This is a genomic window from Serratia proteamaculans (assembly GCF_004684015.1).
Lineage (GTDB): Bacteria > Pseudomonadota > Gammaproteobacteria > Enterobacterales > Enterobacteriaceae > Serratia > Serratia proteamaculans_F.
This window is the reverse complement of the sequence record NZ_SRIA01000010.1, coordinates 113587-228929: the sequence shown is the minus strand read 5'-3', so window position 1 is coordinate 228929 and position 115343 is coordinate 113587. Positions and strand designations below refer to the sequence as shown.

The window sequence follows — 115343 nt, the reverse complement described above, 5'->3', positions numbered from 1 at the left end:
CTCCTGTCACACCACTGTCAATTTTAACCCCAGCACTATTATTGGTAGCATCGATAGTATGCACCGTCTTATAGCCTTCTTTCAAAGTTAACAACATTTTATGGTCACCAGTGATATTCACCGTTTCTACCTGTAATTTTCCTGGAAAATACCTATCAGTGTTGCTTATTTTTGAACTCGTATCATGCAATCCCAATTTGTTGGCAAACTCTCCAAATCCTGACGAGTCGATATTAATCGTTTTCAACCCCACTCCACCTGGGCCATCACTTTGTTGACTCTTTACACCAATATAACCCGCGTCAACTAATACAGAAGAAGATGCATTAAACTTAATATCAAATTTTTCAGTTACATCAGACATAAATGAGAATGTGGTGGTATCTCTGCGATCCTGCCCATTCCCTTGCACCTCCAGATAAGCCATTTTTGAACTTTGTATATTAATAATACGAACGCCTGTATCACTCATGTAGGCATCCTCAGGTATTTTCGTCGGTAGCACCCCCGTTTTCGATGTGTAATAAGCGGCTCTGCTGCCCACAACAAAACCTTTCTCACCAAGTGCAGTACTCTTAGCGGCCTGTGTGACTGCACCTGGAGTATCGATAAAATCTAATGATGCATTTCCCGTCAGAACCCCCATATCTAACACCCCGCCAAAGAGGTCCGTGAGCTGACTTTGATTATATATTTGACCTCCTGGTTCATATTGAGCACGGTAAAAAACCCCGCCGAGATAGCCATCCAGCTCTATCTGTTGGAAGTTTTTATAAAACTCAACGTGAGATGAAATTTCGGTATGTCGGCTGATGCCGTTGAAATAGATGGTAATGACTTTATCAATATAGTTTGCTGAAATTATATTATTACCAGCCCCCCCATCGAAATAAACAGAACCTTCTATGCTATTAAAAGTAGCGCGCATGCTTGAGGCATTTCCACCCCAGTACAGGACATCATCTCCTGCACCGAATCTATAGTGCGCGACGCCAAAATAATGTAAGGCGTAGTCGTTGAAGTAGTCACCGCCATTACTTCCATAGAAATTAAGCGAAGACATGCCACTATTGATAGTTACCCCCTCGCTCATACCATTGGTCGAAAGTTTAACCGTGCCAGCCGCAACATCATAAGCCCCGATGCTGTTAATGGTTAAATATTTTAGGTGGTCGGCAAAAGAAAGGTCATTAGTGCTACCATCAAACTGATTAGGATCTATAGTGACATTTGTAAGCACAGCAATTTCGGCATTGCTTAGAACATGTTTTACGCCAGAGTTAACCGTACTTGTATTGTCCCTCCCTAATACGATAGCGGTTTCATACATCAGGCTGGTACCAATATCTCGTTCAAAAGCGTGCTGAGCTATGCTACCCTCATTATCAATCGCTGCGTTATTTCTTAAGTCCAAAATGATCGCAATGGCAATATCATTTTTCGCCCCCAAGCCTGCATAATGACTTAATTCGCTGGCAGTAGCATTACGTCCATGTAACTCTTTAAAAATATGTTGTATAAATTCATTGCCATTAAGCTGTGCCCCTTTACGCATAAACTCGGCAGACCCTAGTAACAACTCTGCCAGATCTTTATAGCTCCGACCTTTTTCAAGATATTTACTCCAGTTATCCAGACCACCGGAGTCAATACTTCTGTGCGGTATAGCCAAATATAACGCTGATACCTGCTCTTGATAATTTAATGCGGGTAGCTCACCCTGCTTGTGAAATACTGTTGTATTAGCTATAAACTTATCTTTAGCAGCTTGGTCTGCAGGTGTGACAGGATCCCGTAAAGAGTTAATAATATCGACAAGTATATCACCTCTTCGGCTCCCATGTTCCAACTCATGCAAATACTTGGTCAATTCACTTTGACTTGGCTCTCTTTTAAATCCTTGCATAAATAGCCGCTCGATAAACTGAGTGTTATCCAGAACGGTGAGATAGGCTCTATCGTAAATGAATTTTTGAGCGACCTGTTCTAAGGTCATCTTTCCACTATTTAGCACATCCCCCCAAAAGCTGATCCCATTAGCAACAGCAACAGAACCTATAACATAATAAAGTGAAAAGACATCCTGAGCACCATGCGCACCAGCTGCCTGATTCACCGTTGGATAAAGTATTTCATTAACAACCTTATCAACCTTTGCTTTTGCTGAATAATGGCTGCCTGTTACAGCTTCACCTGTCTTATACATATTAATGTAAGACATTAATTTCGCAAGAGCCTCGTCCAATGGTAGCGAATATAAATTAGTGTAGTCTGGCTGATCACCAGAAGTACTACCAAAAATAGATCGAGCAATTGCAGTGATCACTGAGCTATTAGAATACCCATCGTACATTTCATGCCCAATTTCCGAGTCGAGTAATTTTCTCGCCAGCCCAGTCGCGGTGAGTTCACCTCGCTCCACTTGAGCGCCCACCTGGTCAATTTCGTAAATACTTGATTTAACGCCAAGAATACCATAATAAAAAGTGGCGACCATCTTTTGATATGCTAGTGAAGCCATAATTCCCCCAGATTATTTTAGAAAATCGTTATTACAACTTTATTAACTTTCCACAAGTAAAGTAATGTATTGCGGCAAGATACTGCCGTTGTTGTGAAACCCCAGGCACGGCTCAGGGTCTTTTTTCAAACTGAGCCCTAACGGCTGCAACTACAAATTCAATGGATTTGGCTTGAATCGCGAGAACGCAATACGAAGGAATGAATGCTTGCCACTGCCTCCATCGCCTACCCATGATATTTAAAAAACACATATAAAACATTAAGTTAAAAAAATCATAAAAACTAATTGTAATAACACCCATTAATAACAGGTTAATAACTTAGATATGTCAAGAAGACGAATAAAATAAAAATTGATATAATTTAAAATGAAATTATTAACAATTGAGATATTATTTAAGTGATATATATCCTAATTAATCAGCGAGTAACCAAAATAAACACGCTTATCTTATGGCTCTAACTTTTTATGGCAGTACAGGGATATACATAGAAATATGTCTTACAAAATTAACAAGATTGTGCTTGCAAAACCCTAAGCATCATCTATTATCAAAGAACAAACTTGGATAATTACCCTTACCTACACTGACCTGAATGTCGTACTGCGGGAGAACTCAAACATGGATCGCGTCAATATCATTCACGATTTGCTGGACTGGATTGAAAATCATCTGGAACAACCCTTGCTGTTAGATAACGTGGCAGCCAAGTCAGGCTACTCCAAATGGCACTTGCAAAGGATGTTCCGCAGCACCACCGGCCACGCACTGGGCAGCTATATCCGCGAGCGTCGTCTTTCGCAGGCGGCACAGGCGTTGCGTTCAAGCCCGCGCCCTATTCTCGATATCGCCCTGCAGTTCCATTTTGATTCCCAACCGTCATTTTCGCGCGCGTTTAAAAAACAGTTCGGTAAAACGCCGGCGGTGTATCGCCGTACTACGCGTTGGGACGTCGCTGAAATGCGCCCACAGGCTATCGAGCCGCTGAACGGACATCGCCACGAGTCGCCGGGTGTGCATCTGTGGTATGCAAGTAAGTGTCTGGACGGTAAATGTGGTAATTGGATGGGACAGTAACCTCCTCCTTGAGATAGAAAAATGCCGCCCCTTTTAATCACCATGCTGGTGTTTGAAAAGGGGCGGCATTTTTTATTGCAGCAATGTTTATTTAAAGGTGACGTCTACATTCGCTGTGGCATTGAACACCCCTGGTGTCGGCGTATTAGTCAGCCATTTCAGGTTAGCAATAAAGGTTTCCGACACTTCGTTCTGCTTATCTTGCAATACACCGCCAAAATCCACGTTGGTCTGCAAAGGAAGCGGCTTCTTGCTGGTATCACGCTGCTGGGTCAGGAAAATAGCGACCCCCGGTTTGGTCGTTGGCAAGATCTGCGTGTTGTCCGACGGATCCGCATTGGTGCTGCTGAAGCTGGCCTGCAGCGACTGCCCTGCACACTCTCCCCCGTTCAAAGTAGCTTTAATATCAAACGGCACCTGCTTGGCAATGACCCCCGTCTTAGCGCTGGTGGTGCTAAGCACACCAAAATCAACGCTCGCGCCATTATTTGCCAATACGCTGATCTGTGGATTGCACTGGATTACCCGTATCTTGTCCAGACCTTTAATATAGGCGTTAAAGTTACTGTCTTTGGTGGCATTCAGCCCCAACTCACCGTCAATCTGGAACAATGAAGCCCGTGCCAATGGCGCAAAATTACCCGCAGGCGGTTTAACCCCGGTAGCTCTGATGTACACCGAATAACTCGCGGTGACTGCCTGAGGGGCCGCCTTATTTCTGCCATTGGTACGAACGGTACCCGGGCCGAGGTCAGGGCCGGTTGGCCGGTTAGAGCTCTGCTTGAGGTTGATGGCGTCATAGTCACGTCCGTTGATCGAAACCCCAATTTCCAGTGACTTGTCCAGCCCACCGAAGGCGTTTTGCGGATTCCAATAAATATAGGCGTGTTCCCCCTGCGGGTAACCATCGGTATCCCAGCAGGTAAAGGTGGAGGTGAAGGGTTGCGAACGCCAGATCAAATTACCTTTAACAAAGTCGCTGGCAGCCAACACGATCGGGCGGCCGACGTCGATATCCTGCGTGACGCTGCCGGTCGGTCGGCTGGAACTGGTCGAGTTGCCGAAGCGGCACTGCATGGCTGCTGCCTGTTGCGCCATCGCCAACCCTGCCAATCCCACCAGTGACAGAAGTGTATTTCGTCCGAATTTACTTAAGCTCATGGTGCACCTTAAAGTTTTTGGCATTGCAGGGTCAGTTCCTGATATCCCATAGCAGTTTGTTGATTACCCACACTGGCTGGGATCGGCAGTACGCACTGCTGATCGGCTTTCGGGCCCCATTTAATCGTCAGTTTTTCACCCGGTTTAACACCGGAAACATAGGTGTCGCCATTCAGACCCACGGTACCACTGTTACGGCCATCTTCATTGAAGACACTGGCGCCAATGGCTGGGAAATTGTCATCCCCCAGACGCGCGTGGATCAGCAGGCTCACCCCTTTAAAGGTATCGAAGGTCACTTTCACTACCGATTTTTCCGTCGGAACAACTTGCTTACTGGCGATCGGCACATCAAGCCCAGGCCCGAAATCTTCGGTACGCAACGCAACGTAGTTGTAGCGATACGGGTTAGCTGACGGCACCACGGCATAACCGAAACGGTCAATCGTCACGCCCGGTTGGTTTTCCAGCCGCACGCCTTTGGCATCCTTGGCCTCTACCAGCAAAATGGTATTCTGCAGCGGTTGCGTCAAGGTTGCGCCCCCAGAGTGCACCAGCAGGCCGCCGGACAGGCCCACGCCAGCCTGACGATAGTTATTGCTGTATGCATAACTACCATCGATGTTACCAATACTGCTGCTGTAACCCAGATTCAGGTTACTGCTCTGACCCGAGGACTGGGTATGCCCGGTAGAAACCGAGTAGTTCATACGACGGTCGTCCAGCAGGGTACCGCTGATACCGGTGGAATAGCTGTCGCCACTCTGTTTGCTGTGCGCCGCAGTGAAGTTGGCGGTCGTTGAATTGTTGTTCTGCCCCCAATCCAGTGGGACCGAAACGGTAAAGTTCACGCTGCGATCGGAATAACCATACTGCCCACGGGTATCCTGCAGATAAACACCATAGGAAATACGTTTGTAACCGTCGTTATAACCCATCTGAATGGTACGATCGTTACCGGAAACGCCCCAATAGTTCTGATGGCTGACGTTGGCATACAGGCTGGCACCTGCCCACAGTTGCTGGCTGAGCGACAATTCGACACGTTCACGTTTGTTACCGTAACGCGCGGTGTAACGGGTGCGCTTCTGGTTGTTACTCCAGGATGGCTGGCCCGGCTGCAAATCATTCGGATCCCAGTAGTCATTGGCATAAACACCATTGCGCCAGCGATTACGTTCCGCAACAGCATCGCTGAGATCGTAATAACCGGATGTCGCATAGCGGTAACCCGCCAGTTGGAAGTTAGTCCCCATCTGGTTCAGTGACTTGGAATACAGGAAACGGAAGCTCTGGCCTTGCTTACGATCGCCGTTGGCCAGTTCGGTATCAGAGATAGAACCGTCAATCGACACTGCCCCCCAGGATCCCAGGCTTTTACCCATACCCAGGGCGGCGGAGCGATAGTGTTCAGCCATTACGATGCCGCCAAAAGGGGTCAGGCCATAGTTTAAACCACGTGCCAGCGTACCCTGAATCAAATTAGGCTGATAACCCCCGTTACCGTTGTGGTACTTACCGGCAGTCACCTGGAAATTCCAAATACCCTCACGCAGCATATTCGCCACGGAAGAATAGGCAACGCTGAAGGTTTTATGTGAACCATCGGCTTCATTGACGGTGACAATCAGGTCACCGTTGTTGGTGTGCGGATAAACGTCATGGATCTCAAAAGGACCCGGCGCCACGTTGGTGCTGTAGATAATGTAACCGTTCTGGCGGATCTCTACGCGGGCGTTAGTCGCCGCAATGCCACGAACTACCGGCGCATAACCGCGCAAGCTGTCTGGCAACATATCATCTACGCTGGAAAGTTGGACCCCGCGGAACTGGAAGCTGCCAAACACATTATTGTTGGTGCTGGCCTGCCCCATAATCAAACGGCTGCGCCACGGCGCTATATCGGTCTCTGCCCAGGACGATAGATTCGTCCAGTTAGCGCTGCTACCGCTCTGCTTATCCAAAGTGGAGTTATTGCGCAAGCGCCATCTGCCCAGATTCAGACCACTGTTCAGCGACAGGAAAGTATATTCGCTATCATCTGCATCATCTTTGCGATAACTGTTCTTGTTGTAATTGAAGGTATAGTTGGCGAACAGGGCATTGATGCCTTCATCGTACATACTTGGCGGAATTGCACCTATGGCGCTCAAATCCATCATGGTCTGCGGCACAGAAATATTGATTTGCTGCACCCCAGCATCATAGCTGACGGTGGCGTCCTTAATCAGTGCCGGTAAATCTACACAGCTGCCTGCCGGCAGAGTTTGCGGCAGTTTCACGCCGTAATTCAGCAGATCTTCAACTTTCAGGCAGGGCTGAGACGCAGCCTGCCCTTTTACCTGTCGAAAAGTAACATCTTTATGATCGACCTGAGTCAGGTTGACATAAATATCAAATGGATAGACGCCCGGTTGCAAAGCATCCCCCTGAGCAACAGCTTCGGCATTACTCAGATTTTCATTGCCGTGTACAAACGACATGTTAAATTCTGCCAGCGCCGCTTCACTCCATACCATCGGCGCGGCAGCGGCAATGATTGCAATCCGGATTAACTGTGTCAGCCGTGTCGTTCCGCATGCTACTTTTCGTTGATGTGCCATTCCCTGTCTCTCTTATTGTACTGGAACGTCCTTGACTTCCGTTCTACCGCCAAAATCATTGATATAACTGAAGGAAATTTTGTTACTCACGCTGACGCCAGCCGGGATGCTAATTGCAAGGCGATCGCCTGGATTCACCATATTGGCGTCCACATCCACGTTCTTGCCCGCGCTGTTTTTCAAATGCAGCGCCCCAAAGGTAATATGCAGTGGGCCATCGTTAAACACCTGCAAACGTGAACCTTCGCGCTGCCAGCGTAATTTCTGCACTTGCTCGTCCAGCGTCGTTTTTAACGTTACAGGGCGATAAAAAAGTTTAATTCGGGTACGCACTGCAACCTGAAGCACATTGGCCTGCTTCGGTGCCGGCGGAATTTCCTGCACGTTAATCCAGAGCAGAGTTTCTTTATCCTGTGGGAAGCCAGTGCCAGAATAAATAAAACGTAAAATGGCCGTTTTAGTCGCGTCCAGTTTCAAAATTGGCGGGACAACTACGATTGGCAGATTCTTCGGCACCTGATTTCTGTCACCGGTATCCAGCCAGGTTTGCACCATATAAGCTTCAGCAGCATCATTATGGATTGGTAGTGAGGCAGATTTGTCTGTGCCTTTATATATTACGCGGGTGGAATCTACCTGGATCCCGGCGTAGCTGCTAAAAGTGCCCAGCATCAACAGAGCGGCAAAGAACTTTTTCATCGGTTTCCTCTACGGGCCATCCTTGGCCGTTTGTGTCCTAAAAGATCAATTATTTGTATTCGATGGTGAACGGGCTGGTGGCGTTTGCCAGACCAGCGGTCACACCAGCGAATGAACGGTAACGAGCCTGCAGGTTGAAGGTCGCGGTACCGGCTGCATCAACGCTAACTTTAGCTACATCGTCATTGATGTTAGAACCGTCGCCGATAGCAAAAGGCTTGCCGGTGTTGTCAGTGATTTCGATACCTACGCCGGTAGCTGCAGTGCCGGTGCCGCCAACGTTGCTTACGGACAGCAGGTCTGGGTTGCCAGCAACGGTATTACCGTCGAAACGCAAGCTGTAATCGCCCGCGTCACATTTTTCCAGAGAGATCTGGAAAGCTTTAGATGCAGATTTATCACCAACATTTGCGAAAGCAGAAGTTGGGTAGGTACCCAAATAAACTTCTTTATTTTGAGTATCGCTAGTTACCTGGCAGGTAGACTGTTTGATTTCACCGGTGAATTTAACGGTGCCATTTGCTGCCATTGCGTTGGAAGCAGTTACAGACAATACCAGCGCGGCCAAAGGCAATAATACTTTTTTCATTTCCAGCTCCATAGAAAAACAATAAAATAATCGATTCAGTGACAGATGAATATATACCGACCCGGCACTGAGCATACACTCAGCGATAGCACTCCTTGCTTAAAAGGAATGTTGCCTCGATGAACCCATTGCCGGACGAAATATAGACTAAGCGTATTCTTATTGTTAAATCGTTTAAAACATTCATAACCCCCCTCTTGATAGGAATAAACTATCAACAAATACCTATCGATCGATGTTGACGATTCAATCGAATAGGAATAATCTGTGTTTGGGAAAGCCATGCAGTTGGACATTTTGCCTTAAGGGCTGATTAACAGCATATTATTCTAAATATTTACATTTTGTAACCTTTTGAGCGGTTTGGAATTCGCGACGATTGACGCGTTTAACGGTCAATGAGCAGCATCACTCATCTTCGCTGCATTTAATAAGATATTTACCCATAAATAGGCTTATTTTATTTTATTTTCGTTATAAAACATACGGTTGTATATCAATCAAGGGATTGAGGAATGCGCAGTTCTTTTAGAGAGCAAAATAACGGAATTAATTATGTTTTCCAGCCAATGTTCGCAAAATCTGGACAATTGCTGGCCGTTGAGTGCCTGTCACGATTCACTTTTAATAGTGAATATGCGCATTTTTCTCCTGAACAGTTCTTTCGCACTGCCGATAGCGCCACCCGAATTGAGATTCTGTTAGAGCAGGTCAGTCTGATAGAGAAATATAATCACTGGTTTCGTGAGAATCAGGTTATAGCCACATTAAATGTGGACGATCATTCTCTGAGATCTTTGGCTAATAGCCATTTTGCGGAAAGAATTAATGCCACTCGCTGTATTCATTTCGAAATCAGTGAAAACTCAACCCGACTGGTAAAGGATCGTGTCCATGGCGATCCCTCTCTAAAGAGTTATTCTTTTTGGCTTGATGATTTTGGTTCTGGCTATGCGGGTTTCTCCGCGTTGTATAACAGCCAGTTCCGCTTCGTTAAACTCGACCGCTTTTTGTTATGGGACTTTATGAAAAAGTCCGGCGGCGACGGTTTAATGCGCGCTTTATTGCGTTTTTTTCACCTTAACCATTACAAGGTGATTATCGAAGGAGTAGAAACTCCCGAACATAAAAAGTGGCTGGACGAAATGCCATATTACGCACTGCAGGGAAAGCTGTGGAAGGAATCCGACATCAAGGATTTGAGTTCGCTTCTTACAGCTGAATACTTTTAACTCATTATGGGTGTTTGCCATTATGTCTAAAAACAATGTCCTTGTTATTAGTGAGTGTAAGTACAGCTATGTCGGCCTTTCGGTATTACTGAAAAAACATTACGGCAAGTACGATATCAGACTGTTTTCAGATTTTATGCACGGCGGGGCTAAGGCAGAGAAGATCATCAAGCACGATATCGCGCTGATTTTCACCTCACAGAATCTGGAGCAAAGCGTCAATGTCATCGAAAGCCTGGTGTCTTTGCATCAGCAATACAATTCCAAAACACGCCTGCTGGTGTTTTATGATGACGAGCGCGTAGTAAAACTGTTGTCGATTTTGGGGATTTCCGTTGAGCTGGTCTCTACGCGCATCCCACTTTATTCGCTACAGGAAAAAATACAAAATCTGCTGGAAAGCAAAGAGCCCGGCGGGATAAAAATGCAGAAAACCCGGGAGCTAAGCCCAGCAGAAAGTGACGTTATTTTCAATTTGCTGCGTGGCGATAGCCTGTTGCACATTGCCCAAAAGCGCGGCACTCACCCCAAAACCATTTTCTCTCAGAAATACAGTGCGATGAAAAAACTGCGTTTGCGCAGCATGAGTACCATCTTCGTCGCCAGCAAGTGATCCGTCAGGCCGTCCCGGCGGCCTGACGCCTCGCGGTCACGTTAAATTAATGTAACAAGTAACGATAAAGCAGCAACAGTCACATAACACTCCTACCCATTGGTTAAGATCCCGCCACGGAATTTTCCCGTGAGTCATCTGTCTGGATTAAAAAAACATCAGGAGATGTTATGAAGTCATCCTTATTCAGCCGTTATACCTGCTTTGTGTTGAGCATCTTGCTGACGCTGATATCTTTGGCACTGTTGCCGCACCGGCCCTGGTTTTGGCTGCCGGCGATCATTTTTGGGGCACTGAGCGCATTGGGTATTTACGATTTAACTCAACAGCGCCACGCCATCTGCCGCAACTACCCGATCATTGGCCGCCTGCGCTTCTTCTTCGAATTTATCCGCCCGGAAATACGCCAGTATTTATTGGAAGAAGATAACGCGCAGATCCCGTTCTCCCGCACTCAACGCACACTGGTCTATCGTCGCGCTAAAAACGAGATGGGTGACAAACCCTTTGGCACTCAGTTGGACGTGTATCAAACCGGCTACGAATGCATCGGCCATTCCATGTGCCCGGTAGCGGTATCCGATCCGACCAGCTTCCGCGTGGCGATCGGCGGCCCCGGCTGCAGCCAACCCTACTCCGCTTCTATTTTCAATATCTCGGCCATGAGTTTCGGCGCGCTGTCGGCTAATGCCATTCGTGCCCTCAATCTGGGCGCGGCAAAGGGCAATTTCTACCATGATACCGGTGAAGGCAGCATCAGCCGCTACCATCGTGAGAACGGTGGCGATCTGGTGTGGGAACTGGGCAGCGGCTACTTTGGTTGCCGCACGGACGATGGTCATTTTGATCCACAGCGCTTTGCCGAGCAGGCTAAAAACCCGCAGGTCAAAATGATTGAAATCAAACTCAGTCAGGGTGCCAAACCAGGCCATGGTGGCATTCTGCCGGCGAAAAAAGTGGATGCGGAAATTGCCGCGACGCGCGGTGTACCAGAAGGCGTCGACTGTATTTCACCGGCCTCACACAGCGCCTTCAGCACCCCGGTGGAAATGATGCACTTCATCCAGCAGTTGCGCGAGCTGTCAGGTGGCAAACCCGTGGGCTTCAAGCTGTGCATCGGCCACCCCTGGGAGTTTGTCGCCATCGCCAAGGCCATGTTGCAGACCCAAATATTACCGGACTTTATCGTGGTGGACGGTAAAGAAGGCGGCACCGGAGCGGCACCGCTCGAATTGTCCAACTATATGGGCATGCCACTGCGCGAAGGGCTGTTGTTCGTGCATAACACGCTGGTTGGCTGCGGATTGCGTGACCAAATCAAAATCGGTGCCAGCGGCAAGATTATCAGCGCCTTCGACATCGCCAGCGTATTGGTACTGGGTGCCGATTGGGTGAATTCAGCGCGCGGCTTTATGTTCGCCGTAGGCTGCATACAATCGCAGAGTTGCCATACCAACCACTGCCCGACCGGCGTCGCCACCCAGGATCCGCTGCGCCAGAAAGCGCTGGTGGTGCCAAACAAGGCAGAGCGCGTCTACCATTTCCACCAGAACACGGTAAAAGCGCTGGCGGAAATGTTGGCGGCAGCCGGGGTCAGCCGTCCGGAACAGCTGACTTCACACCATATGCTGCGCCGCATTACCTCGACGGAAATCAAGGTCTATGCCGACATCTATTACTACCTGAAACCTGGGGCACTGTTGCAAAAAGAGATTGAAAGCGATTTCTATGCGCGCATGTGGCGCATGGCGACACCAAACAGTTTCGATCAAGCGATCGCCCTGCCGGTTTAAGCGGTGGATTGTCCTCTCGCCTCAGGGAAGGACTTTGGAGAGGGGGTTGCTTGCTACAGCAGCCCTCCCCCTTAGCGGCGAGAGAACATGTGGGCTATTGCTTACGCGCCGGGGCGTCACCGGCCACGTAATATTCAGCGGTGCTGCGCGGCAACGGCGTGCGCTGGCGGATCCGGTCGGCGATTTTCTCGGCGATCATGATGGTGGTGGCATTCAGATTACCGGTAATGATCAACGGCATAATTGACGCATCCACCACCCGCAACCCTTCCATGCCGTGCACCCGGCCCTGCCCATCCACCACTGCCATTTCGTCTTCGCCCATTTTGCATGAGCAGGAAGGATGGAAGGCGGTTTCGGCATGCTCACGCACAAAAGCGTCCAACTGTTCGTCGGTCTGCACTTGCGGCCCCGGACTGATTTCGCGACCGCGGTATTCATCCAGCGCCGGCTGCGCCATGATTTCACGCGTGATACGGATAGCATCGCGGAACTCCTGCCAGTCCTGCTCGGTCGCCATATAGTTGAACAGGATGCTCGGGTGCTGACGCGGATCTTTGGATTTGACCTGCACCCGGCCGCGGCTCGGGGAGCGCATCGAACCGACGTGTGCCTGGAAACCGTGCTCTTTCACCGCATTGCTGCCGTTGTAGTTAATCGCTACCGGCAGGAAATGATACTGAATGTTCGGCCAGGCGAACTCTTCACGGCTGCGGATAAAACCACCGGCTTCAAACTGGTTGCTGGCACCAATACCGCTGCCGTTGAACAGCCACTCCGCACCGATTTTCGGTTGGTTAAACCATTGCAACGCCGGGTACAACGACACCGGTTTTTTACAGGCGTACTGCAGGTACATTTCCAGGTGGTCTTGCAGGTTCTCCCCCACCCCCGGCAGTTCGTGCACCAGATCAATATCCAGACGGTTCAGTAAGGCGGCCGGCCCCACGCCGGAACGCTGCAGGATCTGTGGCGAGGCAATCGCCCCCGCACACAACAGCACTTCTCGGCGTGCACCCGCGCTGATGATCTGGTTGCTCTCACCCTGCAAATAATCAACACCGACCGCACGCTTGCCGTCGAAGCGAATACGATCGGTCAGCGCATGGGTCACAATCTTCAAATTAGGGCGAGATCGTGCCTGATCCAGATAACCGCGAGCGGTGCTGGCACGACGGCCTTTCGGCGTGACGGTGCGATCCATTGGGCCGAAGCCTTCCTGCTGGTAGCCGTTCAGATCTTCGGTACGCGGGTAGCCCGCCTGTACGCCAGCCTCCACCATCGCGTGGAATAATTCGTTGTTACCGGCTTTTGGTGTGGTAACGCTGACCGGGCCATCGCCGCCGTGAAAATCGTTCGGCCCGATATCGCGAGTTTCTGCCTTGCGGAAATACGGCAGGCAGTCCAGGTAGCTCCAGTCTTCCAGACCCGGTGCCTTCGCCCAGTTATCGAAATCCATCGCGTTGCCGCGGATGTAGCACATGCCGTTTATCAGCGAAGAACCGCCCAGTCCCTTGCCACGGCCACATTCCATGCGGCGATGGTTCATGTGCGGCTCAGGGTCGGTTTCATACGCCCAGTTGTAACGGCGGCCCTGCAGCGGGAAGGCCAACGCCGCCGGCATCTGAGTGCGAAAATCCATCCGATAGTCCGGGCCGCCGGCTTCCAGCAGCAACACGCTGACGTCAGCGTCTTCGGTCAAACGGGTGGCTAATACGTTACCGGCCGAGCCGGCCCCGATAATGATGTAATCGTATTCCATCGATTATCTCCTGATAGGCAATGCGCCTGACGCGAACGCGCCAGGCGAAAGAAAGAAAAAGCGGGGATAGTTAAAATACCGAGGTGTATTCACCCAGCTCGACCTGAATCGACTTAATTTGGGTGTAGTGTTCCAGCGTACCGAGGCCATTCTCGCGGCCGACGCCGGATTGCTTGTAACCACCGACCGGCATTTCTGCCGCCGATTCACCCCAGGTATTAATCCAGCAAATGCCGGCTTCCAGTTGATGGATAACCCGGTGGGCACGGGTCAGATCGTTAGTGACCACTCCGGCGGCCAGGCCGAAGGTGGTGTCGTTGGCGCGGCGCACCACTTCGTCTTCACTTTGATAGCTGAGGATGCTCATCACCGGCCCGAAGATCTCTTCACGCACAATTTCCATCTCGTCACGGCAATCGGTAAACACCGTCGGGGCCACATAAGCCCCCTTGGCGAATTCACCTTTAGTGACACGTTCGCCGCCACACAACAGACGTGCGCCGCTGTTCTTGCCGCTTTCGATAAAGCGCAGCACCGACTCCATATGCGCAAAGCTGACCAACGGGCCAAAGTTGGTTTGCGGATCGGTAGGGTCTCCCAGACGAATGCGTTTAACCCGTTCAAGGATTTTCGCCTCAAACTGTGCCTGCAACGCGGCGGGAACAAATACGCGGGTGCCGTTGGTACACACCTGACCGGAGCTGTAGAAGTTGGCCATCATGGCGATATCGGCGGCGCGATCCAAATCAGCGTCGTCAAAGATAATCAGCGGCGATTTCCCACCCAGTTCCATGGTGACTTCTTTGAGCGTCGAGCCGGAAGCGTTAGCCATCACTTTCTTGCCGGTTTTCACCCCGCCGGTGAACGACACCTTGGCGATACCAGGATGATCGGTCAGGTACTGGCCCACTTCTGCGCCGCTGCCAGTGACCACGTTGAATACGCCGTCCGGCAGACCGGCTTCGGTGTAGATCTCCGCCAGCTTCAGCGCCGTCAAAGAAGTCACTTCGCTCGGTTTGAAGATCATGGCGTTGCCTGCCGCCAGTGCAGGAGCCGACTTCCATAAGGCGATTTGAATCGGGTAGTTCCAGGCACCGATACCGGCCACCACACCCAGGGGCTCGCGGCGGGTATAAACAAAGGAGCTATCGCGCAGCGGGATCTGCTGCCCCTCGATGGATGGGATCAGGCCAGCGTAATACTCCAGCACGTCAGCACCGGTGACAATATCTACTGCCGTGGTTTCCGACATCGCCTTGCCGGTATCCAGCGTTTCCAGCGCGGCCAGTTCGTCGTTACGTTCGCGCAGGATATCCACTGCACGACGTAAAATGCGAGAACGCGCCATTGCCGTCATCGCCGCCCACACCTTTTGTCCGCTGGCTGCGCTGGCCACCGCACGGTTGACGTCTTCAGCGCTGGCGGACTGGATTTCGGCAAGCACTTCGCCGTTTGCCGGGTTCACTGCGTTGAAGGTTTTTCCATCGGTACTGTCTACATAGGCGCCATTAATATAGAGCTTCTGTAAGCCAAAACGGGACATAGGTTCTCCTTGGGTTGTCCTCAGGGTGGCGTGTGCCCCCGGAGTTGAAACGTAATGTAATCGGTAGTGAGTGCTAGCGCCTGCGCCTGATTAAATGCCGCACCGCGCAACGCGCTGCGCAGCCACAGGCCGTCGATCAACGCCGCCAAGCCTTTGGCCGCCAGCCGTGCCTGCGCCTGCGGCAGCACCCGGCTAAATTCGGCGCACAGGTTGGAATACAATCGGCGGCCGTTCACCTGCTGCAACCGATTCAACTGTGGCTGATGCAGACTGCTGGCCCAAAAGGCCAGCCAGGTTTTCATCGCCGCACTGTTGATCTGGCTGTCGTCGAAGTTACCGGCGACGATCGCCTGCAGCCGTGATGCCGGGCTGTGGTCGCTCAGCGCCTGCAGCCTTAGTTTCACCGCCTCGCCCAGATGGCTAATCAAATAGCGCATCGTGGCTTCCAGCAGGCCATTCTTATCCTTGAAATAGTGGCTGATGATGCCGTTGGAAACCCCCGCCCGGCGCGCTATCTGTGCGATGGTGGCGTCATGCATTCCAACTTCATTTACCGCGGCCAGTGTGGCATCTATCAACTGCTGCCTTCTGATCGGCTGCATTCCTACCTTTGGCATAATTCGACTCTCACAAAACCGATTTCGGCCTCGTCTCAGCGGCGGGATTTCACCGTCTTTCCGCCTGCTGAACTTGGTCTTCATGGCAACTATTAAACTTTTTTTTGATTGAACGTTCAATAAAAATTGCATATATTTTATTGCCGATTGGTTACAAATATGTATCTTTCGGTTGTGGAACTGGCTGATTTTTGTGAGGTATTTAACGAATCTGACCAAAATCAGTGTCTGTAAGCGGTTCCCACCACGAGGCGATTTTCCGCTTCGTAAACAAGCAAAGTGGCAATCTTTGGCAAGCAGAATAGCGATTGTCGCGGCGCTTCTATCCGCACTGTTTCCGGGCGACGCCTGCGTGTCGTTCAGGCTGGTGTGTGGGCACGATTTTACTCAGTTGTTAAAAAACAGAGGAAGACGATGACAACACGCGAAACCTCCTCAAAACCGCAAAAGGATGGCCTTAATCCTGTGGTTTTCTTTACCTCGGCAGGGCTGATTTTGGCCTTCTCGCTGATGACCATCTTTTTTACCGATTTCTCCGGGCGATGGATCACCCGCACCCTGAATTGGGTGTCAACCACCTTCGGCTGGTACTACCTGCTGGCCGCCACCCTGTACATCGTATTTGTGGTGTTTATCGCCGCTTCGCGCTTTGGTTCGATCAAGCTCGGGCCTGAGCAGTCAAAACCCGAATTCAGCCTGATGAGCTGGGCCGCGATGCTGTTTGCCGCCGGTATCGGCATCGATCTGATGTTCTTCTCGGTCGCCGAACCGGTGACACAATATATGATGCCGCCGGAGGGGCAGGGCCAGACGCTGGAAGCCGCACGCCAGGCCATGGTCTGGACGCTGTTCCACTACGGCCTGACCGGCTGGTCGATGTATGCGCTGATGGGTATCGCCCTCGGCTACTTCAGCTACCGCTATAACCTGCCACTGACCATCCGTTCGGCGCTGTACCCGATTTTCGGTAAACGCATCAATGGTCCGATTGGCCACAGCGTGGACATTGCTGCAGTGCTGGGTACCATCTTCGGTATCGCCACCACCCTCGGTATTGGCGTGGTGCAGTTGAACTACGGGCTGAAAGTGCTGTTCCACATACCGGAAAACCTGACGGTTCAGGCCGCGTTGATCCTGCTTTCGGTGATCATGGCCACCATTTCGGTGACTTCCGGCGTCAATAAGGGCATCCGTATTCTTTCCGAGCTCAACGTGCTGTTGGCACTGGGGCTGATTTTATTCGTGTTGTTCTTCGGTGATACCGAGTTCCTGCTCAATGCGCTGGTGCTTAACGTCGGTGATTACATCAACCGCTTTATGGGCATGACGCTCAACAGCTTCGCTTTCGATCGTCCGGTGGAATGGATGAACAACTGGACGTTGTTCTTCTGGGCCTGGTGGGTCGCCTGGGCACCGTTTGTCGGCCTGTTCCTGGCGCGTATTTCACGCGGTCGCACCATCCGACAGTTCGTGGTCGGCACGCTGATTATTCCGTTCGTGTTTACCCTGCTGTGGCTGTCAATCTTCGGTAACAGCGCGCTGTACCAGATTATTCACGGCAATGCCGCCTTCGCGCAGGAAGTGATGCAGTACCCGGAACGCGGGTTCTACAGCCTGCTGGCGCAGTATCCTGGCTTTACCTTCAGCGCTTCGGTGGCCACCATCACCGGATTGCTGTTCTACGTTACCTCGGCGGATTCAGGCTCTCTGGTGCTGGGCAACTTCACCTCGCGCCTTAGTGATATCAATAATGATGCGCCCAACTGGCTGCGTATTTTCTGGTCGGTGGCGATTGGCCTGCTGACCATTGGTATGTTGATGACCGACGGCGTGCCCGCGCTGCAGAAAACCACGGTGATCATGGGCCTGCCGTTCAGCTTTGTGATCTTCTTTGTGATGGCAGGGTTGTATAAATCGCTACGGGTGGAGGATTACCGCAAGGCCAGCGCCCTGAACACCAGCGCGCCAATGCCGGTGTCCAGCAATGACGTGTTGAACTGGAAACAGCGCCTGTCACGAGTGATGAATTATCCAGGCACCCAGTACACACAGAAAATGATGGATACCCGTTGCCGACCGGCGATGCAGGAAGTGGCGCGAGAGCTGGAATTGCGCGGGGCCAAAGTGGAGTTCAGTGAAGTGCCGCCAACCGAAGATGAGCGTTTAAACCATCTGGAACTGCTGGTGCATTTAGGTGAGGAGCAAAACTTTATCTATCAGATCTGGCCGCAGCGTTACTCGGTGCCGGGCTTTACCTATCGCGCCCGCTCCGGCAAGTCACACTACTACCGGCTGGAAACCTTCCTGATGGAAGGCACCCAGGGCAATGACCTGATGGACTACAGCAAAGAACAGGTGATCGGCGATATCCTCGATCAGTACGAGAAACACCTGAACTTTGTGCACATCCACCGAGAGGCACCGGGTAATACCCTGACTTTCCCGGATATGTAACCGCTAATCAGCTCCGTTGTTTCACAGTAGGGGCGCTGCATGCTGCGCCCTATAGCATAATCAATGGGTTAAATCGGGTCGAACATGTTCGACCCCTACAGGTTTAGCCCTTAGTCCGAGGCCACATTATGTGGCCTTTGGTTTTCAGGGTAGCCTGAATCTGCGCCACTTACTGCCCCATCGCATCTTTTTTCATTTCATCTTTTTTCATGCCGTCTTTGGCCATGCTGTCTTTCTTCATGCCGTCATGTTTCATCGCATCCTTACTCATGCTGTCTTTCTTCATGCAATCCTTGCTCATGCAGTCTTTGTGCATGGCGTCTTTTTTCATGCCATCTTTAGCCATACCGTCATGAGACATCTGGCCCATGTTGTCCTTTTTCATCGAGTCCTTACTCATGCTGTCTGCAGCATTGGCACCGATAGAACCCAACATCAACGCACTGCACATCATCACTGCGAATAACTTTTTCATGGTATTTCCTTCTCTCATTTAAAAAGCACCTGTGTGCCGGGGATAGATAGTTGTGGCCGCCGTTAACTGCCGCCAAACCAGTTGTAACCTTGATCTTCCCAGTAACCGCCGGGAAAACGGTTGGTGACTTCAATCACCTGAATATGTTTCGGATTCTTGTAGCCGAGCTTGGTCGGCATGCGCAGTTTCATCGGGTAACCGTATTTACGCGGCAGGATTTGGCCGTCGTAGGTCAGCGCCATAATGGTTTGCGGATGCAGCGCCGTGGCCATATCAATGCTGGTGTAGTAATCGTCGGCACATTTAAAGCTGACATATTTGGCACTCAGGTCCGCACCGACCGCCTGAAGAAACTCCGCGAACGGCACCCCGCCCCATTTGCCGATAGCGCTCCAGCCTTCGACGCAGATATGGCGCGTCACCTGGCTGATTTGCGTCATCTTGTGCAATTGCGGCAGCGTCCAGGGCTGCTTATTCAGCACCAGTCCGTTGACCTCCAGCCGGTAGTCGTCACCATTGATATCCGGTGCTTCTTCCTCTGCGTAAAACGCGTTGAACGGAAATGGACGGGTAATCATCGACTCGGCATACACCGGCGCCAGATGGTCGGCATTGAACAACCAACCCTGTACCCGGTCGTTAAAGCGCGAGATGCGACTCAGCGCCTGTTCGACATTGGCGTTGTCGCTGATGTCACACCCGGTGAGCATCGCAATACCGCCTAATGTCAGTCCGTTGCGCAGGAAGCGACGACGCGAAGAGGACTCCAGCTGGCGTGCCAGCAGTTGCTGAGCTTCCCTGACTATCTCCCGCCCTTCGCTCAGGCTTATTGGGTCTTTTTCTGTTTTCATCAGGCTCTCCTTAACGTCCACGCAGCATGGCCAACAACGTGCGTGGCACCAGCGCCACCATCACCAGATGTACCACTACAAAGCCTACCAGCCCGGACATGGCAAAGAAGTGGATGTATCGCACTGTTTCATAGCCGCCGAGCAGGTCACGCAACAGTGGGAACTGCACCGACTTCCACAACACCAAACCGGAAAGCACCATCACCACGCTGGCAACCATCACAAACAGGTAAGCGGCCCGTTGCACCATGTTGTAATGGCGCAGGTCGTTATGACCGAGCTTGCCCCGTAATGCCGCCAGCAAATCGCCGAACAAGGCTTTCGGACTGAGCGGCCAGAATTTGCGTTTCAGCCGGCCGCTGAACAGGTTAATCAGCAGATAACACAGGCCATTAATACCAAACAGCCACATGCCGGCGAAATGCCACTGCAAAGCGCCGCCCAACCAACCACCCAGTGTCAATTCATTGATAAAACTGAAGTTGAACAACGGTGAAGCGTTATAGATGCGCCAACCGCTGGTGACCATAATCAGCATCGCCAGCGCATTCAGCCAGTGCGTCAGGCGCAGCCACAGCGGATGGATCAGCGCGGGTTTTTCCGGCGTAACAGACATATCCATGGAGTCTCTCCTGACGTTAGCGGTTTCGATGTGCTGAGTATCCGTCTGATTTGTTCCCCAAGACCTCACGCAAAGTTAAATAAAATGTGATAACTCCGGCTCTGCGGCTTGTGTAGACTTCTAATAAGGTCTGGCAATCAGCGGTGAGAAGAATGGAAAAGCCAAAGAAAATTTTAATCGTCGAGGACGACGGCAATATCGCGGAGTTACTGCAGTTGCATCTGCGTGACGAAGGCTATGACATCAGCCATGCCGCCGACGGTAATCTGGGTATGGCCATGCTGGAACAAGGCGGCTGGGACGCACTGATCCTCGATTTGATGTTGCCAGGCATTGACGGGCTGGAGATCTGCCGCCGCGCCCGCAATATGACGCGCTACACGCCGATTATCATCACCAGTGCACGCTCCAGCGAAGTGCATCGCGTCCTGGGGCTGGAGCTGGGCGCGGACGACTACCTTGCCAAACCCTTCTCGATGCTGGAACTGGTGGCCAGGGTCAAGGCACTGTTTCGCCGTCAGGAGGCGATGAGCCGTAACCTGCGGATGGAGGCCGGCACGCTAAGTTTTGACGGTTTGACCATCGATCCTATCGCCCGTGAAGTGCATTTGAACCATCAGCCGGTCGATCTGACGCCGCGTGAATTTGACCTGCTGTATTTTTTTGCCAAACACCCCGGCAAGGTATTCTCCCGTCTCAGCCTGCTCAATCAGGTGTGGGGTTATCAGCATGAGGGCTATGAACACACCGTGAATACTCACATCAACCGGCTACGTATCAAGATCGAAAGCAACCCGGCGGAACCTGGGCGCATCCTCACCGTGTGGGGTATGGGCTATAAATTCGCGGCTGCGCCGCAAGAGTAAACCATGAAAAATCTTACGCTAACGCAACGCCTGACCCTGATCTTCGCCCTGTTGATGGTGGTCAGCTGCGCCATTTCCGGCTGGATGCAGGTACGCAGCAGTACCCAATACAGCCAGGCGGTGATCCAACGGCTGTCCGGCAATCTGGCGCAGCACATTGCCGACAGCAACCCGCTGTTAGGTCAAAACGGGCTGAACTCGCAATCGATGCAAAACCTGTTTAGCCAACTGATGGCAGTGAATCCCAGCGTCGAGGTGTATCTACTCAATAAACGGGGCGACATTATCGCCAACGCCGCACCGGCAGGGCACCTGAAACGGCAAAAAGTGAACCTGCAGCCGCTGCATTCGCTATTCGATGGGGCTAATGTACCGGTTTACGGCGATGACCCGCGCAATCCTGAGACCCAGAAAGTGTTCAGCGCCGCGCCCCTGAAGGTTAACGGCCAGGTTGAGGGTTACCTGTACGTGGTACTGCGGGGGGAGGATTACGATGCGCTGGCCAGCCCTGCATTGCAGAACTCCGTAGTGTCCATGGCGCTGTGGACGTCGGGCCTGATGGTACTGTTCAGTCTGGTGGCCGGTGGTTTTGCTTTTTATTGGGTGACTCGGCCTATCCGTCGTCTTACACGTCAGGTCAGTGAATTGAACAACGGCGGCATCGCGGCGGTGCAAGCCTATGCGGCGCTGCCTGCCGAAGATGCTGGTGGTCGCGATGAGGTCAGCCGACTGCAACAAGCGTTCAGCAGCATGGCACAACGCATTGCCGAACAGTGGCAGTCACTTTCGCAGCAGGATCAGCAACGTCGCGAATTTATCGCCAATATCTCGCACGATCTACGCACTCCGCTGACATCACTGCATGGCTATCTGGAGACGCTGTCGGTCAAGTCCGCCAGCCTGAGTGAAAACGATCGCCAACGTTATCTGGAAATTGCACTGGCACAGAGCCGTAAGGTCGGCCGATTGGCGCAGGAACTGTTCGAGTTGGCGCGGCTGGAATATGGCGTGGTGAAACCGCAGAAAGAGCCGTTCTCGCTCAGCGAACTGGTGCAGGACGTGTTTCAGAAGTTTGAATTGGCAGCGGAAGCTCGCCAGCAACGGTTGCTGGCGGACATCGCCCCAGGCATTCCGCTGGTGTTTGCCGATGTCAGTATGATTGAGCGGGTGCTGACCAACTTGTTGGATAACGCCATCCGCCACACGCCACAGGGTGGCGAGATAGAGGTACGCCTGTGGCAACAGGCGGGCAAGGTGCTGGTACAGGTTAATGACAGTGGGCCGGGTATTCCGCAGGAGTTGCGCGGCGATCTGTTTATGCGCCCTTCGATTCTGAGCAGTGCGCGCCGCCACGCCAGCGGCCTGGGGTTGATGATCGTTCGGCGCATCCTGCTGCTGCACGACAGCGATATTCAACTGGTCGAGCGGCCGCAAACCGGTGCCTGTTTCCGCTTCTCAATCCCGCTGCGTTAGTCGTGTACGGCTAGTGAATGCAGCTTTTATCGACGCTGATAAATTTGTCGTTATAGATAATAAATTTCTGCCCTTTCAGCCGAAGACCGGCATGGGTCAGAGTATCACCGGGGCGCAGGTACTCGGTGATACCCTGCTCGTCGGTGCTGTCGCAACCGGGCTTGAGCAGGAACTTGAAGTAGGTGTTGCCGGTATTGGTGAGGGTGCCGCGCTGCGTATCCAGCCGATAGGCAAAGTTGGTCTGGCGCGGACGCACCACCAAAATGGTGTCCATCACCACGATCGGCTCCAGATTGACGCCGCTGCTCTGGCGCTGCGCCGGGTCGAAAAAGCGGGTGGGGATTTCGCGAAAGGACACCCGATAATAACGCTCGCGATTATCCCTCGGCCCGCGGTAGAAAAACTTGTAATACTCCCCCTGCCCAGCCTGCAGTTGTAATTGGCGTGGCGCAAACAGCAGTTCTCCGTCTGCCGGACGGCTACGCGTTTCATTCTCCCCCGGCCGGTCGATGGCCCGCAAGGTCACCTGATAAATACGTGCGCTGGCGTTATTGTTCAGCACCCGCTTGGCGATGAACGATTGGTCCTGATCCATGGCGAACGTCAGGGTGCCGACGTTAATCGCCGTCGCGCCAAAGGGGAAACACAGCAACCACAACAACCAGCTTCTCATGGGGTTTTCCTAGTTAATATTGCGCCAGGTGGCTTCAACGTGGATCTCGCCAGCCGCGCTAACATCGCCATACCAACCGTTACCCTCCACCGTTTTCAATGAGATTGGGTTATTCATCGGGATACTGAACTTCAGTTGGGTTTTGTTCAGCACCCCAACCTCACCGGAAATGTCATTCCACGGTGTGCTGCTCCATAACGCGTTAGTCATGTCATGCCACTGCCCGTCACATCCGGCATCAAAGCTTTGTTGGCCGCTGGTGCTGGTGGTGATGCTGAGCGTCGCCGGGAACGGTACCTGGCTTTGGTTATCTGCCGAGGAAAAAATGCAGTAGTTAATCCCGTTGATGCTCTGGGTCGGGCCGGTCGCCATCACCCGAACCTGATCGGCGGCAGCTTTGCTGCTGGTCGTGACGATATAACCAAATTCCAGCGGCGGCTGCGCCGGGCCGACGTAACCTTCACGGTGCGGTTGATTATCATAGTCGTCGGAAATGATGCTGATGCTGAAATCACGCGGTTTGATGATCAGTTGATTGGAGGTAGAAAACTCATACCAACCCGATTCCGGCGAAGTGGTATTCTGGAAGCGAAAATTGATCAGGTCGCGAGTCCCGCTGTCGGAGATCCCCAGTTTCACCATCTGCTTGAAAAAGTTGCTGGCGAAGAACACGTAAATTGCGTTGCTGCTCTTCAACTGGTTAAAGGTGTAGTAACTGCCGGTGCCCGAGGTATTTTTCCAACTGTTGCCATCCAGGCTAAATTGCAAATCGGCGGCATTGACCGCCGTGGTTAACGCGGCATTGTTGATCGCCGGAAATATGTGGATAGAGGTGTTGCTGATACTGCCGTCAGTCTGCAAATCATAACTGACCATTTTACAGGTGATGCCGGAGCGCGAACCAATGGTCTGGTTTTTGCAATCGGCATTGCCCTCACCGATGATCGGCACGCCATCACTGTTGATGAACACCTCAGACACCGCGTTGGTATTGATAAAACGCAGATGCGCCGCTTTGTTATGGGTCACGGTGCGTTTATACCAGTTGCCGCTGGCCTGATCCTGGCAACGCCCTCCATTGGCCGCATCATAGACTGCAGAGGTCTGACAGCTATTAATCTGCATACTGAATGCGTTGCCAGGTGCCATTTGCTGCAAATATTGATAGAAGCTCGGCGACATCATGCCGTGCATCCATTTTGCGCCACCCGAGGTGACAACCGCCCCATAAAACCCCTTTTCATCGCTGGCCTGCGGCAAAATCAGGCTGGTATCCATATTGCAGCCGGCATACCAGTTAATGCAGCGCAGCCCGAGGAACGGGTGCTTGATCGGCGCGTTTTCCAGCCACATGTCAAAACGGTAATTCGCCGACAGGCCCGTGTTGTAGCCGTTATCTACATAGCCCAGACTCTGCTGATAGATGGTGCCGGAGCCACCGTACTTCAGCCCGGTCCATTTATTGGCACCGGTCATGCGCGGATCCAGCCCACCGGCCGGCGTGACAAAAAAGTTGTCGTCGGCGTTGTTCTCGACAAACACAAACTTCATCGCCGCAGCATCCGGCCAATTGGTGACGTTCACCGCCGCCCGCAGCGGCAAGGCGGCCCACAGCAGCAGCAATAACGTAAACTTAGCCTTCATGGGTCATTTCTCCCGCCTGTAAGTTACCGGCATAGGTCTTCAGCCCGCTACAAGTGACGTCGCCTACCCAAATCGCCCCCTGTGCCTTGCTCAGATCCAGGTCCACTTCGCAGCTCTGGTTACCGCTGTAGGTAAAGTCGATCACCGGGAATTTCTTATCGACGTCCATAATGAACTCCCCTTTTTCATCGGTGCGGGTGCGGCCGATATGGTTTTTGATATAAGCATTGGCCAGTAGCGTGCCGTCTTCCGCCTTGATGCGGCCAAACACCGTTACCATCTGTTTTATTTCCGGCGTGATCACCGCCACGTTCCCCGGATATAACGTCAATTTGCTCTTGCGTTTGGTGACGATGTCGAAACTTTCCGCCGAGTTTTTATTGTTCATTAACTCAACTTCGTACTGACCGTAAGGCGATAACGGCACATAGTTTTTATTGCCGGTCAGCTTCACCGTCCGCCCATCGACGCGGGCGGTCAACATGCCGTCGTTTTCAATACCGGTGTTAAAGATGATGCCCGCATTGCCCTCACTTCGGCCGCTGGCCGCAATATCACGGCCTTGCCAACCGACGCTGCCGCTGGCGGTCAGGCTGGAGTTGACGTAACCGTCGGCGGAACTGCTGACGTTGACCGTACCGGCGGAATACTTGGTTTCAAAGCGGGCGTAGGCACCGCCGTTCATGCTGTTGTCGCCGTTGGTATCACCGGAAATCGCCCGTGACAGGTTGGCACCGAGGGTACGGATAGCACCGTCCTGAATGTCTTTACGCGCCGCCAGGTTGGCGGTGGTATAACCGTTCTGGTTCGAAACCCCGGCACTGAGCCAGTTGCCCATCGGCAATGAGAAGTCGAGGGCGATGTATTTGCCGGTATTCGAGCTGTAGCCGCCGTTGTTGTAACGCTGTACACCGGCACGTACGCCCAGGGTGCCAAAACGACCGGTGAAAATATTCTGGTAATAGTCGGCGTTGTAGTAATGGCTATGGTTCTTTTTATCGTCGTTGTAGCTAAGGCTCAAATTCCCCAACGGTGACCAAAGGGCGCCAAAATTCAGGGTGCCGCCGATGGCACGATTATGCGCATCGTTTTGCAGCAGTTTGTCACCAATCACCGTTTTTTCCTGATTGACCCACAGGCTGCTGAAACCGCCGGGTAACGCAGCACTGACGCTGTTAACCAGGCTCCAGGAACGGTCGGACGCCGCCATATTCTGTACATTGAACTCAATGGACTCGCCCAGCGGCACACTGATGCGGCTTTCCCCCACCGCGTTGCTGTCGAACGAATAACCGGACAGCGCCCAATTTAGCGTCTGCAGATTACCGGTGGCCGAAGCCCCGATCAGGTAGGAGTCTTTGGCCGGCCGCTGGCGCTGATTATCACCGCGCCAGTCGTCCATACGGATCATCCCGCCCCAAAATTGCCAGGCCAGTGCCGCATTGGCCCCACGATTGGGGCTAAACAGTTTGTTTACCCGCTGCATACGTTTATCGACCACTCTACCGTTGACCACCACTTCAACCTCGACGTCATAAATGCCGTAGGGCAAATTGCCGGTGTCTACTTCATGGTTACCCATGGCAAAGTTCTGCACGCTCAACAGACGCCCTTCGCGCGACAGATGCACTTCCCCCGCCGAGGGGAAAAACGCCACGATCGGCGTCTGTGACTGGCTGTTATCAAATAGGGTCGAGTTGGCGCGGTTGCCATAGGACAGGCCGTAAATCTTGCTGGAGTTAATGGTGGTAACCGGACCCAGCGACTGTAAGTTCCAACTGTCCAGCATGCCGGCGGCAAAACGACGACCGGCAAAATCACGCTCATACATCGCCTTATACAAGGTGGCGTCCTCATCGCCGCTGCCAATGCCATAGACCGACCCATTGACCTCCAGATGATGCTCGCGCAGGGCAGTAACGCTGTTCAGCGACAGATAGCTTGAGGTGTTCCCCTCGCTGGCCCGGGTGCGGTTATCGTAAACCCCCAGGTTATAATCCAGCGTGCTACTGAGGGTATCCACGCTGGAAATGCCGATATCGCTGGAGCGCGCCCGTAACAAGGTTCCCATTGCCGTCTCTTTCACTACCAGTTGCAGGTTCAACTGACGGAAATCCAACGCCAGCCAGGCGTCATGAGTCAGTGCAATACGCTGCTGCGGATCAAACTTCGCTTCCTGCAAGGCCTGCAGTTGCCTGATAGTTTCCGCCGTCAGCGGCGTCCCATCGTCACCGTCTTCCAGCGTGATCTGGCGAATTTTCAGCTGACTGTTATCCAGATACAAAAAGGCATGGCCAATGCGGCGATCGTCTTTGACGCCGCTGTTTTTTTCAAAGTGCAGCAACAATGGGATACTCATCCCCTCGCGCAGCGCCAGACTGAAAGTCTGCGGAATTAACACGCCGTCAATTTGGGTCAGCCCGGCAGCGATCACCGTCTGGCAGGGTAACAACACCGCAGGTACCGCCATCACTCCGCCAGCCAGTAGCGTTTTCAACAGCACAGCCTTCACATGCCACTCCTTGCTTTAATGGGGTGCATTCCCTTTCTTCGCCAATAACGCGATTTATTTCACCGGGATAAACTGTTCGCCATGCCATACCGCCACACGGCCTTTCTTATCGTTGACGTCCACCTTGCTGAAAGCGCGTGTCTTACCCGGCATGACGAAATAGTTTTCCTTACAGTCATTGCCGTCTTTTTTATTGCGACAATTCCCGTAGGCCACCACCTTGAAGGTGGCGTTGCCGGTGTTTTTGATCTGCCCGGCGATGAACTGATAGTCGAATTGGTCCTGCCGGGGGGCTACCACCAAAATGGTGCCGATACGTGCAGAAGTGGTCGCCACCGCATTACGTTTTGCCGAGTTTTTGCCCACGTCGCTCAACGCCTGATCGAACCAGACAATACGGTAGTAGCGCTCCAGGCTGTCGCTGGGCCCTTTGTAATAAAAGCGAATCACATCGCTGGCATTGGCTGGCAATATCAGGCTGGCCGGCGACAGCAACATTTCATCCTTACTGCCCATCGGCACCACCGTACCGGACTCCAGCGGGCTGGAGATGCGTTCAATTTTGATGTTCACCAGACGACCACTGTCGGTGGTATTTTTAATTTCTTTGCTTAACCGCCCGCTATCGCTGTGCATGAACGAACTGATCTCACCGACATCGAGTGCGAAAACAGGTTGAGACAGTGATAGCGACAAGAGGGCGGCGAAAGAGAAGCGTTTCATAACGGTATTCCAGTAGCGTTCTTCAGCGGGGCGGAATAAGCAGGGGATTGCCCCCTGCTTTAAACCGGTGACTCGGGCTTATGCGGTCCAGGTCGCGTTGAACTCAACGCTCACATCACCGCTCCAGATACCTTCCGGCAGAGTGCTGAAATCAGTCACGGCGGTGGTGCCGTCAGAAGTCGCGCCAATAATGGTAAAGGTGAACTGATCCTGCGCGCTGGTGCGCACGGCCTGGTTGTAAGCGTTGGACAGTGCGCTCAGGTTGCCGCCCAGAATGCCGGCAGAGGTATCGATCATGGTGGTTTCAGCGGTTTTCTCTACGGCAGCACCGTTGTAGTTCACACCGACGTCCAGAGTAGAACCCGAGGTATCGAGCTGAGTCAGGGTGTTGGAAACCAGTTTGGAGGTCAGTTTGAATGCGGTAGCGGTCGCATCCCCTTCCACGGTCACGTCAAACAGACCTTTCTGGCTGTTAAAGCCCTTGATGCCTTCCGCGTAATTGAAGGACAAACTGCCGATTGGGGTCACAACCAGTTTACTGGTGGTGTCTTTTTTGGCAGTAGCAGACCAGGTGGCCAGTGCCTGCGCGGTAACGTCGGCGGCTTGTGCAGAGCTAACCGCTGCGAAGGCTGAAATGATTGCCAGTGCCAGTGTAATTTTCTTCATGGTAAAACTCCCTTCAACTTTAAATTTGATTGTGCGTCCATTAGCGTGACCTGCTTTAGCCAGTCTGCTTGACGAGAAAAAGAGTAACCGCAACGCATCAAAAAAGAATCATTAACTACCAAATGGCAAATATTTAGTTATTAACTCTGATTTTAATATTTATAAGATCTAATTTAAGCTTAAGGAACTAATCAACGCATCCATCAAGAACAAAATACTTATTATTTTCTGTCCGCATGAAGCACTGGATTCTGCATATAAAACGCTCAGTTACGCCAGGTCAAAATAAGGCCTGTCGGAGGGTTTTTGTAGGATGTTTAAATTGATTTAAATCAATTCCACCAGAACGGCGGACAACTGTATAAATAACAGTCGCAGAGAAAAAGGGATTACATCGCCGGCCGATATGGTGACAAGTGTGACCGACGACGTATTTTCAGGCAGGGTATTGATTGCGGAAAGCCAATATCAAACGCATAAATCCAACCTGATTTAGGCCAAGCTTGCGCATGATATTCAGCTTGTGACTACTGACGGTTTTATAACTGCGGTGAGTGACGCGGGCAATGCGCCGTGGATTAGCATCGGCAATCATCATTGCCAGTATCCGCCATTCACTCCGGGAAAGAGGTTCTACGGGTTGAGTCAGTGCTGTCTGAATACCCGGGCTACGGTAACCCTCCCCCGTATCGGCGGCGGAAAAAGCGTCGAATAGACAATCCAATGGATCATCTTTTGCCACCAGGGATAAATGCCCTTGCGTCGCCAGCATGGCTAATATGCTGGCGTTAGTGACCTCAGTAAATATGATCAGGCTTGTCTTCGGCCAGAATTCGTTAATTGTCAGAATGAAGCGTAATACATCATACAAATTATCGCTTTCATTATATAACTCCATAACGAGGATTTGTTTCTCATTCTCTTTCAGTACAGTGTCTATTTCCCTGATACTGTGAACAAATTGATAGCACCTGTGCGCAGGTTCAATAAGTGCGCGCAGTCCTTGCCTCACCCAGGGATTGGGTTCAAAAAAGAGAGTAGCCTCCCGGAAAGGAGTATTCGTCATAGTCCATTACCATAAAATAGGTATAAAAATAGCGTTCCAGGCGGAAATGTTGCGCATCGCCGATTGGCAAAGTATAAGTTTTGCACCGCGAAAACGCTGCATTAATAGCCAGGCAGTGAAAGTTAAGTATTTAGTTTCAAAGTAATCATATTGGCGGCATATTCCTTTCCCCCAGAGAGGTGTTCATCCTGACACCGATTAATTGAGAATGACTGAGTTATCGCTTTCAAGACCAGAACAAATTTCTACCCGGTGCTCACGCAAAATGCGGCAGCGCAGGAAAAAAAGCCGGGAAATACCGGAGATGTAAGAGCGTACCTGGTTACTGCGCACCACCAACAAGAATTCATCACCGCTACACTCTGCGGCCTGCGGGCCGGCATAAGCAAGAATATCGCGCCCCAGGCCGGCACTGAGCGCAGCCGATACGCCAGGCATCGACATAAATACCTTGCAGTTATTGGCCTTTCCCAGATAAATTTCCTGGCGAGAAACCGACCCACTCAGGTAGCTTGTAATGCCGACTGCCAACATAATCACCCCAAAGGCCGCCACGCTGGCAATCGCCCACCAACGCCGGGAATAGCCGGCATAAACGGTCCCGGTGGCGGCAGATTTTTCCGGCGGTGTCATTATTTCCGGCTGAGCCACGGCAGGTGAAATATCCGGCATATCCCCATCGGTAAAACTGTCCTCCGCGCCTTCACAAGACTCAACCATAATTTCAAAACGCAGCATAAAACCGACTTTGGGAACGGTGACGATCACCTCATCTTCAATACCCAGGTTTTTAATTACCCGCCGTAATTTGCTTACGCATTGATTAAGATTATTGTTGCCTGAGACCATCCCATAATCATCCCAAACCTTCTTGAATATCACTTCCCGGCTAACGGCCTCACCATGATGTGTAATCAACAGCAGCAGCAAGCGCTTTGAAGGGTTGGAAATAGAGATAGGATCATCGGAGAACTCTGTCAGGCTCAGTGTGCCCGTATCCACATCAAAAATGATCTGGTCATTTAATCTATATTTCATTTTTCACAGGTTTCACTCTGGTGATTGCTTATTGCCCGGGGTTAAATGTTAATGAATTATTAAGCAATATTTAATCAAGTTAATTAGTAAAACACAGCAGAAGAACGCAATGAAAATCAATTAACCCCAAAAACAGTTGTTTTTTCACCTTACTGTGTTTGATATAAGAATTTTCTCATAATTCATAACCAGAGATTATACAAACATCACTATCATTGATATATTTATATGTAAAAGATCTTAAAGTTAGTTTTTTGTTTTGTAAATCTCCGCCTTTAAGTGAAAAATACTTACCGTTCATTTAATGCAAGCATTTTTAATGAAAAAATAATATATCGTTAATTTATATCCTGTTAGTACCTAGCGAAAACCAAAGGATAAAACACAAAGGAAGGTGATAAAGGTCAGAATTAGTCTTTTGATTCGGCCGGTATTACAGGGACAAGATGCCAAATGAAAGAAAAAAGTTACGAATAACAGACCAGCAATAATGCCCAGTGCCGTTACATGAGCGGTGTTGGGCATTATTGGGCTGGGAGAATAGATTAAACCCTAGGGGGAAATATCAAACTGAAGGTTATCTTGGCAGAATTAGCCCCTGTCGCGCAGCTCGCGTCCGCCGTGCCACCGTGAAGCGTCATAATCGCCCGCACGATCGCCAGCCCCAGGCCGCTGGCGTGGCTGCCGGCACTGCGGGCGGCATCGACACGGTAGAAACGATCGAACAACTTGGCCAGATGGAAAGGGGCAATAGCCGGCCCCTGATTAACCACCTGAACGACCACTGTCCCGGTTGGCTGAACGATGGCCTGTAGCCGTATCTGACTGTTTTCATCGGCATAACGCACCGCATTGGCCACCAGATTGCTCAATGCCCGCTGGAACAGCATGGCGTCCGCCAACAATTGCCCTTCGCCCTGGCAAACCAGCGTAATACCGCGCTCTTCCGCCAGGCCTTCGAAATAGTCCGCCACCCGTTGCAGCTCCTGCGCCAGATCAAGGCGACTGACATTGAGTACGGCTTGCCCTTCGCCGGCACGCGCCAGGAACAAAATATTTTCTACCATGCGCGAAATGCGTTCCAGCTCCTCCATGTTGTTCGACAACAGGGTTTCATATTCATCCACGCTGCGAGACTGATACAACGCCACCTGACATTGCCCCATTAGCGCGCCCACCGGAGTGCGGATCTCGTGCGCCAGATCGGCGGAAAACTGCGTCAACCGTTGATAGCCTTCGTTCAGGCGATCGAGCATGGCATTAAACGAACGAGTCAGTTGCTGCAATTCCTTCGGCGCCCCCTGCTCGCTCAGGCGAGTCGACAGCGTATTCGGTGTAATTACCGCCGCCTGCGCTGCCATGCGCCATAATGGCTGCAACCCACGGTGCATCACCCAATACCCCAGCAAGGCAATCAGCACAAACGCCATCGCCACCGCGGCCACAATCCGCCAAAGATAACGCGCCAACATCTTCTGTTCATTGACCAACACGTGTGCTGCCGAGATTTGCAGCAGGCGGCCGTCCTCCAGTTTGACCAACGCCGATACGGCCCGCAGCGGCACGCCTTGTGGCGTTTGCCCACCCTGCACCGCACTCAAGCGCTGCGGCGTGCCAACCGGCGTCGGCTCTATCGCCGGCAGACTCAGCCTGGCCGGGTTAACGTTGATTAACGGTTTTTGCCCCGGTAGCTGAAAAATCAGTACGTCCTGTTCGTTACCCAGCATATTTTCGAACAGGCCGGTATTCGCCGTCAGCCGCTCGAGTGGAAAGCGCTGGCTCAGCAAATGGCGAAAATACTCCACCCGTCCGGTAACCTGTAAATCGCTGCGGAGGGTCATCTCCTGACGCATCGCGCCATACAGGTACCCTCCCGCGCCACTGACTACCAGCGCCGCCACCAACGCAAACAGCATCGCGCTGCGCAATGTGAGCGACAGTGTGCGCCAGCGTTGAACCAACGCTTTCATGAACGCGGCTCGCAAACGTAGCCAATGCCGCGCACGCTGTGGATCAGCTTGACGTCAAACGGCCGATCAATCTTGGCGCGCAGCCGCTTGATCGCCACATCCACCACGTTGGTATCGCTGTCAAAGTTCATGTCCCACACCTGCGAGGCGATCATGGTGCGTGATAGTACTTCTCCTTCGCGACGCACCAACAGGTGCAGCAACATGAACTCTTTGTTGGTCAGCGGGATCACCTGTTCCTGCCGTACCGCTTTGCGCCGCAGAACGTCGAGCTGCAGATCGGCAATCGTATAGTGGTCGGCCTCGCGAACCGTGCCGCGCCGCAATAACGTGCGCAGTCGCAACACCAGTTCAGTGAAGGAAAAAGGTTTGATCAGGTAATCATCGGCCCCCAGTTCCAGACCATGAATACGATCCTGCACCCCGTCGCGGGCGGTCAGAAACAGGATCGGCACATCGCTTTTCTTGCGCAGCACCTCAATTACCTGCCAGCCATCCAGCCCTGGCAGCATTACGTCGAGCACAATGGCGTCGTAGGCATCCTCAAGCGCCCGAAACAGGCCGTCGGTGCCGTTACGCGCCAAATCGACGCTGTACCCGGCCTCGCCCAGCCCTTTCTTCAGGTAATCACCCGTGCTGATGTCGTCTTCAACTACCAATATCCGCATTATCACCACCTCATTACACCAGCCGAAATATTAGCAGCTTCGGCAGACATGCTTGATGACATTAATGTCATTAAACGGACATGGTGCTGTCCCTGTTGTTCAACCATGCTTAACCGGCAACCTAAACAGAGGAGAACATTATGATTACCCGTCATCGTTTTGCCGGTTTACTGCTGTCCACCCTGATGCTGTGCAGCGGAGCCGCCGCTGCGGCTCAAACCCCAGGGAAAGTGATTGCTCCACTGCGCGGCACTATTGATCAAGTGACCGACAGCAGCCTGCAGGTTACTGACCGTAAAGGGGAAAAGGTCAATGTCAAACTCAACGACCAGACGAAGGTGCTGAGTGTTTCAAAAGGTACGCTCGATGACATTAAACCGGACAGCTTTATCGGCACCGCTGCGGTACCCCAAGCGGATGGCAGCCTGAAAGCGTTGGAAGTCCACGTCTTCGCCGCCAGCCTGCGTGGCACCGGTGAAGGCCATTCGGCCTGGGAATCTGCCGACGGCAAGGTGGATACCATGACCAACGGCACCGTCGGTAAACTGGTCAAATCCAACGGCCGTACTCTGACTGTGACCTACGGCAACCAACAGAAAACCGTTAACGTGCCGGAAGATGTGCCAATCGTGACTCTCGATCCCGGCGATCGCAGCCTGCTGAAACCTGGCGCGCACATCGTGTTGTTCTCCGCCACTGACGATAAGGGAGAACGCGTCGCCACCCGTATTTCTGCCGGTAAAGACGGCACCGTTCCGCCGATGTAACTCGGGAGTCGATGATGAAAACCAACGCGCCGCGACCGGTGCACCGCTGGCCGGTACGCCTTACCCATTGGATTAACCTGTTTGCCATGGTCTGCATGTTCATGAGCGGCTGGGAAATCTACAACGCCTCACCGCTGTTCGGCTTTCGCTTTCCGCCGCAGGTCACGCTCGGCGGTTGGCTGGGGGGCGCGATTGGTTGGCATCTGGCGGTCATGTGGCTGCTGGCAGGCAACGCGCTGTGCTATTTCCTGTGGAGCCTGTTCAGCGGTCATTTCCGGCATGACCTGCTGCCGCTCACTGTCGGTAGGTTACGGCGCGATATCTGGCAGGCGCTAACGCTGCGGCTAAAGCATCAGCACGGCCGTTATAACGCCATTCAAAAGCTGATGTACCTCGGCGTGCTGGTTCTCGGCCTGTTGCTGGTGCTCTCCGGGCTGGCAATCTGGAAGCCGGTGCAGCTACAAGGGCTGGTCAGCCTGTTCGGTGGTTTTGATATCGCGCGTTACGTACACTTTTTCGCTATGTCCGGCATTGGTTTATTTGTGGTGATCCACCTGTTGATGGTGATGATCGTGCCGCGCACGCTATGGGCAATGATTACGGGTGGCAAGCATGAGTGATAAAAAACCGCGCCCTGCGGCACCGACGCTGGAGCCGGCGCAAAAGAAACAATTGGTCAATCTGCAGCGCCGCCTGATGCTGCGTTCCGGCCTGACGCTGGGCGGCATCGCCATGCTGAGTGGCTGCAACCTGCAGGACGGCGATCAGGTGGATAAAGTATTGTGGGCAATGTCACGCTGGAACGATCGGGTGCAGGCCTGGCTGTTCAGTGGCCAGAAGCTGGCGCAAACCTATCGCCCGGATCAAATCACTCACCCTTTCCCGTTTAACGCGTTTTACCCCGAGTACAACGTGCCGGAAGTGGATCTGGCCAGCTATCAGTTGGAAGTCTCCGGCAAGGTAGAGAAAAAAGCGCCCTGGACGCTGGAACAGCTGCAGCGCCTGCCGAAGCAAAGCCAGATCACCCGTTTGATCTGCATCGAGGGCTGGAGCGCCATCGGCCAATGGGGCGGCGTACCGCTGCGTAACTTCCTGCAGCACGTCGGGGCGGATATGAACGCGCGCTATGTGGGCTTCAAATGCGCAGACCGTTATTACTCCAGCATCGACATGGCCACCGCGCTGCATCCACAGACCATTCTGGCGCTGGATTTCGGCGGCAAGGCGCTGCCGGCAGATTACGGCTACCCGCTAAGGTTGCGGATTCCCACCAAGCTGGGCTTCAAGAATGCCAAACATATCGCCGCCATTTTTGTCAGCGATACCAACCCCGGCGGCTACTGGGAAGATCAGGGTTATAACTGGTTCAGCGGTATTTAGTTTTCTGCGCAGCGCTGCGCAGGATCCCCGTTGGTAGCTGGCACAGATATCACAACGCTGCTAATAATTCACCATTAAAAAGGAAGGTAACTATTGGAAAAGTAATAATAAAAAGGATTTTATCATGGAGATTGATATTACTGAGGTGGACGCACAACGGAGCACTGAATTTAGATATCAAATAACAGTGAGAAAAAACGATGGCAAAAATGCTGAGTACTACCTGGATTTCAATAAAATAACGCAGAAAATGCGTCTATGGTTTAAACATATTTATACCCATTCAGGGATTTTAGACCACATTTATCTAATTGAATTTTATGATGTCAAAGCACTGACTGCCCACGATATTAATCAACGTTCACAGTTCGATACCTTCAGTGTAATGAGATACAGCTTGCGTGAACGCGAGAAACTCTTTGTTAATGGCCTTGGTGAAGCCATTCTACGTTTCAAAAAACAAAGTAAAGCTAAAGTGATCCTTTGTTTTCCCCTAAGGCCGGCTCTCGCAAGAATTTACGACGCACTGTTGAAAAAACACGCACATTCAGTACACTGCTTGTACAGAATGGATTTGGTGGAGGAAGGCTTATATGTCATCGAAACATAGCGTTATGAGAATGTCCAAGGAAGAAACAGTAACATTCAGAGAACAGCGCTTGCAGGCCCTCAAAGCTTTTCAGGAAGCCTGGTGGGAGCAAAGATGTCAGGAGTGGCGTGAACGGGGTTGCCTCGGTACGCCGGGGCCGGTCATCAGCCGCTACCGTTCCGACGAAACGCCATAACCCCCATTTGGGGGTTGTCTATTTTAGCCTCTCACTCCCCGGTCGTCATCAGCGTGATATCCGCCTGCAGGATCGCCTCGCGCGCGGCAGCGGGCAGATTGTCATCGGTAATAATCGCGTCAAATACCGTTATCGGCAGCGCCAGATAAGTGGCAATTTTACCGTATTTAGAGGTATCGCTGAGCAGCATGCAACGGCGGCTGGCATCCACAATGGCTTTCTTCACCATCACCTTGTCTTCGTTCGGCGTCGACAGCCCGCGCATCCCCCATGACGAAGCGGAAATAAACGCCAGATCGATAAACAACCCGCGCAATGCCTGCGCTGCCGCTTCACCCACGCAGGAGCGATTCTCACGGCAGACGGTACCGCCGGTGTGAATGATTTTGCACTGGCTGTGTTCAATCAGGTAACCTGCAATCACGAAATCATTGGTAACCACCGTCAGGTCATCGCGATCGCTAATGTGCCTGGCCAGCGCCAGCGTCGTGGTACCCGCGTCCAGATAGATACAGCTGTCAGGGGGGATCTGCCGGGCTGCCAACTGACCGATGGCCGCTTTCTGCTGGCTGTACATCCCTTCCTTGTCCTGATGCGAAGGCTCAATCGCCACCCGCTCTGCAGACTGCACGCCACCCGACACCGCCAGCACCGCGCCTTGCTCCTCGAGCTTTTGCAGATCGCGGCGGATAGTCATATGCGACACCCCCAGCCGTTCGGTCAATTCAGCAATGCTGACCACCCCGCGTTCTGATACCAGCGCTAAAATTTGTTGATGGCGTTCTACAGGTATCACGGTTCCCTCTCTTTACCGCAGTGATAATAATTGTGATTTTACGTCAATTTTCGTTCGGAGAAAGCCTGCTGTTTTCAGGCCGTGAAGTCGCTCATATTATCGATAATTTAATTTTAATATTTTAAAACAAACAGATAGATAAAAAACTCATATTACTGACTGGTGTGACACTTGCCCATTCACTGTTAATAATTGTGACACCGATCGCTGATAACGCGCCATGAAGCGCTTATATTTAACACAACAAAACAAATTATCACTAAAATTAACACGAGGTACCGTATGACACAGCCAGGGGATTTTGCAGTTTGCATCGTAGGCTTAGGTTCGATGGGCATGGGGGCGGCAAAGTCGTGCATTAATGCCGGGCTGACGACCTACGGCGTCGATCTTAACCCACAGGCGCTGGCTGCATTGCAACAGGCCGGGGCCAAACAGGCGGCTACCTGTGCAGACGACTTCGCTGCCGAGATCGATGCCTTGTTACTGCTGGTGGTCAACGCCGCCCAGGTGAAACAGATCCTGTTCGGTGATAACGGCCTGGCCGCGAAGCTGAAACCAAATACGCCGGTGATGGTGTCCTCCACCATTTCCGCCGCCGATGCCAAACAGATCGAACAGCAGTTGCTGGCCCTGGGCCTGAACATGTTGGACGCCCCGGTTTCCGGTGGTGCAGCCAAGGCTGCCGAAGGCCAGATGACGGTGATGGCCTCCGGTGCCGAATCCACTTTTCACCAGTTGCAACCGGTGCTGGACGCCATTGCCGGCAAGGTTTATCGCATTGGCGAAGAGATTGGTCTGGGAGCTACGGTGAAAATCATCCACCAACTGCTGGCCGGGGTACATATCGCCGCCGGGGCCGAGGCCATGGCGCTGGCCGCCCGCGCCGGTATTCCACTGGACGTGATGTACGATGTGGTCACCCACGCCGCCGGTAACTCATGGATGTTCGAGAACCGCATGCGCCACGTGGTTGACGGTGACTATGCGCCTAAATCGGCAGTTGATATCTTCGTGAAGGATCTGGGGTTGGTGGCAGATACCGCCAAAGCGCTGCATTTCCCACTGCCGCTGGCCTCCACCGCCTTCAATATGTTCATCGCCGCCAGCAATGCCGGTTTCGGTAAAGAGGACGACAGCGCGGTGATCAAGATCTTCGCCGGTATCGACCTGCCGCAAAAGAAGGAGAACGCATAATGCTGCTCGGCGTCATTGCAGATGATTTTACCGGAGCCACCGATATTGCCAGTTTCTTGGTGGAAAACGGCCTGTCGACGGTGCAATTGAACGGCGTGCCGCAGGATGACCTGCCGATCGACGCGCAGGCGGTGGTTATCAGCCTGAAATCACGCTCCTGCCCGGCGGCACAGGCGGTTGAGCAGTCGTTACAGGCGCTGGCCTGGCTGCAACGCCAGGGCTGCCGACAATTTTACTTCAAATATTGTTCAACCTTCGACAGCACCGCGCAGGGAAATATCGGCCCGGTGACTGACGCGCTGCTTAATGCATTGGGTGAAAGCCAGACGGTGATCTCACCCGCGTTGCCGGTGAATGGCCGTACCGTATATCAGGGCTATCTATTCGTGTCGGATCAGTTGCTGGCAGAATCCGGCATGCGCCACCATCCGGTGACGCCGATGACCGACAGTAACCTGCTACGGCTGATGGAAGCACAAGCTCAGGGAAACTGTGGGCTGGTTAACGCCGCAGAAATGGATCGCGGTGCCGGAGCGGTGGCTGAAAAACTGCGGCTGTTGGCGCAACAGGGCGTGCGTTACGCCGTGCTGGATACGCTGAATGAACAGCATTTGCTGACTCAGGGTGAAGCGCTGAAAAATATGAAGCTGGTGACCGGGGGGTCCGGCCTGGCTATCGGCCTGGCGCGTCAATGGGCACAACCGGGGCAAGGCCGCCCACAGGCGGCAGGTTCACCGAAAGGGGAAAAAGCAGTGGTGTTATCCGGCTCCTGCTCCACTATGACCAATCGGCAGGTGGCGTGTTACCGTCAGCAGGCGGCCGCTATGGCTATCGACGTGGCACGTTGCCTGAACGACGCTGACCGCACGCAGTATGCCACCGAACTGGCCGACTGGGTGCAACAGCAGGCGAATGCCCCTTTGGCTCCTCTGCTGTACGCCACCGCAGAGCCGGAAAAACTGCAACAGGTGCAGCAGCAATACGGCATGGCCGTCGCCAGTCAGGCGGTGGAGTCGCTGTTCGCCGGGGTGGTCAAGCAGCTCCAGCAACGGGGTTTCAGCCGCTTTATCGTCGCCGGCGGCGAAACCTCCGGCGTAGTGACGCAGGCTCTGGGCATTCGCGGTTTCCACATTGGCCCCTGCATTTCTCCCGGTGTGCCCTGGGTCCGTGCCATCGATCAGTCTATTTCACTGGCCCTGAAATCGGGCAATTTTGGCGATGAAAACTTTTTCGCCCGGGCGCAAACGGAGTTCCCCCTATGACACTGACCACTGAACAACAGGCACGTGAAGAAATGGTACGTTTGGGGGCCTCATTCTTTCAGCGTGGCTACGCCACCGGGTCTGCCGGTAACCTTTCGCTGTTATTGGCGGATGGCACGCTACTGGCCACCCCCACCGGCTCCTGCCTGGGTGAACTGCAGGCCGAGCGGTTGTCGAAAGTCAGCCTGAGCGGCGAATGGCTGTCCGGGGATAAACCCTCAAAAGAGATCAGTTTCCACCGCGCGCTGTATCTGAACAACCCGGAATGCAAAGCGGTGGTGCACCTGCACTGTACCTATCTCACCGCCCTGTCCTGCCTGCAGGGGCTGGATATGGAGAATGCCATCAAACCCTTCACCCCTTATGTGGTGATGCGGGTCGGCAAGGTACCGGTGGTGCCTTACTATCGCCCCGGTGACTTGCGACTGGCGGAAGATCTGGCCAGGCTGGCACCAACGCACCGTGCTTTTTTGCTGGCCAATCACGGCCCGGTGGTCACCGGTAAGGATCTACGTGCAGCGGCGGACAACACCGAAGAGATGGAAGATGCGGCGAAGCTGATTTTCACCCTCGGCAAACGCCCGATTCGTTATTTGACCGATGATGAGATTGCCGAGCTACGGAGCTGAATCATGCCTAAATTTGCTGCCAATTTATCGATGATGTTTACCGAACTGCCGTTCCTGGAGCGGTTCGAAGCCGCGGCCACCGCAGGTTTTACTGCGGTGGAGTTCCTGTTCCCCTATGACTATCCGGCCGAGCTGCTGGCGGAAAAGCTGCAGCGTCACGGCCTGCAGCAGGTGCTGTTTAATACCGCGCCCGGCAATGCCGAAGCCGGTGAATGGGGGCTGGCGGCGCTACCGGGCCGCGAACAGGATGCACGGGCCGATATTGACCGTGCGCTAGCCTATGCCATTGCGCTGAACTGCCCCAGCGTACACGTCATGGCCGGCGTGGTTCCGCCCGGCGAAGACTGGCAACGCTACCGCGATACCTTTATCGATAATATCCGCTACGCCGCCGACAGCTTCGCCCAGCACGGCATCAAGGTACTGATCGAAGCGCTCAGCCCGCAGGTTAAGCCCAACTACCTGTTCTCCAGCCAGCATCAGGCTGCAAAACTGGTCGAAGCCGTCGAGCGCCCAAATGTGTTTATCCAGTTCGATTTTTTCCATGCGCAATTGGTCGACGGCAATATCAGCGGCCTGATGACCGCACTGGCCGGCCGCTACGCCCATATTCAGATTGCTTCGGTGCCGGAACGCCATGAACCGGACGATGGCGAACTGAATTATCCGTGGCTGTTCGCCCAACTGGACCGCCTCGGTTATACCGGCTGGATTGGTTGCGAGTACAAACCGCGTGGCGATACCCGCGCCGGGCTGGGCTGGATAAGGCCTTATCGGTAACAGGCCACTCTTCCGTACCTGCACAGCAACAACATAAAAATTAAACGCACCCGTATCGCCAGCCGGCGATCGCGGTGCCTGACTCTTACCCGATTAAAGGCTACCTCATGTCGACTTCCCTGCTTTTGATAATTGCCGTATTAGGCGTAGTGCTGCTCCTGCTGATGGTGATCAAGGCCAAGATCCAGCCCTTTGTCGCCCTGTTGGTGGTCAGCCTGCTGGTGGCGCTGGCCAGTGGCATTCCGACCGGCGAAGTGATGAAAGTGATGACCGCCGGAATGGGCGGCGTGTTGGGATCGGTAACCATTATTATCGGTCTGGGGGCCATGCTCGGCAGAATGATCGAGCATTCCGGCGGGGCCGAGTCGCTGGCCCAGCGCTTTAGCCAGGCTTTAGGGCCAAAACGGACTATCGCTGCGCTAACCATCGCCGCGTTTATTCTCGGTATTCCGGTGTTCTTCGACGTCGGCTTTATCATTTTGGCGCCGATCATTTACGGTTTTGCCAAGGTGGCCAAAGTTTCCCCGCTGAAATTCGGCCTGCCAATGGCCGGCGTGATGCTGACCGTACACGTCGCCCTGCCGCCGCACCCTGGTCCGGTAGCCGCGGCAGGGTTACTTAGTGCCGACATCGGCTGGCTGACCATTATCGGCCTGGCTATCTGCATTCCGGTCGGTGTTATCGGCTACTTCACCGCCAAATGGCTGAACCGCAAGTCCTATCCGTTATCGATTGAAGTGCTGGAGCAGCTGCAGCTGGCGGCCCCCGAACCGGCTCCTGCAGGCAAAGCGCCGTTAAGCGATCGCATCAACCCACCCGGTGCCGGGCTGGTGGCCACGCTGATCGTCATCCCTATCGCGATCATCATGCTGGGTACCGTTTCCGCCACTTTGCTTGAGCCAGGTTCAGCTCTGCGTGACACTTTATCGCTGATCGGTTCCCCGGCGGTGGCACTGATGATCGCCCTGCTGTTGGCGTTCTATTTCCTGGCCATTCGTCGTGGCTGGAGCCTGCAACACACCAGCGACGTGATGGGCGGCGCGCTGCCCACCGCCGCGGTAGTGATCCTGGTGACCGGTGCCGGTGGCGTGTTTGGCAAGGTGCTGGTGGAGTCCGGCGTGGGCAAGGCATTGGCGGAGGTGCTGACCACCATTGGCCTGCCGTTGATCCCGGCGGCGTTTATTATCTCGCTGGCCCTGCGAGCCTCACAGGGATCCGCCACCGTGGCTATCCTGACGACCGGCGGGCTGCTGTCGGAAGCGGTCAGCGGACTCAATCATCTGCAGTTGGTGCTGGTTACCCTGGCCACCTGCTTCGGCGGGCTGGGGCTGTCGCACGTGAATGACTCCGGCTTCTGGATCGTCACCAAATACCTCGGCCTCTCCGTCGCCGACGGGCTGAAAACCTGGACGGTACTGACCACTATTCTTGGCCTGAGTGGTTTCCTGTTCACCTGGTTACTGTGGCTGGTGGCGTAATTTCTCTGGCATACTGCACAGACCGCCATTGGCTCTGTGCAGGAAAAAATAATGACGCTTATTACCGCCGCACCGCAGTTGCTCACCGAACGTTTACGCCTGGATGCCCACACACTGGACGATTTTGATTCATTGGCCGCCATGTGGGCCGATCCTCAAGTGGTGCGCTACATCGGTGGCACGCCAAGAGATCGGGAAGACTCCTGGGGCAGGCTGATGCGTTACGTCGGTCACTGGGCGTTATTAGGTTATGGCTATTGGGCAGTGCGCGATAAAGTCAGCGGCGCTTACCTCGGCGGCATCGGCTTTTCTGACTTCCAGCGGCATATCACCCCGGCACTCGACGCCCCGGAGATGGGCTGGACGCTGGTGACCTCGGCGCAGGGCAAAGGCTATGCCACCGAAGCGTTGCGGGCGGCCCTGGCCTGGGGGAAAGACCATTTACCGGGCGATAAGGCGGTCTGTATTATTTCGCCGGATAACCAGGCTTCCGTGGCACTGGCGAAAAAAGTCGGTTTTAGTGAAAGCCATCGCAGCGAATACCATCAGAACCCGATACTGGTGATGCACTGCCCACTATAAACTCGCCGTTGCCGTGGCCTGGGCAACCTGAATAAAATTATCCCGCAGCGCATCAACCTGCTGCGGGTTCCAGGCAATGCCGACCTGCCACTCGGTCTGTTCCCCGCTCAGCGGCAGAATATCGATACCCACCGGAATAATATGGCTGACGCTGTGCGGCAACAGGGCAACGCCAATGCCGGCGGCAACCAGCGCCAACAGCGTCTGGATATCCCCCGCCTGCTGCACCACATTGGGCGTCAGTTGATGGGCGGCAATAAAACGCAGCGACTGTTCGCTCAGACCGCGTCCGCGTTTTGGCGTCAGTTGCAACAGCGGCAGGGTATTGAATTGCCCGATGATCGTTTCTGCCTTCAGCGCCAGCGCAGCGGGTGCCGCCAGCACCAACCGGTCGCTCAGCAGCGCGCTGGCCCGCAGCGGCTTGCTGACAGGTAACCGTACAAAACCCACCTGTAATTCTCCTTGCAATAACAGCTGATACTGCTGCTCCGAAGGCAAATCTTCCAGCCCCACGGCAACCTCGGGAAAACGCAGGCGGAAGGCGGCAACCAGTTGCGGTGCCAGGTGAAAACTGGACAGCCCGAACCCGATAGCCAACCGCCCCGCTTCGCCTTGCACGATCCTCAAAGCACGCTGTTGAAACTGTAAATGCTGACCGACCAGCGCCTGCGCCTCGGGATAGAGCCGCTGTCCGCTGGCGGTGAGCTGCGCCCCCTGGCGGCCACGGTTAAATAACCGGGCACCCAGCAGCGCTTCCAGCGATTGGATCTGTTTGCTCAGCGCCGGCTGGGTGATACACAGCCGTTCCGCCGCCAGACGATAATTGCCCTGTTCGGCCAGCACCACAAAGGCGCGCAGTTGTCGAATATCCATTCCATTAGGTTATCAAATAAGGAATTTTATTGATTATACAGTAATCAATAGCTTTGCTGTAATCAACGCCAGACAACGACCAAAGGTAACCCTATGACAAACTCTCTGCGCGCCGCGACGGTGCAGTTCCAGCATCGCGCCAACGATAAAAATTACAACCTGTCGGTGATCGAGGGCTTTATCGCTCGCGCCGCCGCCGAACAAATCCAGGTGCTGACCTTCCCGGAGATGTGCATTACCGGCTATTGGCACGTTCGACACCTCAGCGCCGGCGAAATTGGCGCACTGGCGGAGCCGATCGCCACCAGCCCTTCACTGGCACGTATTCGTCCGCTGGCGGAGCGCTATAACATGGCGATCGGTGTTGGGCTGATTGAACAGGGTGAAGACGGCAAATATTACAATGCCTATGCGGTTTGCCTGCCCGATGGCAAGCTTCACGTACACCGAAAATTGCATGCCTTTGAACACCCGGCGATAGCCAGCGGCGACAGCTTCACCGTCTTTGACACCCCATGGGGGGTAAGAATGGGAGTGTTGATCTGTTGGGACAATAACCTGGTAGAGAATGTGCGGGCGACCGCTTTACTGGGGGCTGAAGTCCTGCTGGCTCCGCATCAAACGGGCGGCACCCATTCCCGCAGCCCGCACGGCATGAAGCCCATTCCGCTGGAAGTCTGGCAACAGCGGCAGACAAATCCGGCGGCGATAGAAGCGGCGTTCCGTGGCGAACATGGCCGCGGCTGGCTACTGCGCTGGCTGCCGGCTCGCGCTCATGACAATGGCCTGTTTGTTCTGTTCAGCAATGGTGTGGGCCGCGATGACGACGAAGTTCGCACCGGCAATGCGATGGTCCTCGACCCCTATGGCCGTATTTTGGCGGAAACCTGGGCGGCGGAAGATCGGATGGTCACGGCCGAACTGGATCTGTCGCTGATCCCGCTCAGTACCGGACGCCGCTGGATCCATGGCCGTCGGCCGGCGCTGTATGGCATTCTCACCCAGCCACAGGGTTACGAGCGGGATGCCCGCAGCGCACGCTTTTCATCAGAGCCGGCCCAGAAACTGGGCAAGTAGTGACCCGCGCCGAATGACAGGCAAAAAAAAATCCGCCCGAGGGCGGATTTTTATCTGATGCGGCCAACTGCGCCACACGCTCACACCCGTAGGCGTGAAGAAATCTTAGAAACGGTAGCCTACGCCAACGCTCCAGATACCAACGTCAACGCTGCGGATACGGCTCTGCTCGTAACCCACATCCAGAGCTACGTCCTGGATTGGGTTGAACTGCAGGCCTGCACCGTAGGTGAAGCCGTAGTCGCTGCTGCCGTTACGGTCGGTACCGTTTTGGGCATTGTCGATGTTTTTGCCGTAGCCAACACCGATCACACCGTAGATGCTTGCCCAGTCGTTGAAGCGGTAAGCTGGACCGGCAGTGATAGAGTTGTACTGAGCTTTACCGTAGTAACCGTTCTCAGAACCGTTCTTTTCCACGTGGGTAAAGGAACCGATCACACCCAGTGGGTTGTTGTCGAACTCGTAACGGTACTTCAGGTTGAAACCGTCGGCTTTGTTGGCAACGCCTTGGAGATCACCCTGCGCATAGCCTGCGGATACGGTGCTCTGGCCAGCGAATGCGGTACCTGCGGTTACTGCTAATACACAGGCTGCTACTGCGGAAAGACATGCAATTTTTTTCATAACCACCTCAAACGCGTTATATTTTTAAGTAAATCCATTTGTTCATGCATTGAAAATATAACAAAAATTAGCGTGAAACTCTGCCTTAAAATGAGTGTCTAATGCTTTATATCGTGTAACATTAGATTTCAAGAACAGTGTATCTTCTTCTTTTCGCTCTATTTTCGAGCCGCATTCTACTCGTTTCTGTGACAAGAATCACCTATTTAATATCCAGACGATTCTTAAAAAAAGCGCACTTTTTGAGCACAAAACCCAGCTGGCCGTCCTAAATCTGGCGCTTTTCTGAGTTGCGAACGCTTTTCTCAGACACATTTAGCTCATTTCATTTACACTGCCGTCATCCGAATATCGACAGTCTTCCCTGATAGCGGGAACCCCATAAAAGGCTCTTAAGGATGTCCTCGTCTGCAACCGCTAAAGCGTCTTCCACGCTGCTGCCTATCTGTTTGCTAATTGTTGCCATGGTGTCGATTCAGACCGGGGCTTCGCTGGCTAAAAGCCTGTTCCCGCTGGTCGGTGCTGAAGGCATCACCACGCTGCGCCTGAGTATCGGCACACTGATCCTGTTTATTATCTTCCGCCCATGGCGCATGCGTTTCGCCGCCGGCAGCCGTCTGCCACTATTTATCTATGGCCTGACATTGGGGGCGATGAACTATCTGTTCTATCTTTCTCTGCGCACCCTGCCGTTGGGTATCGCCGTCGCCCTGGAGTTCACCGGGCCGCTGGCGGTCGCCATGTTCTCGTCGCGCCGCCCAATCGACTTCTTGTGGGTCGCATTGGCGATTACCGGATTATGGTTCCTGTTACCACTGGGCCATGACATGGGCAGCATCGATCCCGTGGGTGCGGCCTGTGCGTTGGGTGCCGGTGCCTGTTGGGCGGTCTATATTATCTGCGGCCAAAAAGCAGGGGGTGACCACGGGCCGGGCACCGTAGCCGTCGGTTCCCTGATCGCCGCCGTGGTGTTCTGCCCGATTGGTGCCTGGCAAACCGGCAGCGCGTTACTGAATATCGACATCCTGCCTGTCGCACTGGCGGTGGCCATTTTGTCCACGGCGCTACCCTATTCCCTGGAAATCATCGCATTGCCGAAAATTCCGGCGCGTACCTTCGGTACCCTGATGAGCCTGGAACCGGCGATGGCGGCGTTGTCTGGCATGTTGTTCCTTAATGAACACCTGACAACGGTGCAATGGCTGGCACTGGCAGCGATCATCGCAGCCTCCATGGGTGCCACCCTGACCATCAGGCCAAAACCACAAATCGAAAAGCTGTCCTGAGGATCGGCTACGCCTGCATTTGCCAAAAGCGGAATGCAGGCGGGTTAACTGTTTTCATACTGGCAAACAGGCATACTTTTCCGCGCAATATCCCCCACGTTTTATGGAACCGAACCCGGCAGGGTTCAACACATGGAGAATAAAAGTGATCTATAACACTCTGTTTAACCCACGCTACGGTCGTGGGCTGTCACCGATACTGAATGAAACCCTCACCGCCCTTCGTCAATACGATCTGCCTGAGTTGGCACTGGAGCGGCATGAGATTGACGGTGAAAAGATTTTTATGGAAGTGATGACGCTCACCACCGGGCCGACGGAAACCCGGCGCGCAAAGCTGCATCAGGAATATGCCGAAATACATCTGCTAATCAGTGGTGAAGAACGAATTGATTACGGCATGCTGGGTGACTGGCAAAGCGAATTGCCCTATGACGAAGCTCAGGATTTGCAACTGTTGGATATCATCCGTCATCGCCAGACGCTGACGATGTTCCCGGGTATGTACGCCATATTTTTCCCTCATGAACCGCATCAGGTCGGATGCCAGTTGAATGCACCGATGCTGATCAAAAAAGCGGTGGTTAAAATGCATTACAGCCTGTTGCTGTGACAGGTCAGCCGGTCGATTCGGCCGGCTTTCTCGCCGTTTTAACCCTGACCTTGGTGCTGGAATTTAAATGAGAAAGGCAGATTCATCCGAAAGGAATAAAATAATCATGGTGATAAATGACATTTATAAATTATTACGGAAAGCAACTAAAATAAAATCAAAAAATCTATAAATATCATTTAAATTCAATTAATTATAATTTAACCCAACAACTCCACGCTTCTTGTTGCTTATATTCAATTCGTTACTTCCTATTTATAAAATAGCCATTTTCGTCCGGCAAAAGCCTCTATCATTGCTATAATAACCCCGTACCGAAACAGGACAACGCTACAACAAGAGGAGATCTGATATGAGTACCGCTAAACTGGTGAAAACGAAATCTTCTGAGCTGCTTTACACTCGCAATGACATGGACGAAAAAACCAAGCTGGACGCCATCAAGGCGCTGAACCGCCAGGTTATCCAGTTTATCGACCTGTCGTTGATCACCAAACAGGCCCACTGGAACATGCGCGGCGCCAACTTTATTGCCGTTCATGAAATGCTGGACGGGTTCCGTACGGCGATCATCGATCATCAGGATACTTTTGCCGAGCGTATCGTACAGTTGGGCGGCATCGCCTTGGGCACCGTGCAGGTGGTGAACGACAAGACCCCGCTGAAAAGCTATCCAACCAATATCCACAGCGTGCAGGAACATCTGAAAGCGCTGGCCGATCGCTACGGCGTGGTGGCCAATGACATTCGCAAGGCCATCACTGAAGTTGCGGATGAAGATACCGCGGATATGTTCACCGCCGCATCCCGCGATCTGGACAAGTTCCTGTGGTTTATCGAGTCCAACATCGAATAACTCCGATAGTACCGATCAAAGCGGCCCGCATCGCGGGACTCGGCAGGCTGAGGGCTTTCGCTCCGGCCTGTTTTTCTTTTTACACGGCTTGAATTGCTCAAAAAACCGCCCATAGTAGATAAAACAGACAATGGGCAGCACCACAAAAGTGAGGTGACTATGGCAAGCGGATGGGCGGCGGAAGGCGCCGTGCAGGATCAAATCGATTCCACCGTGGATGATGCCGTACAACGTGCCAGGCAGGCGCTGGGCCGTGGCGAAAGCGAGCATTATTGCCAGGAATGCGGGGAAGAAATTCCTTTAGCCCGTCGGCAAGCGCTGAAAGGCGTGCGCTATTGTCTGGCCTGCCAAACCGAGCTGGATAAAAAACAGGCGGCGAGCAGCTTATATAACCGCCGCGGCAGCAAAGACAGCCAACTGCGCTAAGCTCATAAGTGCCAGCCCCCCCCAAACTGAACACTCCTGCACCAAATGCAACAGCATTGCGGCACAAAAGTTAGAGTTAGTTATCAGTATTGAAGCGAAATGGTTAACTATCGGTTGTTTCAGCGCCATTATTTGGTTAATGATAGACCTCTGCACCAACAGGCGGCCAAAGGCACCATTTTGGGGCCTCAATTTGGTGCATGAAAATAATAATTCGATCTTCAAACACAACACCACAGCATAACTCTTTGTTTTTATAGTGGTTGAAAACATGGCACGATTCTTTCATGGCACCAACTGCAATATAAAAAATGGGTAATCCGCAACCTGTACAGGAAATTCCTCTCATGAAGTCAATTTTTAAAGTCTCCCTGGCCGCCCTTTCGCTGGCCTTTGCCGTAAGCTCCCACGCAGCAGACAAACTGGTCGTCGCCACCGACACCGCATTCGTTCCCTTTGAGTTCAAACAAGGCGATAAATACGTTGGCTTCGATATCGACCTGTGGGCCGCTATCGCCAAGGAACTGAAACTGGATTACACCCTGAAGCCAATGGATTTCAGCGGTATCATCCCGGCACTGCAAACCAAAAATATCGATCTGGCGCTGGCCGGTATCACCATTACCGAAGAACGTAAAAAAGCCATCGAATTCTCCGACGGCTACTACAAAAGCGGCCTGCTGGTGATGGTGAATGCCAACGACAACAGCATCAAGGGCATTGACGATCTGAACGGTAAAGTGGTGGCGGTGAAGAGCGGCACCGGTTCCGTTGATTACGCCAAGCAACACATCAAAACCAAGGACCTGCGTCAGTTCCCGAACATCGATAACGCTTATATGGAACTGGGCACCAAGCGCGCCGACGCAGTACTGCACGACACGCCAAACATCCTGTACTTCATCAAAACTGCCGGCGCAGGCAAGTTCAAAACCGTCGGTGAATCACTGGAAGCTCAGCAATACGGCATCGCCTTCCCGAAAGGCAGCGACGAGCTGCGCGTGAAGGTCAATGGCGCACTGAAAACGCTGCGCGACAACGGCACCTATAACGAAATCTACAAAAAATGGTTCGGTACCGAACCTAAATAACGGATGAAATCAGTCACTGATTCACTTGAGCACAGGGGTGGTGTCTTAGCCCCTGCGCTTTGTTGTATCTGATTCCCACGTTTGGGAACACCGGGAGAAAACACCATGCAGTTCGACTGGAGCGCCATCTGGCCCGCCATCCCCATCCTGTTAGAAGGCGCCAAAATGACCCTGTGGATTTCGGTCCTCGGTCTGATTGGTGGCCTGATCATTGGCCTGGTTGCCGGCTTTGCCCGTACCTACGGCGGTTGGATTGCCAACCACGTGGCTCTGGTATTCATTGAAGTTATCCGCGGTACGCCAATCGTGGTGCAGGTGATGTTTATCTACTTCGCCCTGCCGATGGCGTTCAGCGATTTACGCATCGATCCTTTCAGCGCGGCGGTGGTCACCATTATGATCAACTCCGGGGCCTATATTGCGGAAATTACCCGTGGTGCCGTGCTGTCGATTCATAGCGGTTTCCGCGAGGCCGGCCTGGCATTGGGCCTGTCGCGCCGCGAAACCATCCGCTATGTCATCATGCCGCTGGCGCTGCGCCGCATGCTGCCACCGCTGGGTAACCAGTGGATCATCAGCATTAAAGACACCTCGCTGTTTATCGTGATCGGCGTGGCGGAACTGACCCGTCAGGGTCAGGAGATTATTGCCGGTAACTTCCGCGCGCTGGAAATCTGGAGCGCCGTGGCAGTTATTTATCTGATTATTACCCTGGTGCTGAGCTTCGTGCTGCGTCGTCTGGAAAGAAGGATGAAAATCCTGTGATTGAATTTAAAAACGTCTCCAAGCACTTCGGGCAAACCCAGGTGCTGCACAACATCGACCTGAAAATTAACCAGGGTGAAGTGGTGGTGATTATCGGGCCTTCCGGCTCCGGCAAATCAACGCTGCTGCGCTGTATCAACAAGCTCGAAGAGATCACCAGCGGCGATCTGATCGTCGACGGCCTGAAAGCCAACGATCCCAAGGTTGACGATCGCTTGATCCGTCAGGAAGCCGGTATGGTGTTCCAACAGTTTTACCTGTTCCCACACCTGACCGCGCTGGAAAACGTCGCCTTTGGCCCGATACGCGTACGCGGACTGAAAAAGTCGGATGCGGAAAAGCTGGCTCGTGACCTGCTGGCCAAAGTGGGCCTGGCGGAGCGTGCGCACCACTATCCTTCCGAGCTTTCCGGCGGCCAGCAACAACGCGTGGCTATCGCCCGTGCGCTGGCGGTGAAGCCGAAAATGATGCTGTTCGATGAGCCTACCTCGGCGCTTGACCCGGAACTGCGCCATGAAGTGCTGAAGGTCATGCAGGATCTGGCGGAAGAAGGCATGACCATGGTGATCGTCACCCACGAAGTCGGCTTTGCCGAAAAAGTGGCGTCACGGCTGATCTTTATTGATAAGGGACGGATTGCGGAAGATGGCAACCCTCACGAGTTGATCAACAACCCGCCAAGCCCACGTTTGAAAGAGTTCCTGCAGCACGTTTCCTGATTTATCCTGTTCAACGGCGGGCGTACTCAGCGCCCGCCGTTTCTATTTAGCACGCGTTCCCACTCCCCGCCTCGTATCATTTCCTACTATATTGCTTGTTTTTATTAACATTTGTCTTTAATCCGCCGATTTACAGAGCCCCAAGAGAGGATAAATGCCCGCAACCGCATGCTCCCGATTCGGTTCTCATCTGCGAGAACGTTGGTTCCCCCTGCTACTGTTGTTGATAGCCTGCGCAGTTTCCCCGTTGGCGATGGCGCAACCCGCGCAGAATGCCGCTCCCGTTGATCAAGACCAACAGCAAAAAGCGTCTTACGCCGCGCTGGCGGATATCCTGCAAGACGACAAGGCCCGCGCTGCGCTGATCGACCACCTCAGACAGGCAGCAAATGGATCTGCCAAAAGCCCGCCGAAAACCGAAGCGTCAGAAACGCCCGAGTCGCTGAGCGACAATCTGAGCAGTCTGGCACAAGGGAGCATCAGCAACGTCAATCAAAGGCTGAACTCACTCCAAAAGCTGATCGACTCGGGGCCAAAACGCAGTTTTAATCCCGACAGTTTTTTCCGCGCCCTGGGCTATTTTCTGCTGACGGTCGCGGTGACTTTCGCCATCTTCCATCTGATCCGTCGGCTGATCCGCCCGCTGTACAAACGCATGGGCAACTGGGGACACAACGCCAAACTGCAGCAGGGGCCGTGGTATAAACTGCCGACGGCCATCCTCGGTGCTTTCGCAGTCGATCTGCTGGTATTGCTGCTGGCGCTGGCGGCAGGCAACCTGTTTGCGCGCCATGTGAATGCCGACAGCGCGACCATCCTGCGTTTGCAAACCCTGTTTCTTAGCGCCTTTGCGGTGATCGAATTCTTCAAGGCGGTACTGCGGCTGATTTTTGCGCCCAATTTCGATTATCTGCGCCCCTTCCCGTTTAGCGATGCCAGCGCCCACTACTGGAACCCGCGTCTCGCCTGGCTAAGCGGCCTGATTGGCTATGGCCTGATGGTGGTGGTACCGGTAGTGGCGACGCAAATCAGCTATCCGGCTGCGGCGGCAGCCAATCTGATTATCATGCTGGCTCTGACGCTGTATGCGGTGGCACTGATCCTGCGTAACCGCAAACCGATACAACGGCAAATAAACCTGTTGGCCGAACGATCCATGGCGTTTTTCAGCATTATTTTGCGCGGTCTGGGTCACGTCTGGCACCTGCTGGCGATCGCCTATTTCCTGGTGTTATTTGCACTGTCGCAGTTTGATATCGGCAACAGTCTGCGCTTTATGATGACCGCGACGGTGAAAAGCCTGGTGGTCGTTGGCCTCGGCGCCCTGCTTTCCGGCATGCTGACCCGCTGGATTTTCCGACGTATCTCACTGCCGGATGATGTCAACCGGCGCTACCCGATGCTGGAACGGCGCATTAACTCCTATATTCCCAATGGGCTGAAGATACTGCGAGTGATCGTAGTGTTGGCGGTGACGCTGCTGCTGCTTGACGCCTGGCATCTGATCAATTTGTACCAGTGGGCCGGCAGCGAAAACGGTGAAAAGATCATTGGCGGGCTGGTGCATATCCTGCTGATTGTGGTGATTGCGGTGTTCAGCTGGACGCTGATGGCCAGCATTATCGAACACCGTCTGGCATTGGAACTGAGCAACGGTATTCGCCCGAGCGCGCGTGAACGAACCTTATTGACGCTGTTTCGCAACGTTCTGGCGATAGTCATCAGCACCATTACCATCATGATTGTGCTGTCACAGGTGGGGATTAACATTGCGCCCCTGCTGGCCGGTGCCGGCGCATTGGGGCTGGCTATCAGCTTTGGGGCGCAAACGCTGGTGAAAGACGTAATTACCGGCGTCTTCATCCAGTTCGAAAACGGCATGAATACCGGCGAATATGTCACCGTCAGCGGCATTACCGGCACGGTGGAGCGCATGACCATCCGTTCAATCGGTCTGCGGGACGACTACGGCGTGTATCACATCGTTCCCTTTTCTTCGATCACTACGCTGGCCAACTATGCGCGTGAATTTGGTGTCTACCGTGCCAATTACAGTGTTAGCCGCGACGAAGACATCGATCGTGTCCATGAAGTGTTGCATCAGGCCGTTGATGCATTGAAACAAGACGAGCAGGTGAAACACTTTCTGGTCGGCGAACCGGTATTCAACGGCGTGGTCGCGCTGGGTGACCGTTCCTTCACCACTAGGGTCACCGTTCGCACTCAGGCGTTGAAACAGTGGGTGGTGCAGTACGCGCTCGATCGCCTGGTAAAAATGCATTTCGACCAGGCCGATATCACCATGCCACAACAGGCCATGCAGCTTTCTTATGCTCCAGGCTCAGAACCCCCGGCAGCAAAATGAGTTGAGAGGAAAAGACGCTAACCCTGGCGGTCAGGGTTAGCGTCCCCGGCCTCAGTGCAGCGCTTCTGGCTGTTTTACCGAGGCAAAAGTCTGCATCAGTTTCACCACGTCCTGCATACCCACATTCACCTGATTAATCACCTCGCCGGCATCGTGCGTCAGGGCAACGCCGCCACCCGCTTGTTCCACACAGACCGCCATTCCGGCGATGGCTGCCGCCACCCCCTGTTGAATCGCTTTGGTGATGCGTTCTATTTCCGTCGCCGCCTGGCGGGACTGTTCCGCCAGAGTGCGCACTTCGTTGGCGACCACGGCAAAACCGCGCCCGTGCTCACCCGCATGGGCGGCCTCAATAGAAGCATTGATTGCCAGCAAATTGGTTTGCGAGGCAATCTTGCGGATCGCCTCCACCATGGCGCCAATTTGCTGCGACCCCTTGCCCAGTTCGCTGACCACCGCAGAGGTATCCCGCGCTGCCGCTTCCACCTGTTGCATGCCCGCGACCGCCTGCTGCACGACCACCGCTCCCTGCGCCGCGGTTTTGTCGGTATCCAGAGAAAGATGATGCGCGTGACGTACCATCTCTTGCTCGTGCTGTTGCTGGATCATCAGTTGGGTAATGTCCTGAGCGATTTTGACCACTTTCACCAACCGCCCCTCCCCATCGAGGATCGGGTTATAACTGGCTTCCAGCCAGACCCGTTCCCCGCGCCGGTTCATACGTTCGAAACGCCCGGTAATAAACTCGCCGCGTGCCAAGCGCTGCCAGTGCTGATGGTAATCGTCAGAGGCGGCAAACTCGGGCGGGCAGAGCACCCCATGCGACTGTCCGCGCGCCTCCTCCAGCCGATAACCCATCAAATTCAACATATTGTCATTAGCGTCGAGGATCTTTCCCTCTGCATTGAAAGTGATCATCGCCATCGATCGATTTAACGCTGCCAATAAACTCTGATGTTCTTGCGCCTGGGTAATACGTTCGGTCACCACACTGGCTATTTTGACTATCTCCAGCACCCGTCCCTGCTTGTCCAAAACCGGGGTATAGGTGCCCTGCAACCATACGACTTCCCCGTCTTTGCGAATGCGCTTGATATTATCGGTAATCGATTTGCCCTGATTTAACCTATCCCAGTGTTTGCGGTAGGCCGCGCTCGCGGCATATTGCGGGTCGCAAAAAATAGCGTGCGGTTGACCGAGCACTTCATGGCGCTGGAAGCCCATGGTTTGCAGAAATAAATCATTGGCGCGCAGCACACTACCATCGGGTTTAAACACAATCATGGCAACGGCGCTTTCTATTGCGTTCAACTCCGCACGGCGGTGGGTTTTTAACTGACTGAATCGTGACAACATAGGGTAAGAGTCCTTCTGGCAGATGATTTAGCGAACCAACGCTTTTCATTTTATTTTTCTGCACGCCGCGCCCACACGCGATCGTACATCCCCAGAGCAACAGGCAGGCCTTATCCTCCGGGCTGGCAGCATTAACCGAATTAAATCTATCAATTTAGCAGGGTAACTATTACTTTTTGAATAAATAATTAAATCAGGATTTTTATTATTGAATAACCCATTGAGAATAACGCAACTTGCAGAAATTGAAAGGGAAAGACAAAACTTTAGCCTTAGCGGTCAAATAAACGGCATCGCAGATGCCGAGCCGAGTTCAACATGCCGGTTTAGCCTTTCATCAACGCCGCACACGGCACGCTGTGGCAGAGTTATCATTTGCACCCCAGATAGTATTCACCCGTCCTAAATACCTGATTAAAACAGTAAGGAAATAATGTCAGAGGCCTATGCCCATGCATAGGATTACTCCTATGCGCTAATCAGATTCAGAGAGCTATAAAGCAATGACTAATAATTATACTATTTATCTCAGCAACCGGGGAATGGGTTGTGAATTAAACTTTGCTTATATTGATAAGCAATTAAACAATTCGTAATAAGTCGGGATAGGTAAATTTCATGAACAAAACTCTAATTGCTTTAGCTCTTTTCTCAGGCGTAATTTCTGCTGCCAATGCGGCCGATGGCACAATTAACTTTGAAGGTTCGGTGCTGGAAACGGCTTGTACTGCAACCGCTTCTTCATCAACGGTTCAAATGGGCGCAATCAGCAAAGTCGCACTGGGTAATGTTGGGGCGACCAGCCTTGGCAAACCGGTAGTCGTAACGCTAAGTAGCTGCCCGGCAGCGGCAACAACGGCCACTATTACCTTCGCGGGTAATCCGGACGCCGACAATAACCAGTTATTCAAAATTGTTGGTGGCTCAGGCACTGCGGCAACCGGTATTGGCCTGGCACTTTATGATGCCGATGGTAAGACGTTAATTTCACCAAACGCCATATCAGCAGCAAAAACGTTGAGTGCAACGACTGACACTGTATATAACTTTACCGCCAAATATATGGCAACCCAAGCTGCGGTCACCGGTGGTGACGCCAATGCCAGCACCAGCTTTACCGTCAACTACAACTAATTAAATTTGGTTAATAGTGGCGATACATTATCGCCACTGTATTAACACGATCTGATTTTATCCATCATTTAATTCACAAGAGAATTACCATGAAACTATTTTGGAAATCACTGATTGCCGTTAGTTTACTGGCGACATTCACGGCGGCACAGGCCGGTATTATTGTGGGCGCCACCCGAGTCATTTACCAGGAAGGCAGCAAAGAAGAAACGCTGTCGGTAAAAAATCCGGAGAAAGACACGCCTTATATGATTCAATCCTGGGTTGAGAATGCCAACGCCGGCCAACAGGCAAAAACTTTTGTTATTACGCCACCAATTTTTAAACTGGATCCTGGCCAGGAAACAAACTTACGTATTGTTTATATGGGCAGCGCTATTCCTAAAGACAGAGAGTCTGTTTTTTGGCTGGATGTTAAATCCACACCGGGCACCTTAAAATCGGAAGAAAATCAGTTGCTGGTATCGATTAAATCTCGCCTTAAACTGTTTTACCGCCCGGCGGGAATGCAGGGTAATTCGGCGGAAGCCTATAAGCAGTTAAAATTCAGCCGCCAGGGCAACCAGCTGACGGTAAATAACCCAACGCCTTATTATGTTTCTTTTTACAGCATAAAAATTGGCGGTAATGAAATAAAAGATGCCGGCATGGTAGCACCTTTATCCAATACCTCATGGCCATTGAATGGCGCATCGACCCACCAGGTAACCTGGCAGGCGATAACCGACTTCGGTGATATTTCTGCAGCAGCAAAAAGCCAAATATAATCTTTACCGCTTTCATACTGTGAATGGATATCAACGCAGGCACTGTAAATAACCCATAAATATAAAGGATGAGGCCTCAAAGCTGTATAACGAGGAGTCAGTATGAAAAATAATAATCACTACCACTGGTTAATAAACATCGCGGCCACCGGCGTTGGGCTAATGGGATTGCCCGCCGTGGCCAGCGATTATTACTTCAGCCCTGCCGCATTAGAAATGCAGGATCCGGCACAGCAATCGGCTGACCTCGAACACTTATACAGTTCCGGTGGAGATATACCGGGAGAATACCGCGTCGATATGTATTTGAACGACAACTTTGTTGAAACGCGGTCGGTCAAATTTATCAAGTCGGATGACAATAAATTGGCACCTGAATTAACCGCTCAGCAATTAGCGGATATGGGCGTAAAAAACCAGGCATTCCCGGCGCTGCAACAACTGCCCGGCGAACAGCCGATCACGGACATTGGCAAGTATATCCCCGATGCCAGTACGCATTTTAATTTTGAGCAACAGCGCCTGGACATCAGCATTCCGCAAGCCGCACTGGACTCTCAGGCGCGGGGCTATGTCGATCCCGCTTTATGGGACCAGGGTTTGCCCGCGCTGTTATTCAACTACACCTTTAGTGGCGCCAATACCCAGCGGAAAAGCGCGTCGGCCCGTGAGGACAGCTATTATTTTAACCTGCAATCCGGGGCAAACCTGGGTGCCTGGCGTCTGCGCAATTACTCGACCTATACCCGCGATACTCAGGGCCAGACGAAATGGAACTCGGTGAATAGCTACCTGCAACGCGATATCCACGCATTAAAAAGCCAATTCATCGCCGGGCAAAGCACCACGCCGGGGATGGTTTTTGACAGCAACCAGTTTACCGGGGTGCAATTGACCTCCGACGACAGCATGCTGCCCGACAGCCTGAGGGGCTTTGCCCCGTCAGTACGGGGTATTGCTCAATCGAATGCTCAGGTCACTATTCGCCAAAATGGCTATGTGATTTATCAAACCTATGTGGCCCCAGGGGCATTTGAAATTAACGATCTCTACCCTACTTCCGCCAGTGGTGACTTGCAGGTCACCATTACCGAAGCTAACGGTAGCGAACACTCATTTGTACAGCCCTTCTCTGCGGTGCCGATTATGCTGCGCCAGGGGCAATTCAAATATTCGTTGGTCGCCGGGCGTTATCGCTCAGCCAATGCCAATAGCCAGACACCGGGCTTTGGCCAGACATCTTTAATTTATGGCTTGCCCTATAGCACCACTATTTACGGTGGTTTGCTCGGTGCAGAAAACTATTGGGCCGCAACGCTCGGTTTGGGTCATGGTTTCGGCGATATTGGTTCAATATCGGCCGATATTACCCAGGCAAAAAGCACATTGCCGAATAAAACCGAAAGTACCGGCCAGTCTTTCCGTATTCAGTATTCCAAGGATATCGCCCTCACCGGCACCACATTTACCCTGGCCAGTTACCGTTATTCGACCGCGGGGTTTTATACTTTTCAAGAGGTGAATGAAATTGGCACCCTGTCACCTGATGCCCCTGGCTATAGCAATGTGGGATATAACTACAATAAACGCAGTAAGTCTCAGCTAAGTCTGAATCAGTCATTTAAAGAATACGGCAGCATTTATATTTCTGCTTATCAGCAGGATTATTGGCGTATGAGTGGCTACCAACGCACCATTAACACCGGCTACAGCCAAAGTATTTACGGCGTGAGTTACAGCCTGAATTACAGCTATAGCCAAGTACCGGGTACCCAACAGGGCGACAAGCAGCTCTCATTCAACATCCAGGTTCCCTTAAGCCGGTTCCTGCCCAATAGCTGGGCGACCTACAGCCTGAACTCCGGCAGCAATGGCAGCGTCACGCAGCAGGCTGGCCTCAGTGGTACCGCACTGGAGGACAATAACCTCAGCTATACCCTGCAGCAAAGCCAGGCCAATCAGGGCCAGGGCAACAGCGGTAGCGCCAGTGCGCGTTATAAAGGCCGCTATGGCGAAGTCAACGGGGGTTACAACTACTCCAGCCATTCGCAGCAGGTCAACTACGGCATGCAAGGCGGGGTCGTCGTCCATCCGTATGGCGTCACCTTCTCACAACCCTTGGGCGACACCGTGGCCCTGGTTCGCGCCCCAGGCGCAGCCAACATAAAAGTGGAAAACAATACCGGGGTTTACACGGATTCGCGTGGCTATGCGGTGGTGCCTTATGTCAGTACCTACCGTAACAACCGCATTGGGCTGGATACCCGCTCGATGGGCGACAATGTCGATATCGAAACCACGGTACAAAACGTGGTGCCAACCCGCGGCGCCGTCAGCCTGGCCAACTTTAAAACGCGTTTAGGCAGTCGCGCGATTATTACGCTGAGTTACCAGGGCAAACCGGTGCCATTGGGAGCGACCGCCACTCTGGTGGAAGAAGAAGAAAACGACCAGCCAAACAGCGCAATGGTCGGCGACGGTGGCCAGTTGTATATCAGCGGCATCCCCGACCAGGGAAGGCTGCAAGTGCAATGGGGTAAAGCCGCCGATAAACAATGCAGCGTGGAATTCACTTTGCCTGCGGCTAAAGACAATGAGACGACGGCACTACGGGTTTTAGTTGCGGTTTGTCGTTAACACTTTATTTTAATTTAAAGGAACACTTATGCGTAATATTCACGCCGTATCGGGTTCATTAATGCTGCTGGGTATTTCATTATTGTGTATATCTAAAGCGCAAGCCGACTGTACGGTTACGCCATCTTCTTCAATCAAAGTGTCAAATATGGTGATTGCGCGCGATGCGCCGGTGGGTTCACAAATTGGGGCCGAGGTGGTGGCCGGCAACGTTCAATTTTCATCCTGCGATACCGGATTCACCACCCCCTCTTGGAGCTGGTATGTGAAAAGTCACGGCACCTATGTGACCACCATTGGTGACCGACGTATTTACAGCACCAGTATGCCCGGCATTGGTTATGCTATTGGCATGGAAGATACTAATAATTGCCTCACTGTAATCCGCTACGTTACTGAAACCAACGACCAAAACATGCTTTGCTATACAAACAAGGCAGGGATGTTTACAAACTTTACTATGAAGGGAAAAGCCAGACTCACCTTTTATAAAACCGCCGCGACCACGGGTTCAGGAGTAGTGAACAGCGCTACCGTAGGGGCATCCATTCTCAATGATAATGGCACCTGGCGACCAGCTTCTTTGCTCAACATGAACAGCTTTACGGTCACCACAACCCCTTGCTCGGTAACCAGCAAAGCCATCAAGGTGCCGATGGGCACGGTGCTGAAAACCGCGTTTACCGGCACAGGGTCTACTGCCGCAGAAAAAAGCTTTAACATTGAGTTGGACTGCGATGCCTCTACCCGGGTCAACTTGACGCTCGAAGACCCTACAGGCAAAGGCACCCTAACCAACGTATTGCCGATTACCCCGGCAAGCGGGGCAGCCACCGCGGGCGGTATCGGTATTCAGGTGTTGTATAACAATGCCCCGGTGACCTTCGGTACGGCGGTGAATCTCACGGCCGCCACAACCCAGGGTGCGGTGTCCATCCCGTTAAAAGCGCGTTATTACCAAACGGCGCAGACCGTGACCGGCGGCCAGGCAAACAGTATAGCCACCTTTACCCTGACCTATCAGTAAGGCTTTACCCGTAGGGCAAGAAGACGCCCATACGGGTAAACGCTGATTAGCGCCAGCGTTCTGCCGCCCAGGCGGCCTGCTGCTCGGCGTCATGGAAGGTCCAGGCAACAAAACGGCTGATCTTTTGCCCCTGCGCCATCTCGATGGTGCGCACTTCAGCCACTCCGGCCAACTTGGCCGCGTGATAAATCGATGGCAAAGTGGTGTGTTTGGAAATCAGCGAGGTGAACCACAGGCAGTTCTGCGCCTTGCTGACGCTTTCTTCGACCATTTTGCGCACAAAGGCTTCTTCGCCGCCTTCACACCACAGCTCGTTATTCTTGCCACCAAAGTTCTGCACCGGTTTGTCAGCCACCTCGCCCTTGCCCAGCTTGTGCAGTTTGCGGCGGGTGCTGGCCTGCGCTTCCTGCTCAGAGCCGTGGAATGGCGGGTTGCACAGCGTGGCGTCGAATTTCTCTGCCACCCCGATGATGCCGTTAAAGATAAACTCCGGCTGTTTTTGCAGGCGCAGACGCACGCTGTTTCTCAACGTCGGGTTCATCTCGACGATCATTTTGGCCGAATTGAGCGACACCGGGTCAATCTCCGAACCGGTAAACCGCCAGCCGTATTCGCGCAGGCCAACGATCGGATAAATGCAGTTGGCACCAATGCCCACGTCGAGGATCGCCACGCCTTTACCGCGTGGGATCTCACCGTCGTTGCTGCTCGCCAGCAGGTCGGCCAGATGGTGCAGATAATCGGCGCGCCCCGGGATTGGCGGGCACAGGTAATCAGCGGGAATATCCCAGTGCTCGATACCATAGAAATGTTGTAGCAACGCACGGTTGAGCATTTTAACCGCCGCCGGATCGGCAAAATCGACCGAGATATCGCCCCAGGCGTTCGGCTTGACGAACGGCTCCAGCGCCGGGCAGCTGGCGATCAGCGCCGGAAAGTCATAGCGCGAGCGATGACGGTTACGCGGGTGCAGTCCGCTTTTCTGCTGCGGGAAGCTTTTCTTTTTTTCCACCGTGACGGGCTCTCTTAAAGGTATTTCTGGCGCGTAAGATACCATAAAGCGACGGCAAACTTGCAGGTGGCGGGAAACACGTCAGAATAAAAGCTCCGTTTAGCCAATTCAGGTCATTTATGAGCAGTGAGCCGCGTTATTACTATGAACCCGCCGCCGGCCATGGTTTGCCGCACGATCCGCTGAACGCCATCGTCGGCCCGCGCCCGATAGGCTGGATCTCCTCGGTCAGCGTCACCGGCCAGCGCAACCTGGCACCCTACAGCTTTTTTAACTGCTTCAACTACCGCCCGCCGATCATCGGTTTCGCCAGCACCGGCTGGAAAGACAGCGTGGCGAACATCGTCGAAACCGGCGAATTTGTCTGGAATCTGGCGACGCGTCCACTGGCCAATGCGATGAATAACAGCTCCGCCAGCCTGGCACGCGGTGAAGATGAGTTTGCCTTTGCCGGCGTGACGCCGCTGCCCAGCCGCCGGGTGAAGGCCGAACGGGTGGCGGAAAGCCCGGTGAACTTTGAATGCCGCCTGTCGCAATGCATTCAATTGCAAAGCGCCGCGGGCGACAAGGTGGATACCTGGCTGGTATTGGGGGAAGTGGTGGCGGTGCATATCGACCCCGCACTGCTGGACGAACAGGGCATCTATCAGACTGCCGCCGCCGAACCTATCCTGCGTGCCGGTGGCCCGAGCGCCTACTATGGCATCTCGGAGCAGCACCGCTTCGACCTGACTCGCCCGGACGCGCAAAAACGCTGAGCGGCCACGGGTGCTGATAAAAAGCCCGCCGATGCAGACACTCGGCGGGCTTTTTCAGCGGTTTCAGGCCAGACGCGCGTTAATCGCCGCAGCGAAGTCACGGCACATCTTTTCATCACCCTCGGCGTTATCTGCCAGCACCTGCTCACCGTCCACCACGCGGATATGCGCCGCCAAGTCGAAGTCTGCCGCCGGTTGCGGCCGGGCAGCGGCGGCAGCGATGCTTTGCTGCGCATCCTGCCACGCCTGCGCCACCGTTTGATTACAGGCCTGCGCCAGATAATCCGGGTTAAAACCTTCGCCGGTCAGGCTGCGTAGCGTAGCGTCGTGACTGACACCGTTGCCCGGTAGCCAGTAATGCTGCGCCAGATCCGGGCCAATCGCCGGGTTATCGGTGAGATAACCGTCGCGCCGCAGGAAGAAATGACGCGTCTGTTCAACCGCCATCATTGCCAGCAGATAACCCTGATAGGAACAGGCCGACTCCAGCGACAACAAATGCGGAATAGCCAGCGTCGGGCGCGGGCTGCCGCTGATGCCCAGTATTTTGTGTTCAATCTCCCGCGCCAGCGCGGTAATCGCCTCGGGAGTGAGTTGTTGGTCATCCCACTGATACAGCGCCCACTCAAAGTAAGGCACCAGCAAAATATGGCGTTCGTTGAAGGCACGCATCGGCTGACGCGCCGCAATACCGGCCTCGATCAGCGCATCCGGCACCGGCTCACCGGCGGCGTTTGTCGCATAACGCTTCAGCCAGTCGGCGTCGTCCAGCAGGCTGTCACAGAACATCGACTGGGTTTCGGCATAGGCCATCGAGGTCGGCGGGAACTCCTGCGAAAAACAGGGTGCGTTCTGGCAGATGTTGGCAAAGTGCGCGGCGTGGCCCCCCTCATGGAACAGCGTATTAAGGCCATTAGCCCCGCTGCCCACCTGATCCGGCTGCGCCAGACTGGTGAAATTAATCCGCGCCGGCAGCCATTTCCCCTGCTGGATAAACGGCGGTACCGGGCCGTGCATAAAACCGTTTTCATACTTGCCCTGACGCACCAACAGATCAAGACTCATCTGCGCACCGCGAAAACCGATATGCAGCCGTTTGAAGCTGTTGATCCAACGTTCCAGCGACTGGGCAAACGGGAAGTAAGGATCCAGTTGGCGGGTCACATCACCGGCGCTGGCAAAACGGATGTTCCACGGCTCCAGCGCCTGCTCGCCCTTTTGCGCCGCCAATTGCTGCAAACTGCGCGAATTGGCTTCACGGGTCTGCTGTTCAAAGCGATCCAAAATGGCGAACAACTGCTCCGGTGTCATGCGCTCGGTTTTGTTGACCTTGTAGTCGAAATAGTTGCGAAAACCCATCTGACGTGCAAAGCGGTTACGCAGGCTAATCAGCTCCGGCAAACCGTTGTGCAACAGCCACTGCTCCAGCTCACGCAGCGCATTCTGTGAACTGCGGCGGTAATCTTCATTTTCATTGGTAGCCTGGTTGGTCAACAGCTCGCCGAGCGAGGCATTCACCCGCTGCCCTTTGGCATTCAGATGGCTGACCGGGTTGGCCTTGCGCCGGGTATACAGGCTCGCCTCGGCACTGATGATCTGATCCAGCAGCGCCTGGGCTTCGCTGTCTTCAATCGCGTTGCAATCAAAGAAACGCAGCCAGCCGTTCAGGCCGTGTTGCAGCGCATCACGCTGAGCGTCCTGCGGCAGCACTTCCAGCCCAGCCAGCAACTGACGAATTTCCGCCAGCCGACGCGGTTCGGCGATAAAGCGTTTATAGGCGCTTTCCGCCGCCGAAAAGCGTGCGGAAACATCGCCGCCGCCGGTGCCCATATAGTTGTGCCAGAACAATTCTTCTTTGGTGCGGTGGACTTCAAGGTAGTCCTGATTCAATTGATTGAAGTAATCGAGAGCCTGTTGCATAACCATCCTTTCAGCCGAATAGCGAAGTGTTCCAGTATAGCCAAGGGATTTACGCGCTGCGTAAACGTTCCAGCCCCTGTTCCAGGGTGTCAACCTCACCGGTGGCCAACAGGCAGCAGGCAATTTGCCGTTGGATCGCCAGCGGGATCGCCACCTCACCCGACAGGCAACGTTCGGTCCAGCGTGCAGTGGTTTCGGCATCTTTTGCCGCCGGCAGCTCGGGAATTTCATCCTGTGCCGGTCGTTCCAGCAATACCTGTTGTTCGCCGTTAACCATGTAATGGATCTGCGGGCAACGTTGCGGGTTGGCATAAGCTTCCCCTTCGGTACCGTGCATCAACAACCCGCGAGCGCCAATCTGGCGGAAGAATGACGCTACCCGGCCAACATATTCCGGGTGAGACACGCTGGCGATACGCAGCACATCCTGTTCGGCAAACGGCGTTGCCAGTTTGGCCAGCGTATGGGCACTGTTGCGCACCCCCATGCGCCAGCGCAGGCCAAGCTGACGCTCCAAGGGGGCAGATAACGTGGAAACCGGGATAAACGCGACTTCGCCCGCATCCAGGCGCTGCTGGGCATGAGCAGCATCTTGCGACCAGGGCAGCCCCAGCGCCTGGAAGATTTCCGCACTGGTGACGCGGGTGCTGTCATCGAGCACGCCATGCACCACCACCGGCAGCCCGACACGTTTGAGCAACAGCGCCAACAGCGGTGTCAGGTTTGCCTGTTTGCGCGCACCGTTATAGCTCGGTAACACCACCGGCATCGGTCGCCCAGACGGCGCCTGCAGGCGCATCACCTGCTGTTGCATCGCCTGATAAAAGCCGATCATTTCCTCTTCAGCCTCACCCTTAATACGCATGGCAATCAGGATGCCGCCCAGTTCCAATTCGCCAACTTCATCGGCCAGCATCTTTTGGTAGAGCTGAAAGGCGGTTTCCCGATCCAGATCGCGCGCATGGTTCTTGCCACGGCCGATCTCTTTAATAATTTTGGTGTAATCCATGCTCTGCTTTCCCCTGATTCAGTCTGGAGTCAGCATACCTTATCCACGCCGCCGCTCAACCTCATCTGCCAGTTGCTGCTGGTCAGCATCACCGGCACGCAGCGCGGCGATCACCCCCTCTGCGTCTTCGGCGTTGCGGTTCTGGCTCATCTTCCATTTGCCTTCGCGCTGCGTCACGGCGATCTCGATACCGACAATACCCCTGATCTGAGCAGCGATATAATTGGCCGGCGCATCGTCGATACGCCAAGGTTCGGGCTGGCGGCCTTCCTGCAACGCCGTCAACCCGTCCAACTGTTGGCGTAGCCAGCCCGCGTCCTCCGTGACCCGCGGCACCCCGCGCAGTTGCACCACGCTGTAATTCCAGGTCGGCACCACCTTGCCGGTCTGACGCTTGGTTTCATACCAGCCCGGCGAGATATAGCCCTCCGGCCCCTGAAACACCACCAGGCACTCTTGCACGGTCTGTAGCAAGGACCCATGCGGATTGGCGCGGGACAGGTGCGCCCGCAACACAATGTTGCCCTGCTCATCAGCGTCAATCAAAAACGGCAGCGGGTCCGCCACCAGTCCCCGTTCACCGTGGCTGATTAACATGCCCAGCGGGTGGGCACGGACCAGAGCAATTTGACTTTCCAGACGGTCATCGCGAAATGAGGCGGGTTGGTACATGGCGTTAGGCATCCTTTAGCATTATCAACGTGATGAAATAGCAATAACACTCGCCACAGCTTTACTAAAGATCCACTTTGCGCTGTTGTTGGATGATCCACCTCAGCAATACCAAAGCCACGAGCATCGCCAACAGGTTGTAAACCATTGCCCCGGCAAACGCCCGCCCATAACCTTCCGCGCCCGCACCGCCTGCCAACAAGGGAACAAAAAACGCACCGCTGGCGGCAATTCCCAACGCCCCACCCACTTGTTGCACGGTGGAAATCAGCCCGGCGGCCATGCCCGCCTGCTGTTCTTTTGCCAGCCCAAGCACCAGGTTAAGCAGCGGCGTCATACTCAGTGCCTGACCAAAGCCTAGGACCACCAACCCCGGTAACAGCCACAGCGGTTGAACCAGCGCCGCGCCCCACAGCACCTGCGCCACCAACAGTGCCATCCCGGTGGCGTAAATCGCCACGCCAAGCGCCAGCACGCCATTACCCCAGCGCTGCACCAGCGTCGGTGCCAGCAATGAGCCCAGCATAAAAGCCACGCTGGCAGGCGCAAACAGGCTACCCGCCTGAAACGGCGTCAGGCCAATGCCCGCCTGTAGCAGCAGGGCAAAACACAGGAAGAACGAAGTCGCAGTCGAGTAAATCGCCAGCACCACCGCCACGCCAGGAGCAAAACTCCCCTGCCGCAACAACGCCGGATCGAGCACCGCATCTCCGGCACGCAAAGCCAGTCGCCGTTCCCACCGAATAAAACCCCACAGTACCGCGATGCCCAGTGCTAGCGCCGGTAGCACCCACCAGGGCCAGCCACGCGAAGGCCCTTCCAGTAGCGGAACCAGCAGCAACAACAGCCCGGTTGCCGCCAGCAGTAAACCAACGCCATCCAGCCGCTGCGCCTGTTCGAGGCGTGATTCGGGGATACGCCGCGCCGCCAGCACGGCCAGCACCCCCACCGGCAGATTGATCAGGAAAATCATTCGCCAACCGCTGCCGAAGATATCGGCTTCGATAATAAAGCCACCGAAAATCTGACCAAAGATCGCCGCCAGCCCCAGCGTCATGCCCAGCCAGGCAAAGGCGCGCCGCCGCTGGTGAGGGCTGTACAACACGCGCAGCAACGCATAAATCTGCGGGAACAGCAGCGCCGCCGTCGCTCCCTGCAAAAAGCGCGCTACGATCAACATGCTTAACGAGGTCGCCATGCCACACAGCGCCGAGGTCAGCGTAAACCCCAGCATGCCAAGGCTGAACATACGCCGCCGACCAAAGCGATCGCCCAACCGCCCACCGGCAATCAGTAACACGCCGAATGCCAGCTCATAGCCGGCAATAATCAGCCCGATGCCGGCAAAGTCGGCGGTGAACTGCTGCTGGATCATCGGCGCTGCCACGTTCACCACAAACAGGTCGAATACCGTCACAAAGCCGCCCAGCAATAACACCGGCAAACCGGGAAGACGACGATCGTCACTAGCTAATGACTGTTCCATAAATGCCTCCAAAGATTGGGATGGCGGCAGTATGGAACATGTCCTAAACTGTTACTATATAGCCAGTTATACTATTACTAACAGCAACAGGACAGCCACTATGCCGCCGCGCACCCTCAACCGAACCCGCCAGGATCTGGCGGATTTTCTACGTCAAAAACGTGAGAAGTTATCACCGCAGGCGGTAGGTTTGCCGAGCGGCACCCGGCGCAGAACGCCGGGGCTGCGGCGCGAGGAAGTGGCCGCCCTGGCAGGCGTCGGCCTCACCTGGTACACCTGGCTGGAACAGGGGCGGGAGATCAACGCCTCAGTGGATTTTCTGGAGAATCTGGCACGGGTGCTGAAGCTGGATGCGACCGGGCGCTACCATCTTTTTCTGCTGGCGCATCAGCGCCCGCCGGTGCCGGTCGGCCATCAGTGGTGTCAGGTTTCGCCACTGGTGCGTCGCCTGCTGGACGATCTGCAACTGCGCCCAGCTTACGTCATGAACCTGAGCTGGGACATCATCGCCTGGAACCCGGCGGCGGACCGGCTGTTCACCATCGGCGATCGCCCGGCGGAGCAGCGTAATATGCTGTGGATGCTGTTTGCCGACCCACAGCTCAATCAGCGATTGGTGGAGTGGCAAGCGCAAGCGCCCCAGGTTCTGGCCAGCTTTCGCCGCGACTACGCCCACGCACCGCAAGACGCCACCATGCAGCAACGGGTGCAGGCACTGGAACAGGTATCACCGCAGTTCCGCCAACTGTGGCAGCAGCATGATATTCACGGTCGTTGCCAGGGGCAGCGTACTTTCGAAGTGCCAGAGGTCGGCCAGGTGACGTTTGAACATGCGTCGTTCATTGTCGATGAGGAAAATCATTTACGCCTGGTGATGTACAGCGCGCTGGCGCAATGCCCGGCCAGCGCGGCGTTTGAGGCGTTGTTACAGGTGTAAGGCTATTTGCGGCTATCAACTGTCCGTTTGCAGGCCAGCCCGGCGAATGCGGCGTTCCCCCAGCAGATTCATGCCCGCCGCCGCCAGCAGAATAATGGCCGCCCCAGCAAACTGCAGCGCCACCAGGCGATGGCCAAACGCCAGCCGATCGACCAGCATGGCGGCGATCGGATAAATAAACGACAGCGAGCCGATCAGGTTGGTCGGCAGCTTTTGGATTGCGCCATACAGCAACACGTACATCAGGCCGGTGTGCAACACCCCGAGCGTCAGCAGCATGCTCCATTGCCCGGCATTGGCCGATGCCTGGAAATCCACCAGCGGCAGCAGCATCACTACGCCAACCGTCACCTGAATCAACGCAATCAGATGCGGCGGCGTCCCTTTCAGTCGTTTGGCGGCCAGCGCCATCAGCGCATAGAAAAACGCCGCCCCCAATGCCAGCAGAATACCGATCAGGTAGTTATCCTGTCCGCCCGCCTGCTTCGGCTGGGCCAACACCACCAACATCATGCCGATAAACGCCAGTGCCAGCCACAGCAGCTTACGGGCGGTCAGCTTCTCGCCGAGGAACAACGCCCCCAGCGCCACCAGCATAAAGGGCTGGGTGTTGTAGACCGCCGTGGCGATGGAGATCGACGCATAGCTATAGGCGGCAAACAACAACAGCCAGTTGACCACCAGTGCGATGCCACCGGCAATCGCCACCCATAGCGTGGCGCGGGTCAGACTGTCACGCCGCAGTTGGCCCAGCACAGCACAAATGGCCAGCAATACCAGTGCCCCCACCACGCAGCGCCAGAACACCACGTTAACTACCGATTGGCCGGACATCAGCACAAACCAACCAATGGTGCCGGAAATCAGCATTGCGGCAATCATCTCCAGCGAGCCGCGTTTTATCTCTGCGTTCATCATTGTTTCCTCAGGGTAAGCCAATACGCTTAGCTTGCGACTTTCCCGCGCCGGTTTCCATGGAATAAAAAAGGCCAATGTGCTTAACTGCCTTTTTATTGAAGGAATAAATCGAAATTAACCTAATGGAGTCGCTATGGATGATATCGATCGCCAAATCCTGACCCTGCTGGCCGAAGACGCACGGGTCTCGCTGAAAACCCTTAGTGCCAGAGCCGGGCTATCTTCACCCAGTACCTCCGAACGCCTGCGGCGGCTGGAAGAAAACGGCGTGATCCAGGGTTACACCCTGAACGTTAATTTGCAGGCCTTGGGCTACGCTTTTCAGTCGCTGGTGCGCATCAAACCGCTGCCGGGCATGCTGAAAAAGGTCGAACAGATGATCCAGGAAATCCCGGAGGTGATTGAGTGTGACAAGGTGACCGGCGAGGACTGTTTTATCGTGCGGCTGGTGGCGCATTCGATGGAGCAGCTCGACCAGATCCTTGATCGGCTGGCCGAGCGCGCGCAGAGCAACACTTCCATCGTCAAAACCACGCCGGTGAAGCGCCGCCTGCCCCCGCTACTTTGATTAACGCGTACGTCGGCGGGCGAACGGGTTCTTGCGTTTTTTGTCTTTTTTCTCCGCCGCCGCGGCGGATTTAACTGCCGCCAGGTGCGCCTTGTCGGCCTCCGGCACGTCGCGCTGTTCGATCGGGAACACCGGCAACGCCGCCAGCAAGCGCGAACCGTAGCTTTTGGTCAGCAGGCGGCGATCGTAAATCACGATCTCGCCGTGGCACTCATTACTGCGGATCAGTCGCCCCACCTGTTGGATCAGGTTGAACGAGGCGCTCGGCAGGCTCTGCACTTCAAACGGATAGCGCTTCAGTGATTTCAGCCATTCGCCCTCGGTCAGGATCACCGGGCTGTCGATCGGCGGGAAGGCAATCTTGTGGATATGCACCTGGGTCAGCAGTTCACCTTTCAGATCCAGCCCTTCGGCAAACGACTGCAGGCCGATTAACACGCTGGCGGTGCCCTTTTCGACCCGTTTACGGTGTTCTTCCACCAGTCGATAGCGCGGCTGATCGCCCTGTACCAGCAGCATCAGACGCAGATCGGTCACATAGCTGAGGAAGGTCTGCATCGCCCGGTGGCTGCTGAACAGGATCAGCATGCCCTTGTGCTTGCCAGTGGCCTGCTCGGCGCGGAAAAAGCGCGCCATCTCTTCCAGATGTTCAGCCTCATTGGCTATCGCCGGCTCAAAACGCATATTCGGAATAACAATCTTGCCCTGCTCCACATGATTGAACGGCGAAGACAGGCATTCGAAACGATCGCCGGCCTTTTCACTTAATCCGCTCATTTCTTGCAGGCGCGCAAAGCTGTTCAGCGAGCGCAGCGTTGCCGAGGTGACAACCACATGCGGCACCTTGCGCCACAGCAGTTTTTCCAACTGATCGCTAACGCGAATGCCCACGCAATGCAGGTACAGATGGGTCACGTTGTCGCGCAGATCGCGCGTGACCCATTTGGAAATCGGCGCGTTGGACGATTTATCCAGCGCGGCCAGCCGCCACAGTTTGCTCATCGCCTCCAGATAGCCCAGGGTGCGGCTCATCTGAATGATGGAACGGTGCAGCCGCACAATATCGTGCTTGCCGGTCTGTTCGCTGAGATCGTTGACGATAAATTCCGCCACCCCACGCAACGCGTCGGTCAGCTTGAATAACCGTGCGCAGGTTTCTACCATCTCCGGCGGCAGTTCCCCCATTTCAAATCGATGTTCGGCGATGACCGTATCGGTCGGCAGATAGGCGCTGACCTGATGCTCGAAGATTTGGATCAGTTCGCGCAGTTCTTCGCAATGGTTCTTCAAACGTTCGCCATTCGCCAACCCCGGCGGGCTTTTCGGCCGGTATTGCGTCATGCACTGCTCAACCTGGCGCACGATCATGTCCAACTGCAAATTGGTCGACAAGGCGGTGATTTCGCCTTCAATCTCCAGCGCGTCACGCGCTACTTCCGGCAGATGATGTCCTTCGTCCAGCACCAGCAGCAGCTCTTTCGGGTTCGGCAGCACCGACTCGGTTTCCAGCGCCGCCATCACCAACGCATGATTAGCCACCACCACGTCGGCGGTTTCGATCTCTTTACGGGCGATATAAAACGGGCATTCACGAATGTAATGGCAGTTACGGCCCAGGCAGTTGGCTTTATCGGTGCTCAGCTTGATCCACAGCGGATCGTCAATCGACAGTTGATAATGGTCGCGCAGCCCGTCCCACTCATGGCGGTCAAGCGCCTTGCTCAGCTTTTGGCACAGCGCCTGTTCTTCACCGCTCGAAGGCGCCAGTTCGTCGCCCAGAAACAGCATCAGGTCACCCTGCTCGCTGACGTCAGTGCAGAGCGCCGCCAGGTTGCGCGGGCAAACATAGCGCCCACGGCCAAAGGCACCGGTAAACTTCAGATCGGGGATGATCTTCTTCAGCAACGGTAAATCCTTGCTGTAGATCTGATCCTGCAGCGCCACGTTGGCGGTGCTGACCACCAGCGGTTTGCTCTCTGCACGGCCAACGGCGATCCCCGGGATCAGGTACGACAAGGTTTTGCCAACGCCGGTCGGGGCTTCAATCGCCAGATGGCGCGGGTAATCACCGGCCAGCGTTTTCGCCACTTCGGCGATCATCTGCCGTTGCGGTGCACGGGAAATAAAATCCGGTATTTGCTGCTGCAGGGCTTTGTACCACTGGCCAATCTGATCTTTAACTGCGGGGGAGAGCGCCATTCAACTCTATATCTCTACGAAATGATGGCGCTATTGTCCCACAGACCGTCGGCCACGTCAGCCCGGCCTTCAATCATTGAGGCTCCGCCCGCACTGAGGCGTCACTCATCCCCCTGGCGGTTGGCCTTGATGACGTTCAACGTATAAATTTCACGTGTGGTTCCCCTCCACAACATCGCAACCGCAGAACACCACCGACAGTTGTATGAAGAAGAAATTCACTCTTTTCGCAACTTTTTTAATCGTTCGACATGAAAATGAATATTTTGTCATAAATAGATCACATTACTACGGTAAAAAACCTGCGCTGCGAACAAAACAGGCGGCGCAGTGAAACAGCAATACAACTAATGATAAGCGTCTTTCAATCGTATAAAGCAGGGTAAATCATGAAACGTAATCTTCTGGCCGTTGTTATTCCGGCACTTTTAATTGCGCAGACAGCACAAGCAGCGGAAATCTACAACAAAGACGGCAATAAACTTGATTTTTACGGCCGCGTAAAAGCAATGCACTATTTCTCTGACGATACCGGCAATGATGGCGATAAAACCTACGTGCGTATCGGTTTTAAAGGCGCTACACAAATTAACGATATGCTGACTGGCTATGGCCAGTGGGAATATCAGATTGCTGCCAACCATGCTGAGGCTGACGGCACCAAAGATACCAAAACCCGTTTGGGCTTTGCTGGTCTGAAATATAAAGATATCGGTTCATTCGACTACGGCCGCAACTACGGCATTATCTATGACGTCGGCGCCTGGACGGATATGCTGCCAGAATTCGGTGATGATGCTTACGTCAAAACCGACAACTTTATGAACGGCCGTACCAACGGTGTGGCAACCTACCGTAACAACGACTTCTTCGGTCTGGTTGACGGCCTGAAGTTCGCTGTACAGTACCAGGGCAAAAACGAAAACGACGGTCGTTCTGGCAGCAAAGCGAACGGCGACGGTTGGGGCCTGTCTTCCAGCTATGAAATCATCGACGGCCTGAGCGTCGGTGCTGCTTACGCTTCTTCCAACCGTACTGCCGGCCAAAAAGCAGGCACCTTCGGTAAGGGCGATAAAGCGGATATCTGGGCCGGCGGCCTGAAATACGACAACAAAGAAGTTTATCTGGCAGCGACCTACTCGCAAAGCCGTAATATCGCCCCTATCTCCGGTACTGCGACCATTAATAATACCTCTACCTCTGTTAGCGGCTTTGCCAATAAAGCAGAAGGTCTGGAATTGGTTGCGCAATACCAGTTCGACTTCGGCCTGCGTCCATCGCTGGGTTATGTTCAGCAGAAAGGTAAAGATATTGAAGGCATCGGCGACGCCGACCTGGTGAAATATATCGATATCGGTACTTACTACTATTTCAACAAGAACATGTCGACCTATGTTGATTATAAAATCAACCAACTCGACAGCAACAATAAGTTGGGTCTGAAAGATGACAACGTCATCGCCGTCGCCCTGACCTACCAGTTCTGATGTGATGAATAACCACCACTGCAAACTTAGCTCCACTTGATATCCAGAATGACTTCGCCGGGCGGCAACGCCCGGCTTTTTCATTTGATGCTCTGCTCGCCCTTCGCCTCTCATCGCCGCATCAGGAAACTTGCCTTACAAAACAAACGGGTCTACATCTATATGTTGCGCAAATCAACCTGGATGACCTATGCCAAACACCTCCCCATTCGAATACCACTCAGCATTGCGCTACAGCAGTGACGAGCTGGCGCAAATCCTTTGCCACTGTTTTGAAAACTACATTGTGCGTTTCGTCATTGACGGTGACACCTTCGCCCGTCGCTTCGGTGCCGAAGACCTCAGCCTGAATGACAGCATTATCGTCACGCATCAACAGCAACCGGTAGCACTGGCGCTGATCAGCCGCCGTGGCTTGCACAGCCGGGTGGCGGCGCTGTCGATCCGGCCGGAAATGCGCGGTAAAGGATTGGGTAAAACCCTGATGCAGCGGATTGTCGCCGATGCGCGTGAGCGCAGCGATCGCCAGTTGTCGCTGGAGGTGATTGAGGGCAATGACCCCGCCATTGCACTGTACCATCAGGCTGGGCTGCGCATCGTGGGCACCCTCACCGGCCATCAGGCAGGCGAGCAAACGGCTGGCGACATTGTGCCGCTGAAGGAAATTGATCCGCTGTTCGTTTCCCACCGCCTGATTGCCGAAGGGGCCACCAGCCAGCCCTGGTTGATCGCCCCGGAAACGCTGTTCAAGCTGCCCGGCAAACCCTATGCCTTTACCCTTGAACAGCACCAGGCCTATGCGGTGGTGCAGGTCGGCGCGGAGAAGTGTTTTTTACGCATGATTTACGTGCCGCCACAACACCGTAACCAGGGCCATGCAAGGGCGATGTTGGCCGCACTGCAGGCGCGTTTTTCACCGTTGCCGCTGGTGACCAACGTCTACGTTCCCGAAGTGGCCGCTCCCTTCTTCGCTCGACTCGGCTGGCAGCAAGACGCGTTGCGCCAGTTCGAGATGGCGATGAGCTTGTAAATCCACAATAACAACCAGAGAGCTATCCCTTTATGGCAGGAACAAATCAGCAGAAAATCACTCTTGGCGCGGCCATCGGCATTGCATTACTGGCCCTGAGCGGTTGCGCACAACCACCAAAAACCGACCTGCAAGCCGGGCAACGCCTGGCAGATCAGTCAGTGCTGGCCCTGAACTGGTTCCAACAGTCCGGGGAATATCAGGCGCTGTCACACCAGGCGTTCAACAGCGCCAAACTGGCTTTTGATCAGGCCAAAGCCACGCCGGGCAAGAAGAAAGCCGTGGTGGTGGATCTGGACGAAACCCTGCTGGACAACAGCCCTTATTCCGGCTGGCAGGCAAAACAGGGACAACCTTTCGCCGCTGCCACCTGGGCCAAATGGTCGCAGGCAGAGCAAGCCGGGGCGGTACCGGGTGCCGTGCAATTTGCCCGCTACGTCAACAGCCATCAGGGCACCATGTTCTACGTTTCCAACCGCAAGCAGTCTGAATACGCCGCCACGGTGGCCAATATGCAGAAACTGGGCTTTACCGGCATGTCGGAAAAAACCGTGCTGCTCAGCGGTGATACCTCCAACAAACAGCCACGCTTCGACGCCATCAAAAACGCGGGCTACGATATTGTGGTGTACGCCGGTGACAACCTGAACGACTTCGGTGCCGCGACTTACCACAAGGATAACGCACAGCGCCGCGCGTTTGTCGCCGACAACCAAAGCAAGTTCGGCACCGAATATATCGTGCTGCCGAATCCGCTGTACGGCGACTGGGAAAGCGGCATGGCGCAGGACTATAACAAGCTGACACCAGAGCAAAAACTGCTGATACGCCAGCAAGCCATCAAGGCCTGGAACGGGCAGTAATCCTGCTCACCTGCTAATCCTGTAGGGGCGCCGCATGCTGCGCCCGTATCAGTCGGGGAAAATTTACAGTAATTTATACATATAACTGGTGGCATCCAGCGCGCTGCCATTGCTGGCGAGGGCGTATTGCGGAATGCTGCCCGCCAGTTGAAAACCCAATTGGCGATACATACCTTCCGCCGTATCACCGGTCAGGGTATCGAGCACCAATAAATGCCGCTGCAGCTCAAGTGCGTTTTGTTGCACCTGCAGCATCAGGCTGCGGGCAATTCCCCGGCGGCGTGCATCCGGGTGCACCATCAGCTTTACCACCTCCGCCCGGTGGCGGCCATTGTCCGGCATTGCCAACAGCAACTGCACCGTACCCACCACGCGCCCGGTATCGTATGCCACCAACAGCAACCTTTCCCCACGCTCAATCGCCGGTAACAGGCCGCGCCAGAACGCCTGCGCCTGCTCCAGTGTGAACGGCATGACAAAACCAATACTCGCGCCCTGGGTGACGCTGGCTTGCAGCATTTCGGCCAGTTCCGGGATCGCGTTTTGTGCCGTTTCGGCATTCAGTTGCTGTATCTCAACCATGATTAGGGCCTGCTGATAACAAGGGTATAGTGGGCCGGCTCAGGGCCGGGAGCATGAAATTTTGAAGCGCCGAACAGCCGATAACGCAGGCAGTCACCCGGCTCAAGCTGGAAGGTACGTCCCTCCAGCGTCAGTTCAAGTCGCCCTGCCAGCAGCCACAGATGGTGCTCGAGCGCATGCACCGAAGGCGTGTCATAGGCAATCACCGCCTCAGCCTCCAATGTGCATTCAATAAACTCGGCCTTATACAGGGCGGCAGGCGGTGAGACCGAACGGCGATGAAAACCGCTGGCACGATCAACCCACACCGTCTGCTGTTCACGATGCAACAACTCCGGTGGCTCGTCCTCGACCTCGCTCAGCAGCCGCGACATGGTCAGCCCATAGGCTGAGCACAGCTTGTTTAACAAGGAAGCAGTCGGGCTGGTTTCCGCGCGTTCGACCCGCGACAACGTCGCCCGGCTGATACCGGTTTGCTGCGCCAATTCCTCCAGCGACCAGCCCTGTTGCTGGCGTAAATCAGACAGTCGCTGCGCCAGCCTGAGATCGGCGCTTTCCAATCCGTTATCCATCATTGAGTCTCTGACATGAAAAATCCCATATAAGAGAAATAATCTCAAATACGGGATACGTCAAGCCAATTTTTAACTGGCACTATAACTTGGTGAAAAGCCTTTCGCTGTTATGACGGCAGTGCCGACGAGTCTGGTACCCGCTTGTCGCTGTCGGCAACCGGCGGTGCGATCGCCGCGCAGCGCCAGGCACTGAACACCGCCAGCAGCGGTGCCAGTGCAAACAGCAGGAACAACCAGCGCGCCGCAGAGGCCGCCCCCGCCGACCCCCCCGGCACATTCAACCCGGCCAGGTTGGCAATCATCCCGGCCAGCGCGGCACCAAAGGCGGTCGCAAACAATTGCACCGTAGTGATAGACGCCCCGGCAATATCCTTATCGGCCTCAGGCGAAACCTGCAGAATACGCGTCAACAGATGCGGCCAGCCGAAACCAATACCAAAACCTACCAGCGTCAGGGCAATCACAATCGGCGTCAGCCCGGTCCAATGGCCACCGGAAGGTATCGGCATCAGCAGGCCCAATGCCAGCAGCCCCACCAACACCAACAGCGGCCCGCTGACAATGGCCCGGCGGATGCCCGCACTGCGCCAACCGGAACTGAGGATTTCCGATAATGTCCACCCCGCCGCCATGGTGGCAGCGATATACCCGGAAATCAGCGGGGACTGACCATGCAGCGTTTGCAGGAAATAAGGCACGAAGATTTCACTGGTCATACCCACTACCAGCAAAGAGACGGTGATATACAACGAGGCCAGCGGCGAACCGCGGCGCAAAGCCCCCTTCGGCAGCAGCCGGGCACGGGAGTGCGCTTCACGCTGTATCAACCAGGCCATCATCAGTACGGCCAACGCAATACCGCCAAGATTGACCCACGCGCTGTCCGCCAGGCTGCCGGCGGACACCACCAGTACCGCCGTCGTCAACAACAGCAACTGCGCCAGCGGCAACGGTGCTGCCTGCTGCTGCGGTTTGCCTTTCGGCAAGATTAGGAAGGTAAACCCGGCATACAGCACCATCACCGGCAACAGGATGCCAAAGGCCCAGCGCCAGGCGTTCAGTTCGGCAAAAATGCCGCCCACCGCCGGCCCCACCAGGGTCGCGATACCCCACATCGCCGAAATCAACGCCATCGCCCGCGGCCAGAGCTTTTGCTCAAATACCAGATTGATCATGGCGTACGAAAGCGCGAAAATCAGCCCGCCTCCGAAGCCCTGCACGGTTCGGCCGATCAGCATCACCGGCATTGATGGTGCCAGCGCGCACAGCATCGCCCCGGCAATAAAGAACAGTGACGCCACCACGTAGGCACTGCGAGCCCCGTAACCGCTGAGTAAACGTGCCGATAATGCCGACCCCAGGATCGACGCCACCACAAACAGCGTAGTATTCCAGGCATACAGACTCAGACCACCAATGTCCTGCACCACCGAGGGCAGAATGGTGGTGGCAACCAGAATATTGATGGCGTGCAGCGCTACGCCGAGTGAGAGCGCGATCGCACTGGCACCATTTTTGCCGGAAAAGAGATCGGCCCAGCGGCTATCATCGTTGGTTATCACAGTTGTTGTCCTGTTTTCAGAGGAATGGCATTGAGTTAATCGTGATACTGCGTTAAATTTAACAAGAATTATCTTGGAATAAGAGTAGGGTGAGGCGGAGAAATATGTCAAGAATAAACTTGGAAAATAGCGGTAGTCCCGCACAATCGGTCAGTGACCGTTTGCTGACACTGTTAAAAACCCGCGGCCCACAGCAAGCTTCTGATGCAGGCAAAGTCCTTGGCACCACCGGTGAGGCCGCGCGCCAGCAGTTCGTCAAGCTGGCAAAAGATGGGTTGGTTGAAGCGGTGGCGGAAACTCGCGGTGTAGGCCGCCCGGTGCAACTCTGGCACCTGACTGCCGCAGGCAATGCACGCTTTCCGGATACCCACTCCGAACTGACAGTACAACTGCTGCGCACCGTGCGCGACAAGCTGGGCGAACAGGCAATCGAACTGCTGATCGACACCCGCGAGCAGGAAACGCGTATTAACTACAAACAGGCGATGGTCGGAGCCACAGATTTGCAGGAACGTGTCGCGCGCCTGACGGCGATCCGTTGTCGCGAAGGCTACATGGCCGAATCACGCCAACAAGAAGACGGCTCCTTTCTGCTGGTAGAAAACCACTGCCCTATTTGCGCCGCCGCCGCCGTTTGCCAGGGATTCTGCCGCGCAGAATTGAGCGTTTTCACCGAGGTATTACAGGCGCAGGTTGAACGCTCCGAACATATCCTGGCCGGTGCACGCCGCTGCGCCTACCGTATTTCATTGCTGTAACCGACACCCGGCGTAAGGCAGCCAGCAGGCTGGCGTCATCCGATGCATACCCACCGGAAAGCCAGCCCATGACACGCTTAAAAAAGTACTGAAAAGCGTTGCTTATCCTCTGTCCGATCGGGTTTACTGAGTCCTCTAATAATAACCTTCCCTGCAGAATTAAAATCCATGCTGAGCCAAAGTAGCCGTAACGTCCTGCCGTTAATCGGGGCGCTGTTCACGTTATATATTGTCTGGGGTTCGACCTATTTCGTTATTCGTCTGGGCGTGGAAAGCTGGCCGCCATTGATGATGGCCGGTACCCGCTTTCTGGTCGCCGGTATTGTGCTGTTTGGCTTTTTAGCGCTGCGCGGCCATGCATTGCCGACGGCAAAGCAGTGGCTGGCCGCCGGGACCATTGGCATTTTGCTGCTGGCGGTGGGCAACGGCCTGGTGACGGTGGCAGAACATCAGCATGTGCCTTCCGGCATTGCCGCCGTAATGGTGGCAACGGTGCCGCTGTTCACCCTGTGCTTCAGCCTGCTGTGGGGCATGCGCAACACCAAACTGGAATGGGCAGGCATTGGGCTGGGCCTGATGGGCATTGTGCTGCTCAATACCGGTAATAATCTGGTCGGCAACCCCACCGGCGCATTGCTGATCCTGCTGGCCTCCGCCAGTTGGGCCTTTGGCTCGGTACTGGGATCGCGCATTTCTCTGCCGGCCGGGCCAATGGCCGGGGCGGCGGAAATGCTGGTGGCCGGTGTGGTGCTGCTGGTGGTCAGCCAGCTCAGCGGTGAGCGTTTGACGCAGATGCCGAGCGCCAAAGGTTTCTTCGCGCTGGGTTACCTGATTGTCTTCGGTTCGATGCTGGCGATCAGCGCCTATATGTTTTTGCTGAAAAACGTACGCCCGGTGGTGGCCACCAGCTATGCCTACGTCAATCCGGTGGTAGCGGTGCTGCTCGGGATTGGCTTTGCCGGTGAGTCGCTGGCACCACGTGAATGGGCGGCGTTGGTGATTATCGTCGCGGCGGTGGTGCTGGTGACCCTAGGCAAATTCCTGTTTGCTCGCCCGTCCAGCCGTATAAAGAACGTGGAGCAATAAGGTAGGGGCGCTGCATGCTGCGCCCGCATCCATCGGGCCGAATATATTCGCCCCCTACGGTAACTGCTGCAGCTTGAAAGACGACGGGTATAAAAACGATTCTTGTTTCGTCCGTTGAAGAGACTATAATTCCCGCTGTTCCGGGCAACCTGCGAAATTATCCCAATGCTTAAAAAATCGTTCATCATCGTTATCTTTCTGTGTGCCTTTGGTTCACTCGGCGGCGTCTTCCTGGCCGGGCTGAATATGTACACCCGTTCCACTACGCCAAGCGAAGAAACCACCACCGCCAGCGAAGCCGCGGCCAGCGCGACACCGGCAGCAGACGTTCAAAGCAAGTGATGCGTCATCCAGTCCTGCCATAAGCTTACAGCGCCGTCACCCCAAGCGCGGCGGCCTGCTGTTCCAGCCCGGCGATTTTTTGGTATGCCGAACGCGGCACCAGGCTGAAATCACCGATCAACAGATTGTCGCTCACCACTTCACCCAACATCGCCTTTGCCCCGGCACGCAAAATTTCAAGCTGTTCCGGCGGGGTTTGCCGCGAAGTGATCAGCGGCAACCCCGGCACGCTGGCCGTGCGGCCAATAATTTTTAGCCCCGCCAGTGCCTGCGGCTGCGCCCGTTTCAACAATTCCAGGCTGACACAGTCAACGGCAGCTATATCCGCCTGCCGATTCTGGATCAGTTTGATCGACTGATAATGCGCGCCAGAGGCGATGGCGGCGCGGAAGAATTTGCCCTCCTGAGCCAGGGGGGCTATCAACGCCCGCAGGCTGTTATGGCCTGACTGTGAGTCGGTACTGTTATAGGCCGCAATCCGGCCGCGAAAATCCGCCAGCCGTTCGCCGGGTTCATCATCACGCACCACCAGCCAACTGCTGTAATTCGGCCCGTCGCAACCTTCAACGCGATAATGATAGGTGCCCACCAGCTGCACCTGTGGCAGGCTGATGGCCAGCGGATAGCCACAGGTTTGGCTGAGCAACAAGTCATCGCGCTGCCAGTGCTGCGCCAGATCCTGCGGCCAACTGAGCGACTCGGGCGTTTGCGGCAGTCCCAGTTGCAGTAACTTGCCACGCAGCACCCGCCAGAAGACTTCCGCCGGTTGATGAGTCACGCCGTACATCGGTAAAGATACCTGCATCATGTTCCCTTATCCGGCAGAAGAAGAAGCCATCAGCGTCTGTTGACGCCAGGCGGTGAGATGGCGTACCCAGCGCTCAAACAGCATATCGGTAATGATCGCCAACAGGGCCACCACCAGCGCGCCCTGGATCACATAAGCGGTATTAAAGCCGCTTAGGCCAATAATAATCGGCGATCCCAGGGTTTTGGTGCCGACGGTAGAAGCTATCGCCGCCGTACCAATATTGATGATCACCGAGGTCCGGATCCCGGCGACGATCACCGGCGCCGCCAGCGGCAGCTCGACGCGCCACAGGATCTGCCGGGAACTCATCCCTACCCCCTGCGCAATCTCGCGGGTGGCGCTGGGCACCGACTCAATGCCCGCCAGCGTGCCCTGCAAAATCGGCAGTAAACCGTACAGCACCAGCGCGATGATCGCCGGCTGTTCACTAAACCCCATCACCGGCACCGCGATCGCCAATACCGCCACCGGCGGAAAAGTCTGACCCACCGCCACCAGCGTTTCCACCAATGAGCGGAACTCCTTACCGGCGCGGCGCGTGACAGCGACGCCGGCACTAACACCAATCACCACGGCAATCAGGCTGGAAACCGCCACCAGCACCAGATGCGCCCATACCAGTGAGATAAAACTGTCCTGCTGATACACCGGCCGCTCCAGATCCGGGAACCAGGCGGCAAACACGCCGTGTAAATGATTCATGCCAAACACCAGTGCCAACAACAGGGCAAAGGTCCAGGGCAGCGGATCGCGCAGCCAGCGCAGGGCCCGAAGCGCACTCATGACAGTGCCTTTTGCACAATCAGATCGCTGAAATGCAGCACGCCCAGCGCTTCGCCCTGCTCGTTAATCACCGGCAAACATTCACTGCCGCGTGCCACAAACACCGACAGCGCTTCGCGCAGGCTCATGGTGGCGGCAATAGGTTCCCCTTCCACCTGGCCAGGCCGTACCCGTTGCGCTACCGTTTCCAGCGACAGCAGCTTGATACCGCGATCGCTGCGGCCAAAGAAATCACGCACAAAATCGTTGGCCGGTGCGGTCAACAGCTCCAGCGGCGTGCCCTGCTGCACAATGCGGCCCTGCTCGAGCAACACGATGCGGTCGGCCAGCGCCAGCGCCTCATCGATATCGTGCGTCACCAAGACGATAGTTCGCCCGGAAAGCTGGTGGATACGTGCAATCTCTGTCTGCAGCGCTGCACGGGTCACCGGATCCAGTGCGCCAAAAGGCTCGTCCATCAGCAACACTTCTGGGTCGGCGGCCAACGCACGCGCCACCCCAACCCGCTGCTGCTGCCCGCCGGAAAGCTGGTGCGGATAGCGGTGGCGAAACAAATCCGGCTCCAGATGCAGCAGCTCCAGCAACTCGGTCACCCGGTCGCGAATGCGCGCACGCGGCCATTTCAGCAGTTGCGGCACGGTGGCGATGTTCTCTTCCACCGTCCAGTGCGGGAACAGGCCGATCGACTGAATGGCGTAGCCCATGCGGCGGCGCAGATCCTGCGGTTTGAATTTCTGGATCTCCTCGTCGGCAAAGTAAATTTTGCCCTGATCGTGCTCGATCAGTCGGTTGATCATTTTTAACGTCGTGGACTTGCCCGAGCCTGAAGTCCCGATCAGTACGGCAAATTCACCCTTGGCAATCCGCAGCGTAAGATCGTCCACCGCCGGCTTGCCCTGAAAAATCTTGCTGACCTGATTAAACTGAATCATCGGCGTGACACTTCCAAAATTGAAACCAAGAATTTAAACAGCGAGTCGACGACTACCGCCATCACAATCACCGGGATCACCCCCAGCAGCACCAAATCCAGCGCGCTGCTGAGCAGCCCCTGGAAGACGATGGCGCCAAAACCTCCGGCCCCGATCAGCGCCGCTACCACCGCCATGCCAACGGTCTGCACCGCCAGAATGCGTACGCCGGTCAAAAACAGCGGCAACGCCAACGGCAACTGCACCCGGAAGAAAATCTGCCCACGCGTCAGGCCCATACCGCTGGCGGATTCAATCACGCTGGCCGGAACGCTTTGCAGCCCGGCCACCACGCTGCGCACCAGCGGTAACAGCGCATACAGCACCAACGCGACAATTGCCGGGGCCATGCCAATACCGCTGACACCGTGTTCCGCCAGCCAGGGCATCGCCTTCGCCAGCCCGGCTAACGGCGCGATCAGCAAGCCGAACAGCGCAATCGACGGTACGGTCTGAATAATATTGAGGGTGGAGAAGATAGGGGTTTGCCAACCGGCGGAGCGAAAACACAGCACGCCGAGCGGTATGCCAATCAACAGCGCCGGTACCAGCGTGGCCAGCAGGATGGTCAAGTGCTGCAATAGCGCGGCATCAAATACGTCCTGCCGGTTGTAGTACTCTTTTAACAACGAGAGCTGGTCCAGCTGATGGCTAAACAACAACACCAGTGCAGGCAGCATCACCAACAGGTTGCCCAGAATGCGCCAAAAATGTGAGGTGGTGATGCGGGTCAGGGCGTCGGCGGCCATCAGCAAACTCAGCGCCAGCATCAACCAGCAGCCACTGCCCCAGGAAGTACGCGCCAGTTTGGATCCCTCCAACGCCAACTGTTGGGCTGCGTGCCCACTCAACCAGAAGGTCAATGCCAGCAATACCGAAGCCGCCAGCGCGGTAAGCAACGCATGGCGCCTGACCGGTGCCAACAGGCTGAGTATCGCCAACACCAACATGGGCACCAGCAGCCACAGCGCCGGGCCGTGCAACAGGGAAATCAGGGAAATGCTCTTGCCCGACAGCAGGCGATTGGGGGCATAGCTGAGAAACGGCAGGCCAAATGCGGCCACCAGCAACAAAATAAGCAGCGTCAGTAATACGCGGTTTTTTACGGCAATAATCAAAGAAACTCTCCAGCTCCATGTTGGCCCCCCAACGGGGGCCAGCGGCGTTACCCCTTAACCAACCCTTTCTCTTTCAGGTAGGCGGCCGCCACCTGTTTGGCGTCCTGACCTTCCACTGCAATCTGCGCATTGAGTTTTTGCAGCGTTGGACCGTCAAGTGTCGCAAATACCGGCTTCAGCAGTTCGGCGATGTTGGCATGCTGTTTCAGCGTTGCCTCGCGGATAATCGGTGCCGGTGCGTAAATCGGCTGCACCCCTTTTGGATCTTCCAGCGTGACCAGCCCCAGCGCCGCTACCGGGCCGTCGGTACCGTAGGCCATGGCCGCGTTGACGCCGGAGGTTTGCTCCGCTGCCGCCTTGATGGTCACCGCCGTGTCACCGCCGGCCAGTGACAGCAACTGGTCCTGGTTCAGCTTAAAGCCGTAAGCGTTCTGGAACGCAGGCAGCGCATCCGGGCGCTCGATAAATTCTGCCGAAGCGGCCAGCTTGAACTTACCGCCGCCGTTGATCCATTTGCCCAAATCGGCCAGCGTTTTCAGGTGATTGGCATCCGCCACGTCCTGACGGATAGCAATGGTCCAGGTGTTGTTGGCCGGAGCCGCATCCAGCCAGACGATTTTGTTCTTGTCATAATCGAGCTTCTTCACCTTTTCGAAACCGGCCTGGGCGTTTTTCCACGCCGGGTCTTTTTCATCAGAGAAGAAAAATGCGCCGTTGCCGGTGTATTCCGGATAGACGTCAATTTCGCCGGAGGTGATCGCCCCACGCAGCACCTTGGTGGTGCCGAGTTGTAATTTATTGGTGGTTTTGATGCCGTTGGCTTCCAGCACCTGCACGATAATATTGCCGAGCAACGAACCTTCGGTATCGATTTTGGAGCCAACGCGCACCGTATCAGCCGCCTGTGCCACACCGAAGCTTGCCGCGAGTAAACTCAGTGCCAAAGCTAACCCGCGACCACGTGATGGGGTGATTGCCATATTTTTTCCTCTTGTTGTGTATTTTCCGGCTATTTGGCCAGATCGATTGGAAAATCCTGAGAAGCGCGCTTCCATCGCACAATAAATGTCTCTGCCGGCCAGGCTTCATTTTCGCCCTGCGTTTCCCTTGGGCGCTCGCCGGCATGAAACGGATGAACCTCAACGGCAACCGGGGTAAACGCATATTCACTCACCCACTGGCCATAGCCCGCCACCACAAATCCCTGGCTGCGTTGCTGGTATTCATCACGCTCCGCCAGATACACCTGCCGTAAACCGTACCACGGTAAGCCGGGGAGATCATGGTGAACTAAATGATAGTTCAGATTAAGAAACAGCAGCCGCCACGGCCAGGCCGCCTCATTAATAATAGAACGTGCCTGCGGAGCTTCAACGGCTCGATGCTCAAAAAACGATCTTACCTTGGTCAACGCCAACGCCGGATAGCTGATGGCCAGCAGATAAAACGCGGTGCCAATGCCGTGCTGTTGCAGCCAGCTCAATACCCCCGCCAGCAATAGCCAATGCACCAGCCACATCGCCAGAGTGCGTAACTCACCGGCAACGATCGCTTTTAGCGCATTAACCCCGGTAGCGACAATATCCAGCGCCGGGCCAAGCAGTAGGCGTCCGCTCAGCGTATTGCGCACTCTGGCCAACAGCGGGTACAACCGTGGGAAGCGCTGCCACTGTGCCTGGCTGAAGTAATAGCTTTCGGGGTCTTCATGCGGAACGGTCAGATGTTCATTGCGATGATGCTGAATATGCGAGTCGCGATACAGTCCGTAGGGATACCACACCGCCAACGGCAGCAGGCCGAATAACTGATTAAGCCGTGGCCAGCGCGTGGGATGACCGTGGATCAGCTCGTGTTGCAGCGACATATACCAGGTAGTCAGCAGGATTAACAATGGCGTGCCCAGCCACGGCCCAAGAGCCTGCCAGTACTGCACCACGCCAAACCAGCCGCCGTAAACCGCTGCGATAATGCCCCAGGTCGGCAGCTCCAGCCGCCAGGACCAACGCTGGTTAAGCTGCTGTATCCAGTGGCGTTGGGCAGGATGCAAATAGTGACTGTGGCTTTTTGGTGAGGACATTGCGCGGCTCGCTGTTTGAGATTTTGCTCAGTATCAGCGAGCCGCAGAAGCGCTCAAAATAACGAAAATGGCAAAGCAAAGTTAAAAATCAGCTAGTTGTATCGCTGATGGCGAGTCTGCATGTCTAAGAAGAAGTGATTGGGTAGACACCGCCGGCATCGGCATAGTGCTGTAGCCGTTCACGCCACCATTTTGCCGCCAGGCCGCTGGCACTTTCTCGCCAGCCAAAATAAGCGACGTCGCTGCAGCGTTCTGATTCAACGCTTTTCGCCACCAGTTCACCGCTTTTCAGGTAAGGCTCAGCCAAATAACGCGGCAAATAGCCACACCCCAGGCCGCTGAGTTGCGCTCGCAACTTGGCGTCGAAACCGAAGACCGTCAAGGTGTCTTGTTCCTCGAGGATGTTCAGGTTTTGCGGCGCATTCACCCGCGAGGTATCACGCACCACCACCGCCCGGTGCTGGCGGATTTGGTCCTTTGGCAAGGGTTCCGCCAACGCCGCCAGCGGGTGCTGGGGAGCCACGGCAAACACGTAATCCAGCCGTCCCAATTGGCTAAAAGCATAGCCTACCTGCGACGGGGGCTCACAGATTGCACCGACAATAATATCCGCGCAGCCGTAGACCAGTGATTCCCAGGATCCGGCCAGCACCTCATGACCAAAACGCAGGCGGGTATGGTGATGCTGTTGATAGAACTCCTCAATCAGTGGCAGCAAGCGCTCAAACGGAAATGAAGCGTCGATGCCCAGCGTAATTTCGCTTTCCCAGCCGTTCTCCACGTAACGCGCCTGCTGCTCCAAATCCTGAGCCGCACGTAATATCGAACGACCTTTTTCCAGCATCAGCTTGCCGGTGTCGGTAAATTTCGCCCGATGGCCGGAACGATCAAGCAGCGTGATGTCGAGATCGTTCTCCAGTTTCTGCACCATATAACTCAGTGCTGACGGTGTTTTGAACAACACTGCCGCAGCGGCGGCAAAGGAACCATGCCGATCGAGCGCATCCAAAATCAGTAACGCTTCCAGGTTTAATCTCACCACTCCCCCCATGTATAAAATAACTCAACAAGACGGCAAAAATTCTGCGCTATCTTTGAAATCTGCCCCTGCCTACCATGCGTGTTATCGAGATGACACTCATCATCTGTTAAACCGAAGTATCACTGGGAAGGTAAATCATGTCTAAATTTCAATTACTTGATAAAGATAATTCCGCACTGATTTTCATCGACCACCAGCCGCAAATGTCTTTTGGCGTGGCTAATATTGATCGCCAGCTGCTGAAAAACAACGTGGTGGGTCTGGCCAAAGCCGGCAAGATTTTTAATGTGCCAACCATTTTTACCTCGGTGGAAACCGAAAGTTTCAGCGGCTATATCTGGCCGGAACTGTTGGCAGTCCATCCTGAAATCACCCCGATTGAACGAACCTCGATGAACTCCTGGGAAGACGCCGCCTTCGTAAAGGCCGTGGAGGCTACCGGTCGCAAAAAGCTGGTGATTTCCGCGCTGTGGACCGAAGTGTGCCTAACCTTCCCGGCGCTGATGGCGCTTGAAGCCGGATACGAAGTTTATGTGGTCACCGATACTTCCGGCGGTACCTCGGTCGATGCGCATGAGCGTTCCATCGACCGCATGGTGCAGGCCGGTGCCATCCCGGTGACCTGGCAGCAGGTACTGTTGGAATACCAGCGTGACTGGGCACGTAAAGAGACTTACGACGCGGTGATGGCACTGGTGCGCGAACACAGCGGCGCTTACGGCATGGGTGTCGACTACGCTTACACCATGGTGCATCACGCTCCAGCACGCGTGGCGAAATAACCCTTCACCCCGGCCTCGCGCCGGGGTTTTTCTGGAGTGGAATACTATGGCCCATCCGCAGCATGTCACGTTAGTCATCACCCATCTTTTGGCACCGGGACAGGAACAGGCCTACGAGGCCTGGCTAAAACGTATCATGCCCGAGGCTGCCAACTTTACCGGCCACCTCGGCGTTAACGTGATCCGTCCTACCGGCAATGAACAGGCCTATACCGTATTGGTGCGTTTTGACAACCTGGACAATCTCTATCTGTGGATTAACTCGCCGTTGCGTAAGCGCTATATCGAGGAGGTCTCACCGCTGCTGCTGGAGAGCGATCGTATTGAAATTAGGCCCGGTGCGGAATTCTGGTTCACGCCGCCAAGCCCCAACACCCGCCAGCCTGCCAAGTGGAAACAATTTTTGATCACCCTGCTGGTGATCTTCCCCTCCACCAATTTGGTGCCCTGGTTCTGGGGCAAACTGTTGCCGCAATTGAACGGCACCCTGACCGGCCATTTTCTTAATGACGCCACCGTAGTTGCCCTGGTGGTGTTTCTCTGGATGCCAATAGTGACCCGCGTATTTCATCAATGGCTTACCCGCCGTTAGGCGGCCTGCCGGGAGAACGTTATGAGTAACCATGCTTCCCTGATTATCACCAACGGTAAATTTCACACTGTCGACCGCGAAACCCCTGTCGCCCAGGCGGTAGCGATCCGCGACGGCAAATTCCTCGCCGTCGGCAATGAAAATGAAGTCATGCAGCACGCAGGGCCAGAAACGCAGGTGATTGACCTGCACGGCCATACCGCCATCCCTGGTCTCAACGATTCGCACCTGCACCTGATCCGCGGCGGCCTGAACTATAACCTTGAGCTGCGCTGGGAAGGGGTACCTTCTCTGGCCGACGCATTGCGTATGCTCAAAGAGCAGGCGCTGCGTACCCCCAGCCCGCAGTGGGTACGGGTGGTCGGTGGCTGGACGGAGTTCCAATTCGCCGAGCGCCGTATGCCGACGCTGGATGAAATCAATCAGGCGGCACCGGACACCCCGGTATTTATCCTGCATCTGTATGACCGCGCCCTGCTCAACCGCGCAGCGCTGAAAGTGGTGGGCTACACCAAAGACACGCCGAACCCGCCTGGGGGCGAAATTCAGCGTGACGGCAACGGCAACCCGACCGGCATGCTGATTGCCAAACCCAATGCGATGATCCTGTATGCCACTCTGGCAAAAGGGCCAAAACTGCCGCTGGAACAGCAAGTCAACTCGACCCGTCAGTTTATGCGTGAGCTCAATCGCCTCGGCCTGACCAGTGCCATTGACGCCGGCGGCGGCTTCCAGAACTACCCAGAGGACTACCAGGTGATAGCCGAACTGCACGAGAAGAAGCAGTTGACCCTGCGGATCGCCTACAACCTGTTCACCCAGCGGCCCAAACAGGAGCTGGAAGATTTCAAGTTGTGGACCGATATGCTGAAACCGGGCCAGGGCACCGATTTTTACCGCCATAACGGGGCCGGTGAAATGTTGGTGTTCTCCGCCGCCGACTTTGAGGACTTCCTGCAGCCGCGTCCTGATCTGCCGGAAGGCACCGAAGACGAACTGGAACGTGTGGTGCGCCATCTGGTCGAACATCGCTGGCCATTCCGGCTGCATGCCACCTATGACGAGTCCATCAGCCGCATGCTGAACGTGTTTGAAAAGGTGAACCGCGAAATTCCATTTAATGGTCTGCACTGGATTTTCGACCACGCCGAAACCATCTCCGATCGCAATATCGAGCGAGTCAAAGCACTGGGCGGTGGCATTGCGGTACAGCACCGCATGGCATTCCAGGGCGAGTATTTTGCTGAACGCTACGGTAAAGAAGCCACCAAACAGACGCCGCCGGTAGCCAAAATGCTGGCGGCTGAACTGCCGGTTGGGCTGGGCACCGACGCCACCCGCGTAGCCAGTTATAACCCGTGGACCGCACTGTACTGGCTGGTTTCCGGCCGCACCGTCGGCGGCATGGCAATGTACGATGACAATGCCCGGCTGGATCGTGAAACGGCGCTGATGCTGTGGACGCAGGGCAGCGCCTGGTTCTCTACCGAGCAAGGCAAGAAAGGCCAGATTAAGGTCGGGCAATTGGCGGATCTGGCAGTGCTGTCGCAGGACTATTTCAGCGTACCGGAAGAGCAGATCAAGGGGATTGAATCGGTGATGACGGTGGTGGACGGCAAAGTGGTTTATGCCGCCGGTAGCTTCTCACCGCTGGCGCCACCGGCAATCCCGGTGCTGCCGGACTGGTCGCCGGTCACTCAGGTGCCAGGGCATTATCGCTCTGCGCCGCCTGCCGCCACGACCCGTAGCGGAGTATTAAGCCAGGCGCACCAGTGCTGCGGCCCGTGCGGTGTACATGCGCATCAGCATGACGTCGCTCGCCGATCCAGCATTCCCATCTCGGACGAGAACGCCTTCTGGGGCGCGTTCGGCTGCTCGTGCTTTGCCTTTTAACTTACTAGGCTATTAACTTACCAAGCTAATAGCCTAACTTATTCATAACTTAAGGCGCTCTCAATTTACGAGCGCCATAAGTTATTCTCAGTCGCGGTTAATCTCCAGCCAGCGGCGCTGTTCGGCAGAAGCGGCGATCGCATCCAGCACGCAAGAGACCTTCCAGCCTTCTTCAAAGTCCGGCCACATGCGATCGCCCGCGGCAATGCCGTTGACCAGGTCACGGATCTCCACCGTTTTCTGATCGTTAAAGCCGATGCCATGCCCGGCGCTAATACAAAAAGCGGCATAATCCGGGTGCTTTGGCCCCACCAGCAAGGTTTTAAAACCCTGACGCTCCGCCGGTTCATCGTGACGATACAGCTTCAGTTCCGCCATCCGCTCCTGGGTGTAACTCAGCGTGCCTTTGGTACCGGTGACCACATAAGTCAGCCCCATTTTACGCCCGCAGGCAATGCGCGAGGTTTCGATGGTGCCCATCGCGCCGCTGGCAAAACGCACCAGCGCACTGGCCTGATCCTCATTTTCTACCTGATGCATCAGCGTAGGGTCTTTCGCATCCGGACGCTGTTTGATAATGGTCTGCATATCGCCGGAAACCGCCGCTATGTCCCCCACCAGGTAGTGCGCCATATTGACAATGTGCGCCGCCAGGTCGCCCAATGCCCCCAACCCGGCCGTCGCCTTGCGGCAGTGCCAGTCGATCGGCGTACGTGGATCGGCTAAATAGTCTTCATTGTGGGTGCCATAAAAATGCACCACTTCACCTATCTCGCCATTGGCAATAATTTCACGCGCCAACTGGCTGGTCGGGTTCTTCATATAGTTGAAGCCCACCAGCGTTTTGACCCCTTTAGCCCGCGCGGCCTGCACCATTTCGGCGGCGTCTTTGGCGTCCAGCGCCAGCGGTTTTTCAGAGTAAACATGCTTGCCGTGGCGGATCGCCTCCAGCGCCATCTCTTTATGCAGGAAGTTGGGGGCGCAGATATCCACCACATCTATCGACGGATCGGCCACCAGTTGACGCCAGTCACCGGTCGATCTCGAGAAACCAAATTCTGCGGCCCGCTGTTGCGCCAGCTCCGGCGTCACTTCCGCCAGCATTTCCAGCACCAGCTCCCCTTTCAGTGGAAACACCGTGGCAGCCTGCGCATAAGCAATAGCGTGGCAGCGCCCAATGTAGCCGGTGCCAATTAAACCAACGCGAACCTGTTTCATTACCCTCTCCCGTTACCGATAGTCATATAGGATGGCGCACACAATGAAATGCATCATCTGATAATCGTTTATATGGAATATAAATTTCAAAAACAAGCGAGGGATAAAATAAAGATGATATTCGTGATGTCGTTCATAAAACCTTGCAGGCTTGGATGAAACGACAAAAAGCCGGGCAGGCAGAAACCAGCCCGGCGGGTATAAATGAACTTTTTATTCTGAAAAACGCCGTCAGCGTTTAGCCTCGCCAGAAAGGCTTGTGCCCTTCCCGCCGTGCATCAGGGCGCGTCAGGCCAATATCCGCCAACTGCGCGTCGTCCAGCAGCAGCAAGGATTGGCGGGTAAGATAACGCTGCCAATAGAGTCGCCAAAGGAGAATTAATCGGGTCTGACGGGGGGCGGGTACGTCGGCAACAAGAACAGTCATCATTCAATCTCCTTCGATTTAGCTTGAGGTTGATGATGCGCTGCGGACAAAAAACAATACAGATTCAAGCCGGCAGTATTTTTTCCATACAAAAGCTGTCTCTGCCGGTCTGCATGGTCTAATTTAACTTCATCTGTACCGGTTTTTCCTCCATCCACACTCATTCTGGGCATCTGTATGACACGCTACGCCACACTGGCCGCGATCCTCAGCCAACGCATTGAACAGGGGCTTTACCCGACCGGCGATCGCCTGCCTTCGGTACGCATGTTGAGCCAGGAACACGGCGTCAGCATCAGCACGGTGCAGCAGGCCTACCGTCTGCTGGAAGAGAGACATCTGGTAGAGGCCCGGCCAAAGTCGGGCTATTTTGTGCAGGCGCGACGGAATTTGGCCGAACTGCCCGCTGTGACCCGCCCGGTGCAGCGACCGGTGGATATTTCACAGTGGGAGCAGGTGCTGGAACTGATCCGCAACAAGCCACGCGAAGACCTGATTCAACTGGGTCGTGGCATGCCGGATATCAGTGAACCGACGTTGAAACCGCTGATGAAAGCATTGGGGCATATGGGCCGCCACGGCGATCTGCGCAGTCTGCATTTCGACAGCATTCAGGGCGTGCTGGGGTTACGTGAGCAAATTGCCCGCCTGCTACTCGATTCCGGTTGCCAGATGGATGCCGATCAGTTGGTGATCACCACCGGCTGTCACGAGGCACTGTCCGCCGGGCTGCGCGCGGTATGTCAGCCAGGGGACATTGTGGCGGTGGACTCCCCCTGCTTCCACGGCACCATGCAGACGCTGAAAGGCTTGGGGATGAAGGCGTTGGAAATCCCCACCGATCCGCTCACCGGCATCAGCCTGGAAGCGCTGGAGCTGGCGCTGGAACAGTGGCCGGTCAAAAGCATCCTGTTGACCCCCAACTGCAATAATCCGCTGGGTTACATCATGCCGGAAGCGCACAAGCAACGTTTGCTGACGCTGGCGCAACGTTTTGACGTGACGATTATTGAAGATGACGTGTACGGCGATATCGCCTACCAATATCCGCGACCGCGTACCATCAAGTCCTTCGATGAAGATGGACGGGTGCTGTTGTGCAGCTCTTTTTCAAAAACCTTGGCGCCCGGTCTGCGCATCGGCTGGATTGCCCCCGGCCGCTATCTGGAGCGCGTGCTGCACATGAAATATATCGGTACCGGATCCACCGCCCCCCAGCCACAGCTGGCGATTGCCGAATTCATCCGTCACGGCCACTACCTGCAACACCTGCGGCGCATGCGCGCCCGCTACCAACAAAACCGCGACATCATGACCGGTTGGATCATGAAATACTTCCCTTCCGGTACCCGCGTCAGCCAGCCGCGCGGCGGCTTTATGCTGTGGATCGAACTCGATGAAGAGTTTGATACCTTGCGGCTCAACCGTCATCTGGAGCAACAGGGCGTGCAGATCGCCGTCGGCAGCATTTTTTCCGCCTCCGGTAAGTACCGCAATTGTCTGCGTATCAACTATGCCTATGCACCGAAGCTGATGCCCGAGATAGAGCAAGCAGTATTGCGGGTCGGCGCAACCATCCAGACACTGATGCCAACCCTCGAAAATACATTGGCGCAATCGGATTAATAGTTGGCGGGATCGGATTATCAGCACAGCGCCTAACCTCCTAGAGTGAAACCTCACCCAATGAACAGGTAAGGAAGGTTGTATGTCTCAGTCTCAGGTTTGGTTAATTACTGGCAGCTCACGCGGTCTGGGTCAGCAGTTGGCACATGCGGTGCTGGCTGCCGGGCATCGTCTGGTGGCGACTGCGCGCCAGCCACAGCAGTTGCAACCCCTGGTGGACAGTTTTGGCGATCGGGTGGTTACCCTGGCGCTGGACGTCACTGATGCCGCAGCGGCGAAACGCGCGGTGCAGTCGGCGGTTGAACACTTCGGCCGGCTCGACGTGCTGGTCAACAACGCCGGTTACGGTAACATTGCCACCGTGGAAGAAGCCGATGAGGCCGATTTCCGCGCCCAGATAGACACCAATTTCTATGGCGTTTTCAACCTCACCCGTGCCGCGCTACCTATCCTGCGTCAACAGGGCTGCGGACATATCATTCAGATCGCCAGCATCGGTGCTCGCCTGGGTATGCCGGGCCTTAGCGCCTACCATACTGCCAAATGGGCGGTCGAAGGTTTCTCCGAATCGCTGGCCAAGGAGATCGCCCCGTTTGGCGTGAAAGTTACCATGGTGGAACCGGGCGGTTTTCGCACCGACTGGGCAGGTTCGTCGATGACCGTCGCGCCGATCGGCACAGCTTACCAACCGCTCTTCGCCCCAATACTGGACTACCTACAGCAACATAACGGCAATCAACCCGGCGATCCGGCCAAGGCCGCACAGGCCATCTTGCAATTGGCGTCGATGAACCAGCCACCGTTACGCCTGTTGCTGGGCAGCGATGCGGTATATTTAGCCCAACAGTTATTAACGACGCGAGAGGCAGAAGATGCGGCCTTCCGAACGCTCAGTCTGAGCACCGATCGGGACGACAGCCAGCCGGATCACGCCGCTTTGGCGGCTCTGGTGACCGGTAAATCATAAGGAGTAACAATGAGCAGCGATCAGATCGCCCTGTCCAGTGCGCTCTCGGTACGCCTGAGAACGCTGGGCGTGGATATCGAACGGGTCGGCCAACTGGCCGGTCTCCCGAGTGGGTTACTCAAGGAGCGGCGTGAGAAGGTCAAACTGTCCACCCGGCAGTTCTTCGATATCTGGCGCGCCCTCGCTCAGTTGACCGACGCCAACTTCGGCCTGCGCCTGGGCGGTGATGTACCGCCGGAGCATTATGACATTGCTTCGGTCGCTGCACTGCATTCCGCCACCCTCGGGGACGCGTTGCACAAGGTCGCCCGTTACAAACGGCTGCTGTGTCCGGAAGAGCTGATGCTGGTAGAAGATGGTGACAGTATCCGCCTGCACACCCGTTGGACCATGGCCGAAAGCCATGCCCCGGCGTTGCTGATTGATGCCATGTTCGCCTCGATCATCACCCTGTGCCGCCGCGGTACCGGTCAGGCGATACGGCCAAGGGCGATCGAACTGACCCGGCAGCCCGATCCCGCCTCGCCACTGCCACGCCACTTCGGTTGTCCGGTGCATTTTAATGCCCCGCTGGATGTGCTGGTGTTTGACCGCGCACTGATGCGCCAACCCTTCATCACCTACAATCAGGACATGCTGGCGGTGCTGCTGCCGGGGCTGGAGGTCGAACTAGCCAGGTCACTGCAGAGCGACGATTTGCCCAACCAGGTGATGGCGATCCTGGGGCGCAGCATGCGCGGCCAGCGTCCGAGTGTGAACAGCGTAGCCGCCGAGCTGTATGTCAGCCCGCGAACGCTGCAACGCCGCTTGCAACAGCATGGCTACAGCTATCAGCAACTGCTGGATAAAACCCGCCACCGCACCGCCTGCAAACTGTTGGCCGAAACCAGTCTGGAGCCGGGCGAAATCGCCTTTGTCCTCGGATTTGAAGAATTGAATTCGTTCAGCCGCGCCTTTATCCAGTGGGAAGCGCAAACGCCGAACCGCTGGCGCAGCCAGCGTCTTGCCGACCACGGAGAGAACCTGTCATGAAAATCATCATCTTTGGCACCAGCGGTATGGTCGGCCAGGGCGCACTACGCGAGTGCCTGCGTGACCCGCAGGTGACGGAAGTCCTCAGCATTGGCCGCAGCGTGCTGGCGCACAGCCATGCCAAATTAAGGCAATTGACGCTACCCGATCTGAGTGATTTATCCGCCGTAGAGGCACAGTTTGCAGGTTACGACGCCTGCTTTTTCTGCCTGGGCGTCTCATCAGCCGGCATGAACGAAGCGCGTTACCGTTCCTTGACTTATGACCTGACGCTGGCCGCCGCCCGTCCACTTGCGCGGCTGAACCCGGCGATGACCTTTATTTATGTTTCCGGCGTCGGCACCGACCGCAGCGAACGCGGCCGCAGCATGTGGGCCAGGGTCAAGGGCGCAACCGAGAACGCCTTATTGGCACTGCCTTTCCACGCCGTGATGTTCCGTCCCGGCGCTATTGTGCCGCTGCACGGCATCCGCTCAAGAACCCGGATTTATGATTTGCTGTATCGGCTATTCAAACCGCTGTGGTTTGGCGCGCTGCGTCTGTTCCCTCGTCAGGTCACCACCACCGAACGAGTCGGGCTGGCGATGCTGGCGGTGGCACGCCACCAGACGACGCTGCGGGTCATTGAGCCTGAGGAGATTAATCGTCTGGCGCTGCCATCCGCGGGATGATTCTGCTATGTTAAAGCCGCGCGCGTGGGTCGCCCCAGTCCCACGCTTTCGCCACAGTGACAGAGACAGTCTGCATGCCGTCAAAGATTTTATTCAGCGCCTGCCTGGCCGGTTTTAAAGTTCGCTATAACGGTTCTGACAAGCCCTTGTTCAGCGCCACCCTGCAGCGTTGGCAGCACGAAGGCCGCCTGGTGGTGTGTTGCCCGGAGCTGGCCGCCGGCTTTTCCACCCCGCGCCCCTCGGCAGAAATTACCCCATCCGCTGAAGGCGCCACGGTACTGGCTCAACGGGCAAGAGTGGTTGAAGTCAGCGGTGGCGACGTCACCGCCAGCTATCTGCTCGGCGCCCATCTGGCGCTGGAGACCGCACAACGGCACAGTTGCCGCTTTGCCCTGCTCACCGACGGCAGCCCATCCTGCGGCAGCCAGTTTATCTACGACGGCTCTTTCAGCGGCCAGACCAAACCCGGTAGCGGCGTCACCGCCGAACTGCTGCGCCAAAATGGCATTGAAGTGTTTTCCGACCGTCAGATCGACGCGCTGATCGCCCGGATTGAAGCCGTGGAACACGCCTAGCGCTGCAAGTGTTGCGCCAGCCGCTGCTGCAGGTGCGAAATACCCTGCGGGTGATGGATAAAGCGCTCGATAGCCATCATCTGCCAGCGCTGCCCTTCATCGCCCAAGCGAATGGTGGCAATCTGCTCCGGCGTGATGTGACCCAGCATAAACCAGGTCGGCGGGTAGCCGGGGAAAACCCCTTCGTAACGCTGCCGTAAACTCACCTGCTGTGCGTCAATCTGCAAACCGAACTCTTCCAGCGTTTCCCGCTGCACGCATTGCAGCGGCGTCTCATCCCCTTCGCGCCCGCCTCCCGGCAGATCCCAACAGCCGGGCCAGGGAATATCCGCCTTGTCGTCACGCTGGTAGGTCAGCAAATGGTCACCGCACAACAGTGCGATTTTCGCGCCACCAAAAGCGGGGTTATCAATCTGCGACATGTTGATCCTCTTAAAGAACGGTATTTTACGCCTGTCCTTGGCCGTTTGACTGCTCAGACCACGGGTTACCATGGCTGTTTGCACGTTTTAGCTGAACAGGACAAGGTTTTTTGCCGTGGTGAAACCCTTTTTACGCAGTGGCAGTTTAGATGATGTGCTTGCATTGGGCGAGAATGGGCAACCGGTTTACGCCTGCGCACTGCAATTGCGAGAAACATTGCGCATTCGCCAACAGCAACCGGCCGCCGATTGTCTGGCTGTCCCGCAGCCGAACGAAACGGGCACCCGCATTGACTGGTATTCCCCTTTCCCAGGGAAGGTGACGTCCTGGCTGGCAGCCAGTGATGCCCAACGCGCGCAGGCCGTGCAGTTGCTGGAACAAAGCCTGGCGACATTCCGTACTCTGGTCGCTCAGACACAGACTCACCCGCACCCCAGCCACCGTCTGTTTGGCGCATTGTTGGCCAAGGCGATGCAAATCCCCGACCCAAATCATGTTTATCTGGTCGATGGCAAACCGGTATTGACCTTCTGGGGCTTTATCAAACCAGCCGCTCAGTGCCAGGACGACCCGCTGGCGTGCCTGCGCCCGGCCGAGGAAGAAAAACCGACGCCTATCGCCACAACAGCGCGACCGGTGACGGTTGCCGTAGCCAAACCCGTCCCGATACCTGAAGTCACTCCCTCAGTGGCTACCGCACCTGCGCTGCCGCGCCACCAATGGCTCCGCTATGCATGGCTATTGCCTGTGCTGATGCTGATGGCTCTGTTGGTTGGCGGGCTGAGCCGCCCGAACACCCCAACCGTTGCGGCTCCCGTGGCGCAACCACCGGTTCTGCCGCAACGCGCCGCTGCGCCGCTATTCAAACTGCAACTGCCGTTAGCGCCAGCGACGCTGATGCCGCCGGAACCGGTTGTCTTGCCGGTCAGCAAACATGCGCTGGTGCTGCCCAGCGATTCGGTCAAAGTCGGTTCAGTCCGTTTTCTGAACGGCAAATGGCGAGCCACTGTGGCACTCAAAGATCTGCCCACCGGTAAACGTCCCAGCCTGCAATACCGCATCAAGGAAGGGAAAGGCACTGCTAGCATTACTTACGGTGATGCCATCACCTGCCGGGTACCGATTGAGGCCGGGCTGATGCAGTCCGGCAATCTGGTGATCAACAGCCGTACCAAGGCACGTTGCAGTGACGGCAGCCGCTACTCAATGCCGGAAATTACCTGTACGCAAAATGAAACCGGCCCGGCGGCCTGCGTCGGTCGCTACGATGCCCAAACGGTCTATCCCATGATGTTAAAGCGCGAGAGTAAATAATGCTGGCCCCTCTTACCGATTACCCACGCAGCATGACGCTGATTCAGGATAGTGGCATTCAATTTTTGGACTTCGCCCTGACGCCGGTTCTGGACGCTGAGTTTCCGGGCAAGTTTGTCCGCCAGACCGCCAGTGGCCCGCTACTGCGCCTGCAATGGGATGCCGACAGTGGCAAATACCTGTTGCCTGCCCAACCGGGGCAGACCGCAGAAGTGGTTCGCCCGGAGTTCAGTCATTCTCTGCAGCAATCACTGCAACTGCTGGATAAAACCTGGCTGCCGCTGCCTTACTTTCGGTGTACTTCATCAGGGGTGTTTTTGTCCGGGCCAGATAACTGGGCCCGCATGCAGACGCGGTTACTCGATAGCCCCGACCAGGACGGCAACCTGCTGCGGGTGGTCCTGGCCTTTGATACCCGGCTCGCCGCCGCAGGCCAGGAGGCACTCGCCCCCGGCGAAAGCGATATCAACACCGGGATCGGCTTCTCGCTGGGCCATCAAAACCATGAACTGGGCGAATTTCTTGACCTGACCTGGGTAGACAGTTGGCTGCGTGAAGTCTTTAGCCAATCCGCGAGCAGTCTGGAACTTCGCAGCGAATCAGAAATAAACGCCGGGCTGAAAACCTTCGAATATCAGGCGCACTACCTCAATCTGTTGAACCTGCTCGGCAGCCAATTAACGCTGCCGCAGATAAAAATCATCGGGGAGACGCCGCAACAACCCGCGATCAACGTAGATCTGATTTTGGATGTCGGCAATTCGCACACCTGCGGGGTGCTGGTCGAAGATCATCCGCAAGAAAATAATGGCCTGAAACAGACCAATGAACTGCAGTTACGTTCGCTGTCTGTACCACATTGCGTTTACAACGAGTTGTTTGAAAGCCGGGTCGAGTTTGCCCAGGCGTCATTTGGCAAACCTCACCTTTCATACCAAAGCGGCCGCGATGATGCCTTTGTCTGGCCTTCCATCGTCCGCGTGGGCCGGGAAGCCGCGCAACTGGCCCTGCGGCGGGAAGGGACCGAAGGCACCACCGGCATTTCCAGCCCACGCCGTTACCTGTGGGACGAAGAACGCTACGCGCCCGGCTGGCGTTTTAACAGCCAACAAGAACCTATGGCTGCCGCCGCGCCATTAAGCTCACTGATCAACGACGAGGGTGTCCCACTGTCTGCGCTGCCGGTAGATGAGCGGTTGCCGGTTTTCGCCGCCCATTATAGCCGCAGCGCGGTCATGGCCCTGATGCTGAGCGAGCTGTTGGCGCAGGCACTGATGCAAATCAACAGCGTCGCCCAACGCAGCAAGATGCCGAATGCCGCCGCCCCGCGCCGTCTGCGCACCCTCATCCTGACATTGCCTTCGGCGATGCCCAAGCCGGAACGTGAAATTTTCCGCCGCCGCATGCAGGAGGCGATTGGCCTGATATGGAAAGCCATGGGATGGCACCCGCAGGATGCTCCATTCAGCGCTGAGCAAGCCCGTATGCCAGTGCCGCAGGTGCATATGGAATGGGACGAAGCCACCTGCGGCCAGATGGTTTATCTGTATAACGAAACCCAGGTCAATTTTGCCGGCCGCACCGACGCCTTTTTCGCCGCCATGGCCCGGCCGGACCGACCGCCAGTGCCGGGAGAACAACCGGGAAAATCACTGCGTATCGCCTCTATCGATATCGGCGGCGGCACTACCGATCTGGCGATTACCCAATACCGGCTGGATGATGGCGTAGGTAACAACATCAAAATCAATCCGCGTCTGTTGTTCCGTGAAGGATTCAAGCTCGCCGGCGACGACATTTTGCTGGATGTGATTGGGCAATTTATCTTGCCCGCCGTACAGCAAGCGTTTGAGCAAGCCGGGGTCAGCGACGCAGCAGCGACAATGGACAAGCTGTTTGGCAATCAGGGGCGTATGGATGGGTTTTCCACCCTGCGCCAGCAGGCCACGCTGCAGATTTTCATGCCCGTCGGGCGCGCGCTGCTTAGTGCCTATGAGGATTACGATCCGCTGGACAGCCACGCGGAAATCGCCGCCACGCTGGGCGAACTATTGCCACAGATGCCCACCCTGCAAGTGCTGGCATTTATCAATGACGAGGTTCAGCGCGGATCCGGCAACGCCGCCTTCGACATTCTGCAGACCCCGCTGGTGATCCGGCTGGGTGCCGTGCATGCCGCGTTCCTGTCCGACCGCATCGGCATCAGCCACTGCCTACGTCTGCTGTGTGAGGTGGTCGCCTTATACAACTGCGATGTGTTGTTGCTCACCGGCCGCCCGGCATGTTTTCCGGGCGTTCAGGCGCTGTTGCGCCACCTGCAACCCTTACCCGCCAGCCGAATTTTGCCGCTTGAGGGTTATCACACCCGCAGTTGGTACCCCTTCAACAAAAGCGGACGCATCGATAACCCTAAATCCACCGCCGCCGTGGGCGCCATGCTGTGCCTGTTGGCTATCGACCTGCGGCTGGAGAGTTTTTACTTTAACGTCGGCGACTTCCAACCTTATTCCACCATTCGTCATCTGGGCATGCTGGACAGCAATAACATGCTGGCAGACGATAATGTCTATTATCGCGATATCGATCTGGATTGCGCAGACTTTGCGCTGGATCCCGACAGCTATTTCCAGCTACGTGGCCCGCTGCGTCTGGGATTCCGTCAATTGGATAACCCACGCTGGCCGGCATCGCCGCTCTACACGCTGACCATTACCGATGCCGCTCTGGCGCGCAAACTGGCTGGCGATGCGGTCATCAGCCTGCGTTTGGCCATCACCGGCAATGATCGGCAAGGAGCCGAAGGCGTCAGCATTGCCGAAGCCTGCCTGGCCGACGGCACGCCGGTGCCCGCAGACAGTCTGCAACTAAAACTCAATACCCTGGCAGCCAGCGCCTCTGGCGCAACCCATTATTGGATTGACAGCGGGAGCATTTATCAGCGATGAAACTTATCACCTCCAGCCGGCCCGAGCCGATAAACAGCCTTGGAAACAGCATTGAACAGGCGATTGACTGGGTGGCAGCTACCCGGCAGCAGTCCACTCGACTGAACCGGGAGGCCGATAACCTGACAGTCCGCCTGCGCCGCAGCTACAACCGGGCCAGGCAGTTGGACAGCGCTATGCATCAGCCCCTGACCATCGGCCTCTATGGCCATAACGCCGCGGCCAAGGCCCACTTGTTGGCCGCGCTGGCACCCGGTGCCAGGCTATTGACCGAAGATGCCACGCTGGCGGTACGCTACCGCTGTGGTGACACCCAAAATCCGCCGTCTTACCCTGTTACCGTTTCCCTGCTGAATGAGGCGCAGTTGGTTGCCATGTTGATTGGCAGCGCATTGATGGGCGGTTTTCGACCGGATTGGGATGCCCGTGCCATGGCCGCACATCTGCAGGCACTGGAGCGTCTCCGCCAGCCGATGGCTATCGGCGGGCTGGACAGCAACGCCATGGTAGCGCTGTGGGACAACCTTCGTCTTCAGGGCGGCAAATGGCAAACGCCGCTGGCAAGACACTTCTGGCCACACGCCATCTCACTGGCACCCTATTTGAGCGTTGACGACCGCGCCGGGCTGTTCGCACCGCTTTGGGGCGAGGGTCCGGCACTGACCACCTGTTATCGCCAGTTGGCGCATGCCCTGCACGCCCTGGGCCACTGCGAGCGCCTGTATGCCCCCCGCCAGGTATTGAGCCAGGATGAGGGGATTGTGCATGCCCAGACAATCCATGCATCGGCCGGGGAAAAACTGGCCGTGTTGACGGAACATGGCGACGAGGGGGTGATCGCGCTGGCCGATCTGGCGTGGCTGGCGGCTTCGGTCACTACAACCTTGCCAGCAAGGGGAAGCGTCGGGTTGCCAAACAACATCGACCTGCTAGACCTGCCGGCCGGCAGCCCATGCCTGGGCGCTGGGCTGATACAGCGCATGCAACAGGCGAAACGCGCCAACCTGTTAATTCAGGTTGCCGATGGCCTGCATGCCAGTCTGCTGCTGGTCAGCGATGCGGCCAGTACCCCACAAGACGCCGGCGCGGCAGGCAATGCACTGGCCTATTGGGTCAGGCAAACGCAGGGAGAAAACGCCGAGCTACGCAGCCGCCGAAAGCCCGGTTTAATCTGGGCGGTCACTGCGTTCGACTCACGCCAGGAGGGTAAACCGCGCCCCGACGACGCGGTTCAACGCTATGTCGGTGAACCGGGCGAAAGTTGGGCCACCCTGCTGGCGATGGATGAAAGCGACTGCCAGCGCATGGTGGCCTGGCTGGCAGCGCAGGCGCGCCCGACCTTGAAACAAGAACGCATTCTTGAACAACGGCAGGAACTGCAACGCGAACTGACGGAAAGCCTGCTCGGCAACTGGCTGCATACAGCGGACCCGCAATTAAAACAACAGCGTGTCCAGCAGTTACTGCGCAAATTGCAGGCGCAAGCCGGCATACACGGCGAACTGCTCGAGTGGTTGCTGCCGCTGCCCGATACCTTGCGCCAACAATATCTGCAACAGCAGCAGACGCTACCCGCCCCGGTAGCCAGAACCGCGCCGTTCGATATGGAGATTGACCTGTTTGGCGAGGAGGCTGCGCACGCCGACGCGGCAACGAAGTACGGCGATTCTTCCTTTGCTCAACGGGTGTTTACCGATTGGATCAACCATCTGCGCAACCTGCCGGACAATACCCCATTGTTGACCTTGCTGGGCGTCGATAAACAGCATCTGGAACTGCTGGTTGATGGGTTAATCGCCGCCGCCTGCCGGTTGGACATTGCCGAATCGCTGGAGCGCGCGTTATCTGCCGGAGTGTTACCGGAACAAGCAGAAGACCGACAGGTCAGCCAGGCCTTCGCGATACTGAGTGATTTCGTGACCTGGTTGGGCTTCCAGCAGCGCGAAGCGGCTTTACGTCCCGCCAGCCGAATCAATCACGGCCAACCCATCTTTACCCCTCCACCGCAGCCCGCCGTGGACTGGAGTCACCAACAGCGGTTAACCAAACTGGCCCCCACCCCGGCGAGAAATACCGCGTTTTATATCTACGACTGGTTGGTTGGCCTGCAGACGCTGTTGGCGGAGAACGTGGCAACCGAGGCGAAAGGCACAATCGATGAAGCTGCACATCAAGCGTTGGCCGCCATTGTCGCCCCGCTTAACGCCGAGGCAACGCCAATTATTTAAGGTATAGTGAAAAAACCGTTTTCACCACAGGCGAACAATAGCGATGAACTCTCCGTTTCTGGTTACTCCGCAATGGCTTGCGCAACATATCAACGATGAAAATCTGGTCGTGGTTGATGTCAGAATGTCCCCGGTCGGCCTGGTACCGAAAAAAGACATGCTGGCCGAATTTGAACGCGGCCATATCCCAGGCGCGGTGTATTTTGACATCGATGACGTCGCGGATAAAAACACCACCTTGCCGCATATGCTGCCGACGGCAGAGGAATTCAGCGCGGCGGTGGGGAAATTGGGCATCAGCGAACAACAGACCATCGTGTTTTATGACGAAGGCAATCAGTTCTCAGCCCCGCGCGGTTGGTGGACTTTCCGCAACTTTGGTGCTCAGCAGGTTTATGTGCTGGACGAAGGCCTGAACGGCTGGACAGCTCTGGGCCAACCGCTGGCGACCGGCGCGGCGCAGCGCTCGCCGCAAACCTTCAATGCCCGTTTCAATGCGGACGCGGTAGTCAATATGCAGCAGGTGGAACAGGCGCTGAACAGCGAAGTGCAAATCCTGGACGCGCGCGCCGCACCGCGTTTTTACGCCGAAGCACCAGAGCCGCGCCCGGGTCTGCACCGCGGCCATATTCCCGGCAGTATCAATATTCCTTACGGCGAACTGCTGGAAAATGGCCGTTTCAAATCGCTGGAAGCACTGAAGCAAACCTTCAGCGACAAGGGTGTGAATGTCGACGGGCCGATCATCACCAGCTGCGGCTCCGGCGTCACGGCAGCGGTACTGGCTTTCGGCCTGCTGTCACTCGGCGCACCCCAGGTGAAACTGTATGACGGTGCATGGAGCGAATGGGGGGCGTTAAGCGGCAAACAGCCGATCGAGCAGGACTAGCTGTTGAGCCAATCGGCGACGATTGACCACACTGCACTGCGGGTTGACAGCCTGACTTGATATTGATAATCATTATCAATATTGAGTTTCCAATCAGGATCTGCAGGATGTGGATCCCAGGAGTCACCCGCAATGTCACAGTCGCCGATCACACCTTACACCACCACTTGCTGCATCGTTGGCGGCGGCCCCGCCGGGCTGATGCTAGGCTATCTGCTGGCTCGGGCGGGTATAGACGTGATGGTGCTGGAAAAACACGCCGATTTCCTGCGCGACTTTCGCGGCGATACGATTCATCCTTCGACGTTGGAAATCATGCATCAGCTTGGCCTGCTGGAGGAACTGCTGGCACTGCCGCACCAGCGCGCAGAAACGCTGCATGCCGAGATCGCCGGGCGTGACATTACGCTGGCCGACTTCACCCACCTGCCAACACGCTGCAAATTTATCGCCTTTATGCCGCAGTGGGAATTTCTCAACTTTCTGGCAGCAAAGGCCACCGCCTTTCCTGAATTCACCCTGATAAAATCGGCGCAGGTACATCAGTTGCTATACGATCGCGGCCAGGTCTGCGGGGTGCTGGCGGATACGCCGGAAGGCCCTGTTCGCGTACGTTGCCAATTGGTGATCGGCACTGACGGACGTAACTCGGTGGTACGCGAACAGGCGGCACTCAGCAGCCGCTGTTTTGGCTCACCGCGTGACGTATTGTGGATGAAGATTGCTAAAAAGCCCGGCGATCCGGCCTGGTCGATGGGGCACACCGGGCCAAAGCAAAACTTCATCATGATCGACCGGGGCGAATACTGGCAGTGTGGCTATTCAGTCGACAAGGGCAGTTTCGGGGAGATCCAACAGGAGGGGCTGGAAAAATTTTTGCTGCAGATCGCCGAGATTGCCCCCTTCCAGGACCATCGCCTGCAGGATATCGTCAGCTGGGATCAGGTGAAATTATTAAGCATTCGTATCGATCGACTGGATCAGTGGGCAAAACCGGGCGTGCTGTGCATTGGCGATGCCGCACACGCCATGTCGCCGATTGGCGGTGTCGGGGTGAATCTGGCAATTCAGGACGCGGTCGCCACCGCCAACGTGATTATTCCTCCGCTGCGCAGTCAGTGTTTGCAGCTCAGGCACCTGCTGCGCGTGCAACGCCGCCGCAGCTTTCCCACCAAAGCCACCCAGTTCCTGCAAATTAAAATGAGCCAACGCAGGCCGAAAAAACGTCAAGGTAGCGGCGGATCCAGTCTGATGGCCCGGGTTGGCAACAGCCGTTGGCTGCCACGTTTATTTGGCCGGATTATCGGGCTGGGGTTCCGGCGAGAAACGCCGAAGCATCTTGCAGATTGAGGGCTTGCTGCGGTCAAAAATACGTAATGGGCACAATCGATATATTAATCATCTTCCAGCAGGGTAATGCCCATTTTATCCGCCAGTTCAAACAAATGTATTAAAACGCTTTTATCTGTTACTGATACCGTTTTAGCAGTAATAGATAACTCGTTTCCATTCAAACGGTCGCCAAACAAAACATAGGCATTGCCGGGATACTGTTTTGACGGCCAAATCAGCCCCTGAATATCTTGATGTTGTGCATGGATAGCTTCAGCCCACTTGCGCGTGACCTGATAGTGCGCAGCATCACAATGTGCGACCTTTTTAGAAGCTCTCATCTTGGCCAGGCCGGGTTGATCTAGTACTGCAAGCTGCAATTGGGCATTCACTGCCAGTTGGGTATGAACCAACCCCGAAAGTTGTTTGACGTTGAACTCAACATATTGTTGTGAGAAATCGACATCGTGCAAAGGGACTTCACACAACGCCACCTTGGTATTATCACCAGCATAAATCGTGGCGATCACATTATTGTATTGGTCGATAATCGGGCTAAATCGTGCGTCGCCCCCAAGGCTATTATTAAAAGCATCGCCAGCGTACTTTTCTCGATGAATTCGATAAAGCGGCGTCCCTGCCTTAACAAGATACTTGTTAATATTGACCTTTCCTACCGGGGGCAGTAAGTCATCATCCATGCTGCGCTCCCGCCTTTTCTATAAGAGCGGCATGTAACACCGCAGCAGGATCTTGCTTCATCAGATCTTTGGGTTTTTTACCCTCCAGCCAGCTATTGGCCGTGCCCATCCAGCTCGCTATCGACCAGGCGCTGGTGCTGTCACCAAAAACGGTCAATATGTCTTTGAGGATTTTTAACGGCTGGTAAGCCTCATCCAGTGCATAGGCCGGATAGCGGTCGTGCCCCTCAACGTTGATCGCAAAAATCTTCCCTCGTTGTTTCCAACCGTTTGGGCCTGCGCTACGGTTGCGATTTTTAAAACCTGCCCGGTCAGAGAGTTCTGCAGATGTCAGCCAGTTGGCATCTGCCAGAAGGTACTGGCGAAGGTCCTGCTTCCTTTCTTCATTGCGGGCCTGAAACTCGGGAAAACCGGCAAAGATACTGGCGGCAGGCAAAGCTTTTTCGCTATCGACATCCACCCGGGCCGCCGGTATCTTACCTGTCGCAGACTTGGTGACCATATCCCAGGCAATCTCCAGCATTTGAATCGCCGCATTGGGATCGACGGCAGGATCATTGATCATGTCGGTAAGCTTTTTCCTCAGGGCATTATTGCCGACGTCACTGTTGCAATCCGAACCGGTGGTATGAGTATCGGGATCAATTTCAATCACCAAAAATCGCGCCGAATGCTTACTTGGCTTAAGATGCTGTAGCTGATCGGCAGTAAGCATTTGCATAACGGTACGATGTCCCTGACGACGATGGGTTTGCTGTTTGAGTGTCATACTTCCTCCGGCATGCAGATATTGCGTATATTGAGTATATCTCGTATGCACTAGGTTGTCTAAATCTTCGCCAGTGGCGGCGTTGCCCTTTCAGCTTGTTCGCCGTTTCTCATTTCTTACAAGAGGTCCCTATGTTCACCATCCGCCAGGCTTTGAGCGGTGATTTAGCGCAGGTTCGTGATGTGGGTATGCGCACCTACCAGGCCCATTTTGGCAACCTTTGGCACCATAAAGAGGAATTGGACGCTTTTCTGGCGCAAGACTTTGCTGTTGAAGCGCTACAGAAGACGCTGCAGGATACGGATGTTTGCTGGCTATTGGGGTATGAAGACGACAACCTGGTGGGTTATGCGCGGCTGAATTTCAACAGCCTGCTGGCACCCACCGAACAGGTCGGTGCAGAACTGCAGAAAATCTATTTCCTGCCGGAATATGCAGGCCAGGGTTACGGCCAGCACTTTTTTGAACAGGTGCAGCTGCGGGCGATCGAACGTAAGCAAAAAACGTTGTGGCTGGAAGTGTTGCAGCGCAATACCAGCGCCCAGCGTTTTTACCAACGCCAGGGGCTGAGTATTTGCGGTGAAACCTGCTACACCAGCGCCCAGGGGTCCATCGGCATCTGGTATATGTCAAAGCCGCTGTAACCTCTAGCCCGGAAACTCCAGCGCGCCGGTCAGATCCCCCAGCGGTTTTTGGCTGCGCGCCGCCATCGCTTTATCGCGCTCCGTTAGCCCGTCCAGCGGTGGCAGATCAAACACCCGGCTGATTAATCGCAGGATCGAGCCGGTATCGTACACCTCATGATCGACGTAGCCTTTGCGGGCAAACGGCGAAACCACCAATGCCGGAATACGTGAACCGGGCCCCCAACGATCGCCCTGCGGCGGAGCCACATGATCCCACCAGCCACCGTTCTCATCAAAGGTAATCACCACCACGCTATTTTCCCATTGCGGGCCATTGCGCAGGCTGTTGATGATATGAGCAATATGACGATCACCGGCCTCCACATCGGAATAACCGGCGTGCATGTTGAGGTTACCCTGCGGTTTGTAAAACGCCACCGGCGGCAAAGTCCCCGCTTCGACCGCGGCCAGAAATTTATTGCTGCCGGATGAATCGCCAATGCCGCCGTCACGCAAATGCGCCTCACGTGCCTGTGGGTTACCCGGCCCCAGATTTTCGAAATAGTTGAACGGTTGATGATGGTACTGAAAATCCGGCGCACCGGGGAAATCGCCCTGATCCTTGCGGTTGTCCAGCGCATACTGCCAGCCCCCGGCATACCACGCCCAATCGATCCCTTTCTGGCTCAGTAAATCGCCAATATGCTGATGCTTCTGCGGTGGCATAACATTGGGCATGGTGGCATCCGCCAGCGTCGGGTCTTTCTCATCCTGAGTCCACGACGGCCAGTACGGCGGTGCCATGGTGTTGACCGCATAGCCATCCGGCGTCAGCAGGCTCTTGCCAAACAGCGGGATGCCGAACGAGGCGCTAACCGGCGAGTCGCCCAACGGCTTCAGACGCGAGTCTGTCACGTCATCGCTTTCCAGCAGGGCAATGCCGTCTTTGGCGACGGAGTTTTGTACCTCAGGGTAAAACGGCGGGCGGGCGCAGATCAGATACTGATGATTCAGAAAGGAGCCGCCAAATGCCCCCTGAAAGAAGTTATCGCAAAGCGTAAATTCTTGCGCCAGACTCCACAGCCGCAGGTTGTAAGCACCGTCACCGTAATAACCCATGGTCAAAGCACCTGAGTCGGCCCAGGCGACAAACTTGTCGTTTTTGCCGCCGTTGATCTGCATTTGATTCTGGTAGAACACATGCCATAAGTCGCGGGTGACCACGCCGTGCGGCAGGTTTTCGCCCTGTGGCCCGGTCAACACAAACGGCTGATTGGGCAATTGATTGGTAAACACCGCGTCTTCACCAATTTGATAGTTAACGTGCCCAACCTCCTGGGCCTTGGGCACCAGGCCTTTCCAGATCGGCGGCAACGAGTCCAGCAGACTTCCGTCGCGATCGCGCTGTTGGTACTCCTCTGGCTTGAGTGCCGACAGCGGTTTTTCTACCCCAGGGAAATTGGCGAACAGGTTATTGAAGCTGCGGTTTTCGGCGTAGATCACCACCACATTTTTCACATGACGCCGCAACAACGGATTTTGCGCACTGGCCGGCAGAGCGCTTAGCAACACTTTCTTGTTACCCTCGGTCGCGGCCCTAGCCAACGGCGCAATGGAGGCACCAACCCCTAACGCTGTCGCCCCAGCCAGAAAACGCCGACGTGCCGGGTTGCTCGGCTGCTGCTCTTCCGCCGACGGAGGTAGATCTTTGTGCGGTTTATCGCTCATAGGCATTCCCTCGAAAATAATTAACATGTTGATTTATTATTAATTTATTTAAGGATCATTATGCTATGGCAAAATTATGAACGAAATGTGACACCCGTCGGCAGGTTAGCATTTGGCAACACTTTCGCGAACTTCGCCGCAGTTTCATTAAAATCCTGCGGCTTTAGCGGTTAGCGATCGTCACGTTGCAGCATCAAAAATATCAGCGCCAGCGTATTGGGCACCATATACAGCATCGCACCCAGCTGCACCGCCAGCGGGTTATCCTTGGCCTGCCAGGCCATAAACCAGTCGCCAGCGACCACCATAAACCCGAGGCCCCATACCGCGATCGCACAGAGCGTGCCCAGCATGGCCCAGGCTTTTCCCCTGGCAAAAGCCGCGTAAGAATGGCCCAGATGTTTCAGCATCAGCACCACGCCAAAGGCAGCGGTGATGCCGGCCACAGACTCCAGCAAAGTGATCATCGCCAGCCCGACCCGTCCGGCCCATTCAACGCTGATAGCCCGCCACATTAATCCAGGAACCTGATAGGTATCCTGCATGGCCAGCAGCGGGGCCACGGCATGTTGGGCAGTCCCGGAAAAATCGGCGGTATTATTGAGCAGGCTGAAGATCCCCCACAGAGCCGGGAACAGTGACAGGACGATGCAACCCAGACGTGACACAGTGATTTCGTTCATAATTATCCCTAATTTATGGTGATGTATAACCCGGAGTTCCTTGTATTGCAGCAGTTTAACTCAGGGTAGATAAACGGCGACTACCGTTCCCCCCAACAAAGTGTTCTGAGAATCATTGCCCTTTCACTGCCCAGCCTTGAACCTTATATCGCCACCAGCCCACGCACGCCGTCTTGCTCCATCGCGCTGCCGGCACCGCGTTGGACAATACTGCCGCGCGACATCACCAGATAGCGGTCCGCCAGCTCGGCGGCAAAATCATAAAACTGTTCCACCAGCAGGATGGCCATATCTCCCTGGGTCGCCAACTGTTTGATCACCGCGCCGATCTCTTTGATCACCGAAGGCTGGATCCCCTCCGTCGGCTCATCAAGGATCAATAACTGCGGTCGGCAGGCCAGCGCACGCCCAATCGCCAACTGTTGCTGTTGGCCACCGGAGAGATCGCCGCCGCGCCGATCTTTCATCTGCAACAGCACCGGGAACAGTTCATAGATCTGATCCGGAACCTTACGCGCCTGGCTACCGGAAAAACGTGCCAGTCCCATCAGCAGATTTTCTTCCACCGTCAGGCGGCCAAATATCTCGCGCCCCTGCGGGACATAGGCCACCCCGGCCTGCACCCGCTGATGGGGTTTTCTGCCGTTAAGGCTTTCACCCTGCCAACTGATGTTGCCGCTCTTGGCCGGGATCAGCCCCATCAGGCATTTGAGCAAAGTGGTTTTCCCTACGCCGTTACGCCCCAGCAGGCAGGTCACTTCGCCGATATGGGCTTCAAACGACAGGCCGCGCAAAATATGACTGCCGCCGTAATATTGATTCAGTTCGTTCACTTGCAACATAGCCACTCCTAACGCCCAAGGTATACGTCGATCACCTGCTCGTTGGCCTGTACCTGCGCCAATGATCCTTCTGCCAGCACCTGGCCCTGATGCAGCACCGTGACGTGGTCGGCAATGGTTTCGACAAACCCCATGTCGTGCTCCACCACCATCAGCGAATGCTTACCCGCCAGCGAGCGAAACAGTTCGGCGGTGTACTCGGTTTCCGCATCTGTCATGCCGGCCGCCGGTTCATCGAGCAACAACAGGTGTGGCTCCTGCACCAACAACATGCCGATCTCAAGAAACTGTTTTTGCCCATGAGACAACAACCCGGCAGGACGATGGCGTTCATGGCCCAGCCGCAGGGTTTTCAGCATTTCATCGATGCGGTCGCGCTGTTCGCTGCTCAGTTTGGCGCGCAGGCAGGCCCATACCGACTTCTGCGTTTTCTGGGCGATCTCCAGATTTTCGAACACCGTCAACGCCTCAAACACCGTGGGCTTTTGGAACTTGCGACCGATACCGGCCTGGGCTATCTGTCGCGAGTCCAGCGCGGTCAGATCGACGGTTTGATCGTAAAACACCCTGCCGCTGTCCGGCCGGGTCTTGCCGGTGATCACATCCATCAGCGTGGTTTTCCCCGCACCGTTGGGGCCGATCACACAGCGCAGTTCACCCACCCCGATCTGCAGCGAAAGATCGCTCAGGGCCCGGAAACCGTCAAAACTGACGTTGATCTTGTCGAGCAGCAGTACCGGATCGGTTTGCTGGCGGTATTTATCTGCCGGCAGCGGCTGGGTGAACAGCTCTTCGGTCATTTGCAGCGAATTCATTGTGATTTCCCTCTGCGCAGCAGGCCAATAACCCCTTTCGGCAGGAACAGCGTGACGATGATAAACATCAGACCGAGGAAGAACTGCCAGTATTCCGGAATCGCCATGGTGAACCAGCTTTTGGCACCGTTGACGATACCGGCCCCCAGCAACGGCCCCACCAACGTGCCGCGTCCGCCGAGCGCCACCCAGATGGCGGCTTCAATCGAGTTGGTCGGGGACATTTCGCCGGGGTTGATAATGCCTACCTGCGGCACATACAGCGCCCCGGCCAGCCCGCACAGCACCGCCGACAGCGTCCAGACAAACAGTTTGAAACCTTTCGGATCGTAGCCGCAGAACGTCAGGCGGTTTTCCGCATCGCGCACCGCCGTCAACACCCGGCCGAATTTGCTGCGTGCCAGCACAAAGCCGATTGCCAGACTGGCGGCCAGCAGCAGTACCGTGGTCAGGAACAGCGCCACACGCGTGCCGGTAGCGGTAATCGGGAAGCCCAACAGGGTAGTGAAACCGGTAAAACCATTGTTGCCGCCAAAGCCGGTTTCGTTACGGAAAAACAGCAGCATACCGGCGTAGGTCAACGCCTGGGTCATGATGGAGAAATACACCCCTTTGATTTTTGAGCGGAAGGCGAAATAACCGAAGATAAAGGCCAGTACGCCGGGCACCAGCACAATCAGGCACAGCGCCCAGGCGAAATACTGGGTACCGCTCCAAAACCACGGCAATTCATTCCACGAAAGAAACGACATAAATGCCGGCAGGCCATCGCCCGCCGCCTGGCGCATCAGATACATGCCCATGGCATAGCCGCCAAGGGCGAAAAACAGCCCATGCCCCAGCGACAGCAGCCCGGCGTAACCCCACACCAGATCAAGCGCCACCGCCACCACCGCATAACACAAGATTTTACCCACCAGCGTCAGGGTGTAAGTGGAGATCGCCAGCGGATGCTCTGCCGGCAGCAGCGCCAAAAACGGCATGATCAGCAGCGTAAGCAACGCCAGCCCGCCGATGCCCAGCGCCAGCCGGGGCGCCTTCTGCAGGCCGGTTACAGTCAATGGTTGGCTCATCAGTCGATCACCCTGCCCTTGAAGGCGAACAGTCCCTGAGGACGTTTTTGAATAAACAGCACGATCAGCGCCAGGATCAGGATTTTGCCCAATACAGCACCTATCTGCGGTTCAAGAATTTTATTGAGAATACCGAGGCCAAAGGCCGCCACCACGGTCCCGGCCAGTTGACCAACGCCACCGAGTACCACCACCAGGAACGAGTCGATGATATAGCCCTGACCCAACTCCGGCCCGACGTTGCCCAGCTGCGACAGCGCCACTCCGCCCAGCCCGGCAATGCCGGAACCCAGGCCGAACGCCAGCATATCGACGCGGCCGGTGGGGACGCCGCAGCAGGCGGCCATGGCGCGGTTTTGCGTCACGGCGCGCACGTTCATACCCAGGCGGGTTTTATTTAGCAGCAACCAGGTGAGTACCAACACCAGCACTACGAATAGGATCACCGCGATACGATTCCACGGCAGCACCAGGTTGGGCAGTAACTGAATGCCGCCCGACAGCCAGGCCGGGTTGGCAACCTCAACGTTTTGCGCGCCAAATAACACCCGAACCAATTGGATCAGCACCAGACTGATCCCCCAGGTCGCCAGCAGGGTTTCCAGCGGCCGACCATACAGATGACGGATCACCGTGCGCTCCAGCGCCATACCAATGCAGGCGGTGATGGTGAACGCCACCGGCAACGCCACCAGCGGATACAGCGCCAGCCACTGCGGCGCAAACTGCTGAAACAGTCCCTGCACCAGATAGGCGGAGTAAGCACCGAGCATCAGCATTTCGCCGTGCGCCATGTTGATCACCCCCAGCAGGCCGTAGGTGATCGCCAGTCCGAGCGCCGCCAACAGTAAGATCGAGCCGAGCGACAGGCCGGTAAACGCCTGGCCAATCAGGTCGCCGATCATCAGCCGGTGTTTGACGCTGGCCAGGCTTTTCAGCGCTTCGGCGCGTACGGCAGCGTCAGGTTCATGGGCGGCATCGGTCAATGCCTGCAATCGCGTCTGGGTTTCCGCTGCCCCCGAACTGCCGAGCAACCGCACCGCATTGAGGCGCACTTTGGCATCGGCGTCGGTCAGTTGCAGATTGGCCAGCGCGATGCGGAGCGCCTCATGCACCCGGCTGTCTTTTTCCTGCGCCAGGCGTTGGGTCAACAGCGGTAATTGATCGTTTTGCGCCTCCTGCTGCAGGGCCTGCGCCGCCTGTAAACGCAGCGCCGGATCTTCACTGACCAGCCGGTGGGTCGACAGCGCGTTGGCAATCAGGATCCGCAGCCGGTTATTCAGCCACAGTTTCTTTGGCGTACCGACCGGGGCAGCACTGCCTTCCAGCGGCTGGTAACGATCGCCCTGCTGGATAAAGGCATGTTTGGCCTCGTCGATCACCACGCTTTCCTGCTTTAACGCCTGCAGTAACGGCAAGCGCGTAGCATCCGGCGCTGT

General features: G+C 55.2%; 105 protein-coding genes (2 of these 105 only partly in view). 53 read left to right on the top strand and 52 right to left on the bottom strand.

Annotated elements, in window-relative coordinates:
• Nucleotides 1–2521: the 5' portion of a DUF4214 domain-containing protein gene (locus E5C26_RS07760; protein WP_135315774.1), read on the bottom strand. Its footprint begins 683 nt before the window's first position; the window shows 2521 of its 3204 coding nt (coding positions 1–2521); it begins with the start codon at nt 2519–2521; the stop codon falls past the left edge of the window.
• Nucleotides 2522–3146: 625 nt separating this feature from the next.
• Here E5C26_RS07760 and E5C26_RS07755 point away from each other — a divergent pair.
• Nucleotides 3147–3602, top strand: coding sequence for a helix-turn-helix domain-containing protein (locus tag E5C26_RS07755; protein WP_135315773.1), 456 nt, complete (start codon nt 3147–3149; stop codon nt 3600–3602).
• 87 nt (nt 3603–3689) lie between these two features.
• Here the strand turns inward: E5C26_RS07755 and E5C26_RS07750 are convergent, their stop codons facing one another.
• The 4 genes from E5C26_RS07750 to E5C26_RS07735 are packed head-to-tail and all read right to left on the bottom strand — an operon-like array spanning nt 3690 to nt 8654.
• Nucleotides 3690–4763, bottom strand: a complete 1074-nt coding sequence (locus E5C26_RS07750) for a fimbrial protein (protein ID WP_135315772.1) — start codon at nt 4761–4763, stop codon at nt 3690–3692.
• Between the two features lie 8 nt (nt 4764–4771).
• On the bottom strand, nt 4772–7366 hold the full coding sequence (locus E5C26_RS07745; RefSeq protein WP_135315771.1) for a fimbria/pilus outer membrane usher protein: 2595 nt from the start codon (nt 7364–7366) through the stop codon (nt 4772–4774).
• A 12-nt stretch (nt 7367–7378) separates the two neighbouring features.
• Nucleotides 7379–8065, bottom strand: a complete 687-nt coding sequence (locus tag E5C26_RS07740) for a fimbrial biogenesis chaperone (protein ID WP_135315770.1) — start codon at nt 8063–8065, stop codon at nt 7379–7381.
• Nucleotides 8066–8114: 49 nt separating this feature from the next.
• Entirely contained in the window at nt 8115–8654 is a 540-nt protein-coding gene (locus tag E5C26_RS07735; protein ID WP_135315769.1) for a fimbrial protein, read from the bottom strand.
• A 515-nt stretch (nt 8655–9169) separates the two neighbouring features.
• Here E5C26_RS07735 and E5C26_RS07730 point away from each other — a divergent pair.
• The 3 genes from E5C26_RS07730 to E5C26_RS07720 all read left to right on the top strand — a co-directional run bounded on the left by E5C26_RS07730 (nt 9170) and on the right by E5C26_RS07720 (nt 12292).
• Complete coding sequence (locus tag E5C26_RS07730) at nt 9170–9886, top strand: EAL domain-containing protein (protein WP_135315768.1); 717 nt, start codon at nt 9170–9172, stop codon at nt 9884–9886.
• 22 nt (nt 9887–9908) lie between these two features.
• Entirely contained in the window at nt 9909–10499 is a 591-nt protein-coding gene (locus E5C26_RS07725) for a LuxR family transcriptional regulator (protein ID WP_061807054.1), read from the top strand.
• 170 nt (nt 10500–10669) lie between these two features.
• Nucleotides 10670–12292 (top strand): FMN-binding glutamate synthase family protein, encoded by a 1623-nt coding sequence (locus E5C26_RS07720; RefSeq protein ID WP_135315767.1) that lies wholly within the window; start codon nt 10670–10672, stop codon nt 12290–12292.
• A gap of 94 nt (nt 12293–12386) precedes the next feature.
• Here E5C26_RS07720 and betA read toward each other — a convergent pair whose 3' ends face one another.
• The 3 genes from betA to betI all read right to left on the bottom strand — a co-directional run bounded on the left by betA (nt 12387) and on the right by betI (nt 16214).
• Nucleotides 12387–14054, bottom strand: a complete 1668-nt coding sequence (gene betA, locus E5C26_RS07715; RefSeq protein WP_135315766.1) for a choline dehydrogenase — start codon at nt 14052–14054, stop codon at nt 12387–12389.
• Nucleotides 14055–14124: 70 nt separating this feature from the next.
• Nucleotides 14125–15597: a betaine-aldehyde dehydrogenase gene (betB, locus tag E5C26_RS07710; RefSeq protein WP_135315765.1), complete on the bottom strand. Its 1473-nt coding sequence runs from the start codon at nt 15595–15597 to the stop codon at nt 14125–14127.
• Between the two features lie 20 nt (nt 15598–15617).
• The gene (gene betI, locus E5C26_RS07705; protein WP_135315764.1) at nt 15618–16214 is read right to left on the bottom strand and encodes a transcriptional regulator BetI; all 597 of its coding nucleotides are present in this window, start codon (nt 16212–16214) and stop codon (nt 15618–15620) included.
• 414 nt (nt 16215–16628) lie between these two features.
• Between betI and E5C26_RS07700 the strand changes: the two genes are divergently transcribed.
• Nucleotides 16629–18668: a choline transporter gene (locus E5C26_RS07700; protein WP_135315763.1), complete on the top strand. Its 2040-nt coding sequence runs from the start codon at nt 16629–16631 to the stop codon at nt 18666–18668.
• 169 nt (nt 18669–18837) lie between these two features.
• On the opposite strand, the gene E5C26_RS07695 is transcribed toward E5C26_RS07700, so the two are convergent.
• The 3 genes from E5C26_RS07695 to E5C26_RS07685 form a co-directional block, all read right to left on the bottom strand.
• Nucleotides 18838–19143: a pentapeptide MXKDX repeat protein gene (locus E5C26_RS07695; protein WP_135315762.1), complete on the bottom strand. Its 306-nt coding sequence runs from the start codon at nt 19141–19143 to the stop codon at nt 18838–18840.
• A 62-nt stretch (nt 19144–19205) separates the two neighbouring features.
• Nucleotides 19206–19994, bottom strand: a complete 789-nt coding sequence (locus tag E5C26_RS07690; RefSeq protein ID WP_135315761.1) for a molybdopterin-dependent oxidoreductase — start codon at nt 19992–19994, stop codon at nt 19206–19208.
• A 10-nt stretch (nt 19995–20004) separates the two neighbouring features.
• Nucleotides 20005–20616: a cytochrome b/b6 domain-containing protein gene (locus E5C26_RS07685; RefSeq protein ID WP_135315760.1), complete on the bottom strand. Its 612-nt coding sequence runs from the start codon at nt 20614–20616 to the stop codon at nt 20005–20007.
• A gap of 152 nt (nt 20617–20768) precedes the next feature.
• Between E5C26_RS07685 and E5C26_RS07680 the strand changes: the two genes are divergently transcribed.
• Both E5C26_RS07680 and E5C26_RS07675 read left to right on the top strand, forming a co-directional pair.
• On the top strand, nt 20769–21482 hold the full coding sequence (locus E5C26_RS07680) for a response regulator transcription factor (RefSeq protein WP_135315759.1): 714 nt from the start codon (nt 20769–20771) through the stop codon (nt 21480–21482).
• Between the two features lie 3 nt (nt 21483–21485).
• Nucleotides 21486–22955: a sensor histidine kinase gene (locus E5C26_RS07675; protein ID WP_135315758.1), complete on the top strand. Its 1470-nt coding sequence runs from the start codon at nt 21486–21488 to the stop codon at nt 22953–22955.
• Between the two features lie 10 nt (nt 22956–22965).
• Here E5C26_RS07675 and E5C26_RS07670 read toward each other — a convergent pair whose 3' ends face one another.
• The 9 genes from E5C26_RS07670 to E5C26_RS07630 form a co-directional block, all read right to left on the bottom strand.
• Entirely contained in the window at nt 22966–23628 is a 663-nt protein-coding gene (locus E5C26_RS07670) for a fimbria/pilus periplasmic chaperone (RefSeq protein ID WP_135315757.1), read from the bottom strand.
• Nucleotides 23629–23637: 9 nt separating this feature from the next.
• Nucleotides 23638–25272, bottom strand: a complete 1635-nt coding sequence (gene ecpD / locus E5C26_RS07665; RefSeq protein WP_135315756.1) for a fimbrial adhesin EcpD — start codon at nt 25270–25272, stop codon at nt 23638–23640.
• On the bottom strand, nt 25262–27742 hold the full coding sequence (locus E5C26_RS07660) for a CS1-pili formation C-terminal domain-containing protein (protein WP_240775945.1): 2481 nt from the start codon (nt 27740–27742) through the stop codon (nt 25262–25264). Before E5C26_RS07660 ends, ecpD begins: the two co-directional genes overlap by 11 nt.
• 96 nt (nt 27743–27838) lie before the next feature.
• Nucleotides 27839–28507 (bottom strand): hypothetical protein, encoded by a 669-nt coding sequence (locus tag E5C26_RS07655; protein ID WP_135315754.1) that lies wholly within the window; start codon nt 28505–28507, stop codon nt 27839–27841.
• Nucleotides 28508–28585: 78 nt separating this feature from the next.
• Nucleotides 28586–29173: a common pilus major fimbrillin subunit EcpA gene (gene ecpA / locus E5C26_RS07650; protein ID WP_135315753.1), complete on the bottom strand. Its 588-nt coding sequence runs from the start codon at nt 29171–29173 to the stop codon at nt 28586–28588.
• 436 nt (nt 29174–29609) lie between these two features.
• Complete coding sequence (locus E5C26_RS07645) at nt 29610–30239, bottom strand: response regulator transcription factor (protein ID WP_135315752.1); 630 nt, start codon at nt 30237–30239, stop codon at nt 29610–29612.
• 198 nt (nt 30240–30437) lie between these two features.
• A complete protein-coding gene (locus E5C26_RS07640) occupies nt 30438–31277 on the bottom strand; it encodes a winged helix-turn-helix domain-containing protein (protein WP_135315751.1) in 840 nt (279 codons plus the stop codon).
• A gap of 545 nt (nt 31278–31822) precedes the next feature.
• Nucleotides 31823–33247 carry a heavy metal sensor histidine kinase gene (locus E5C26_RS07635; RefSeq protein ID WP_135315750.1) on the bottom strand — a complete coding sequence of 475 codons (1425 nt, stop codon included), beginning with the start codon at nt 33245–33247 and terminating at the stop codon, nt 31823–31825.
• Entirely contained in the window at nt 33244–33915 is a 672-nt protein-coding gene (locus E5C26_RS07630; protein WP_135315749.1) for a heavy metal response regulator transcription factor, read from the bottom strand. The genes E5C26_RS07635 and E5C26_RS07630 overlap by 4 nt, the downstream gene beginning before the upstream one ends.
• Before the next feature lie 140 nt (nt 33916–34055).
• Here E5C26_RS07630 and E5C26_RS07625 point away from each other — a divergent pair, with 140 nt between their 5' ends.
• From E5C26_RS07625 to E5C26_RS07610, 4 genes are all read left to right on the top strand, one after another.
• The gene (locus tag E5C26_RS07625; RefSeq protein ID WP_135315748.1) at nt 34056–34682 is read left to right on the top strand and encodes a hypothetical protein; all 627 of its coding nucleotides are present in this window, start codon (nt 34056–34058) and stop codon (nt 34680–34682) included.
• Nucleotides 34683–34696: 14 nt separating this feature from the next.
• Nucleotides 34697–35302: a cytochrome b/b6 domain-containing protein gene (locus E5C26_RS07620; protein ID WP_135315971.1), complete on the top strand. Its 606-nt coding sequence runs from the start codon at nt 34697–34699 to the stop codon at nt 35300–35302.
• Nucleotides 35295–36062 (top strand): molybdopterin-dependent oxidoreductase, encoded by a 768-nt coding sequence (locus tag E5C26_RS07615; protein ID WP_135315747.1) that lies wholly within the window; start codon nt 35295–35297, stop codon nt 36060–36062. Before E5C26_RS07620 ends, E5C26_RS07615 begins: the two co-directional genes overlap by 8 nt.
• Before the next feature lie 124 nt (nt 36063–36186).
• On the top strand, nt 36187–36672 hold the full coding sequence (locus E5C26_RS07610) for a hypothetical protein (protein ID WP_135315746.1): 486 nt from the start codon (nt 36187–36189) through the stop codon (nt 36670–36672).
• Nucleotides 36673–36878: 206 nt separating this feature from the next.
• Here the strand turns inward: E5C26_RS07610 and ygbI are convergent, their stop codons facing one another.
• A complete protein-coding gene (ygbI, locus tag E5C26_RS07605; protein WP_135315745.1) occupies nt 36879–37643 on the bottom strand; it encodes a DNA-binding transcriptional repressor YgbI in 765 nt (254 codons plus the stop codon).
• A 282-nt stretch (nt 37644–37925) separates the two neighbouring features.
• Between ygbI and ltnD the strand changes: the two genes are divergently transcribed.
• The 6 genes from ltnD to E5C26_RS07575 all read left to right on the top strand — a co-directional run bounded on the left by ltnD (nt 37926) and on the right by E5C26_RS07575 (nt 43571).
• Nucleotides 37926–38840, top strand: a complete 915-nt coding sequence (gene ltnD, locus E5C26_RS07600; protein WP_135315744.1) for an L-threonate dehydrogenase — start codon at nt 37926–37928, stop codon at nt 38838–38840.
• Complete coding sequence (gene otnK / locus E5C26_RS07595) at nt 38840–40102, top strand: 3-oxo-tetronate kinase (RefSeq protein ID WP_312847925.1); 1263 nt, start codon at nt 38840–38842, stop codon at nt 40100–40102. The genes ltnD and otnK overlap by 1 nt, the downstream gene beginning before the upstream one ends.
• Complete coding sequence (gene otnC / locus E5C26_RS07590; RefSeq protein ID WP_135315742.1) at nt 40099–40731, top strand: 3-oxo-tetronate 4-phosphate decarboxylase; 633 nt, start codon at nt 40099–40101, stop codon at nt 40729–40731. Before otnK ends, otnC begins: the two co-directional genes overlap by 4 nt.
• A 3-nt stretch (nt 40732–40734) precedes the next feature.
• On the top strand, nt 40735–41511 hold the full coding sequence (locus E5C26_RS07585) for an HPr family phosphocarrier protein (RefSeq protein ID WP_135315741.1): 777 nt from the start codon (nt 40735–40737) through the stop codon (nt 41509–41511).
• A 107-nt stretch (nt 41512–41618) separates the two neighbouring features.
• Complete coding sequence (locus E5C26_RS07580; RefSeq protein ID WP_135315740.1) at nt 41619–42989, top strand: GntP family transporter; 1371 nt, start codon at nt 41619–41621, stop codon at nt 42987–42989.
• A gap of 51 nt (nt 42990–43040) precedes the next feature.
• Nucleotides 43041–43571: a GNAT family N-acetyltransferase gene (locus E5C26_RS07575; RefSeq protein ID WP_135315739.1), complete on the top strand. Its 531-nt coding sequence runs from the start codon at nt 43041–43043 to the stop codon at nt 43569–43571.
• Here the strand turns inward: E5C26_RS07575 and E5C26_RS07570 are convergent.
• Nucleotides 43566–44444 carry a LysR family transcriptional regulator gene (locus E5C26_RS07570; protein WP_135315738.1) on the bottom strand — a complete coding sequence of 293 codons (879 nt, stop codon included), beginning with the start codon at nt 44442–44444 and terminating at the stop codon, nt 43566–43568. The genes E5C26_RS07575 and E5C26_RS07570 overlap by 6 nt on opposite strands.
• Nucleotides 44445–44537: 93 nt before the next feature.
• On the opposite strand from E5C26_RS07570, the gene E5C26_RS07565 reads away from it, so the two are divergent.
• On the top strand, nt 44538–45521 hold the full coding sequence (locus E5C26_RS07565; RefSeq protein ID WP_135315737.1) for a nitrilase family protein: 984 nt from the start codon (nt 44538–44540) through the stop codon (nt 45519–45521).
• 105 nt (nt 45522–45626) lie between these two features.
• Here the strand turns inward: E5C26_RS07565 and ompX are convergent, their stop codons facing one another.
• A complete protein-coding gene (gene ompX / locus E5C26_RS07560) occupies nt 45627–46145 on the bottom strand; it encodes an outer membrane protein OmpX (RefSeq protein ID WP_135315736.1) in 519 nt (172 codons plus the stop codon).
• 398 nt (nt 46146–46543) lie between these two features.
• On the opposite strand from ompX, the gene rhtA reads away from it, so the two are divergent.
• The 8 genes from rhtA to ybiO all read left to right on the top strand — a co-directional run bounded on the left by rhtA (nt 46544) and on the right by ybiO (nt 54266).
• Nucleotides 46544–47431 (top strand): threonine/homoserine exporter RhtA, encoded by an 888-nt coding sequence (gene rhtA / locus E5C26_RS07555; protein ID WP_135315735.1) that lies wholly within the window; start codon nt 46544–46546, stop codon nt 47429–47431.
• A gap of 145 nt (nt 47432–47576) precedes the next feature.
• The gene (gene nanQ / locus E5C26_RS07550; protein ID WP_135315734.1) at nt 47577–48044 is read left to right on the top strand and encodes an N-acetylneuraminate anomerase; all 468 of its coding nucleotides are present in this window, start codon (nt 47577–47579) and stop codon (nt 48042–48044) included.
• Nucleotides 48045–48396: 352 nt separating this feature from the next.
• Nucleotides 48397–48900, top strand: coding sequence for a DNA starvation/stationary phase protection protein Dps (gene dps / locus E5C26_RS07545; RefSeq protein ID WP_135315733.1), 504 nt, complete (start codon nt 48397–48399; stop codon nt 48898–48900).
• Nucleotides 48901–49059: 159 nt separating this feature from the next.
• Complete coding sequence (locus tag E5C26_RS07540; RefSeq protein ID WP_012005913.1) at nt 49060–49326, top strand: DksA/TraR family C4-type zinc finger protein; 267 nt, start codon at nt 49060–49062, stop codon at nt 49324–49326.
• A gap of 347 nt (nt 49327–49673) precedes the next feature.
• Nucleotides 49674–50417: a glutamine ABC transporter substrate-binding protein GlnH gene (gene glnH / locus E5C26_RS07530; protein WP_085115857.1), complete on the top strand. Its 744-nt coding sequence runs from the start codon at nt 49674–49676 to the stop codon at nt 50415–50417.
• 105 nt (nt 50418–50522) lie between these two features.
• Nucleotides 50523–51182, top strand: a complete 660-nt coding sequence (gene glnP / locus E5C26_RS07525; protein WP_012005911.1) for a glutamine ABC transporter permease GlnP — start codon at nt 50523–50525, stop codon at nt 51180–51182.
• Nucleotides 51179–51901, top strand: coding sequence for a glutamine ABC transporter ATP-binding protein GlnQ (gene glnQ / locus E5C26_RS07520; RefSeq protein ID WP_012005910.1), 723 nt, complete (start codon nt 51179–51181; stop codon nt 51899–51901). The genes glnP and glnQ overlap by 4 nt, the downstream gene beginning before the upstream one ends.
• 154 nt (nt 51902–52055) lie before the next feature.
• Nucleotides 52056–54266: a mechanosensitive channel protein gene (gene ybiO, locus E5C26_RS07515; RefSeq protein WP_135315732.1), complete on the top strand. Its 2211-nt coding sequence runs from the start codon at nt 52056–52058 to the stop codon at nt 54264–54266.
• Between the two features lie 51 nt (nt 54267–54317).
• Here the strand turns inward: ybiO and E5C26_RS07510 are convergent, their stop codons facing one another.
• Complete coding sequence (locus E5C26_RS07510) at nt 54318–55622, bottom strand: methyl-accepting chemotaxis protein (RefSeq protein WP_135315731.1); 1305 nt, start codon at nt 55620–55622, stop codon at nt 54318–54320.
• Nucleotides 55623–56240: 618 nt separating this feature from the next.
• Here E5C26_RS07510 and E5C26_RS07505 point away from each other — a divergent pair.
• The 4 genes from E5C26_RS07505 to E5C26_RS07490 all read left to right on the top strand — a co-directional run bounded on the left by E5C26_RS07505 (nt 56241) and on the right by E5C26_RS07490 (nt 61187).
• Entirely contained in the window at nt 56241–56756 is a 516-nt protein-coding gene (locus tag E5C26_RS07505) for a fimbrial protein (protein WP_135315730.1), read from the top strand.
• Between the two features lie 89 nt (nt 56757–56845).
• Nucleotides 56846–57523, top strand: coding sequence for a fimbrial biogenesis chaperone (locus E5C26_RS07500; RefSeq protein ID WP_135315729.1), 678 nt, complete (start codon nt 56846–56848; stop codon nt 57521–57523).
• A gap of 102 nt (nt 57524–57625) precedes the next feature.
• Nucleotides 57626–60160, top strand: a complete 2535-nt coding sequence (locus tag E5C26_RS07495; RefSeq protein WP_240775921.1) for a fimbria/pilus outer membrane usher protein — start codon at nt 57626–57628, stop codon at nt 60158–60160.
• A gap of 28 nt (nt 60161–60188) precedes the next feature.
• The gene (locus E5C26_RS07490; protein ID WP_135315728.1) at nt 60189–61187 is read left to right on the top strand and encodes a fimbrial protein; all 999 of its coding nucleotides are present in this window, start codon (nt 60189–60191) and stop codon (nt 61185–61187) included.
• 46 nt (nt 61188–61233) lie between these two features.
• Here E5C26_RS07490 and rlmF read toward each other — a convergent pair whose 3' ends face one another.
• A complete protein-coding gene (gene rlmF, locus E5C26_RS07485) occupies nt 61234–62199 on the bottom strand; it encodes a 23S rRNA (adenine(1618)-N(6))-methyltransferase RlmF (RefSeq protein ID WP_167796628.1) in 966 nt (321 codons plus the stop codon).
• A 119-nt stretch (nt 62200–62318) separates the two neighbouring features.
• Here rlmF and E5C26_RS07480 point away from each other — a divergent pair, with 119 nt between their 5' ends.
• Nucleotides 62319–62957: a flavin reductase family protein gene (locus E5C26_RS07480; RefSeq protein ID WP_135315726.1), complete on the top strand. Its 639-nt coding sequence runs from the start codon at nt 62319–62321 to the stop codon at nt 62955–62957.
• A gap of 63 nt (nt 62958–63020) precedes the next feature.
• Here E5C26_RS07480 and E5C26_RS07475 read toward each other — a convergent pair whose 3' ends face one another.
• The 4 genes from E5C26_RS07475 to E5C26_RS07460 form a co-directional block, all read right to left on the bottom strand.
• On the bottom strand, nt 63021–64877 hold the full coding sequence (locus tag E5C26_RS07475) for a M3 family metallopeptidase (protein WP_135315725.1): 1857 nt from the start codon (nt 64875–64877) through the stop codon (nt 63021–63023).
• Between the two features lie 49 nt (nt 64878–64926).
• Complete coding sequence (gene ybiB / locus E5C26_RS07470) at nt 64927–65886, bottom strand: DNA-binding protein YbiB (protein WP_135315724.1); 960 nt, start codon at nt 65884–65886, stop codon at nt 64927–64929.
• Between the two features lie 39 nt (nt 65887–65925).
• On the bottom strand, nt 65926–66558 hold the full coding sequence (locus tag E5C26_RS07465) for an FMN-binding negative transcriptional regulator (protein ID WP_135315723.1): 633 nt from the start codon (nt 66556–66558) through the stop codon (nt 65926–65928).
• Between the two features lie 64 nt (nt 66559–66622).
• The gene (locus E5C26_RS07460) at nt 66623–68044 is read right to left on the bottom strand and encodes an MFS transporter (RefSeq protein WP_135315722.1); all 1422 of its coding nucleotides are present in this window, start codon (nt 68042–68044) and stop codon (nt 66623–66625) included.
• Nucleotides 68045–68144: 100 nt separating this feature from the next.
• Here E5C26_RS07460 and E5C26_RS07455 point away from each other — a divergent pair, with 100 nt between their 5' ends.
• A complete protein-coding gene (locus tag E5C26_RS07455; protein WP_135315721.1) occupies nt 68145–68981 on the top strand; it encodes a helix-turn-helix transcriptional regulator in 837 nt (278 codons plus the stop codon).
• 15 nt (nt 68982–68996) lie between these two features.
• On the opposite strand, the gene E5C26_RS07450 is transcribed toward E5C26_RS07455, so the two are convergent.
• Nucleotides 68997–69896, bottom strand: coding sequence for a DMT family transporter (locus E5C26_RS07450; protein WP_135315720.1), 900 nt, complete (start codon nt 69894–69896; stop codon nt 68997–68999).
• A gap of 136 nt (nt 69897–70032) precedes the next feature.
• On the opposite strand from E5C26_RS07450, the gene E5C26_RS07445 reads away from it, so the two are divergent.
• Complete coding sequence (locus tag E5C26_RS07445) at nt 70033–70467, top strand: Lrp/AsnC family transcriptional regulator (protein ID WP_135315719.1); 435 nt, start codon at nt 70033–70035, stop codon at nt 70465–70467.
• On the opposite strand, the gene dinG is transcribed toward E5C26_RS07445, so the two are convergent.
• Nucleotides 70468–72666, bottom strand: coding sequence for an ATP-dependent DNA helicase DinG (dinG, locus tag E5C26_RS07440; RefSeq protein ID WP_135315718.1), 2199 nt, complete (start codon nt 72664–72666; stop codon nt 70468–70470).
• Nucleotides 72667–73055: 389 nt separating this feature from the next.
• Here dinG and ompC point away from each other — a divergent pair, with 389 nt between their 5' ends.
• From ompC to E5C26_RS07420, 3 genes are all read left to right on the top strand, one after another.
• Entirely contained in the window at nt 73056–74153 is a 1098-nt protein-coding gene (gene ompC, locus E5C26_RS07430; protein ID WP_135315717.1) for a porin OmpC, read from the top strand.
• A 190-nt stretch (nt 74154–74343) separates the two neighbouring features.
• Nucleotides 74344–75183: a GNAT family N-acetyltransferase gene (locus tag E5C26_RS07425; RefSeq protein ID WP_135315716.1), complete on the top strand. Its 840-nt coding sequence runs from the start codon at nt 74344–74346 to the stop codon at nt 75181–75183.
• Between the two features lie 32 nt (nt 75184–75215).
• A complete protein-coding gene (locus E5C26_RS07420) occupies nt 75216–76046 on the top strand; it encodes a 5'-nucleotidase, lipoprotein e(P4) family (protein ID WP_135315715.1) in 831 nt (276 codons plus the stop codon).
• A 63-nt stretch (nt 76047–76109) separates the two neighbouring features.
• Here the strand turns inward: E5C26_RS07420 and E5C26_RS07415 are convergent, their stop codons facing one another.
• From E5C26_RS07415 to E5C26_RS07405, 3 genes are all read right to left on the bottom strand, one after another.
• On the bottom strand, nt 76110–76628 hold the full coding sequence (locus tag E5C26_RS07415) for a GNAT family N-acetyltransferase (protein WP_135315714.1): 519 nt from the start codon (nt 76626–76628) through the stop codon (nt 76110–76112).
• Nucleotides 76629–76630: 2 nt separating this feature from the next.
• Nucleotides 76631–77200, bottom strand: coding sequence for a helix-turn-helix domain-containing protein (locus tag E5C26_RS07410; RefSeq protein WP_135315969.1), 570 nt, complete (start codon nt 77198–77200; stop codon nt 76631–76633).
• Between the two features lie 110 nt (nt 77201–77310).
• Nucleotides 77311–78765, bottom strand: a complete 1455-nt coding sequence (locus tag E5C26_RS07405; protein WP_135315713.1) for an MFS transporter — start codon at nt 78763–78765, stop codon at nt 77311–77313.
• A 104-nt stretch (nt 78766–78869) separates the two neighbouring features.
• On the opposite strand from E5C26_RS07405, the gene E5C26_RS07400 reads away from it, so the two are divergent.
• From E5C26_RS07400 to E5C26_RS24600, 3 genes are all read left to right on the top strand, one after another.
• Complete coding sequence (locus tag E5C26_RS07400) at nt 78870–79523, top strand: helix-turn-helix transcriptional regulator (RefSeq protein ID WP_135315712.1); 654 nt, start codon at nt 78870–78872, stop codon at nt 79521–79523.
• A gap of 168 nt (nt 79524–79691) precedes the next feature.
• Complete coding sequence (gene yedA, locus E5C26_RS07395; RefSeq protein ID WP_135315711.1) at nt 79692–80609, top strand: drug/metabolite exporter YedA; 918 nt, start codon at nt 79692–79694, stop codon at nt 80607–80609.
• 165 nt (nt 80610–80774) lie between these two features.
• Nucleotides 80775–80951, top strand: coding sequence for a hypothetical protein (locus tag E5C26_RS24600; RefSeq protein WP_167796627.1), 177 nt, complete (start codon nt 80775–80777; stop codon nt 80949–80951).
• A 25-nt stretch (nt 80952–80976) separates the two neighbouring features.
• Here E5C26_RS24600 and E5C26_RS07390 read toward each other — a convergent pair whose 3' ends face one another.
• The 7 genes from E5C26_RS07390 to E5C26_RS07360 all read right to left on the bottom strand — a co-directional run bounded on the left by E5C26_RS07390 (nt 80977) and on the right by E5C26_RS07360 (nt 87750).
• Nucleotides 80977–81756 carry a phosphate/phosphite/phosphonate ABC transporter substrate-binding protein gene (locus tag E5C26_RS07390; RefSeq protein ID WP_135315968.1) on the bottom strand — a complete coding sequence of 260 codons (780 nt, stop codon included), beginning with the start codon at nt 81754–81756 and terminating at the stop codon, nt 80977–80979.
• Between the two features lie 9 nt (nt 81757–81765).
• The gene (locus tag E5C26_RS07385) at nt 81766–82545 is read right to left on the bottom strand and encodes an ABC transporter permease (protein WP_135315710.1); all 780 of its coding nucleotides are present in this window, start codon (nt 82543–82545) and stop codon (nt 81766–81768) included.
• Nucleotides 82542–83477, bottom strand: coding sequence for an ABC transporter ATP-binding protein (locus E5C26_RS07380; RefSeq protein ID WP_135315709.1), 936 nt, complete (start codon nt 83475–83477; stop codon nt 82542–82544). The genes E5C26_RS07385 and E5C26_RS07380 overlap by 4 nt, the downstream gene beginning before the upstream one ends.
• The gene (locus E5C26_RS07375) at nt 83474–84634 is read right to left on the bottom strand and encodes an ABC transporter permease (RefSeq protein ID WP_135315708.1); all 1161 of its coding nucleotides are present in this window, start codon (nt 84632–84634) and stop codon (nt 83474–83476) included. The genes E5C26_RS07380 and E5C26_RS07375 overlap by 4 nt, the downstream gene beginning before the upstream one ends.
• Before the next feature lie 47 nt (nt 84635–84681).
• Nucleotides 84682–85614 (bottom strand): glycine betaine ABC transporter substrate-binding protein OsmF, encoded by a 933-nt coding sequence (osmF, locus tag E5C26_RS07370; protein WP_135315707.1) that lies wholly within the window; start codon nt 85612–85614, stop codon nt 84682–84684.
• Between the two features lie 29 nt (nt 85615–85643).
• Nucleotides 85644–86711, bottom strand: a complete 1068-nt coding sequence (locus tag E5C26_RS07365; RefSeq protein ID WP_135315706.1) for a fatty acid desaturase — start codon at nt 86709–86711, stop codon at nt 85644–85646.
• 124 nt (nt 86712–86835) lie between these two features.
• Entirely contained in the window at nt 86836–87750 is a 915-nt protein-coding gene (locus tag E5C26_RS07360) for a LysR family transcriptional regulator (RefSeq protein WP_135315705.1), read from the bottom strand.
• Nucleotides 87751–87890: 140 nt separating this feature from the next.
• On the opposite strand from E5C26_RS07360, the gene E5C26_RS07355 reads away from it, so the two are divergent.
• From E5C26_RS07355 to E5C26_RS07345, 3 genes are read left to right on the top strand one after another with little or no spacing between them, the layout of a single operon-like run.
• The gene (locus E5C26_RS07355; protein ID WP_135315704.1) at nt 87891–88535 is read left to right on the top strand and encodes a hydrolase; all 645 of its coding nucleotides are present in this window, start codon (nt 87891–87893) and stop codon (nt 88533–88535) included.
• 46 nt (nt 88536–88581) lie between these two features.
• Nucleotides 88582–89127, top strand: a complete 546-nt coding sequence (locus tag E5C26_RS07350) for an antibiotic biosynthesis monooxygenase (protein ID WP_135315703.1) — start codon at nt 88582–88584, stop codon at nt 89125–89127.
• A gap of 21 nt (nt 89128–89148) precedes the next feature.
• Nucleotides 89149–91020 (top strand): amidohydrolase, encoded by a 1872-nt coding sequence (locus tag E5C26_RS07345; protein WP_135315702.1) that lies wholly within the window; start codon nt 89149–89151, stop codon nt 91018–91020.
• Nucleotides 91021–91107: 87 nt separating this feature from the next.
• Here the strand turns inward: E5C26_RS07345 and E5C26_RS07340 are convergent, their stop codons facing one another.
• Together E5C26_RS07340 and E5C26_RS07335 are read right to left on the bottom strand one after the other, a co-directional pair.
• Nucleotides 91108–92238, bottom strand: coding sequence for a Gfo/Idh/MocA family protein (locus E5C26_RS07340; RefSeq protein WP_135315701.1), 1131 nt, complete (start codon nt 92236–92238; stop codon nt 91108–91110).
• A 238-nt stretch (nt 92239–92476) separates the two neighbouring features.
• Nucleotides 92477–92665, bottom strand: a complete 189-nt coding sequence (locus E5C26_RS07335) for a DUF1127 domain-containing protein (protein WP_135315967.1) — start codon at nt 92663–92665, stop codon at nt 92477–92479.
• Nucleotides 92666–92842: 177 nt separating this feature from the next.
• On the opposite strand from E5C26_RS07335, the gene E5C26_RS07330 reads away from it, so the two are divergent.
• From E5C26_RS07330 to E5C26_RS07310, 5 genes are all read left to right on the top strand, one after another.
• A complete protein-coding gene (locus E5C26_RS07330) occupies nt 92843–94291 on the top strand; it encodes an aminotransferase-like domain-containing protein (protein ID WP_135315700.1) in 1449 nt (482 codons plus the stop codon).
• Nucleotides 94292–94373: 82 nt separating this feature from the next.
• Nucleotides 94374–95258 (top strand): oxidoreductase, encoded by an 885-nt coding sequence (locus E5C26_RS07325; protein ID WP_135315699.1) that lies wholly within the window; start codon nt 94374–94376, stop codon nt 95256–95258.
• 9 nt (nt 95259–95267) lie between these two features.
• Nucleotides 95268–96290, top strand: a complete 1023-nt coding sequence (locus E5C26_RS07320) for an AraC family transcriptional regulator (protein WP_135315698.1) — start codon at nt 95268–95270, stop codon at nt 96288–96290.
• Nucleotides 96287–96961 carry an epimerase gene (locus tag E5C26_RS07315; protein WP_135315697.1) on the top strand — a complete coding sequence of 225 codons (675 nt, stop codon included), beginning with the start codon at nt 96287–96289 and terminating at the stop codon, nt 96959–96961. The genes E5C26_RS07320 and E5C26_RS07315 overlap by 4 nt, the downstream gene beginning before the upstream one ends.
• A 74-nt stretch (nt 96962–97035) precedes the next feature.
• On the top strand, nt 97036–97536 hold the full coding sequence (locus E5C26_RS07310; RefSeq protein WP_135315696.1) for a DUF523 domain-containing protein: 501 nt from the start codon (nt 97036–97038) through the stop codon (nt 97534–97536).
• Here E5C26_RS07310 and E5C26_RS07305 read toward each other — a convergent pair.
• Entirely contained in the window at nt 97533–97958 is a 426-nt protein-coding gene (locus E5C26_RS07305) for an NUDIX hydrolase (protein ID WP_135315695.1), read from the bottom strand. The two genes, E5C26_RS07310 and E5C26_RS07305, sit on opposite strands and share 4 nt — an antisense overlap.
• 115 nt (nt 97959–98073) lie before the next feature.
• Here E5C26_RS07305 and E5C26_RS07300 point away from each other — a divergent pair, with 115 nt between their 5' ends.
• The 5 genes from E5C26_RS07300 (at nt 98074) to E5C26_RS07280 (ending at nt 106685) form a co-directional block, all read left to right on the top strand.
• The gene (locus tag E5C26_RS07300) at nt 98074–99273 is read left to right on the top strand and encodes an SrfA family protein (protein WP_135315694.1); all 1200 of its coding nucleotides are present in this window, start codon (nt 98074–98076) and stop codon (nt 99271–99273) included.
• On the top strand, nt 99273–102218 hold the full coding sequence (locus tag E5C26_RS07295) for a virulence factor SrfB (protein WP_135315693.1): 2946 nt from the start codon (nt 99273–99275) through the stop codon (nt 102216–102218). Before E5C26_RS07300 ends, E5C26_RS07295 begins: the two co-directional genes overlap by 1 nt.
• Entirely contained in the window at nt 102215–104446 is a 2232-nt protein-coding gene (locus E5C26_RS07290; protein ID WP_135315692.1) for a virulence factor SrfC family protein, read from the top strand. The genes E5C26_RS07295 and E5C26_RS07290 overlap by 4 nt, the downstream gene beginning before the upstream one ends.
• A gap of 43 nt (nt 104447–104489) precedes the next feature.
• The gene (gene sseA / locus E5C26_RS07285) at nt 104490–105335 is read left to right on the top strand and encodes a 3-mercaptopyruvate sulfurtransferase (RefSeq protein WP_135315691.1); all 846 of its coding nucleotides are present in this window, start codon (nt 104490–104492) and stop codon (nt 105333–105335) included.
• A gap of 132 nt (nt 105336–105467) precedes the next feature.
• Nucleotides 105468–106685 carry an FAD-dependent oxidoreductase gene (locus E5C26_RS07280; protein ID WP_135315690.1) on the top strand — a complete coding sequence of 406 codons (1218 nt, stop codon included), beginning with the start codon at nt 105468–105470 and terminating at the stop codon, nt 106683–106685.
• Nucleotides 106686–106729: 44 nt separating this feature from the next.
• On the opposite strand, the gene E5C26_RS07275 is transcribed toward E5C26_RS07280, so the two are convergent.
• Both E5C26_RS07275 and E5C26_RS24775 read right to left on the bottom strand, forming a co-directional pair.
• The gene (locus tag E5C26_RS07275) at nt 106730–107368 is read right to left on the bottom strand and encodes an RES family NAD+ phosphorylase (protein WP_135315689.1); all 639 of its coding nucleotides are present in this window, start codon (nt 107366–107368) and stop codon (nt 106730–106732) included.
• Entirely contained in the window at nt 107361–108137 is a 777-nt protein-coding gene (locus E5C26_RS24775) for an MbcA/ParS/Xre antitoxin family protein (protein WP_240775919.1), read from the bottom strand. The genes E5C26_RS07275 and E5C26_RS24775 overlap by 8 nt, the downstream gene beginning before the upstream one ends.
• A 131-nt stretch (nt 108138–108268) precedes the next feature.
• Here E5C26_RS24775 and E5C26_RS07265 point away from each other — a divergent pair, with 131 nt between their 5' ends.
• Entirely contained in the window at nt 108269–108781 is a 513-nt protein-coding gene (locus E5C26_RS07265; RefSeq protein ID WP_135315688.1) for a GNAT family N-acetyltransferase, read from the top strand.
• A gap of 3 nt (nt 108782–108784) precedes the next feature.
• Here E5C26_RS07265 and acpA read toward each other — a convergent pair whose 3' ends face one another.
• From acpA to urtB, 6 genes are all read right to left on the bottom strand, one after another.
• Nucleotides 108785–110491: an acid phosphatase gene (acpA, locus tag E5C26_RS07260; RefSeq protein ID WP_135315687.1), complete on the bottom strand. Its 1707-nt coding sequence runs from the start codon at nt 110489–110491 to the stop codon at nt 108785–108787.
• A gap of 170 nt (nt 110492–110661) precedes the next feature.
• Nucleotides 110662–111174, bottom strand: coding sequence for a DUF2165 family protein (locus E5C26_RS07255; protein WP_135315686.1), 513 nt, complete (start codon nt 111172–111174; stop codon nt 110662–110664).
• Nucleotides 111175–111317: 143 nt separating this feature from the next.
• A complete protein-coding gene (gene urtE, locus E5C26_RS07250; protein WP_135315685.1) occupies nt 111318–112016 on the bottom strand; it encodes an urea ABC transporter ATP-binding subunit UrtE in 699 nt (232 codons plus the stop codon).
• Between the two features lie 8 nt (nt 112017–112024).
• A complete protein-coding gene (gene urtD / locus E5C26_RS07245) occupies nt 112025–112831 on the bottom strand; it encodes an urea ABC transporter ATP-binding protein UrtD (RefSeq protein ID WP_206194244.1) in 807 nt (268 codons plus the stop codon).
• The gene (urtC, locus tag E5C26_RS07240; protein WP_135315684.1) at nt 112828–113904 is read right to left on the bottom strand and encodes an urea ABC transporter permease subunit UrtC; all 1077 of its coding nucleotides are present in this window, start codon (nt 113902–113904) and stop codon (nt 112828–112830) included. Before urtC ends, urtD begins: the two co-directional genes overlap by 4 nt.
• Nucleotides 113904–115343 carry the 3' portion of an urea ABC transporter permease subunit UrtB gene (urtB, locus tag E5C26_RS07235; RefSeq protein ID WP_135315683.1) on the bottom strand. It continues 141 nt past the right edge of the window, so 1440 of the gene's 1581 nt are visible here — the last part of the coding sequence; its start codon lies off the right edge, out of view — the gene reads right to left on this strand; it ends in the stop codon at nt 113904–113906. Before urtB ends, urtC begins: the two co-directional genes overlap by 1 nt.

Excerpts from the sequence above, each read along its gene's own strand:
- E5C26_RS07755 (WP_135315773.1), top strand. The coding sequence starts at position 3,147 with ATGGATCGCGTCAATATCATTCACGATTTGCTGGACTGGATTGAAAAT.
- E5C26_RS07750 (WP_135315772.1), bottom strand. The coding sequence starts at position 4,763 with ATGAGCTTAAGTAAATTCGGACGAAATACACTTCTGTCACTGGTGGGA.
- E5C26_RS07745 (WP_135315771.1), bottom strand. The coding sequence starts at position 7,366 with ATGGCACATCAACGAAAAGTAGCATGCGGAACGACACGGCTGACACAG.
- E5C26_RS07740 (WP_135315770.1), bottom strand. The coding sequence starts at position 8,065 with ATGAAAAAGTTCTTTGCCGCTCTGTTGATGCTGGGCACTTTTAGCAGC.
- E5C26_RS07735 (WP_135315769.1), bottom strand. The coding sequence starts at position 8,654 with ATGAAAAAAGTATTATTGCCTTTGGCCGCGCTGGTATTGTCTGTAACT.
- E5C26_RS07730 (WP_135315768.1), top strand. The coding sequence starts at position 9,170 with ATGCGCAGTTCTTTTAGAGAGCAAAATAACGGAATTAATTATGTTTTC.
- E5C26_RS07725 (WP_061807054.1), top strand. The coding sequence starts at position 9,909 with ATGTCTAAAAACAATGTCCTTGTTATTAGTGAGTGTAAGTACAGCTAT.
- E5C26_RS07720 (WP_135315767.1), top strand. The coding sequence starts at position 10,670 with ATGAAGTCATCCTTATTCAGCCGTTATACCTGCTTTGTGTTGAGCATC.
- betA (WP_135315766.1), bottom strand. The coding sequence starts at position 14,054 with ATGGAATACGATTACATCATTATCGGGGCCGGCTCGGCCGGTAACGTA.
- betB (WP_135315765.1), bottom strand. The coding sequence starts at position 15,597 with ATGTCCCGTTTTGGCTTACAGAAGCTCTATATTAATGGCGCCTATGTA.
- betI (WP_135315764.1), bottom strand. The coding sequence starts at position 16,214 with ATGCCAAAGGTAGGAATGCAGCCGATCAGAAGGCAGCAGTTGATAGAT.
- E5C26_RS07700 (WP_135315763.1), top strand. The coding sequence starts at position 16,629 with ATGACAACACGCGAAACCTCCTCAAAACCGCAAAAGGATGGCCTTAAT.
- E5C26_RS07695 (WP_135315762.1), bottom strand. The coding sequence starts at position 19,143 with ATGAAAAAGTTATTCGCAGTGATGATGTGCAGTGCGTTGATGTTGGGT.
- E5C26_RS07690 (WP_135315761.1), bottom strand. The coding sequence starts at position 19,994 with ATGAAAACAGAAAAAGACCCAATAAGCCTGAGCGAAGGGCGGGAGATA.
- E5C26_RS07685 (WP_135315760.1), bottom strand. The coding sequence starts at position 20,616 with ATGGATATGTCTGTTACGCCGGAAAAACCCGCGCTGATCCATCCGCTG.
- E5C26_RS07680 (WP_135315759.1), top strand. The coding sequence starts at position 20,769 with ATGGAAAAGCCAAAGAAAATTTTAATCGTCGAGGACGACGGCAATATC.
- E5C26_RS07675 (WP_135315758.1), top strand. The coding sequence starts at position 21,486 with ATGAAAAATCTTACGCTAACGCAACGCCTGACCCTGATCTTCGCCCTG.
- E5C26_RS07670 (WP_135315757.1), bottom strand. The coding sequence starts at position 23,628 with ATGAGAAGCTGGTTGTTGTGGTTGCTGTGTTTCCCCTTTGGCGCGACG.
- ecpD (WP_135315756.1), bottom strand. The coding sequence starts at position 25,272 with ATGAAGGCTAAGTTTACGTTATTGCTGCTGCTGTGGGCCGCCTTGCCG.
- E5C26_RS07660 (WP_240775945.1), bottom strand. The coding sequence starts at position 27,742 with ATGGCGGTACCTGCGGTGTTGTTACCCTGCCAGACGGTGATCGCTGCC.
- E5C26_RS07655 (WP_135315754.1), bottom strand. The coding sequence starts at position 28,507 with ATGAAACGCTTCTCTTTCGCCGCCCTCTTGTCGCTATCACTGTCTCAA.
- ecpA (WP_135315753.1), bottom strand. The coding sequence starts at position 29,173 with ATGAAGAAAATTACACTGGCACTGGCAATCATTTCAGCCTTCGCAGCG.
- E5C26_RS07645 (WP_135315752.1), bottom strand. The coding sequence starts at position 30,239 with ATGACGAATACTCCTTTCCGGGAGGCTACTCTCTTTTTTGAACCCAAT.
- E5C26_RS07640 (WP_135315751.1), bottom strand. The coding sequence starts at position 31,277 with ATGAAATATAGATTAAATGACCAGATCATTTTTGATGTGGATACGGGC.
- E5C26_RS07635 (WP_135315750.1), bottom strand. The coding sequence starts at position 33,247 with ATGAAAGCGTTGGTTCAACGCTGGCGCACACTGTCGCTCACATTGCGC.
- E5C26_RS07630 (WP_135315749.1), bottom strand. The coding sequence starts at position 33,915 with ATGCGGATATTGGTAGTTGAAGACGACATCAGCACGGGTGATTACCTG.
- E5C26_RS07625 (WP_135315748.1), top strand. The coding sequence starts at position 34,056 with ATGATTACCCGTCATCGTTTTGCCGGTTTACTGCTGTCCACCCTGATG.
- E5C26_RS07620 (WP_135315971.1), top strand. The coding sequence starts at position 34,697 with ATGAAAACCAACGCGCCGCGACCGGTGCACCGCTGGCCGGTACGCCTT.
- E5C26_RS07615 (WP_135315747.1), top strand. The coding sequence starts at position 35,295 with ATGAGTGATAAAAAACCGCGCCCTGCGGCACCGACGCTGGAGCCGGCG.
- E5C26_RS07610 (WP_135315746.1), top strand. The coding sequence starts at position 36,187 with ATGGAGATTGATATTACTGAGGTGGACGCACAACGGAGCACTGAATTT.
- ltnD (WP_135315744.1), top strand. The coding sequence starts at position 37,926 with ATGACACAGCCAGGGGATTTTGCAGTTTGCATCGTAGGCTTAGGTTCG.
- otnK (WP_312847925.1), top strand. The coding sequence starts at position 38,840 with ATGCTGCTCGGCGTCATTGCAGATGATTTTACCGGAGCCACCGATATT.
- otnC (WP_135315742.1), top strand. The coding sequence starts at position 40,099 with ATGACACTGACCACTGAACAACAGGCACGTGAAGAAATGGTACGTTTG.
- E5C26_RS07585 (WP_135315741.1), top strand. The coding sequence starts at position 40,735 with ATGCCTAAATTTGCTGCCAATTTATCGATGATGTTTACCGAACTGCCG.
- E5C26_RS07580 (WP_135315740.1), top strand. The coding sequence starts at position 41,619 with ATGTCGACTTCCCTGCTTTTGATAATTGCCGTATTAGGCGTAGTGCTG.
- E5C26_RS07575 (WP_135315739.1), top strand. The coding sequence starts at position 43,041 with ATGACGCTTATTACCGCCGCACCGCAGTTGCTCACCGAACGTTTACGC.
- E5C26_RS07570 (WP_135315738.1), bottom strand. The coding sequence starts at position 44,444 with ATGGATATTCGACAACTGCGCGCCTTTGTGGTGCTGGCCGAACAGGGC.
- E5C26_RS07565 (WP_135315737.1), top strand. The coding sequence starts at position 44,538 with ATGACAAACTCTCTGCGCGCCGCGACGGTGCAGTTCCAGCATCGCGCC.
- ompX (WP_135315736.1), bottom strand. The coding sequence starts at position 46,145 with ATGAAAAAAATTGCATGTCTTTCCGCAGTAGCAGCCTGTGTATTAGCA.
- rhtA (WP_135315735.1), top strand. The coding sequence starts at position 46,544 with ATGTCCTCGTCTGCAACCGCTAAAGCGTCTTCCACGCTGCTGCCTATC.
- dps (WP_135315733.1), top strand. The coding sequence starts at position 48,397 with ATGAGTACCGCTAAACTGGTGAAAACGAAATCTTCTGAGCTGCTTTAC.
- E5C26_RS07540 (WP_012005913.1), top strand. The coding sequence starts at position 49,060 with ATGGCAAGCGGATGGGCGGCGGAAGGCGCCGTGCAGGATCAAATCGAT.
- glnH (WP_085115857.1), top strand. The coding sequence starts at position 49,674 with ATGAAGTCAATTTTTAAAGTCTCCCTGGCCGCCCTTTCGCTGGCCTTT.
- glnP (WP_012005911.1), top strand. The coding sequence starts at position 50,523 with ATGCAGTTCGACTGGAGCGCCATCTGGCCCGCCATCCCCATCCTGTTA.
- ybiO (WP_135315732.1), top strand. The coding sequence starts at position 52,056 with ATGCCCGCAACCGCATGCTCCCGATTCGGTTCTCATCTGCGAGAACGT.
- E5C26_RS07510 (WP_135315731.1), bottom strand. The coding sequence starts at position 55,622 with ATGTTGTCACGATTCAGTCAGTTAAAAACCCACCGCCGTGCGGAGTTG.
- E5C26_RS07505 (WP_135315730.1), top strand. The coding sequence starts at position 56,241 with ATGAACAAAACTCTAATTGCTTTAGCTCTTTTCTCAGGCGTAATTTCT.
- E5C26_RS07500 (WP_135315729.1), top strand. The coding sequence starts at position 56,846 with ATGAAACTATTTTGGAAATCACTGATTGCCGTTAGTTTACTGGCGACA.
- E5C26_RS07495 (WP_240775921.1), top strand. The coding sequence starts at position 57,626 with ATGAAAAATAATAATCACTACCACTGGTTAATAAACATCGCGGCCACC.
- E5C26_RS07490 (WP_135315728.1), top strand. The coding sequence starts at position 60,189 with ATGCGTAATATTCACGCCGTATCGGGTTCATTAATGCTGCTGGGTATT.
- E5C26_RS07480 (WP_135315726.1), top strand. The coding sequence starts at position 62,319 with ATGAGCAGTGAGCCGCGTTATTACTATGAACCCGCCGCCGGCCATGGT.
- E5C26_RS07475 (WP_135315725.1), bottom strand. The coding sequence starts at position 64,877 with ATGCAACAGGCTCTCGATTACTTCAATCAATTGAATCAGGACTACCTT.
- ybiB (WP_135315724.1), bottom strand. The coding sequence starts at position 65,886 with ATGGATTACACCAAAATTATTAAAGAGATCGGCCGTGGCAAGAACCAT.
- E5C26_RS07465 (WP_135315723.1), bottom strand. The coding sequence starts at position 66,558 with ATGTACCAACCCGCCTCATTTCGCGATGACCGTCTGGAAAGTCAAATT.
- E5C26_RS07460 (WP_135315722.1), bottom strand. The coding sequence starts at position 68,044 with ATGGAACAGTCATTAGCTAGTGACGATCGTCGTCTTCCCGGTTTGCCG.
- E5C26_RS07455 (WP_135315721.1), top strand. The coding sequence starts at position 68,145 with ATGCCGCCGCGCACCCTCAACCGAACCCGCCAGGATCTGGCGGATTTT.
- E5C26_RS07450 (WP_135315720.1), bottom strand. The coding sequence starts at position 69,896 with ATGAACGCAGAGATAAAACGCGGCTCGCTGGAGATGATTGCCGCAATG.
- E5C26_RS07445 (WP_135315719.1), top strand. The coding sequence starts at position 70,033 with ATGGATGATATCGATCGCCAAATCCTGACCCTGCTGGCCGAAGACGCA.
- dinG (WP_135315718.1), bottom strand. The coding sequence starts at position 72,666 with ATGGCGCTCTCCCCCGCAGTTAAAGATCAGATTGGCCAGTGGTACAAA.
- ompC (WP_135315717.1), top strand. The coding sequence starts at position 73,056 with ATGAAACGTAATCTTCTGGCCGTTGTTATTCCGGCACTTTTAATTGCG.
- E5C26_RS07425 (WP_135315716.1), top strand. The coding sequence starts at position 74,344 with ATGCCAAACACCTCCCCATTCGAATACCACTCAGCATTGCGCTACAGC.
- E5C26_RS07420 (WP_135315715.1), top strand. The coding sequence starts at position 75,216 with ATGGCAGGAACAAATCAGCAGAAAATCACTCTTGGCGCGGCCATCGGC.
- E5C26_RS07415 (WP_135315714.1), bottom strand. The coding sequence starts at position 76,628 with ATGGTTGAGATACAGCAACTGAATGCCGAAACGGCACAAAACGCGATC.
- E5C26_RS07410 (WP_135315969.1), bottom strand. The coding sequence starts at position 77,200 with ATGGATAACGGATTGGAAAGCGCCGATCTCAGGCTGGCGCAGCGACTG.
- E5C26_RS07400 (WP_135315712.1), top strand. The coding sequence starts at position 78,870 with ATGTCAAGAATAAACTTGGAAAATAGCGGTAGTCCCGCACAATCGGTC.
- yedA (WP_135315711.1), top strand. The coding sequence starts at position 79,692 with ATGCTGAGCCAAAGTAGCCGTAACGTCCTGCCGTTAATCGGGGCGCTG.
- E5C26_RS24600 (WP_167796627.1), top strand. The coding sequence starts at position 80,775 with ATGCTTAAAAAATCGTTCATCATCGTTATCTTTCTGTGTGCCTTTGGT.
- E5C26_RS07390 (WP_135315968.1), bottom strand. The coding sequence starts at position 81,756 with ATGCAGGTATCTTTACCGATGTACGGCGTGACTCATCAACCGGCGGAA.
- E5C26_RS07385 (WP_135315710.1), bottom strand. The coding sequence starts at position 82,545 with ATGAGTGCGCTTCGGGCCCTGCGCTGGCTGCGCGATCCGCTGCCCTGG.
- E5C26_RS07380 (WP_135315709.1), bottom strand. The coding sequence starts at position 83,477 with ATGATTCAGTTTAATCAGGTCAGCAAGATTTTTCAGGGCAAGCCGGCG.
- osmF (WP_135315707.1), bottom strand. The coding sequence starts at position 85,614 with ATGGCAATCACCCCATCACGTGGTCGCGGGTTAGCTTTGGCACTGAGT.
- E5C26_RS07365 (WP_135315706.1), bottom strand. The coding sequence starts at position 86,711 with ATGTCCTCACCAAAAAGCCACAGTCACTATTTGCATCCTGCCCAACGC.
- E5C26_RS07355 (WP_135315704.1), top strand. The coding sequence starts at position 87,891 with ATGTCTAAATTTCAATTACTTGATAAAGATAATTCCGCACTGATTTTC.
- E5C26_RS07350 (WP_135315703.1), top strand. The coding sequence starts at position 88,582 with ATGGCCCATCCGCAGCATGTCACGTTAGTCATCACCCATCTTTTGGCA.
- E5C26_RS07345 (WP_135315702.1), top strand. The coding sequence starts at position 89,149 with ATGAGTAACCATGCTTCCCTGATTATCACCAACGGTAAATTTCACACT.
- E5C26_RS07340 (WP_135315701.1), bottom strand. The coding sequence starts at position 92,238 with ATGAAACAGGTTCGCGTTGGTTTAATTGGCACCGGCTACATTGGGCGC.
- E5C26_RS07335 (WP_135315967.1), bottom strand. The coding sequence starts at position 92,665 with ATGACTGTTCTTGTTGCCGACGTACCCGCCCCCCGTCAGACCCGATTA.
- E5C26_RS07330 (WP_135315700.1), top strand. The coding sequence starts at position 92,843 with ATGACACGCTACGCCACACTGGCCGCGATCCTCAGCCAACGCATTGAA.
- E5C26_RS07325 (WP_135315699.1), top strand. The coding sequence starts at position 94,374 with ATGTCTCAGTCTCAGGTTTGGTTAATTACTGGCAGCTCACGCGGTCTG.
- E5C26_RS07320 (WP_135315698.1), top strand. The coding sequence starts at position 95,268 with ATGAGCAGCGATCAGATCGCCCTGTCCAGTGCGCTCTCGGTACGCCTG.
- E5C26_RS07315 (WP_135315697.1), top strand. The coding sequence starts at position 96,287 with ATGAAAATCATCATCTTTGGCACCAGCGGTATGGTCGGCCAGGGCGCA.
- E5C26_RS07310 (WP_135315696.1), top strand. The coding sequence starts at position 97,036 with ATGCCGTCAAAGATTTTATTCAGCGCCTGCCTGGCCGGTTTTAAAGTT.
- E5C26_RS07305 (WP_135315695.1), bottom strand. The coding sequence starts at position 97,958 with ATGTCGCAGATTGATAACCCCGCTTTTGGTGGCGCGAAAATCGCACTG.
- E5C26_RS07295 (WP_135315693.1), top strand. The coding sequence starts at position 99,273 with ATGCTGGCCCCTCTTACCGATTACCCACGCAGCATGACGCTGATTCAG.
- E5C26_RS07290 (WP_135315692.1), top strand. The coding sequence starts at position 102,215 with ATGAAACTTATCACCTCCAGCCGGCCCGAGCCGATAAACAGCCTTGGA.
- sseA (WP_135315691.1), top strand. The coding sequence starts at position 104,490 with ATGAACTCTCCGTTTCTGGTTACTCCGCAATGGCTTGCGCAACATATC.
- E5C26_RS07280 (WP_135315690.1), top strand. The coding sequence starts at position 105,468 with ATGTCACAGTCGCCGATCACACCTTACACCACCACTTGCTGCATCGTT.
- E5C26_RS07275 (WP_135315689.1), bottom strand. The coding sequence starts at position 107,368 with ATGGATGATGACTTACTGCCCCCGGTAGGAAAGGTCAATATTAACAAG.
- E5C26_RS24775 (WP_240775919.1), bottom strand. The coding sequence starts at position 108,137 with ATGACACTCAAACAGCAAACCCATCGTCGTCAGGGACATCGTACCGTT.
- E5C26_RS07265 (WP_135315688.1), top strand. The coding sequence starts at position 108,269 with ATGTTCACCATCCGCCAGGCTTTGAGCGGTGATTTAGCGCAGGTTCGT.
- acpA (WP_135315687.1), bottom strand. The coding sequence starts at position 110,491 with ATGAGCGATAAACCGCACAAAGATCTACCTCCGTCGGCGGAAGAGCAG.
- E5C26_RS07255 (WP_135315686.1), bottom strand. The coding sequence starts at position 111,174 with ATGAACGAAATCACTGTGTCACGTCTGGGTTGCATCGTCCTGTCACTG.
- urtE (WP_135315685.1), bottom strand. The coding sequence starts at position 112,016 with ATGTTGCAAGTGAACGAACTGAATCAATATTACGGCGGCAGTCATATT.
- urtD (WP_206194244.1), bottom strand. The coding sequence starts at position 112,831 with ATGAATTCGCTGCAAATGACCGAAGAGCTGTTCACCCAGCCGCTGCCG.
- urtC (WP_135315684.1), bottom strand. The coding sequence starts at position 113,904 with ATGAGCCAACCATTGACTGTAACCGGCCTGCAGAAGGCGCCCCGGCTG.